General features: G+C 56.5%; 103 protein-coding genes, 1 pseudogene and 1 riboswitch (2 of these 105 running past the window's edge). Of the genes and pseudogenes, 64 read left to right on the top strand and 40 right to left on the bottom strand.

The genetic code is table 11. From position 1 onward, the window contains the following. The 3 genes from RZA33_RS04965 to RZA33_RS04955 all read left to right on the top strand — a co-directional run. Positions 1-711 carry the 3' portion of an extracellular solute-binding protein gene (locus RZA33_RS04965; protein ID WP_322976191.1) on the top strand. It extends 399 nt beyond the left edge of the window, so the window shows 711 of its 1,110 coding nt (coding positions 400-1,110); its start codon lies beyond the left edge, outside the window; it ends in the stop codon at positions 709-711. Between the two features lie 92 nt (positions 712-803). Beyond that, a complete protein-coding gene (locus tag RZA33_RS04960) occupies positions 804-2,057 on the top strand; it encodes an ABC transporter permease (RefSeq protein WP_317506744.1) in 1,254 nt (417 codons plus the stop codon). Positions 2,058-2,060: 3 nt separating this feature from the next. Then, positions 2,061-2,912 carry an ABC transporter permease gene (locus RZA33_RS04955; RefSeq protein ID WP_317506743.1) on the top strand — a complete coding sequence of 284 codons (852 nt, stop codon included), beginning with the start codon at positions 2,061-2,063 and terminating at the stop codon, positions 2,910-2,912. 58 nt (positions 2,913-2,970) lie between these two features. Here RZA33_RS04955 and RZA33_RS04950 read toward each other — a convergent pair whose 3' ends face one another. Then, on the bottom strand, positions 2,971-4,257 hold the full coding sequence (locus RZA33_RS04950) for an aromatic ring-hydroxylating dioxygenase subunit alpha (protein WP_317506742.1): 1,287 nt from the start codon (positions 4,255-4,257) through the stop codon (positions 2,971-2,973). Between the two features lie 362 nt (positions 4,258-4,619). Here RZA33_RS04950 and RZA33_RS04945 point away from each other — a divergent pair, with 362 nt between their 5' ends. The 9 genes from RZA33_RS04945 (at position 4,620) to RZA33_RS04905 (ending at position 16,004) form a co-directional block, all read left to right on the top strand. Continuing rightward, positions 4,620-5,726, top strand: a complete 1,107-nt coding sequence (locus tag RZA33_RS04945) for a hybrid-cluster NAD(P)-dependent oxidoreductase (protein WP_317506741.1) — start codon at positions 4,620-4,622, stop codon at positions 5,724-5,726. A 284-nt stretch (positions 5,727-6,010) separates the two neighbouring features. Next, the gene (gene glyA, locus RZA33_RS04940) at positions 6,011-7,324 is read left to right on the top strand and encodes a serine hydroxymethyltransferase (RefSeq protein ID WP_317506740.1); all 1,314 of its coding nucleotides are present in this window, start codon (positions 6,011-6,013) and stop codon (positions 7,322-7,324) included. A gap of 13 nt (positions 7,325-7,337) precedes the next feature. Continuing rightward, positions 7,338-8,588, top strand: a complete 1,251-nt coding sequence (locus RZA33_RS04935; protein ID WP_317506880.1) for a sarcosine oxidase subunit beta family protein — start codon at positions 7,338-7,340, stop codon at positions 8,586-8,588. A gap of 22 nt (positions 8,589-8,610) precedes the next feature. Beyond that, a complete protein-coding gene (locus RZA33_RS04930; protein ID WP_317506739.1) occupies positions 8,611-8,952 on the top strand; it encodes a sarcosine oxidase subunit delta in 342 nt (113 codons plus the stop codon). Then, positions 8,949-11,999 (top strand): sarcosine oxidase subunit alpha family protein, encoded by a 3,051-nt coding sequence (locus tag RZA33_RS04925; RefSeq protein ID WP_317506738.1) that lies wholly within the window; start codon positions 8,949-8,951, stop codon positions 11,997-11,999. The genes RZA33_RS04930 and RZA33_RS04925 overlap by 4 nt, the downstream gene beginning before the upstream one ends. Continuing rightward, positions 11,992-12,627 carry a sarcosine oxidase subunit gamma gene (locus RZA33_RS04920; RefSeq protein WP_317506737.1) on the top strand — a complete coding sequence of 212 codons (636 nt, stop codon included), beginning with the start codon at positions 11,992-11,994 and terminating at the stop codon, positions 12,625-12,627. The genes RZA33_RS04925 and RZA33_RS04920 overlap by 8 nt, the downstream gene beginning before the upstream one ends. Positions 12,628-12,689: 62 nt before the next feature. Next, positions 12,690-13,556, top strand: coding sequence for a formyltetrahydrofolate deformylase (purU, locus tag RZA33_RS04915; protein ID WP_317506736.1), 867 nt, complete (start codon positions 12,690-12,692; stop codon positions 13,554-13,556). Between the two features lie 242 nt (positions 13,557-13,798). Then, positions 13,799-15,181, top strand: coding sequence for an L-serine ammonia-lyase (locus RZA33_RS04910; RefSeq protein WP_317506735.1), 1,383 nt, complete (start codon positions 13,799-13,801; stop codon positions 15,179-15,181). A gap of 178 nt (positions 15,182-15,359) precedes the next feature. Next, entirely contained in the window at positions 15,360-16,004 is a 645-nt protein-coding gene (locus RZA33_RS04905) for a hypothetical protein (RefSeq protein WP_317506734.1), read from the top strand. On the opposite strand, the gene RZA33_RS04900 is transcribed toward RZA33_RS04905, so the two are convergent. Together RZA33_RS04900 and RZA33_RS04895 are read right to left on the bottom strand one after the other, a co-directional pair. Next, positions 16,001-16,741, bottom strand: coding sequence for an HIRAN domain-containing protein (locus RZA33_RS04900; protein WP_317506733.1), 741 nt, complete (start codon positions 16,739-16,741; stop codon positions 16,001-16,003). The two genes, RZA33_RS04905 and RZA33_RS04900, sit on opposite strands and share 4 nt — an antisense overlap. Position 16,742: 1 nt before the next feature. Then, positions 16,743-17,732, bottom strand: coding sequence for a hypothetical protein (locus tag RZA33_RS04895; protein WP_317506732.1), 990 nt, complete (start codon positions 17,730-17,732; stop codon positions 16,743-16,745). A 482-nt stretch (positions 17,733-18,214) separates the two neighbouring features. Here RZA33_RS04895 and RZA33_RS04890 point away from each other — a divergent pair, with 482 nt between their 5' ends. The 3 genes from RZA33_RS04890 (at position 18,215) to RZA33_RS04880 (ending at position 21,310) form a co-directional block, all read left to right on the top strand. After that, a complete protein-coding gene (locus RZA33_RS04890; protein WP_317506731.1) occupies positions 18,215-19,501 on the top strand; it encodes a PQQ-dependent sugar dehydrogenase in 1,287 nt (428 codons plus the stop codon). A 103-nt stretch (positions 19,502-19,604) separates the two neighbouring features. Then, positions 19,605-19,922: a c-type cytochrome gene (locus tag RZA33_RS04885; protein ID WP_317506730.1), complete on the top strand. Its 318-nt coding sequence runs from the start codon at positions 19,605-19,607 to the stop codon at positions 19,920-19,922. Between the two features lie 218 nt (positions 19,923-20,140). Continuing rightward, positions 20,141-21,310 (top strand): alpha-hydroxy acid oxidase, encoded by a 1,170-nt coding sequence (locus tag RZA33_RS04880; RefSeq protein WP_317506729.1) that lies wholly within the window; start codon positions 20,141-20,143, stop codon positions 21,308-21,310. Between the two features lie 108 nt (positions 21,311-21,418). Here the strand turns inward: RZA33_RS04880 and cydB are convergent, their stop codons facing one another. Further along, the gene (cydB, locus tag RZA33_RS04875) at positions 21,419-22,420 is read right to left on the bottom strand and encodes a cytochrome d ubiquinol oxidase subunit II (protein WP_317506728.1); all 1,002 of its coding nucleotides are present in this window, start codon (positions 22,418-22,420) and stop codon (positions 21,419-21,421) included. Beyond that, on the bottom strand, positions 22,417-23,826 hold the full coding sequence (locus RZA33_RS04870; protein ID WP_317506727.1) for a cytochrome ubiquinol oxidase subunit I: 1,410 nt from the start codon (positions 23,824-23,826) through the stop codon (positions 22,417-22,419). Before RZA33_RS04870 ends, cydB begins: the two co-directional genes overlap by 4 nt. A 343-nt stretch (positions 23,827-24,169) precedes the next feature. Here RZA33_RS04870 and RZA33_RS04865 point away from each other — a divergent pair, with 343 nt between their 5' ends. The 8 genes from RZA33_RS04865 to RZA33_RS04830 all read left to right on the top strand — a co-directional run bounded on the left by RZA33_RS04865 (position 24,170) and on the right by RZA33_RS04830 (position 35,615). After that, complete coding sequence (locus tag RZA33_RS04865) at positions 24,170-25,741, top strand: Re/Si-specific NAD(P)(+) transhydrogenase subunit alpha (RefSeq protein WP_317506726.1); 1,572 nt, start codon at positions 24,170-24,172, stop codon at positions 25,739-25,741. Positions 25,742-25,757: 16 nt separating this feature from the next. Continuing rightward, the gene (locus tag RZA33_RS04860; protein WP_317506725.1) at positions 25,758-27,200 is read left to right on the top strand and encodes an NAD(P)(+) transhydrogenase (Re/Si-specific) subunit beta; all 1,443 of its coding nucleotides are present in this window, start codon (positions 25,758-25,760) and stop codon (positions 27,198-27,200) included. 164 nt (positions 27,201-27,364) lie between these two features. Further along, positions 27,365-29,119 carry an ABC transporter transmembrane domain-containing protein gene (locus RZA33_RS04855; RefSeq protein ID WP_317506724.1) on the top strand — a complete coding sequence of 585 codons (1,755 nt, stop codon included), beginning with the start codon at positions 27,365-27,367 and terminating at the stop codon, positions 29,117-29,119. Between the two features lie 70 nt (positions 29,120-29,189). After that, positions 29,190-30,128 (top strand): cobyrinic acid a,c-diamide synthase, encoded by a 939-nt coding sequence (locus RZA33_RS04850; protein ID WP_317506723.1) that lies wholly within the window; start codon positions 29,190-29,192, stop codon positions 30,126-30,128. A gap of 63 nt (positions 30,129-30,191) precedes the next feature. Beyond that, positions 30,192-31,376, top strand: coding sequence for a toxic anion resistance protein (locus RZA33_RS04845; RefSeq protein ID WP_317506722.1), 1,185 nt, complete (start codon positions 30,192-30,194; stop codon positions 31,374-31,376). Positions 31,377-31,633: 257 nt separating this feature from the next. After that, positions 31,634-33,787: a catalase/peroxidase HPI gene (gene katG / locus RZA33_RS04840; protein WP_317506721.1), complete on the top strand. Its 2,154-nt coding sequence runs from the start codon at positions 31,634-31,636 to the stop codon at positions 33,785-33,787. 174 nt (positions 33,788-33,961) lie between these two features. Then, entirely contained in the window at positions 33,962-34,150 is a 189-nt protein-coding gene (locus tag RZA33_RS04835) for a hypothetical protein (RefSeq protein ID WP_317506720.1), read from the top strand. Beyond that, complete coding sequence (locus RZA33_RS04830) at positions 34,143-35,615, top strand: sodium:solute symporter family protein (protein ID WP_317506719.1); 1,473 nt, start codon at positions 34,143-34,145, stop codon at positions 35,613-35,615. Before RZA33_RS04835 ends, RZA33_RS04830 begins: the two co-directional genes overlap by 8 nt. A gap of 4 nt (positions 35,616-35,619) precedes the next feature. On the opposite strand, the gene RZA33_RS04825 is transcribed toward RZA33_RS04830, so the two are convergent. From RZA33_RS04825 to RZA33_RS04815, 3 genes are read right to left on the bottom strand one after another with little or no spacing between them, the layout of a single operon-like run. Continuing rightward, positions 35,620-36,579, bottom strand: a complete 960-nt coding sequence (locus tag RZA33_RS04825) for a biotin-dependent carboxyltransferase family protein (RefSeq protein ID WP_317506718.1) — start codon at positions 36,577-36,579, stop codon at positions 35,620-35,622. Further along, a complete protein-coding gene (pxpB, locus tag RZA33_RS04820; protein WP_317506717.1) occupies positions 36,576-37,313 on the bottom strand; it encodes a 5-oxoprolinase subunit PxpB in 738 nt (245 codons plus the stop codon). Before pxpB ends, RZA33_RS04825 begins: the two co-directional genes overlap by 4 nt. Beyond that, positions 37,310-38,062: a 5-oxoprolinase subunit PxpA gene (locus tag RZA33_RS04815; protein WP_317506716.1), complete on the bottom strand. Its 753-nt coding sequence runs from the start codon at positions 38,060-38,062 to the stop codon at positions 37,310-37,312. Before RZA33_RS04815 ends, pxpB begins: the two co-directional genes overlap by 4 nt. 258 nt (positions 38,063-38,320) lie before the next feature. Between RZA33_RS04815 and RZA33_RS04810 the strand changes: the two genes are divergently transcribed. The 5 genes from RZA33_RS04810 to RZA33_RS04790 all read left to right on the top strand — a co-directional run bounded on the left by RZA33_RS04810 (position 38,321) and on the right by RZA33_RS04790 (position 44,925). After that, positions 38,321-39,319: a TRAP transporter substrate-binding protein gene (locus RZA33_RS04810; protein ID WP_317506715.1), complete on the top strand. Its 999-nt coding sequence runs from the start codon at positions 38,321-38,323 to the stop codon at positions 39,317-39,319. 74 nt (positions 39,320-39,393) lie between these two features. After that, on the top strand, positions 39,394-39,969 hold the full coding sequence (locus tag RZA33_RS04805; protein WP_317506714.1) for a TRAP transporter small permease: 576 nt from the start codon (positions 39,394-39,396) through the stop codon (positions 39,967-39,969). A gap of 75 nt (positions 39,970-40,044) precedes the next feature. Continuing rightward, positions 40,045-41,349, top strand: a complete 1,305-nt coding sequence (locus RZA33_RS04800; protein ID WP_317506713.1) for a TRAP transporter large permease subunit — start codon at positions 40,045-40,047, stop codon at positions 41,347-41,349. Between the two features lie 129 nt (positions 41,350-41,478). Continuing rightward, positions 41,479-44,151 carry a putative bifunctional diguanylate cyclase/phosphodiesterase gene (locus RZA33_RS04795; protein WP_317506712.1) on the top strand — a complete coding sequence of 891 codons (2,673 nt, stop codon included), beginning with the start codon at positions 41,479-41,481 and terminating at the stop codon, positions 44,149-44,151. A 69-nt stretch (positions 44,152-44,220) separates the two neighbouring features. Next, complete coding sequence (locus RZA33_RS04790) at positions 44,221-44,925, top strand: HAD-IB family hydrolase (RefSeq protein WP_317506711.1); 705 nt, start codon at positions 44,221-44,223, stop codon at positions 44,923-44,925. Here the strand turns inward: RZA33_RS04790 and RZA33_RS04785 are convergent, their stop codons facing one another. The 4 genes from RZA33_RS04785 to RZA33_RS04770 form a co-directional block, all read right to left on the bottom strand. After that, the gene (locus RZA33_RS04785) at positions 44,926-45,669 is read right to left on the bottom strand and encodes a sulfite exporter TauE/SafE family protein (RefSeq protein WP_317506710.1); all 744 of its coding nucleotides are present in this window, start codon (positions 45,667-45,669) and stop codon (positions 44,926-44,928) included. 100 nt (positions 45,670-45,769) lie between these two features. Beyond that, on the bottom strand, positions 45,770-46,573 hold the full coding sequence (iolB, locus tag RZA33_RS04780) for a 5-deoxy-glucuronate isomerase (protein ID WP_317506709.1): 804 nt from the start codon (positions 46,571-46,573) through the stop codon (positions 45,770-45,772). Positions 46,574-46,659: 86 nt separating this feature from the next. After that, positions 46,660-47,655 (bottom strand): inositol 2-dehydrogenase, encoded by a 996-nt coding sequence (gene iolG / locus RZA33_RS04775; protein WP_317506708.1) that lies wholly within the window; start codon positions 47,653-47,655, stop codon positions 46,660-46,662. A gap of 43 nt (positions 47,656-47,698) precedes the next feature. Continuing rightward, the gene (locus RZA33_RS04770) at positions 47,699-48,532 is read right to left on the bottom strand and encodes a MurR/RpiR family transcriptional regulator (protein ID WP_317506707.1); all 834 of its coding nucleotides are present in this window, start codon (positions 48,530-48,532) and stop codon (positions 47,699-47,701) included. 227 nt (positions 48,533-48,759) lie between these two features. On the opposite strand from RZA33_RS04770, the gene RZA33_RS04765 reads away from it, so the two are divergent. The 9 genes from RZA33_RS04765 (at position 48,760) to RZA33_RS04725 (ending at position 60,231) form a co-directional block, all read left to right on the top strand. Next, entirely contained in the window at positions 48,760-49,710 is a 951-nt protein-coding gene (locus tag RZA33_RS04765) for a sugar ABC transporter substrate-binding protein (protein ID WP_317506706.1), read from the top strand. Positions 49,711-49,764: 54 nt separating this feature from the next. Next, positions 49,765-50,895, top strand: coding sequence for an ABC transporter permease (locus RZA33_RS04760; RefSeq protein ID WP_317506705.1), 1,131 nt, complete (start codon positions 49,765-49,767; stop codon positions 50,893-50,895). A gap of 1 nt (position 50,896) precedes the next feature. Then, complete coding sequence (locus RZA33_RS04755) at positions 50,897-51,787, top strand: ATP-binding cassette domain-containing protein (protein ID WP_317506704.1); 891 nt, start codon at positions 50,897-50,899, stop codon at positions 51,785-51,787. Positions 51,788-51,796: 9 nt separating this feature from the next. After that, positions 51,797-52,594 (top strand): TIM barrel protein, encoded by a 798-nt coding sequence (locus RZA33_RS04750; RefSeq protein WP_317506703.1) that lies wholly within the window; start codon positions 51,797-51,799, stop codon positions 52,592-52,594. A gap of 108 nt (positions 52,595-52,702) precedes the next feature. After that, the gene (locus RZA33_RS04745) at positions 52,703-54,655 is read left to right on the top strand and encodes a bifunctional 5-dehydro-2-deoxygluconokinase/5-dehydro-2-deoxyphosphogluconate aldolase (protein WP_317506702.1); all 1,953 of its coding nucleotides are present in this window, start codon (positions 52,703-52,705) and stop codon (positions 54,653-54,655) included. A gap of 1 nt (position 54,656) precedes the next feature. Beyond that, entirely contained in the window at positions 54,657-56,504 is a 1,848-nt protein-coding gene (iolD, locus tag RZA33_RS04740; protein WP_317506701.1) for a 3D-(3,5/4)-trihydroxycyclohexane-1,2-dione acylhydrolase (decyclizing), read from the top strand. A gap of 83 nt (positions 56,505-56,587) precedes the next feature. Continuing rightward, positions 56,588-57,490: a myo-inosose-2 dehydratase gene (iolE, locus tag RZA33_RS04735; protein ID WP_317506700.1), complete on the top strand. Its 903-nt coding sequence runs from the start codon at positions 56,588-56,590 to the stop codon at positions 57,488-57,490. Between the two features lie 38 nt (positions 57,491-57,528). Beyond that, positions 57,529-59,031 carry a CoA-acylating methylmalonate-semialdehyde dehydrogenase gene (locus tag RZA33_RS04730; RefSeq protein ID WP_317506699.1) on the top strand — a complete coding sequence of 501 codons (1,503 nt, stop codon included), beginning with the start codon at positions 57,529-57,531 and terminating at the stop codon, positions 59,029-59,031. 75 nt (positions 59,032-59,106) lie between these two features. Beyond that, positions 59,107-60,231, top strand: coding sequence for a Gfo/Idh/MocA family oxidoreductase (locus RZA33_RS04725; protein WP_317506698.1), 1,125 nt, complete (start codon positions 59,107-59,109; stop codon positions 60,229-60,231). 91 nt (positions 60,232-60,322) lie between these two features. On the opposite strand, the gene mgtE is transcribed toward RZA33_RS04725, so the two are convergent. The 3 genes from mgtE to RZA33_RS04710 form a co-directional block, all read right to left on the bottom strand. Continuing rightward, positions 60,323-61,678 (bottom strand): magnesium transporter, encoded by a 1,356-nt coding sequence (gene mgtE, locus RZA33_RS04720; RefSeq protein WP_317506697.1) that lies wholly within the window; start codon positions 61,676-61,678, stop codon positions 60,323-60,325. 82 nt (positions 61,679-61,760) lie between these two features. Then, entirely contained in the window at positions 61,761-62,102 is a 342-nt protein-coding gene (locus RZA33_RS04715) for a DUF6482 family protein (protein WP_317506696.1), read from the bottom strand. Between the two features lie 129 nt (positions 62,103-62,231). Next, a complete protein-coding gene (locus tag RZA33_RS04710) occupies positions 62,232-63,248 on the bottom strand; it encodes a 1-aminocyclopropane-1-carboxylate deaminase (protein WP_317506695.1) in 1,017 nt (338 codons plus the stop codon). A 177-nt stretch (positions 63,249-63,425) separates the two neighbouring features. Between RZA33_RS04710 and RZA33_RS04705 the strand changes: the two genes are divergently transcribed. Next, positions 63,426-63,932: an Lrp/AsnC family transcriptional regulator gene (locus RZA33_RS04705; protein ID WP_317506694.1), complete on the top strand. Its 507-nt coding sequence runs from the start codon at positions 63,426-63,428 to the stop codon at positions 63,930-63,932. A gap of 39 nt (positions 63,933-63,971) precedes the next feature. Here RZA33_RS04705 and RZA33_RS04700 read toward each other — a convergent pair whose 3' ends face one another. The 7 genes and pseudogenes from RZA33_RS04700 to hemP all read right to left on the bottom strand — a co-directional run bounded on the left by RZA33_RS04700 (position 63,972) and on the right by hemP (position 70,521). After that, positions 63,972-64,358 carry a YbaN family protein gene (locus RZA33_RS04700; protein ID WP_317506693.1) on the bottom strand — a complete coding sequence of 129 codons (387 nt, stop codon included), beginning with the start codon at positions 64,356-64,358 and terminating at the stop codon, positions 63,972-63,974. 121 nt (positions 64,359-64,479) lie between these two features. Continuing rightward, a pseudogene (locus RZA33_RS04695) lies at positions 64,480-65,181 on the bottom strand (ATP-binding cassette domain-containing protein); the annotation flags it as partial. Positions 65,182-65,234: 53 nt separating this feature from the next. After that, on the bottom strand, positions 65,235-66,275 hold the full coding sequence (locus tag RZA33_RS04690) for an iron ABC transporter permease (RefSeq protein WP_317506691.1): 1,041 nt from the start codon (positions 66,273-66,275) through the stop codon (positions 65,235-65,237). Next, positions 66,272-67,171, bottom strand: coding sequence for a heme/hemin ABC transporter substrate-binding protein (locus RZA33_RS04685; RefSeq protein ID WP_317506690.1), 900 nt, complete (start codon positions 67,169-67,171; stop codon positions 66,272-66,274). Before RZA33_RS04685 ends, RZA33_RS04690 begins: the two co-directional genes overlap by 4 nt. Further along, positions 67,168-68,223, bottom strand: a complete 1,056-nt coding sequence (locus tag RZA33_RS04680; RefSeq protein WP_317506689.1) for a ChuX/HutX family heme-like substrate-binding protein — start codon at positions 68,221-68,223, stop codon at positions 67,168-67,170. The genes RZA33_RS04685 and RZA33_RS04680 overlap by 4 nt, the downstream gene beginning before the upstream one ends. A 31-nt stretch (positions 68,224-68,254) precedes the next feature. Further along, positions 68,255-70,231 carry a TonB-dependent receptor domain-containing protein gene (locus RZA33_RS04675; protein ID WP_317506688.1) on the bottom strand — a complete coding sequence of 659 codons (1,977 nt, stop codon included), beginning with the start codon at positions 70,229-70,231 and terminating at the stop codon, positions 68,255-68,257. Between the two features lie 119 nt (positions 70,232-70,350). Next, complete coding sequence (gene hemP / locus RZA33_RS04670) at positions 70,351-70,521, bottom strand: hemin uptake protein HemP (RefSeq protein WP_317506687.1); 171 nt, start codon at positions 70,519-70,521, stop codon at positions 70,351-70,353. Positions 70,522-70,730: 209 nt separating this feature from the next. Between hemP and RZA33_RS04665 the strand changes: the two genes are divergently transcribed. Next, positions 70,731-72,866: a PhoX family phosphatase gene (locus RZA33_RS04665; protein ID WP_317506686.1), complete on the top strand. Its 2,136-nt coding sequence runs from the start codon at positions 70,731-70,733 to the stop codon at positions 72,864-72,866. 329 nt (positions 72,867-73,195) lie between these two features. Here the strand turns inward: RZA33_RS04665 and RZA33_RS04660 are convergent, their stop codons facing one another. Beyond that, on the bottom strand, positions 73,196-73,957 hold the full coding sequence (locus tag RZA33_RS04660; protein WP_317506685.1) for an SDR family NAD(P)-dependent oxidoreductase: 762 nt from the start codon (positions 73,955-73,957) through the stop codon (positions 73,196-73,198). A gap of 238 nt (positions 73,958-74,195) precedes the next feature. Here RZA33_RS04660 and RZA33_RS04655 point away from each other — a divergent pair, with 238 nt between their 5' ends. Beyond that, complete coding sequence (locus RZA33_RS04655) at positions 74,196-74,330, top strand: hypothetical protein (protein ID WP_317506684.1); 135 nt, start codon at positions 74,196-74,198, stop codon at positions 74,328-74,330. Between the two features lie 345 nt (positions 74,331-74,675). Here RZA33_RS04655 and RZA33_RS04650 read toward each other — a convergent pair whose 3' ends face one another. From RZA33_RS04650 to RZA33_RS04635, 4 genes are all read right to left on the bottom strand, one after another. Continuing rightward, complete coding sequence (locus tag RZA33_RS04650) at positions 74,676-75,437, bottom strand: M15 family metallopeptidase (protein ID WP_317506683.1); 762 nt, start codon at positions 75,435-75,437, stop codon at positions 74,676-74,678. Between the two features lie 3 nt (positions 75,438-75,440). Next, entirely contained in the window at positions 75,441-75,605 is a 165-nt protein-coding gene (locus RZA33_RS04645) for a TRAP transporter large permease subunit (protein WP_317506682.1), read from the bottom strand. 101 nt (positions 75,606-75,706) lie between these two features. After that, positions 75,707-77,104, bottom strand: coding sequence for a D-amino acid dehydrogenase (locus RZA33_RS04640; RefSeq protein ID WP_322976188.1), 1,398 nt, complete (start codon positions 77,102-77,104; stop codon positions 75,707-75,709). A gap of 20 nt (positions 77,105-77,124) precedes the next feature. Continuing rightward, positions 77,125-77,220, bottom strand: a riboswitch (glycine riboswitch). A gap of 103 nt (positions 77,221-77,323) precedes the next feature. Then, positions 77,324-78,997, bottom strand: coding sequence for an isovaleryl-CoA dehydrogenase (locus tag RZA33_RS04635; protein ID WP_317506680.1), 1,674 nt, complete (start codon positions 78,995-78,997; stop codon positions 77,324-77,326). A gap of 202 nt (positions 78,998-79,199) precedes the next feature. Between RZA33_RS04635 and RZA33_RS04630 the strand changes: the two genes are divergently transcribed. After that, complete coding sequence (locus tag RZA33_RS04630) at positions 79,200-79,493, top strand: hypothetical protein (RefSeq protein ID WP_317506879.1); 294 nt, start codon at positions 79,200-79,202, stop codon at positions 79,491-79,493. Between the two features lie 11 nt (positions 79,494-79,504). On the opposite strand, the gene RZA33_RS04625 is transcribed toward RZA33_RS04630, so the two are convergent. Beyond that, positions 79,505-80,080: a gamma-glutamylcyclotransferase gene (locus tag RZA33_RS04625; protein ID WP_317506679.1), complete on the bottom strand. Its 576-nt coding sequence runs from the start codon at positions 80,078-80,080 to the stop codon at positions 79,505-79,507. A gap of 36 nt (positions 80,081-80,116) precedes the next feature. Between RZA33_RS04625 and RZA33_RS04620 the strand changes: the two genes are divergently transcribed. The 3 genes from RZA33_RS04620 to RZA33_RS04610 all read left to right on the top strand — a co-directional run bounded on the left by RZA33_RS04620 (position 80,117) and on the right by RZA33_RS04610 (position 83,617). Further along, positions 80,117-81,031, top strand: a complete 915-nt coding sequence (locus tag RZA33_RS04620; RefSeq protein ID WP_317506678.1) for a histone deacetylase — start codon at positions 80,117-80,119, stop codon at positions 81,029-81,031. Between the two features lie 45 nt (positions 81,032-81,076). Next, positions 81,077-81,943, top strand: a complete 867-nt coding sequence (locus RZA33_RS04615) for a sirohydrochlorin chelatase (protein WP_317506878.1) — start codon at positions 81,077-81,079, stop codon at positions 81,941-81,943. Positions 81,944-82,027: 84 nt separating this feature from the next. Beyond that, positions 82,028-83,617, top strand: a complete 1,590-nt coding sequence (locus tag RZA33_RS04610; RefSeq protein ID WP_317506677.1) for an ABC-F family ATPase — start codon at positions 82,028-82,030, stop codon at positions 83,615-83,617. A 45-nt stretch (positions 83,618-83,662) separates the two neighbouring features. Here RZA33_RS04610 and RZA33_RS04605 read toward each other — a convergent pair whose 3' ends face one another. The 3 genes from RZA33_RS04605 to RZA33_RS04595 all read right to left on the bottom strand — a co-directional run bounded on the left by RZA33_RS04605 (position 83,663) and on the right by RZA33_RS04595 (position 86,008). Continuing rightward, positions 83,663-84,265: a cell division protein ZipA C-terminal FtsZ-binding domain-containing protein gene (locus RZA33_RS04605; protein ID WP_317506676.1), complete on the bottom strand. Its 603-nt coding sequence runs from the start codon at positions 84,263-84,265 to the stop codon at positions 83,663-83,665. A gap of 33 nt (positions 84,266-84,298) precedes the next feature. Then, positions 84,299-84,766, bottom strand: a complete 468-nt coding sequence (locus RZA33_RS04600) for a TspO/MBR family protein (RefSeq protein ID WP_317506675.1) — start codon at positions 84,764-84,766, stop codon at positions 84,299-84,301. Between the two features lie 123 nt (positions 84,767-84,889). Next, on the bottom strand, positions 84,890-86,008 hold the full coding sequence (locus RZA33_RS04595) for an alkene reductase (RefSeq protein ID WP_317506674.1): 1,119 nt from the start codon (positions 86,006-86,008) through the stop codon (positions 84,890-84,892). 304 nt (positions 86,009-86,312) lie between these two features. Between RZA33_RS04595 and RZA33_RS04590 the strand changes: the two genes are divergently transcribed. Continuing rightward, positions 86,313-87,869 (top strand): Fic family protein, encoded by a 1,557-nt coding sequence (locus tag RZA33_RS04590; protein WP_317506673.1) that lies wholly within the window; start codon positions 86,313-86,315, stop codon positions 87,867-87,869. A gap of 107 nt (positions 87,870-87,976) precedes the next feature. On the opposite strand, the gene RZA33_RS04585 is transcribed toward RZA33_RS04590, so the two are convergent. The 5 genes from RZA33_RS04585 to RZA33_RS04565 all read right to left on the bottom strand — a co-directional run bounded on the left by RZA33_RS04585 (position 87,977) and on the right by RZA33_RS04565 (position 91,951). Then, entirely contained in the window at positions 87,977-88,351 is a 375-nt protein-coding gene (locus RZA33_RS04585) for a hypothetical protein (RefSeq protein WP_317506672.1), read from the bottom strand. A 130-nt stretch (positions 88,352-88,481) separates the two neighbouring features. Further along, positions 88,482-89,669, bottom strand: a complete 1,188-nt coding sequence (locus RZA33_RS04580; protein ID WP_317506671.1) for a Xaa-Pro peptidase family protein — start codon at positions 89,667-89,669, stop codon at positions 88,482-88,484. 69 nt (positions 89,670-89,738) lie between these two features. Further along, a complete protein-coding gene (locus RZA33_RS04575; RefSeq protein WP_317506670.1) occupies positions 89,739-90,479 on the bottom strand; it encodes a sulfite exporter TauE/SafE family protein in 741 nt (246 codons plus the stop codon). Between the two features lie 11 nt (positions 90,480-90,490). Further along, the gene (locus RZA33_RS04570; protein WP_416337844.1) at positions 90,491-91,171 is read right to left on the bottom strand and encodes a lysozyme-like domain containing protein; all 681 of its coding nucleotides are present in this window, start codon (positions 91,169-91,171) and stop codon (positions 90,491-90,493) included. Positions 91,172-91,288: 117 nt separating this feature from the next. Beyond that, positions 91,289-91,951, bottom strand: coding sequence for an aminotransferase class I/II-fold pyridoxal phosphate-dependent enzyme (locus tag RZA33_RS04565; protein ID WP_317506669.1), 663 nt, complete (start codon positions 91,949-91,951; stop codon positions 91,289-91,291). Between the two features lie 122 nt (positions 91,952-92,073). Between RZA33_RS04565 and RZA33_RS19905 the strand changes: the two genes are divergently transcribed. From RZA33_RS19905 to RZA33_RS04540, 6 genes are all read left to right on the top strand, one after another. After that, positions 92,074-92,205, top strand: a complete 132-nt coding sequence (locus RZA33_RS19905) for an aminotransferase class III-fold pyridoxal phosphate-dependent enzyme (protein WP_416337846.1) — start codon at positions 92,074-92,076, stop codon at positions 92,203-92,205. Between the two features lie 76 nt (positions 92,206-92,281). Next, positions 92,282-92,524 (top strand): aminotransferase class III-fold pyridoxal phosphate-dependent enzyme, encoded by a 243-nt coding sequence (locus RZA33_RS19900; RefSeq protein WP_416337843.1) that lies wholly within the window; start codon positions 92,282-92,284, stop codon positions 92,522-92,524. 363 nt (positions 92,525-92,887) lie between these two features. After that, the gene (locus RZA33_RS04555) at positions 92,888-93,370 is read left to right on the top strand and encodes a hypothetical protein (protein ID WP_317506668.1); all 483 of its coding nucleotides are present in this window, start codon (positions 92,888-92,890) and stop codon (positions 93,368-93,370) included. An 82-nt stretch (positions 93,371-93,452) separates the two neighbouring features. After that, complete coding sequence (locus RZA33_RS04550; protein ID WP_317506667.1) at positions 93,453-93,911, top strand: hypothetical protein; 459 nt, start codon at positions 93,453-93,455, stop codon at positions 93,909-93,911. Between the two features lie 86 nt (positions 93,912-93,997). Further along, the gene (locus tag RZA33_RS04545; protein WP_317506666.1) at positions 93,998-94,636 is read left to right on the top strand and encodes a hypothetical protein; all 639 of its coding nucleotides are present in this window, start codon (positions 93,998-94,000) and stop codon (positions 94,634-94,636) included. Between the two features lie 102 nt (positions 94,637-94,738). Beyond that, positions 94,739-95,107, top strand: a complete 369-nt coding sequence (locus tag RZA33_RS04540) for a GNAT family N-acetyltransferase (RefSeq protein ID WP_317506665.1) — start codon at positions 94,739-94,741, stop codon at positions 95,105-95,107. A 69-nt stretch (positions 95,108-95,176) separates the two neighbouring features. Here the strand turns inward: RZA33_RS04540 and RZA33_RS04535 are convergent, their stop codons facing one another. Further along, positions 95,177-96,757, bottom strand: coding sequence for a cryptochrome/deoxyribodipyrimidine photo-lyase family protein (locus tag RZA33_RS04535; RefSeq protein WP_317506664.1), 1,581 nt, complete (start codon positions 96,755-96,757; stop codon positions 95,177-95,179). A gap of 144 nt (positions 96,758-96,901) precedes the next feature. Here RZA33_RS04535 and RZA33_RS04530 point away from each other — a divergent pair, with 144 nt between their 5' ends. Continuing rightward, positions 96,902-97,204: an antibiotic biosynthesis monooxygenase gene (locus RZA33_RS04530; protein WP_317506663.1), complete on the top strand. Its 303-nt coding sequence runs from the start codon at positions 96,902-96,904 to the stop codon at positions 97,202-97,204. A 77-nt stretch (positions 97,205-97,281) separates the two neighbouring features. Here the strand turns inward: RZA33_RS04530 and RZA33_RS04525 are convergent, their stop codons facing one another. Then, a complete protein-coding gene (locus RZA33_RS04525; protein WP_317506662.1) occupies positions 97,282-98,208 on the bottom strand; it encodes a 1,4-dihydroxy-2-naphthoate polyprenyltransferase in 927 nt (308 codons plus the stop codon). Between the two features lie 281 nt (positions 98,209-98,489). Here RZA33_RS04525 and RZA33_RS04520 point away from each other — a divergent pair, with 281 nt between their 5' ends. The 3 genes from RZA33_RS04520 to menH are packed head-to-tail and all read left to right on the top strand — an operon-like array spanning position 98,490 to position 102,317. Beyond that, complete coding sequence (locus RZA33_RS04520) at positions 98,490-99,815, top strand: isochorismate synthase (protein ID WP_317506661.1); 1,326 nt, start codon at positions 98,490-98,492, stop codon at positions 99,813-99,815. Positions 99,816-99,820: 5 nt separating this feature from the next. Beyond that, a complete protein-coding gene (gene menD / locus RZA33_RS04515) occupies positions 99,821-101,569 on the top strand; it encodes a 2-succinyl-5-enolpyruvyl-6-hydroxy-3-cyclohexene-1-carboxylic-acid synthase (protein ID WP_317506660.1) in 1,749 nt (582 codons plus the stop codon). Beyond that, positions 101,559-102,317: a 2-succinyl-6-hydroxy-2,4-cyclohexadiene-1-carboxylate synthase gene (gene menH, locus RZA33_RS04510; RefSeq protein WP_317506659.1), complete on the top strand. Its 759-nt coding sequence runs from the start codon at positions 101,559-101,561 to the stop codon at positions 102,315-102,317. The genes menD and menH overlap by 11 nt, the downstream gene beginning before the upstream one ends. A gap of 6 nt (positions 102,318-102,323) precedes the next feature. On the opposite strand, the gene RZA33_RS04505 is transcribed toward menH, so the two are convergent. Beyond that, positions 102,324-103,793, bottom strand: a complete 1,470-nt coding sequence (locus tag RZA33_RS04505) for an anion permease (RefSeq protein ID WP_317506658.1) — start codon at positions 103,791-103,793, stop codon at positions 102,324-102,326. 266 nt (positions 103,794-104,059) lie between these two features. Between RZA33_RS04505 and frdA the strand changes: the two genes are divergently transcribed. Genes frdA through RZA33_RS04470 form a run of 7 tightly spaced genes read left to right on the top strand, consistent with a single transcriptional unit; the run spans position 104,060 to position 110,678 of the window. Continuing rightward, positions 104,060-105,847 carry a fumarate reductase (quinol) flavoprotein subunit gene (gene frdA / locus RZA33_RS04500; protein ID WP_317506657.1) on the top strand — a complete coding sequence of 596 codons (1,788 nt, stop codon included), beginning with the start codon at positions 104,060-104,062 and terminating at the stop codon, positions 105,845-105,847. After that, positions 105,844-106,596, top strand: coding sequence for a succinate dehydrogenase/fumarate reductase iron-sulfur subunit (locus RZA33_RS04495; protein WP_317506656.1), 753 nt, complete (start codon positions 105,844-105,846; stop codon positions 106,594-106,596). The genes frdA and RZA33_RS04495 overlap by 4 nt, the downstream gene beginning before the upstream one ends. Positions 106,597-106,608: 12 nt before the next feature. Continuing rightward, entirely contained in the window at positions 106,609-107,004 is a 396-nt protein-coding gene (locus tag RZA33_RS04490; RefSeq protein WP_273193541.1) for a fumarate reductase subunit C, read from the top strand. A gap of 17 nt (positions 107,005-107,021) precedes the next feature. Continuing rightward, positions 107,022-107,417: a fumarate reductase subunit FrdD gene (gene frdD / locus RZA33_RS04485; protein WP_287018725.1), complete on the top strand. Its 396-nt coding sequence runs from the start codon at positions 107,022-107,024 to the stop codon at positions 107,415-107,417. A gap of 47 nt (positions 107,418-107,464) precedes the next feature. Further along, on the top strand, positions 107,465-108,325 hold the full coding sequence (gene menB / locus RZA33_RS04480; protein WP_317506655.1) for a 1,4-dihydroxy-2-naphthoyl-CoA synthase: 861 nt from the start codon (positions 107,465-107,467) through the stop codon (positions 108,323-108,325). Beyond that, complete coding sequence (menC, locus tag RZA33_RS04475) at positions 108,325-109,269, top strand: o-succinylbenzoate synthase (RefSeq protein ID WP_317506654.1); 945 nt, start codon at positions 108,325-108,327, stop codon at positions 109,267-109,269. The genes menB and menC overlap by 1 nt, the downstream gene beginning before the upstream one ends. Beyond that, complete coding sequence (locus tag RZA33_RS04470; protein ID WP_317506653.1) at positions 109,266-110,678, top strand: AMP-binding protein; 1,413 nt, start codon at positions 109,266-109,268, stop codon at positions 110,676-110,678. Before menC ends, RZA33_RS04470 begins: the two co-directional genes overlap by 4 nt. An 18-nt stretch (positions 110,679-110,696) precedes the next feature. Here the strand turns inward: RZA33_RS04470 and RZA33_RS04465 are convergent, their stop codons facing one another. Further along, the gene (locus RZA33_RS04465) at positions 110,697-111,965 is read right to left on the bottom strand and encodes a Zn-dependent hydrolase (protein ID WP_317506652.1); all 1,269 of its coding nucleotides are present in this window, start codon (positions 111,963-111,965) and stop codon (positions 110,697-110,699) included. Between the two features lie 192 nt (positions 111,966-112,157). Between RZA33_RS04465 and RZA33_RS04460 the strand changes: the two genes are divergently transcribed. Both RZA33_RS04460 and RZA33_RS04455 read left to right on the top strand, forming a co-directional pair. Next, positions 112,158-113,531 (top strand): aspartate aminotransferase family protein, encoded by a 1,374-nt coding sequence (locus RZA33_RS04460; protein ID WP_317506651.1) that lies wholly within the window; start codon positions 112,158-112,160, stop codon positions 113,529-113,531. 33 nt (positions 113,532-113,564) lie between these two features. Then, positions 113,565-114,644: the 5' portion of a CoA-acylating methylmalonate-semialdehyde dehydrogenase gene (locus RZA33_RS04455; protein WP_317506650.1), read on the top strand. The gene runs 417 nt beyond the window's last position; the window shows 1,080 of its 1,497 coding nt (coding positions 1-1,080); its start codon is at positions 113,565-113,567; its stop codon lies beyond the right edge, outside the window.

Here is a 114,644-nt window from a genome sequence, read left to right as displayed (position 1 = left end):
GGTGACTGCTTTGTGGCCTCCATCGTCTATTCCAATATCGTCGCCTTCAATAGCGACATGTTCCCAGAAGACGACCAGCCCGGCACCATCGAGGATGTCTTCGATCTGGAAAACTATCCTGGCAAGCGGGCCCTGCTGCGTAAGCCGATCAACAATATGGAATGGGCTTTGATCGCCGATGGCGTCGATCGTGATGAGGTCTACGCCATGCTCGAGACCGAAGAAGGCGTACAGCGTGCCTTCGCCAAGTTGGATACCATCAAGGACGAGGTTATCTGGTGGGAAGAGGGCGCCCAGCCGCCTCAGTTATTGGCCGATCAGGAAGTCGCCTTTGCTTCCGCTTACAACGGCCGGATCTTCAATGCCATGGTCACTGAAGACCAGCCTTTCGAGATCATCTGGGACGCCCAGGTGTTCGAGCTGGATGGCTGGGTGGTACCTACCGGCAAGCTCGACAAGGTGAGTGATTACCTCCATTTCGCCACCGATACCCAGCGACTCGCCGATCAGGCGCAGTACATCTCCTATGGCCCGGCACGTAAGTCTTCCTCTGAGCTGGTGTCCACCCATGCCGAAACCGGCATCGAAATGACGCCCCACATGCCGACCTACGGGCCGAACTTCGCTACGGCACTGCAAAAAGACGACCTGTTCTGGGCCGACTACAACGATGAGCTGACCCAGCGCTTTAACGCCTGGCTGTCCCAGTAAGCTCCTGCCGCCGCCCACTGAAAAAACCGGGCGGCGGCATGCCGATAGCAGATCGTTGCTGATCACTTCTTTCGCCTGATGGAGCGACCTACGTGTCCGAATCTCCTGCAGCTCCTTTGACAACGGCCGATGGTGTGCCGCTCAAGGTCAGCCTACGTCGTACCGTGCGACGCTCGAAAATCAAGGCGCTGTTGCTGGTGGCGCCGCTCCTGGCATTCCTGTTTATCGCTTTTCTGATGCCCTTGTTCGAAATGCTGTGGCGCAGTGTCGATAACCCGGAAGTGTCTACCCATTTATCCCGCACCGTTTCAGCGCTGGAAGGCTGGAACGGTGAGTCATTACCCGATGAAGCTGCCTTTGCCGCTTTGGCCGAGGATCTCCGCGAAGGCCAGCAAGAGCGTAACCTGGGATTGCTGTCCAGTCGGCTGAACTATGAAAAGTCGGGCATGCGTTCGACCATCAGCCGCACGGCGCGCCGTGTCGGCACACTGGAACCGCCGTATCGTGAGTCGCTCATTGCGGTCAATGACACCTGGGGGGAGCTCGATACCTGGAAGCTGATCCAGCGTGAGGCGTCTCCCTATACGATGTCGTATTATCTAGCAGCGGTCGATCTCCAGTTGAGCCCGGACGGCGATATTGTCCAAGTGCCGGAATATATGCAGATCCACGCCACCCTGTTTTGGCGGACGCTGTGGATGAGCGCCGTCATCACCGGCCTGACGTTACTGCTTGGTTTTCCGGTGGCTTTTCTGCTGGCAAGTCTTCCTGCGCGTCACTCCAACCTGCTGATGATTCTGGTGCTGCTGCCCTTCTGGACCTCGCTGCTGGTGCGCACCACCACCTGGATCGCCATCCTGCAGTCTCAAGGTGTATTGAACGATATAATGGTATTTCTTGGGGTGGTTGCTGATGAGGCCAGATGGCAGATGATCCACAACAAGATGGGCACGATCATCGCCATGACGCATATCCTGCTGCCGTTCATGATTCTGCCGCTCTACTCGGTGATGAAGACCATCCCGCCCAGCTATATGCGCGCCGCACGCTCGTTGGGCGGCAAGCCGTTTCTGAGTTTCCGCCGGGTCTATTTCCCGTTGACGATTCCGGGCATTGCCGCCGGCGGTATCCTGGTGTTCATCCTGTCGATCGGCTACTACATCACGCCGGCGCTGGTGGGAGGGCAGTCGGGCCGCTTCATTACTAATTACATCGCCTACCATATGCAGACATCGCTCAACTGGGGGCTGGCGGCTGCGATTTCCTCCATCCTGCTGTTCGTGGTGATTATTTGCTACTTGGTATTCAATCGCCTGATCGGCGTCGACAAGGTTAAGCTGGGGTAAACGATGGCCATTCCTTCCTATGCCACCCGTGGCGAGCGCATCTGGCACACCATATTCCTAGGTATCTGCGGGCTGGTTTTTCTGTTCCTGATCGGGCCGCTACTGGTGATCATACCGTTGTCGTTCAATGCCGAGCCCTATTTCACTTTCAGCAAGGCGATGGTGACGTTTGATCCGGCCGGTTATTCGTTGCGCTGGTATCAGGATTTCTTTACGTCTAGCGCGTGGCTCAATGCCATCAAGAACAGCTTCATCATCGGTATCGCCTCCACACTGCTGGCCACGGTGCTGGGAACCGTCGCGGCGCTGGGGTTGTCGAGTCGATACATGCCGGCGCGTGGCGTGATTATGGCGCTGCTGATCTCGCCGATGATCGTGCCGCTGATCATCTCTGCGGCGGCGATGTTCTTCTTCTTTTCCAAGGTCAATCTCGCCCAGACCTACGTAGGCGTGATCCTGGCGCATACGGCGCTGGGCATTCCCTTTGTGGTTATCACCGTGACGGCCACACTATCGAGTTTCGATACCACGCTGATCCGTGCCGCGCATAGCCTCGGGGCCAATCCGACGCGAACCTTCTTCAAGGTGGTGCTGCCACTGGTCACACCGGGGGTGGTGTCGGGGGCGCTGTTCGCTTTCATTACATCCTTTGATGAAGTGGTCGTGGTGCTGTTCATTGCAGGCCCTGAACAGCGCACCATGCCGATACAGATGTGGTCGGGCATCCGCGAGCAGATCAGCCCGACCATTTTAGCGGTAGCAACCATGCTGGTACTGCTCTCGATGCTGCTGCTCACCACCCTTGAGTTTCTGCGCCGCCGCGGCGAGCGGCTGCGGGGGCTCTCGCCCGGCTAAACAAAAAAGGGGAGGCTGAGCCTCCCCTAATCGACAACGTAATGGATCGCGATGCCGCTTAGCCTTGAGCCAGCTTCAACGAAGGGACTTCGTGGCTCAAATTCTCAAGCATCCGGGCGGCGTACCAGTCGATAAAGTCGATAACGCCAAATTCATAGGTCTCGGAGTAGGGGCCGGGCTGATAGGCTTTAGAATTGATGCCGCGCTGGTTCTCCTCGGCCAGTTGGCGATCCTGGTCATTGGTAGCGTCCCACACGCGGCGCAACTTTTCGGGGTCGTAGTCAACGCCTTCCACAGCGTCCTTGTGAACCAGCCATTTAGTGGTCACCACGGTTTGCTGCGGACCAACCGGCAGCACGCGGAACACGACCGCATGATCGCCCATGAAGTGGTTCCATGAGTTGGGCAGATGCAGGATGCGCAGCGACCCCATATCGGGGCTTTTAAGCCGCCCCATCAGCTTCTGGCAGCCGGGCTGGCCGTCCATGGTCATCGACACGATGCCATCCAACAGCGGCGTGCGGGTTAGGCGGTTCTGCTGGCCCAGCCGCGTCAGCTGGTAGGGTACCTGCTCACGGTCCCAGTCCGCCTGTTTCCGAGCCACTAGGGCTTTGTAGGCGGGCGTGGCGCGTGGGTCGTCGGTGTCATCGAATTCCTGGAGCGAGTTCAGTAGCTCGGGGTGGGCGCCGTTGCAGTGATAGCACTCGCGGTTGTTTTCGATGACCAGTTTCCAGTTGGCCTGCTCAACGATGCTGGACTCGGTGGCGACCTTGACGTTGTCCATCTGGTACGGTTCGAGGTAATGCTCTAGCGTGGTCAGAAAGTCATCAATCGCGGGCGGCTCATCGCTCAGGTTGATAAAGATGAAGCCGCCAGCGGTGCACACGTTGACCGGCTTGAGGCCAAACTGGTTGAGGTCGAAGTCAGTGCCCATGTCGCTGCCGGCAAACAGCAGGCGACCATCAAGTTCGTAGGTCCACTGGTGGTAAGGGCAGACGAGCTTGGCCACCTTGCCCTTTTCTTTGACGCACAGACGCGACCCGCGGTGGCGGCAGACATTGTGAAATGCATGAACAGCGCCTTCATTGCCGCCCACGATGACAATGGGGTTGTCACCGATATCCAACGTCATGAAGTTGCCCTTGGCCGGGATTTCGCACGTCATGCCAGCAAACAGCCACTCTTTCTCGAAGACCTCCTGCATATCAAGCGCGAACAGGCGGGCATCGTTGTAAAACGGCTGCGGAAGCGAAAAGGTACGCCCTCTTTCCTGCAGCATCTGGACCGTTGACTCACGCGCCGCAGCAAGCGGGTCGTCCATCCGATTAGAAACACTTTTTTCCATACCAGTATCCTCTTGAACCTCCGCTCCCCCCTCAAGGGCTGCGAATCGGCCGATAGTCCAGATTGTGAGTCTTGTTGTTTTGTTGCGTAACCTGGCGTTTTATTCAAACGTGCCCTGACGTTAGTGACCGATTGTGTTGCAGGCGCCTCCTTGCCAGTTATCTACCCGCGACATTAGGAGGCGTAGAGGCGACTAAAACAGAGGTTTCTAAACGATAAAGAGGGGCATGAGGTAAGTGCGAGTCGCTGTCAGGTAAGTCGGCGAAGAGTCGCGTGCCCAGAATGCAGCTCAAAGGTGCTGGACGTATCGTCAATACGGGCCGGTGATGCATAGTGATAAAGGCTGTTCAGGCAGAGGCGACAATGACAACTAATTTCTTTAATCCGGTCACGACCCAAACCTGGACCAACGGTCGCCACCAAGTGCGGTGCGTCAAAATAATCCAGGAAACTCAGGATGTACGCACGTTCTGTTTTATGGCCGAGCAGCCGGTGCTGTTCTTCTTCAAGCCCGGTCAGTTCGTGACGCTGGAGCTTGAGATTGATAACCAGCCGATCATGCGCTCCTACACGATTTCCAGCTCGCCTTCGATTCCTTACAGCTTTTCCATCACCGTCAAGCAGGTGCCGGGCGGCAAGGTCTCCAATTGGCTGCACGCCAATATGAAGGTGGGCGACGAGCTGGTCGTGCACGGGCCGGTAGGTAACTTCAACTCCATCGATTACCCCGCTGAGAAAGTGCTGTTTCTCTCGGGTGGTGTGGGCATTACCCCCTTGATGTCCATGACCCGCTGGCTTTTCGATACCAACGCTGCGGTTGACGTTGAGTTCATCCACAGCGCCCGAGCCCCCCGCGATGTGATTTATCACCGCGAGCTGGTGCATATGTTTTCGCGCATCCCCGAGTTCAAGCTGCACATCATCTGCGAGAGCAAGGAAGATATTGGCGAGGCCTGGGCTGGCTACCGTGGTTACCTAACCCAGCCGCTGTTTGAACTGATGGTGCCGGACTTCATGGAGCGGGAGATCTTTTGTTGTGGTCCGGCACCTTACATGGATGCCATCAAACGTATCCTGCGACACCATAATTTCGACATGAGCCATTATCACGAAGAGTTGTTTGGCGCCACGCCGGTAGAGGTTCGTGAGGATGTACGTGAGCTGGCCGAGCAGGCTGAAGTCGATGCCGAAAATGTCGATACCAGCGACTTGCACAGCATTGAATTTGCATCGTCAGGCAAAAGTGTCCGCATCCAGCCTAACGAGACGGTTCACTCGGCAGCAGCGAAGCTTGGCCTGCATATTCCCAAGGCCTGCGGTATGGGGATTTGCGGCACGTGCCGAGTAGCCCTCAAATCCGGTGAAGTGGAGATGGAGCATAACGGCGGCATTACTGATGAGGATGTTGAAGAAGGTTACATTCTGTCGTGCTGCAGTCGGCCGAAAGGCAATCTGGTGGTGGATTTCTAGCCAGCCAGCACATGGCTACCCAGGTTCAAGCGCCCTAAACGGCTACTGCCCGTCTAGGGCGCTTGGCTTTTTTGGGCAGCCTCAGGCGCGGTATCGGCTAAATGTAGCCGATGTCGCAAATACATCGAGCGGTGACGTCGGCAAGCATCTTGGGGCCGGGAACCAACGATAGTATCGCGGTAACAACGCGTTGATAGGGACTTGGGTTGATAGCGACCTGGGTTTATCAGCATTAAAGAGTATGTCCAGCACTTAATAAAGAAGTGACTCATCAGGAGGCGCTAATGCTTCAAGATAATTTTTCCCCCAATGCTCGCTTGGCCAATTACGACAGCTTGCTCGCTGAGGCAATTGCTGAAGAAACGGTTCGCCAAGAAGCGCATATCGAGTTGATCGCCTCCGAAAACTATACCAGCAAGCTTGTCATGGAAGCACAGGGCACCCAGCTGACCAACAAGTATGCTGAAGGCTATCCCGGTCGCCGTTATTACGGCGGATGCGAGTTCGTTGACAAGGTCGAAACCCTGGCCATTGAGCGCGCCTGTGACCTGTTCAGTGCCAACTATGCCAACGTGCAGCCGCATTCCGGTGCCCAAGCCAATGCCGCTGTGTTCATGGCGTTGGTTTCACCCGGCGATACCGTGCTGGGCATGAGTCTCGCCCACGGCGGCCACTTAACCCATGGTGCTGCACCCAATTTTTCGGGCAAGCACTACAACGCCGTGCAGTATGGTCTCAAGCCGGAAACCGGCGAGATCGACTACGAAGAAGTTGAGCGTCTGGCGCGTGAGCACCAACCGAAGATGATTATTGCAGGTTTCTCCGCTTACTCACGGGTAGTGGACTGGCGGCGTTTTCGCACCATCGCCGACGAGGTGGGCGCTTGGTTGATGGTCGATATGGCGCATGTCGCCGGCTTGGTTGCCGCTGGCCTCTACCCAAGCCCGCTGCCATTCGCCCATGTGGTGACCACGACGACCCACAAAACGCTGCGTGGTCCTCGGGGTGGCTTGATCCTTTCTGCTGATGGCGACGAAGCGCTGTACAAAAAGTTGAACGGCGCGGTCTTCCCGGGCCAGCAGGGTGGCCCGTTGATGCATGTCATCGCCGCTAAGGCGGTGGCGTTCAAGGAGGCCATGAACCAAGGGTTCGTGCGCTACCAGCAGCAGGTGATCGATAACGCCCAGGCCATGGCCACGGTGTTCATGGAACGCGGCTATGATGTGGTGTCAGGCGGTACCGACGACCATCTCTTTCTAGTCTCGCTGATTCGCCAGGGCATCACCGGTAAAGATGCGGACGCGGCGTTGGGCCGCGCGCATATCACCGTTAATAAGAACACGGTGCCTAACGACCCCCAGAGCCCGTTCGTGACCTCTGGTCTGCGCATTGGCACACCGGCGGTCACCACGCGCGGCTTCGATGCCCAGGAGTGTGGTGAGCTGTCCGGATGGATCTGCGACATCCTGGACGAATTGGCTGCCGGTAATGACACCGCGACCATCGAAGCCGAGGTGCGAGCCAAGGTGGGCGAGGTGTGTGCCCTGCACCCTGTTTACGCTGAGCCTGTCGCTGAAACCGTCGAAGCCATTGCTTGAGAGGAGCGCCCCTATGCAACGCTATTCCGGCTTCGGCCTGGTCAAGCACGCGCTGAGCCACCACGAGAATTGGGAACGCCAGTGGCGTAATCCCACACCCAAGAAGCAGTACGATGTGATCATCGTCGGTGGTGGTGGCCATGGCCTGGCAACGGCCTATTACTTAGCTAAAGAGTTCGGCATCAAGAACGTGGCGGTGATCGAGAAGGGCTGGCTGGGCGGTGGCAACACCGCCCGTAATACCACTATCGTGCGTTCCAACTACTTATGGGACGAGTCGGCCGCCCTTTACGAACATGCCATGAAGCTGTGGGAAGGGCTATCGCAGGATCTGAACTATAACGTGATGTTCTCCCAGCGGGGGGTGCTCAATCTGGGGCATACCCTGCAGGACATGCGCGATATTCAGCGCCGGGTTAATGCCAATCGGCTGAATGGCATTGACGGTGAAGTATTAGACGCCAAAGGCGTGCAGGAGCTGGTGCCGATCATGGACTGCTCCAAAAACGCTCGCTACCCGGTGATGGGCGCCTCCTGGCAGCCGCGCGCCGGCGTGGCGCGCCACGATGCGGTGGCCTGGGGCTATGCCCGCGGCGCCGATGCCCACGGCGTGGACATTCTGCAGCAGACCGAAGTCACCGGCTTCAAGATTCGTGATGGCCAGATCTACGGTGTACACACCAACCGTGGTGATATTGAAGCCAAAACTGTCGGTTGTGTGACGGCCGGTAACTCCTCCGTACTGGCCAAAATGGGCGGTTTTAATCTGCCGCTGGAATCCCATCCGCTGCAGGCGCTGGTGTCCGAACCCATCAAGCCAGTGCTCGATACGGTGGTGATGTCCAACCAGGTGCATGGCTACATCAGCCAGTCCGACAAGGGCGATCTGGTCATCGGTGCAGGCATCGACGGCTATAACGGCTATGGCCAGCGTGGCAGCTACCCCACCGTGGAGCACACGCTCCAGGCGATCGTCGAGATGTTCCCGATCTTCTCGCGGGTGCGCATGAACCGCCAATGGGGCGGCATCGTTGATACCTGCCCGGATGCCTGTCCGATCATCTCCAAGACACCGGTGAAAGGTCTCTACTTCAACTGCGGTTGGGGTACCGGCGGCTTCAAGGCGACGCCGGGGTCGGGGCATGTGTTTGCCGCCAGCCTGGCCAAGGGGGAAATGCACCCCATCGCCGAGCCTTTCTCCATGTTCCGCTTCCACAGTGGTGCGCTGATCGACGAGCACGGCGCCGCCGGCGTGGCCCACTAGGGTTTGTACGAGGAGTATCCAAATGTTCTATATCTACTGCCCTTACTGCGGCGAACACCGTGAGGAAGAGGAATTTCACCCCAAGGGCCAGGCGCATCTCGAGCGACCCAAGGAGCCCGAGGCGTGCAGTGACGAAGAATGGGGTAACTACCTGTTTTTCCGCGATAACCCCCGTGGTGTTCACCATGAAATGTGGGTGCACGCGGTGGGCTGCCGCAAGTTTTTCAACATGACGCGTCACACCGTGAGCTACGAGATTCTCGAGACCTACAAAATGGGCGAGCAGCCGTCGATTACCGCCGAAAGCCAGAACCCGCCTCGCGAGGCCGCTGCGGTAAGCCAACAAGAAGGAGTGCGGGCATGAGCCAGTCCAAGCAACAAGTGTACCGCCTAAACACGGGCGGCCGTATCGACCGCTCCCGCACGTTGAGCTTCACCTTCAACGGCGAGCGTTACCAAGGCCACCCTGGCGATACACTGGCCTCGGCGCTGCTGGCCAACGGCGTGGATATCGTCAACCGCAGCTTTAAATATTCTCGTCCCCGCGGCATTGTTGCCGCTGGCGCCGAAGAACCCAATGCCATCGTGCAGCTGGGCAGCAGCGAAGCGGGCCAAGTGCCCAACGTACGCGCCACCCAGCAGGCACTGTATGGCGGCCTGACCGCGGCCAGCACCAACGGCTGGCCGAACGTGCAGCGCGACCTGATGGGTCTGGTCGGCAAGCTGGGCGGTCAGTTCATGCCGCCGGGGTTCTACTACAAGACCTTCATGGCGCCGGCCTCGATGTGGCTGACCTACGAAAAGTACATCCGTAAGGCGGCGGGGCTGGGCCGTAGCCCCATGGAAAATGATCCGGACAGCTATGATCACTTCAATCAGCACTGCGATGTGCTGGTCGTTGGCGCAGGCGCCGCGGGTCTGGCGGCAGCGCTGGCCGCCGCACGTAGCGGCGCCCGGGTGATGGTGGCCGACGAGCAGGAAGAAATGGGCGGCTCACTGCTGGCCAGTCGTGAAACCCTGGATGGCAAGCCGGCGGATCAGTGGGTGGCCCGGGTACTGGACGAGCTGGCGCTCTGTGAGAACGTCACCCTGCTGCCGCGTACCACGGCCAACGGCTATCACGATCACAATTTCGTCACCCTGCATGAACGGCGCACCGAGCACCTGGGCGATACGGCGCCGGTGGAAAATGGCCACCGTCAGGTACGTGCGCGTCTGCACCGGGTACGCGCCGGTCAGGTGATCCTGTCCACGGGCGCCCACGAGCGTCCGCTGGTTTACGCGGGCAATGACGTGCCGGGCAACCTACTGGCTGGCGCTGTGTCGACCTACATCCGTCGCTATGGCGTGGCACCGGGCCGCAAGCTGGTGCTCTCCACCAGCAACGACGACGGCTACCGCGCTGCTCTGGATTGGAAAGAGGCCGGCTGTGAGGTCGTCGCTATCGTGGACGCCCGCGAGGCGCCGGCGGGCGACTGGGTCGACGCTGCCCGCGCCCAGGGCATCAAGATTATTGCCAGCAGTGCCGTTATCGAGGCGAAGGGCAGCAATCGGGTCTCCGCAGCACGGGTCGCCAAGATCGATATTGAGGCTTTCAAAGTCAGCGGCCCGGTTCAGGAGTTGGCCTGCGACACCATCGCCAGCTCCGGCGGCTACAGCCCGGTGATTCACTTGGCTTCCCACACCGGTGCGCGACCTACCTGGCGCGACGATATTCTCGGCTTCGTGCCGGGGCTGGTGAAGGGCGTTCAGGCGTGTGGCGGTGCGAAGGGTACCTATGCATTGGGCGATGTACTCGCCGAGGGTGTCGAGGCGGGAATCAGGGCGGCAGCTGCCTCCGGGCACACCGCCCAGGCGGTTAGCCTACCTAGCGCCGAACATCTTCAGCAAGGGCCTGCAGTGGCACTCTTCCAAGTGCCCCACGAGAAGTCCACGCTGCGCGGACCCAAGCAGTTCGTCGACCTGCAGAACGACGTCACCGCCGCGGGCATCGAGCTTGCGACCCGAGAAGGCTTTGAGTCCATCGAGCACATCAAGCGCTATACCGCGATGGGCTTCGGTACGGACCAGGGCAAGCTGGGCAACATCAACGGTATGGCGGTTGCGGCTCGCTGCCTGAATCGATCCATCCCCGAGGTGGGCACCACGGTGTTCCGTCCCAACTACACCCCGGTGACCTTCGGTGCCATCGTCGGTCGCCACTGCCGTGATCTGTTCGACCCCGAACGCTACACCGCGCTTCACCAATGGCACGTAGAGCGCGGCGCCGAGTTCGAAGACGTCGGCCAGTGGAAACGCCCTTGGTACTATCCACAAAAGGTGAATAGCAAGGTCGAGACGATGCACGAGGCGGTTGCCCGCGAGTGCCTGGCGGTGCGTGAGAAGGTCGGTATCCTCGATGCCTCGACGCTTGGCAAGATCGATATTCAAGGGCCAGATGCGCGTGAGTTTCTGGCGCGGATTTATACCAACAAGTGGGAGAAGCTGGCAGTCGGCAAGTGCCGCTACGGCCTGATGTGCAAGGACGATGGCATGGTCACCGATGACGGCGTGACCAGCTGCCTTGCTGAAAATCACTTTTTGATGACCACCACTACCGGTGGCGCTGCCGCAATCCTGGAATGGTTGGAATTATGGCATCAGACCGAGTGGCCGGAATTGGATGTCTACTTCTCTTCAGTGACTGACCACTGGGCCACTATGACGATCACCGGTCCTGAAGCCCGCAAGCTGCTCGCTGAGATCAGTGATCTCGATCTTGACCGCGATAGTTTCAAGTTTATGGATTGGCGATCCGGAAAAGTGGCGGGGGTGCCTGCCCGAGTTTTCCGCATCTCTTTTACGGGCGAGCTGACCTTCGAGATTAACGTGCAAGCCAACTATGCCATGCACGTCTGGCAGACCCTATTCAAGCATGGCGAGAAATATGGCTTGACGCCCTATGGCACCGAGACCATGCACGTCCTGCGGGCGGAAAAGGGCTTCATCATCGTGGGGCAGGAGACCGACGGTTCAGTGACGCCGGAAGACTTAGGCATGCATTGGGCGATCGGCTACGACAAGCCGTACTCATGGATCGGCAAGCGCGCCCTGACGCGTTCCGACACCAAGCGCGAGAACCGCAAGCAGCTGGTGGGGCTCAGGCCGAAAGACCCGAAGGTGATTCTCGAAGAGGGAGCCCAGATTGTGCTTGACCCCAAGCATGCGATCCCCATGCCGATGGTGGGTCATGTCACCTCCAGCTACTACAGCCCGATTCTGGATTCAGGCTTTGCGCTCGCGGTGGTGAAGGGCGGCCACCAGAAGCTGGGTGAGACGGTCTACCTGCCTATGGCGGATGGTCAAACTCATGAGGCCGAAATCGTCAGCACCATTTTCTACGACCCTAAGGGAGAGCGCCAGCATGTCTAACGCGGCCACCTTCGATACCCGTACCGATACCGCTATCCCGGTAGAGTCCCCGTTAGCCTACAGCTACCGGCACAGCGGTGCTCCACGGGCCGGCGGCGAAAGCCGGCTCCAGCTGCGCGAGCGGGCAATGCAGGGGCATTTGATCCTGCGTGGCGGCGCTATTGTGCTCGACGAGGCAGTGCGCGACGTGCTGGGGCTCAACCTGCCCGGCCAGCCCCAAACGCTGGTGCAGGACGCCAGCGGCGAGCGCTCCATTCAGTGGCTTTCCCCGGATGAATGGCTGGTGATCGTGCCCGGCGGCGAGGAGTTTCCGCTGGAGACCAAGCTGCGCGAGCATCTAGGCAGCGCTCACTTCGCGATCAGCGACGTCAGCGGCGGCCAGACCCTGATCGAGCTTTCCGGCGAGGCGGCGCAAGAGCTATTGATGAAAACGGTGACCTACGACGTGCACCCCAGTCACTTCCCAGTGGGCAAGGGCGTCACGACGGTCTTTGCCAAGGCGACCACCATTATTCGCCGTCCCAGTGAGGACCGCTGGGAGCTGGTGATTCGCCGCAGCTTTGCCGATTACTGCTACCGCTGGTTGCTGGATGCCGGGTCAGAATACGGCGTTAACGTACAACAATAAGCAGGCAGGCCGGAACGGCGTTCCGGCCGCTACTCTCTGCCGCTAACCGAGACGCATGCACCATGAGCCGAATGAGTGATACCTGGATACTTGCCGCCCAATGCCCGAGCCGTTTGGGTACGGTGGACGTCGTTACACGCTTTCTCAAAGAGCAAGCGTGCTACATCACCGAGCTCAACTCTTTCGACGATCGGCTCGGCGGGCGCTTCTTCATTCGCGCCGAGTTTCGCCCAGAGCGAGACGCGTTCGACGAATCGCTCTTCCATGCGGATTTTGCGGCACGGGCAAGCGAATTCGACATGCAGTTTGAGCTGACACCGCCCGGCAAGCGCACCGGCACCGTGATTCTTGTCTCGAAGGCGGATCACTGCCTGAATGATCTGCTCTACCGTTATCGTACCGGGCAGCTGCCCATCGATATCCGGGCGATTATTTCCAACCATCCGGATCTTGAGCCGCTCGCCACTTGGCACGGCCTGCCGTATCACTATTTACCTATCACCCCTGAGACGAAACTGCAGCAGGAAGCTCAGGTACGCGATATCATCGCGGAAACCGACGCCGAGCTGGTGGTGCTGGCAAGGTATATGCAGGTGCTGTCGCCTTCCATGTGTGAACTATTAGCCGGCCGGGCCATCAATATTCACCACTCGCTGCTGCCGGGTTTTAAAGGCGCTAAGCCTTACCATCAGGCATATGAGAAAGGGGTTAAGTTGGTCGGCGCCACGGCGCACTACATCAATAACGACCTCGACGAAGGGCCGATTATTGCCCAGGGTGTTGAGCCAGTGGACCACACTCATTATCCCGAGGATCTGGTCGCCAAGGGGCGTGATATCGAATGTCTCACCTTGGCCAGGGCGGTCAGTTATCATCTGGAACGCCGGGTCTTCTTTTACGCCGGGCGTACCGTCGTGTTCAGCAATTAATTGACGAATAAAGCGCTGTCAAAAAAGCGCGTTTTAAGATCGGGTGACGGCAACCGCTAACAGACGCTGGCTAGCGTTAACTACCCTTTGCTTGGCTAAAAAGACGGATCAACAACAGACGTCACTGGGCGGTAACTGCCCATAACGTCGTTGTCGTTATGGTCACGTCAAACACTCAATAACTTATAAAATATTTCAGGCAATGCCTGAGGTTACCTGTTTATACGACAAGAGGTATTCCAATGCCTATCAGTGTCTTCGACCTTTTCAAGATTGGCGTAGGCCCCTCCAGTTCCCATACCGTCGGGCCCATGCAGGCGGCGTTCAACTATGTCGCCACGCTGCGCGAAAACCGCCTGATTGATCAGGTAGAGCGTCTGGAAGTCCACCTTTACGGGTCGCTATCCGCGACGGGGATCGGACACGCCACCGATCACGCGATCATTATGGGGCTGATGGGGGAGCGCCCTGACAGGATCGACCCTTCGATGATTAACCCCGCCATCCAGGCGCTAAAAGAATGCCAGTTATTGCCGCTAGGCCGACAAAAAGACGTCATGTTCGATTGGGCGAATGATCTTTATTTTCATGAAGAGAGTTTGCCTCACCACCCCAATGCCATGAGGCTGGCGGCTTTTACGTCTGAGGGCCAGCTGTTGTATGAAAACATCTATTATTCGATAGGCGGCGGGTTTGTGATTGAACAGGCCCAGGTGGATAGGCCTTTAGACGATTTGGGTGGTGTAACCCTACCTTACAACTTCGATACGGCTGACGAGCTCTTATCGCTATGTAAACAAGAGAAGCTGAGCGTCAGCCGGCTGATGCTGGAAAACGAAAAAGTCTGGCGCACGGAAGAAGAGGTCAGAAACGAGCTGTGGCGAATCTGGCAGGTCATGTGCGAATGCATTGACAATGGATTGGCACATGAAGGGGTGTTGCCGGGTGGCTTGAACGTCAAGCGGCGTGCCAAGCTGCTTCACCAGCGGCTTCAGGCGGCAGAACAGAATGAATGCCTGATCGCTACGACGTTTTCCGCGATGGAGTGGGTGAATATCTTTGCCCTTGCCGTCAACGAAGAAAACGCCGCAGGCGGGCGCATGGTAACGGCGCCCACCAACGGCGCCGCGGGCATCATTCCCGCCGTCCTGCACTATTACATGAAATTCCAGGCTAATGCCTGCGAGAAAAACGTGGTGGACTTCTTGCTGGCGGCAGGCGCCATCGGCATTCTCTGCAAGAAAAATGCCTCGATCTCCGGCGCCGAAGTCGGCTGCCAGGGGGAAGTAGGCTCGGCGTGTGCCATGGCGGCCGCCGGCCTGACCGATGTTATGGGAGGAACGCCGGAGCAGGTCGAGCATGCCGCCGAAATCGGCCTGGAGCATAACCTGGGTTTGACCTGCGACCCCGTTGGCGGGCTGGTGCAGGTGCCTTGTATCGAGCGCAATGCCATTGCCACCATCAAGGCCATCAACGCCGCTCAAATGGCATTGCACGGCGATGGCACGCATTTCATCTCGCTGGATAAAGTCATTCGCACCATGCGCGATACCGGCCGAGACATGCTGGATAAGTACAAAGAGACCTCTAAGGGTGGGCTAGCCGTCAACGCCATCGAGTGTTAACCAGCACCTGCTGGAGCAGGTACAAACACCGGAAACACGCTGAGGCAGGAATCAGCGTTTTCTATCTGAGCCTGTACAGATGAGTGGCCCCCAGGCATAGTCGTCAACTTAGTTTGAAGGCTAACGAATATTCTTTCGGTTGTCTGGGTCGTTATTCGTCTGAGAGGTTTTGTTTAAAATGCTGATCTATATTGTTTTTATCGTTATTTTTGTGGGCGTGACAGGCGCTTTATATCAGGTGTATGAAACCCACTACAATATTAACGTTGGCAATGATAAAAAGCTGTCGAGCACCGATAAGAGCCGCTTAAAAGAGCTATCAGCGAAGGCAAACGCGGCGGCACAAACAAATGCACATTCAGCGTTTGACCATGCGGTTAGTAACGCTTTGGGACCTGGATTTGATCACGGCACCGCGCTGACAGCGTTTACTCAGGCGGAGGAGGGCAGCTACGCGATCCCCTTGTTACGACGTCAAGCACGATTGAATATTAACGGCGACAACGGTGAAGTGACGGTTCGCCACTTGCCGTTTTGGAAAACAACGCTGCCGAACTTCAATATACGAGCAGCGTTGATTACCCTGGTGATTGTTAATTGCTTCCTGGTTCAGCTATTGGGCGCTATGAGTATTTATACGCTTAATTATCCAGTATCACTGCCTTGGCTGGTATGGCTTAACGAACCATTGTTAGTGATGCTGCTAATTTACGCATTAATATTTATCTCGTTTATATTCGCTAAGCTTGATAGGTATACGCACGACCTTTATCAACTTGGAAAGTTATTGAGGCATGAGGCAGTCAGTGAAAACAGTTCCTAAGCCTGCATTTTTAGCGCTTGAAGGGGTAGGTTGCCCTTTAAAATACGCGTCAGAATATAGACAAGCGGGCGTTCTGATGTACCGTTGGTGCGGAACACTTCCCCTTCGAGGATAGCGCCTTCTTTTAACATGCGGTGCAGCATGTCGAGGTGTCCTCTCGGTACATAGCCCAGTTTGCGCCCTGCGCTTTCGATGCGGATGGCAGCAGTATCCACAGGATTCTCAGGTTCGGGTACAAATTGAACGCTGCAGCCTATCTGTAAATCTGTTATATCAAGCTGTGATTCATGTCGGAAGCCTGCTATTTCAATTAACACCTCGAAGGCTTCAGGTGGATTATCGAAAGGGTGAACAAGTTCAAACCCGTCATTGGGTAGCTTGGCGCCACTGTAGCCCAGTAAAGCGAAGTCGCTAACATTGGCATCCACTGGGATAGCGCGCAGTTCAAGATAACGACCAAAGTCACGACGACTGCGTGGTGGCAAGCGGCGAGTGAAAGCTTCCAGTACCTGATGGTTGTGCTCTGCTTGCCTCATCGGAAACGCCGGGTAGCCTCGAAAGCCTAGAAGCTTTGCTTCTGCTAGCTCCGGACTGTCTAGGTCATACACTAGAACCACTTTGTCGTCCCGCTTGGCTAATTCTCCCACTAGGTAGCGAGAGCGCATTTTACTCTCCCGCGCCTGCCAATAAAGCAGTAGCCGTTGTGGTTCCACAAGGTGTTCGATTAAGCGGGTCATACTATTTCTCCAGAGCCAGTAACAGTTGCTCTCTCCTTGCCAGTGTCAAAAATGCAACGAAATCAGCGCGTTGCTGAGTAAAGGGGTGTGGTAGGTCGAATTCGGTCAGACTACCCAACAATTCTCTGAGGTCATCATCGCACCAACGCCTTAATCGTTCTATCAGTATTGGTCGAATAGCAGGGAATAGCTGACAATAATGATTAACGCCCTTAATCAGCGGCAGGCGCTTTGGGTCGCTTTTAGCCCAGCGCATGTGGTGTTGACCTCTTCTGAGGTAGGCATTTAGCTGGTTTGAGTCATGCATCATGTTTTGCATTCTTTGGGGCTGCAATTCATGACCGAGGCTGGTGCCATTATCAAAGCAGGGCGTGTAACGAGCAGTTGGACCTTTTTCTCCCCAAATCAATCCCCAGTTCTCTTGGTGGCGATCAGTGTTGCCAATCAATGCATCAAAACATAGGCAAAGCCCCCAGTATTTTTGCCAATCATGCGTAAGCCATCCTCCTCTCTCTAGCACGCGGCTTAGTTCGATAATGGATGTTAGATTATGCTGCCTACCTTTATCTAAATCAAAAGCTGGTATAAGTCGTTGCAAGTAATCTACACCAGCAACATAGCGATCTTCTCTACTATTGGTATAGCCAATAAACCACTCGTTGACTGTACCTGGCTCGTTTCGAGACGAATCAAAGGCAACAAAAACGGGTGGTAGGGTAAGACCCATTAATCGGCCGATATGAAAAGAGATTACCTCCGCCCAATATTGATCGGGGTATCGTGGCTCAGAGCTTTTCGCGCTTTTAATAGCTTCTTTAAATAAGTAGCGATGCCCAGGCACACAGAAATCATATGGGGCTGGGTCGGGACAGACGCGGAGTGATTTGTCACGAGCGCCTACTGGGAAGACTTCATAATCTTGGTGAACATCCCAACCCACTATATCAATCACTTGGTCTGGTCGCTGATGAATGTCTTCACGATTAATCATGGTGATTTCTACCCCCTTAGAGATAAAAAAGCTCTCATGAGCTTTCCCGTATTGCAGATCAACTTATCTATACCGCCACCGCAAGAATGGTGGCGCTAGCCGATCATAACGCTCTCACGTCAAATGGCTTGACGTTGTGTCGCTATGCTGCCGGCACATTGGCGAGCGCCTTACTTGCTAACCCAGTAGCGCCCCGTGCTATTTACCTAACTGCGTCTTCAACAAGGCTCTGCTGCGTCGGTCAGAGTTAATCTCATTGCCAATAGGTCAGTTCGGGCGTGCCGTCTACCACCACTACATCGACAGCGTTTAAACAAGCATCGCTGGCGGTCTGGGGTTACCAAGCCCTGGAGCGTGGTCCAGCGATCCATCAGTGCCATTAACGGGGCAGAAACATTGACCGTGCTGGTTGTCGATCTAAACTAATAAAACGCCCCCGACGTTGATAAAACTATAATGAACAAATGGAAGGAGTACCTTCAATGTCTGAACAACCAACCCTGCGGCCGCTTAGCGCAGCCATTGCTTCCGCACTGATTATTGGCTTGCCTGGCATCACGACGGCAAGTGCAAATGATGGACCCCAACTTAGTCACACGACGGTGGTGTCCGATCTTGAAAATCCTTGGGATATGGCCTTTCTTGCCGATGGAACGATGTTTTTCACTGAAAGATGCCGTGGATTGTCGGTGCGGCTTCCCGATGGCGACATAGAACATCTGCTCGGGATGGAGGGCACTGAAGACTATGCCACCACCGCCGACGACCTTTTCTGCCAGGGGCAAGCCGGGATGAACGGGGTGGCGATTGACCCTGATTTTGACGATAACCGGAGGGTTTACGTTTACTCCGCGTCTAACAAGTCCGAACCGCATACTAATCGCGTCCTACGGATGACGGTGAACAGCGATTTTGATGAGGTCTCCGAACGTACCGACATTGTCGATGACATTCCATACAAACCTGCCGCTACCGACCATCCGTTCGGCGACGCTGGTGCCCATAACGGCGGACGTATCCGTTTCAGCCCGGAAGACGGTTACCTATACGTGACCACCGGCGACAACCATAATAGCGAGCTACCTCAATCGCCGGAGCTTCTCGGTGGCAAGGTGCTGCGTATCAACCGGGAGGGTGAAGCGGCCGAGGGAAACGATCCGCCTGAGGGCTTCGATCCACGGATCTATACCTATGGGCACCGCAATGTACAGGGCATCGCCTTTCATCCGGAAACCGGCCAGCCAATTGTGACCGAGCATGGCCCCTGGCACTCAGACGAGATTAATGCGCTAGTTAATGGTGGTAACAGCGGCTGGGACCCGCGTCCTAACATGGCGGGTCGTGGTGATTGCCCAGACGATTACTGCGGCTACCAGCCTAACCAGAATGAAGGGATGGACCCGGAAAAACGTGCAGATTATATGCCGATAACAGATACAGAAACCTACCCCGACGCCATGCAGCCGGCTTGGCAAAACAATCAGCTCTCTCAGGGCATGGCGCCTGCTGTGTTTCTGCAGGGTGATCAGTGGGGCGAATGGGATGGACGTTTGCTGGTTGGCTTTTTAGGGATCGGTTTCGGAGACACGCCGGTGGGGCAACGTATTAATATGATCGATATAGCGGAGGATGGGCTTTCAGTCAACGACGTTGCCGAAATGCCCCTGCCAATGGGGTCGTCGCGCTTTCGGTCGCTTGTGCTAGGCCCAGAGGGTGACCTCTATACGATGGTTGATGAGGGTAATATTTACCGAGTCACACCGGAATAAGCTATTGCTGGCACTTTGAGCTATTGGTAGTCGCGCTGGCGCATGTCAGCGCGGCTGCACACCCGCCTACAGCTGTTGACCATAATTTGTTGAGAAAAGCCCAATGAAGAGATGTCTGCCTTTCGTTGTTTTAATGGTGGTAACTGCGCTGACGGCTACTGCTCAGGCTGCGGATAAGTCCGCCGGTGAAACGTTGTATGCAGATGAATGCGCCCAATGCCATGGTCGGGAAGGTAAGGGAATGGCCAGCTTCCCGTCGCTTACCGGGCGGGACGCTGATTACATCGCCTCCCGTCTTGAAACCTATAGAGCCGGTGAACGGGTGGGAGCCAATTCTTCCCTGATGATTCCCAATGCTACCGATTTGTCAGACGAAGACATCGCCAACCTTGCTGCCTATCTAGGCGAACAACCGGAGTAACCTGGGTGGCGCCGCCTAAGGAGCTTTCAGGGTTCAAATGACCCTGACCCTGCTTGGTCTTTGCCAGCATAGCCTTTATACCAATGAGCTCGTCACGGCCAGTGGCTATTACAGCTACTACTAAAGAAGTGCGGTATTAACAGGGCATGGAGTGCCAACAAACTGGTAGCATTTTCGGTTATCCAGTAAGTTGCACTATCTGTCCTGGGGAATTCAACATGCCGGTCTATACCAATATTGAAGATCTACGACGCCACTACGTTCGGCGTACGCCAAAAATGTTTTACGACTACGCCGAGTCGGGTAGTTGGACGGAACAGACCTTCCGCGAGAACACCAGCGACTTCCATCAGATTCACCTTAAGCAGCGTGTTGCGGTGGATATGTCGGGCCGTTCGACGCGCAGCAGCATGATTGGTGAAGAGGTTGCCATGCCGGTAGCGTTGGCGCCGGTCGGTCTAACCGGCATGCAGTCGGCCGACGGTGAAATTAAGGCGGCCAAGGCGGCTGAGAAGTTTGGCGTGCCGTTTACGCTTTCGACCATGTCGATTTGCTCGATCGAGGATGTCGCCGAGCACACAACACAGCCCTTTTGGTTTCAAGTCTATACCCTTAAGGACGACGATTTTATGCGTCGCCTGTTTGAGCGCGCCAGGGCCGCCAACTGCTCAGCCATTGTCGTGACTGTCGACCTGCAGGTTTTGGGGCAGCGCCATAAAGATATTAAGAACGGGCTTTCAGCACCCCCTAAGCTTACCGCTAAATCCATTGCCAATATGGCCACCAAAATACCTTGGGGGCTTGAAATGCTGCGGACTAAGCGGCGTTCGTTTGGCAATATCGTCGGCCACGCGAAAGGCGTGACGGATCCCTCCTCGCTATCCACCTGGACCTCGGAAGCCTTTGACGTGTCGCTCGATTGGAAGCGTATTGCCCTGTTCAAAGAGTGGTGGGGCGGTAAATTTATCGTTAAGGGTATTATGACCCCCGAAGACGCCCGCCGCGCGGTGGAGATTGGTGCCGACGCGATTATTGTTTCCAATCACGGCGGTCGTCAGTTGGATGGCGCGATGAGCTCCATTCGCATGCTGCCGAGCATTATGGATGAAGTCGGCGATGACGTTGAAGTGCATCTGGATTCGGGCATTCGTTCCGGTCAGGATGTCCTTAAGGCGCTCGCTCTCGGGGCCAAGGGCACTTACATTGGCCGCGCCTATACTTACGGCCTTGGGGCGGCAGGCGAAGAGGGCGTTACCAAAGCGCTCAACATCATTCACAAAGAGCTGGATACCACCATGGCGCTATGTGGTGAAACGGATGTTAAACGGCTGGGCCCGCACAATCTATATGTGCCCAAAGGCTTTGATGACCCCACGGTAAAGCTCTAAGTAATAATTAACTAAGCCCTAACGGGGTCTATCACTCGGTACTTGATGCCTGCGCGACCATAAAAATGCCGCCGCATAAGCGGCGGCAGTTGGGCCAGCGGGCGTGGCTTAGTGGTAACCTTCGCCCACTTTTACCTTGCCGCGGAAGACCCAATACGACCAGGCGGTATACGCCAGCACCACAGGGATCACAAACAGCATGCCAATCAAGAGGAAGAGCTGCGATTCCGGCGCAGAAGCGGCATCCCAGATGGTGTAGTTGGGCGGCACAATGACCGGCCATTTGCTGGCAATCAGGCCCAAGTAGGTAAAAATGAAGAGCCCTAGCGCCATCACAAACGGCAAGTTCTCTTGCTGGCGCTTCACTGCTCGGTAGAGTACTGCGGCACAGACCATGGCCAAAATGGGGAAGACCCAGATCAACTGCAGCTGACTGAGCCAGCGGTCGCGCACCGCCATGCTCACCAGCGGTGTCCACAAGCTGACGATGCCAAACACCACCAGCACCGCCAATAGCAGCTTCGGCGTTATCTGGTAGGCCCACTGCTGAACGTGGCCTTCAGACTTCAGAATCAACCAAGTGGCGCCTAACAGCGCGTAGCCTGCCATCAGGCCCAGGCCGGTCAGCACGCTGAACGGCGTTAGCCAGTCAAACGCGCCGCCGGTATACACAAAGTCCTCGACTGCAAAGCCTTGAATGTAGGCGCCCACCACCGCTCCTTGGGCAAAGGCTGCAATGGCCGAACCCCAGCAAAAAGCACGGTTCCACCAGTGGCGATTGCGCTTGGATTTGAAGCGAAATTCAAACGAGATACCGCGGAAAATCAAGCCCGCCAACATCAAAAAGACACCAATATACAGGGCAGGCAGGAACACCGAGTAGACCAGCGGGAAGGCCCCAAGCAAGCCGGCGCCGCCCAATACCAGCCAGGTTTCATTGCCATCCCACACCGGTGCAATGGAGTTCATCATTACGTCACGGGACTCTTCGTCTGGCGCAAAGGGGTAAAGAATCCCCAACCCCAAATCAAAGCCGTCCATCATTACGTACATGATAACGCCGAAGCCGATAATAACCGCCCAAATCAACGTTAGGTCAAGGCTGTTCATGAGTTTGCTCCTTTAAAACCATCATCGAATGGCGTGTGGGCGGCGGAAAGGGGCCGCTTAGGCCGCTCAACTTCGCCAGCGACTTCATCCGGGGCCGGTAGCATGCCGTTGCGGACCACCCGCGTGAGGTAGTAGATCCCCGCATAGAACACCACGCTGTAGACGGCGATATAGCCCAGCAGCGTGAACAGCGCCATGCCGCCACTCAGCGACGGTGTTAGCCCTTCAGCATGGCTCATCACGCCGTATACCAGCCACGGCGCGCGGCCTGATTCAGTCACAATCCAGCCAGCCAAAACGGCCACGAAGGGTGCGCCAATCATGGCGACCAGAGTTTTAAGGTAGCGCGAACTCTCGTAAACGCGGCCTCGGCGGCGCAGCAGCAGCCCGGTCAGAGCCACACCAATCATCAATAGGCCCAGCCCCACCATCACGCGGAACGACCAGAATACAATCGCCACCGGTGGTTGTTCGTCGCGGGCGACGTCACTAATGCCGGGGACTTCACCATCGCTACTGTGGGTCAGAATTAGGCTTGCCGAGCTGGGAATGCCGATTTCGAAGCGATTGGTCTGGGCGTCTTGGTCAGGCAAGGCGAATAAGAGTAGCGGTGCGTTAGATTGCGCTTCCCAATTGGCTTCCATGGCGGCGACTTTGGTCGGCTGGTGCTCCAGGGTGTTGATCCCGTGGAAATCACCGATCACCGCCTGAGCGGGCGTCAAAAACAGCAGCAGCCACAAGCACATGGAAAGCGCCTTTTTGTTCGCCTCCACGTCGCGCTTGCGTAGTAAGAACCAGGCACTCACCCCCGCCACCACAAAACCACCGGTGAGGAAAGACGCCATGCCCATATGAGCGAAGCGGTACCAGAACGAAGGGTTGAAAATGGCTTCCGACCAGGCGGTAATATGAAAACGTCCGTCGATCAGTTCAAACCCAGCGGGAGTCTGCATCCAGCTGTTTGCGGCGAGAATCCAAAACGAAGAGATAAACGTCCCAACGGCCACCATAATCGCAGCAAACAGGTGAACGCCCTCCGGAACTTTATGCCGGCCAAATAGCAGTACACCCAAAAAGGCGGCTTCAAGGAAAAACGCCGTGACCACTTCGTAACTCAATACAGGCCCTAAAAAGTTCGATGTGGCCAGCGAAAAATTACTCCAGTTGGTACCAAACTGGAATGACATCACAATTCCCGAGACCACTCCCATGCCAAAGACCACGGCAAATACCTTGGTCCAAAATAGCGCAAGGCGGTCCCATGCCGGGTTGTCAGTTTTATAGAAAAGTCCGTGCAGAAGGGCGATATAAGACGCTAAGCCAATCGTAAATACCGGAAAGATAGCGTGAAAACACACCACGAAAGCAAATTGTAGCCTGGATAATAATAGCGGATCGAGCTCCATGATGACCTCCCAGAGCGTGTCGTGGAAATGAGACAAGTAAATCCCAAGCGAGCACGTCAGGTATCATTTTTATGTTTTTGGAATATGCTTATCTCGACATCTTTATTCTAAACCAATCGCTATTTGCCTATAACTTAAAGCTTGCTTTTTGGGCTAGGGCGCATTGTCGCAGAGTGGTAATATCTCAAAATGTATAGACGTCTGTTTACCCGCCGTCAGGCGCTAGATGATAAATCTAGAGTGCTTGATAACTCATCATGATGATGGTTTGCTAAATTGTTAGCGTTACTTTTAGCAAGCGCACTGACGACGCTGTATTGAGTCTTAAATAGGGAGAATAAGAATGAAGATAGGTGCACCAAAGGAGAGTGCTCCGGGGGAAGCGCGTGTCGCGTTAACCCCCGAGAGTGCCAAGCAAATTCAGAAGCTGGGCCACGAGTGCTTAGTAGAAAGCGGCGCCGGCTTGGCAGCGGGCTTTAATGACGATACTTATCGCGATGCGGGCGTTACCGTTGTCGATAGTGTCGACGCGCTCTGGAACGACGCTGAGTTAGTGATTAAAGTCCGCGAGCCTTCTGATGAAGAGGCCGAGCGGTTGCGCAAAGGCCAGACCTTGATCGCTTTCTTTTGGCCGGCGCAAAACGAAGCGCTGCTGGAGAAGTGCAAGGCCCAGGGTGCTACCGTTATTGCCATGGACATGGTGCCGCGTATTTCCCGGGCCCAGAAGATGGACGCGCTCTCCTCCATGGCCAATATCGCCGGCTACCGGGCGGTGATTGAGGCGGGCAACAATTTTGGCCGCTTCTTTACCGGCCAAGTAACGGCGGCCGGTAAAGTGCCCCCCGCCAAGGTGCTGGTGATTGGCGCCGGTGTGGCGGGTTTGTCGGCGATCGGCACCGCTACCAGCCTGGGCGCCGTGGTGCGCGCCTTTGACGTGCGCCCCGAGGTCTCTGAGCAGATCGAGTCCATGGGTGCAGAATTCCTGTTCCTCGAATTTGATGAAAGTCAGGATGGTTCCGAAAGCGGTGGTTACGCAGCGCCTTCAAGCCCGGAGTTCCGCGAGAAGCAGCTTGAATGCTTCCGCGAGCAGGCCCCGGATGTGGACATTGTGATTACCACCGCGCTGATTCCCGGCAAGCCCGCGCCCAAGCTGTGGTTGGAAGATATGGTGGCGGCCATGAAGCCCGGTTCGGTGATTATCGACTTAGCGGCTGAAAAAGGCGGCAACTGCGATCTGACCAAGCCAGACGAGCGGGTAGTGTCGGATAACGGCGTGGTGGTGATCGGCTACACCGACTTCCCCTCGCGCATGGCCACCCAGTCATCGCTGCTCTACGCCACCAATATCCGCCATATGCTGACCGATCTGACGCCCGAGAAAGACGGCGTGATTAATCACAATATGGAAGACGATGTGATTCGTGGCGCTACGGTGACCCACGATGGCGAAATCACCTTCCCACCGCCGCCGCCTAAAGTGAAAGCGATTGGTGCGGCAAAGCCGAAAAAGAAAGAGAAGGAGCCCACGCCGGAGGAGAAAAAAGCCGCCGAGCAGGCGGCGTTCAAGGCACAAACCAAACGTCAAATCGGATTGTTGGCTGTTGGCGGTGTGCTTATGCTGCTGCTTGGCCAGGTGGCGCCGACCTCATTTATGCAGCATTTTATTGTCTTTGTGCTGGCCTGCTTTATCGGTTTCCAGGTGATTTGGAACGTGAGTCATTCGCTGCATACGCCTTTAATGGCGGTGACGAACGCGATCTCGGGCATCATTATTCTCGGTGCTATTTTGCAGATTGGCACGAGTAGCGTGATCGTGGGCATACTAGCGGCGATTTCGGTGCTGATCGCGTCAATCAATATCGTGGGTGGCTTCCTGGTGACACGCCGGATGCTGGCCATGTTCCAAAAATCTTAAGCGGCGGAGAGACGATATGTTAGGACAAGGATTCGTATCTGCCGCGGCAATCGCGGCGAGTGTGCTGTTTATTCTGTCGCTGGGCGGCCTGAGTAACCAAGAAAAAGCCAAACGAGCCGTGTGGTACGGCATTGTGGGCATGGCGGTGGCGGTGTTCTTTACCGCTTTAGGCCCGGGTATTGGCGGCTACTGGTGGCTGATTCCGATGATGGTGATTGGGGCAGGCATCGGTGTTTACGTAGCGGGCAAGGTCGAGATGACCGAAATGCCTCAGCTAGTGGCGGCGCTGCACAGCTTTGTGGGTTTAGCCGCTGTGTTTGTAGCCTGGAGCGCGGACTTAGAACGCCGCCGGGTCATGGCGGCGCAGGCAGTGGAGGGCGCCGCGCAGGAGTTTTCTGCTTTTGCTGCGCTGGTCGCCACCAAGGCCCCAGACGAACTCACCTTTCTGCAAATTGAGGTTGTTTTCGCCATCTTTATCGGCGCGGTGACCTTCACCGGCTCGGTAATAGCGTTTGGCAAGCTGGCAGGTAAAGTCGACGGTAAACCACGCCAACTGCCCGGCGGGCATATGCTCAACGCTGGGGCGGCCGCGCTGTCGCTGCTATTGGCAATTTTGTATCTCAACGGCGCAGGCTTCTGGACGCTGTTAGTCCTCGCGGCGCTAGCGTTCTTTATCGGCTATCACCTGATTATGGGTATCGGCGGTGCCGATATGCCGGTGGTGGTCTCGATGCTCAACAGCTACTCCGGCTGGGCGGCGGCAGCGGTCGGCTTTACGCTCTCCAATGACCTGTTGATTGTCACCGGTGCGCTGGTGGGCTCATCGGGTGCGATTCTGTCGTACATCATGTGTAAAGCGATGAACCGCAACTTCATTAACGTCATTTTGGGTGGCTTTGGCGGCACCCAGGGGCCCGCAGCGGAAATCGAAGGTGAGCAGGTGGCGATTGACGCCGCTGGCGTAGCCAGTGCCTTAAACGATGCCGACAGTGTGATTATTGTGCCGGGTTACGGCATGGCGGTGGCCCAAGCGCAAAGCGCAGTGAGCGACCTGGTGCGCAAGCTGCGCGCAGCGGGTAAAACGGTACGTTTTGCTATTCACCCGGTGGCGGGTCGCTTGCCAGGGCATATGAACGTCCTGCTGGCGGAGGCTAAGGTGCCTTACGACATCGTGCTGGAGATGGACGAAATAAACGACGATTTCCCCACTACCGATGTGGTGATCGTGATCGGCTCCAACGATATCGTTAACCCCGCGGCCGAAGAAGACCCCAATAGCCCCATCGCCGGTATGCCGGTGTTGAAGGTGTGGGAGGCCAAGCAGGTGTTTGTCAGCAAGCGCGGCCAGGGCACCGGCTACTCGGGTATCGAGAATCCCCTGTTCTTCAAAGACAACACTCGGATGTTCTACGGCGATGCCCGCGATAGTTTGAATACGCTGTTGCCGATGATTGATTAGGTCTCGATAGCGTAATAAGCCGCTAAGGTATGCTGTACTGAACCCTTGATGGCTGATTCATTAAACACGGAGCCCGCGAGCAATCGCGGGCTCCTTGGGTTGTGTGCATAGCGCCGGCACCTGCTATGGTCATTAACCGTTTTCTGTGTTGAGCACTCGCTACTATGAATCAACGCCCTAATCCTCGCGTGCTGCTGCGCTTGCTGGGTCTGCTTCGCCCCTACCGCCTACGGCTAGCGCTGGCTGGCCTTGCGCTACTCATGGCCTCTGGCAGCGTGCTACTGCTAGGTAATGGGCTGCGCCTTATGATCGACCAGGGGTTTCTTGACGCCGATCCCCAGGCATTAGCGCAAACGCTGGTTCTAATGCTGGTGGTCGTGGCCGTGCTGGCGCTAGCCTCTGCACTGCGCTACTACCAGGTGACTTGGATTGGTGAGCGTTTGGCCGCTGATCTGCGCCAGCGCGTGTTTGATCATTTACTCACGTTAGAACCCAGCTTTTTTGAGAGCGCAAGCTCCGGCCGCGCGGCTGGGGAAATAGCCTCACGGCTGACCGCGGACACTAGCGTACTGCAGAGCCTGTTTGGCTCCTCAATATCGCTGGCGCTACGCAATTTAGTCATGCTGGTGGGGGCGGTGGTATTGATGCTGGTCACCCAGCCGTGGCTTTCGGCGATGGTGCTGATTGGCATTCCAGCCACTCTGCTGCCCATCGTATGGTACGGCCGTCGGGTGCGACGGCTATCCCGCACCAGCCAGGACCGCGTGGCCGAGCTGGGTCGCTATGCCGAGGAGGCACTGAGCGGGATTAAAACGCTCCAGGCGTTTACCCACGAGGCGGTGGACAAAACCCACTATGGTCAGCGCGTCGAGCAAGCCTTTGGCAGCGCCGTAGAGCGCACCCAGCAGCGCGCCTGGCTGACCGGTGTGGCGATGCTGGTGGTGTTTACGGCGGTTGGGATAATGCTCTGGCAGGGCGGCCAGGCGGTGTTAGCGGGTACCATGAGTGCCGGTGAACTCTCGGCGTTTATTTTCTACGCGGTGCTGGCGGCGGGTGCCATCGCCACCCTGGCCGAAGTCGCGGGGGATGTGCAACGCGCGTCAGGGGCGGCGGAACGGCTCTTAGAACTGCTGGATACCCAGCCCGCTATCCAATCGCCCGCTCACCCGGACACGCTGGCTAAGCCACTGCGCGGTGAGATTAGGCTGGAAAACATCACCTTCGCCTACCCTGGTCGGGAAACGCCAGCGCTTGAGGCGTTCGATCTGGCTATCCAACCCGGCGAGCGGGTAGCCGTGGTCGGGCCTTCGGGGGCGGGTAAAAGCACGCTCTTGGCGCTGCTGCTGCGCTTTTATGATCCTAGCCAAGGGCGAATTACGCTCGATGACCATGATATTCGTTGCTTAGACCTTGCCGCCTTGCGCAGTGCCATGGGTCTCGTGGCGCAGGAGCCGGTGCTGTTTAGCGGCTCGGTTGCCGAGAACCTGCGCTACGGCGATCCCGAGGCTGATATCGATAGATTGCGCATTGCCGCCCAGGACGCCAGTGCCCTCGACTTCATCGATGCTCTGCCCCAAGGCTTTGATACCCCGCTGGGCCCAGGTGGTGTGCAGCTTTCCGGTGGCCAGCGTCAGCGGCTCGCTATCGCCAGGGCGCTGCTTAAAGATCCTGCGGTGCTGTTATTGGATGAAGCCACCAGCGCCTTGGATGCGGAGAGCGAGCGCTTGGTGCAGCAGGCGCTGGACAGGCTGATGGTGGATCGTACCAGTATCGTCATCGCCCACCGGCTCGCGACGGTGGTTGCCGCAGATCGTCTGCTGGTACTCGACGGCGGGCGGCTTGTGGCCGCGGGCACACACAGTGAATTGATCAACACCAGCGAGCTTTATCGTCATTTAGCCGCGTTACAGTTTGGCTAATGCTTATCGTCCTTACCCAGTTGCTCTACACTCGGTGTTTGTATTCTATTAACGAAGGATAACCGCATCGATGTTGGGATTCCTGCAGGGATTTTCCTACGGCCTGTTTATGACTTGCTTGCCGTGGTTGCTAGTCGGCCTCGTCAATCCTGCCCTGGCGCTTCCGGTGGTGGCCCAGGGTCGGCTGCAGGTGATCCTCCGCTATTGCCTGATCGTTCCTTTCATCAGCCTGCTGATGTGGCTGACCTCGCTATGGGGTGGTTTCAGCCCCAGCCTGTTGGGCTGGCTGGCAGGCATCGTTGCCATTCCCGTGGCGCTACCCGTCGAGCGTTCGCTGCGCGGCTGGCTGGCCCGACGTCGCGCGCGTCGCCGCGAAGCTCAACGCGTGGCCGAGGTGCGCCAGCGGCGCGCTGAGGAAGAGCGCAAGGCCTATGAGGCGGGAGTGGTCGTGCTTGACCCGGAAAGACCGCCCGAGGGCGCCGACGATCTGGTATTGGCCATGTGTCGGGCCAAGCAGCGTCTATTGGAGGCTGACCGGCCCGACTTGGCGATTCTGGCGGACCGTCTCTATAGCCGCTACCGTCATGTGATGGATGTGTTGAGTAGCCGTTTCCACACCGGTGAGCTGGCCTTCGAGCGTTCACGCGGCCTAGTGTCTCAGGTTTGTCTCGGCGCGGTGGATACGCTGACCACCATCGCGTCCCAAGCGCGCGGGGTGGTCAGCGTGGACGGCGATTACGTGCGGCGTCGTCTAGCCAAAGGCAAGCAGCTGAGCGAGGAGGAGCGCGCCGCGCTGGTGCGGCGTCTGGACCTGTTGGTGGAAACCGAACACCGGCTGAACGAGCTCTCCGCACGGATTGAATCGGCGCTGACCGTGCTCGACGATACCGCCGTTTCCATGGCGCGAATCGAGACGGCGCGCCCCCAGGCGTCGGTAACCACCGAGAAGGCGCTGGAGGACCTGCGCCGCTTTGTCGAAGGCGCGGATCGCTATGCGCGCAAAGATTAAACCGACGGCCGTTGGCCCTTGGCGCCCTTTACGACGGTTTTATGAATAGCACAGGAGATGCCCATGACGCAGCAACCCGATGATGATCGTCGCCTCTCCCTGCCGCCGGTGGATGAGATCGCTAGTCAATTAGGTACCCGTCAGGCCGATTCGGTCGACCCCGAGCTTGAGGCCATGGCCGACCGCTTTGTCGACGAAATCCTCGACCAAGGTGACGAAGAATCGCTGGTTAGCCAGCGCCGCGCCGTGGATGAAATGGGGCTTGAGTTACAGCAGCAGGCCGCCCATCGTAGTGCCATGCTGCAGACGCCGCTGCGCAAGCTTGCCCACCAGGGCGATGAAGGCGGCCCGGTCGCCAAGGCGCTGAGCGACCTGCGCGGGCGCATGGAGGGGCTCGACCCTGCTCGCCATCGTTTGGCGCCGAGCCCGCTGGATCGCGTGCTGGCGATGATTCCCGGTATCGACAGTCGTGTACAGCGCTACTTCCAAAAGTTTGAGAATGCCCAACAGGCGCTAGACGCGATCATCGAAGAGCTGGAAAGCGGGCGCGACATGCTGCAGCGTGACAACCTCACCCTGAGCGATGACCAACAGGCGCTCAATAACATCCTGCGCGAGCTGAACCGCCAAATTGCCTTGGGCCGTTTGATCGACCGTCGCCTACAGGACGCTGCCGCTGCCCGTGATGGCGATGATCCCCAGCGTCAATTTATCGAGGAGGAGCTGCTCTTTCCCCTTCGTCAGCGCATTGTTGACCTTCAGCAGCAGCTGGCGGTGAGCCAGCAGGGCGTGCTGGCGCTAGAAGTCATCATTCGCAACAACCGTGAATTGATGCGTGGCGTGGACCGGGCGATCAACGTCACCGTTTCAGCCCTCACCGTGGCGGTGACCGTGGCCATGGCGATGGCCAACCAGCGGCTGGTGCTCGACCGCGTCGAAGCCCTTAATAACACCACCTCGCAAATGATCGGCGGAACCGCGAAAGCCCTGCGCCAGCAAGGCGTGGATATCCAGAAGCGGGCTTCCGGTGCGATGCTCGACATGCAAGTGCTCGAAGAGGCCTTTGGCGAGGTCATGGGTGCGATTGATGATCTCTCGCGCTATCGTCAGGAGGCCCTGCCGCAGCTGGATGAACAGATTGACCGCCTTGCCACCCTGTCGCAGCAGGGAAATGCGTCGATTGAGCGGCTCCGCGAAGGCAGTGAGGCGCAGCCCCAGGACGGTCGATTTGACAAGCCCGGTGGATAAAAGCAGACACCGCTCTCAGCAAGCATCACCGGTGAATGATGATACGTAAATGCAGGTTTTATCGCATGATCGATAAAAGCTATTAGAGCGTTGATGAAAAGCAAATTGTGACTATAAGAGAAGTGCTTTAAAACTGTGACATGTAAATGCAGCGCTCTCTTTTCTGCGTGGATGGCAAAACGCTAAACAGACCGTAGGGCGCTCATCATTTGTTGGCTTGGTGGTGACCAAGACAAAAGCAAGAAGGGGAGAGAAATATGAGTGGTAAATGTCCTGTCATGCACGGTGGCAATACCTCGACCGGCACATCGAACAAAGATTGGTGGCCGGAAAGCATTAACCTGGATATGTTGCACCAGCACGATCGCAAAACGAATCCGATGGATGCCGACTTCGACTATCGCGAAGAAGTCAGAAAGCTCGATTTTGACGCGCTTAAGCAAGATGTTCATGCGCTGATGACCGACAGTCAATCCTGGTGGCCGGCTGATTGGGGTCACTACGGCGGCCTAATGATCCGCATGGCGTGGCACTCTGCGGGCACCTATCGCTTGGCCGACGGCCGTGGCGGCGGCGGTACCGGTAGTCAGCGTTTTGCACCGCTGAACTCCTGGCCGGATAACGTTAGTCTTGATAAGGCACGTCGCCTATTGTGGCCGATCAAGAAAAAGTACGGCAATAAGATCAGTTGGGCCGACCTGATGATTCTGGCGGGTACAGTTGCCTACGAATCCATGGGCCTACCGGCTTACGGTTTCTCATTCGGCCGCGAAGATGTTTGGCACCCGGAAAAAGATATTTACTGGGGTGCTGAGAAAGAGTGGTTAGCACCTTCTGACGAACGTTACGAAGACGTAACCAAGCCAGATACCATGGAAAACCCGCTGGCGGCGGTGCAAATGGGGCTGATCTACGTTAACCCAGAAGGCGTTAACGGTGTGCCCGACCCGCTAATGACGGCAGAGCACGTGCGTACGACGTTTGCGCGCATGGCGATGAACGACGAAGAGACCGCAGCACTCACTGCCGGTGGTCACACCGTCGGGAAGTGCCACGGTAACGGCGATGCGGCAGCGCTGAGTGCTGAGCCAGAAGCGTCTGCGGTTGAAAACCAGGGCTTTGGCTGGGGCAACCCAACCATGGGCGGCAAGGCGAGCAATGCCGTGACATCCGGCATTGAAGGCGCTTGGACCACCAATCCGACCCAGTTTGATATGGGTTACTTCGACCTGCTGTTTGGCTACGAGTGGGAGCTTAAAAAGAGCCCGGCCGGTGCTAATCAGTGGGAGCCTGTCGACATTAAGGAAGAAGACAAGCCGGTTGACGCCACTGATCCCTCTATTCGCCACAATCCGATCATGACCGATGCGGACATGGCCATGAAGATGGACCCGACCTACCGCGCCATTTGTGAAAAATTCATGGCGGATCCCGAGTACTTCAAGCATACGTTCGCTAAGGCGTGGTTCAAGCTGACCCACCGTGATCTAGGTCCAAAAGTACGTTATATCGGCCCTGACGTGCCTGCTGAAGATTTGATCTGGCAAGATCCGGTCCCGGCTGGCAGTATTGATTACAGCGAAGAAGTGGTTAAGCAGAAAATCGCTGAAAGCGGCCTTAGCAACAGCGATATGATCACCACTGCGTGGGACAGCGCCCGTACCTACCGTGGTTCTGACATGCGTGGCGGTGCCAACGGTGCCCGCATTCGTTTGGCGCCCCAAAAAGATTGGGAAGGCAACGAGCCTGATCGTCTCGCCAAAGTGCTGGCGGTATACGAGCAGATTTCTGCCGACACCGGTGCCAGCGTTGCCGACGTGATTGTTCTGGCCGGTAGCCTAGGGGTCGAAAAAGCTGCCAAGGCGGCGGGTTACGAGGTTCGCGTGCCGTTCACCAGAGGCCGCGGTGATGCTAGCGATGAAATGACCGATGGTACTTCGTTTGAGCCGCTCGAGCCGCTGGCCGATGGCTTCCGTAACTGGCAGAAGAAAGACTATGTGGTCAAGCCGGAAGAGATGCTGCTGGATCGCGCTCAACTGATGGGGCTGACAGGGCCGGAAATGACCGTGCTACTTGGCGGTATGCGGGTGCTCGGCACCAACTACGCTGGCACCAAGCATGGCGTATTCACCGACCGTGAAGGCCAGCTGACCAATGATTTCTTCGTCAATCTGACCGACATGAAGAACAGCTGGAACCCGGTTAGCAATAGCGCTTATGAAATCCGCGACCGTGAAACGGGCGCCGTTAAATGGACAGCGACCCGCACCGATCTGGTATTCGGTTCTAACTCGGTTCTGCGCTCCTATGCCGAAGTCTACGCTCAGGACGACAATGAAGAGAAATTCGTCAAAGACTTCGTCGCTGCCTGGACGAAAGTGATGAACGCGGATCGCTTTGACGTCGCGTAAGCACTATAGGCTTTAGCACTACTAGTTAGTCAGTCAGCTAAACCCGCATCCAAGGATGCGGGTTTTTTTGGGTGCTAAAACCCGCTATGGTTAATTTTTCGCTTTTATCATCGGTAAAAGCGGGCAATAGTCCCAAATTGCCAATCACTACTTCCGCGCGGAAAGGAGCTGACATTGAAACGCAGTAAATGGATATGGCTTGTATGGGTCGTCGTCTTGCTGAGCGGTTTAGTGCCTTACACGCTGTTGAGCGATGTGGCGCGGTGGTATGGCAGCTTCCTGTTTTGGGCGGTTGCAGGCGTTGTGGTCATTGCGGTGAATGTGTTGATCACTAGAGATTTTGAGGAACACAGCGATGACTGAAACACTAATTTGGTGGTCTATCGCCATCTATTTCGTCATCGCTATCGTGATTGCGCTGATGTCCCGGCAGGGCCAGCTTGACAGTATGTCGGGTTACTTTTTGGGCAACCGGAAAATGAACGGGTTTGTCTCAGCGCTGAGTTACAGTGCGACGACGTACAGCGCTTTTATGATGGTGGGGCTGGCAGGCCTTACCTACGCCGGTGGCGTGGGGGCGCTCGGCTTTGAAATTATCTACTTTGCTGGCGTTTCCCTGGTGGCTATTTTTGGGCCCAGATTCTGGGCCGTTGGCAAGAAATTTGGCTTTGTGACTCCCAGCGAAATGCTGGGGTACCGCTACCATAGCAAGCATGTCGCCATGGCGGTCTCAATGGCCAGCTGCATCTTTCTGATTCCTTACTCGGCGGTTCAGCTCGCAGGCGTTGGCTACCTGCTGCAAGGCATGACCGATGGCGCGATTGACTTTACCACCGGGGTAGTGCTGGCGACGGTGATCGCTATTTTCTTCTCCTATGTGGCGGGGATTCGTTCGGTGATGTGGACCGACTCGCTCCAGGCCATCATGATGATCGTGGCTTCCACGCTAGTGGCATTTTTGGTGATTCAAGGCCTGGGTGGCTTTGGGGTGCTATTCGATACGCTGGCAACCGAGCATCCGCAGTCGCTAACAGTGCCTGGGCCGGGTCTCTTCAGCGTTGTGACCTTTCTGGGACTGACCATCCCCTGGTTCTTCTTTAGCCTGTCTAATCCGCAGGTTAGCCAGCGCCTGTTCATGCCCGCCTCGCTGCGCTCAATGCGTCAGATGCTGCTTGGCTTTTTAGTGTTTGGCTTTATCTACACTATCGTGTCGGTGTTATGGGGGTTCTCGGCATTGGTCGCGTTCCCCGGTCTTGAAAGTTCGGATTTAGCCACCCCCACGTTATTGGGGTCGGAGTTTGTTCCCCCGGTGCTCGGTGTGATCGTGATGATCGGCATCATGGCTGCAGCGGTGTCCACCATTGATTCGATTATGCTGACGCTGGCTTCTATGCTGTCCCGTGATGTTTATGCCAACGTCAAACCCAACGCCAGTGAAAAGCGCCAATTGCTGGTGGGTAAGTTTGTGGTGCCGGTGATTGCGCTAATGGCATTGGGCTTTGCCGAGCTGCAGTTGGACCTTATCGCGATACTGTCGGTGGCGGCCTCTTCTGGCCTGGTGGCCATGGTGCCCACGATTATCGGGGCCTTTTACTGGAAAGGCGGTTCCTCTGCCGGAGCACTGGCGAGCGTAGTGGGGACGAGCATTTTTGTGTTGCTGATGTACGCCACCGGTAACTCGCTGTTGGGCTTGCCCGCCGGCGTGTGGGGTATCGTGGTTGCTAGCGTGCTTTTTGTCGGCGTTAGCCTAATGACCAAGCCGCATCAAGCCTCGAGAGATGCCTTCTTAACTGCCATCGCCGAAGAGCTGGGTAAAAAGCGCCGTTAGCCACCTAGCGCCTATGGGCCCAAACCGTTAGCTGATGTCGGTAATCATACTGGGCCTGGCTGGCGCTGACCGGCGTTAACCACACCTGAGTGCCAGGCAGGCACTGGGCCAGCGTAGCGCAGGCGATCGGTGTGAGCGCCCCCAAACGCGGATAGCCGCCGATGGTTTGGCGGTCGTTCATCAACACGATAGGCTGGCCGTCTGGCGGCACCTGCACCGCTCCCAGCGGAATGCCTTCGGAAATAATCCCCGTCAGCGAGCCGTATAGGGCCGGGCCGGTGAGTCGCACACCCATTCGGTCGGCGCGGTTATCCACTGTCCAGGGTTGATTGAACGCCTGAAAAAGCGCGCGGCCGCTGAATGAGGCGATTTGCGAACCGAGCACGATGGGTAAGCGGCAACTAGACCCAGGTAGGCGCGGGCCTTGGCTGTCAGGAATGCGGCGTACAGCAGGGGCGGTGCCTTTCCAGGTTAAACGGTCGCCCACGTTTAGTGGTTTGCCATCTTCGTGCAGGCCGCCGAATTGCTCACGAGCAGTGCAGGCGCGGCTGCCCAGCACCTCCGGTGCATTCAGCCCACCGGGAAAGGCGAGATAGGCGCGCAAACCATGGCGCGGTTGGTGGAATACCAGGCGCTGGCCCGGCAGTAGCTTAAAGCTGGTATTGGGGGGAAGAGGTTTATCATCCACCTGGGCATCCAGGTCTGCGCCGGTCAGCGCTAGGCGCACCTCGCACTCGGTTTCAAAACTCAAACCGCCGCCCATCACGATTTCCAGCGCGGCGCTGTTTAAGGCGTTGCCCAGCAGCCAGTTGGCCCAGCGAAAGGCGATCCAGTCGGCAGCGCCGCCCTGAGTAACGCCTAAATGGCCGACGCCAAAGCGCCCGGCGTCTTGAATCAGCGCCAGTGGGCCTGTCTGTTTAACCACCAGCCCTGTTTGTGCTTCATTGGCAGCTGCATGGCTCATGGGCGCTCCTCCATGGGCGTGGTATCGCCACCGTCGGCTTCAAACTCTGCGCGGGAGATCGCTCTAAAGCGCACCTTGTCGCCGGGGCGCAGCAGTGGCTCGCCGCGTTTGGCGTGCTCGAATAGCGGCACATTGGTGCGACCCAGAATGTTCCAGCCGCCCGGCGAGAGCAGCGGATAAATCGCGGTTTGACGCTCAGCAATGCCCACGCTGCCTGCCGCCACCTTGCGGCGCGGCGTTTTCAAGCGTGGCGTAGCGAGCGCTTCATCTACCAAGCCCATAAAGCCGTAACCGGGGGCAAACCCCAGCGCGAACACGCAGTAGTCGTGGTTGCAGTGCTGCTCAATCAGCTTATCAACGCTTAAACCAGCACGTTTGGCGACGAGAGGCAGTTCGGGGCCCACGCTTTCGTCGTACCACACGGGAATGTCGTGCAACTCACCGGCTTGCGTGTCGACGGGTTTGAGGCAGGAAAGCGCCTGGTTAATCAGCGTGAGAGCCTCAGTGTGATCCATCTGCTGGCAGTCGTAATGGACCAATAGCGTGGTGTAGGAGGGCACCAGATCAATTAATGCTGAACCAAAGGCCTTACGTAGCGTTTGGTCGGCGGCAATCACCCAGCCCATATTGGCTTCGTCGATGGCGTCGAACAATCGCACCATCAGGGCGTCCATGGCGGCGGTCTCAGCGCGCACTTCGCTTCTTTCAGTTCTTCTTTCAGTAATGGGATTCACACCGTCTCCAGCGCCTGAAAGGCCTCACGAATAGCGCGTACGGCAGCCACTGACTCGGGGTTATCGCCGTGTACACACAGCGTATCGCAGGCTAACGGTAGCGACGTTCCGTCAAGCGCAGTGAGCGGCTCGCCTTTGGCCAGCATTACCGCTTGATTGACGATGGTGTTCTGGTCGTGGTGCACGGCGTTAGGCAGGCGTCGCGAGGCCAAGTGGCCGTTTCCATCATAAGCACGGTCGGCAAAGGTCTCGAACCACAGGGTAATGCCCATTTTGGCGGCCAGCTCGCGGTGCGGGTCGGGGTCGGCGGTGGCCATCATCATTAACGGCAGGCTGGCATCATAAGCACGTACCGCGCGCATAACGCCCTCGAGCAGCGCCGGATTGGCGGCCATGTCGTTGTATAGCGCCCCGTGAGGTTTGATATAGCTCAGCCGGGTACCTTCGGCTTGGCAGATTCCCGCCAAAGCGCCGACTTGGTAAAGCACTATATCTTCCACCTCTTCCGGCGAGCAGGCCATGGAGCGGCGCCCAAAGCCCATCAAATCAGGGTAGCTAGGGTGGGCGCCAATGCGCACATCATGCTGCACAGCGAGCTTGACCGTGCGGCGCATGACATGGGGGTCGGAGGCGTGGAAGCCACAGGCGATGTTGGCGCAGTCGACATAAGGCATCGCATCGGCATCCAGGCCAAGGTGCCAGTTGCCGAAACTTTCGCCCATATCGCAATTAAGCAGGGGGATGGCCATAGCGATTCCTATCGTTGAGGCGGTTGATCTTTTTTACTTGGCTGAAGCTGAATTGTCATCCACCCTAAATATATAAACAGGGCTTGCCCAGTGCCAATCGTTTGGGGAAATAGTCACTAGCCACTTATGACGTTATGCATCGGCGTGATAAAAGCGTTGGTTAGCGTTAGCGAATGTAGGCCGCTCAAGGCTTACGCTGGCATAACGGCAGCAACACTATCAATAGACAAGGTAATAGCCATCAAGAGGGTTCTCACCATGCGCAAGACACTAACGTCGACACTGCTCCCTTCCACACTTTTGCTAGCGACCGCCTGCGGTTTTTCGCTAACGGCCCAGGCCGCCGAGTGGGCCATGGCGACGCCTTACGGCGATGCCAGTTTTCATACTCAGAACAACAAGCAGTTTGCGGAAGATGTGGCTGAAGCCACCGATGGAGAACTCACCATTACCGTGCATAGCGGTGGTTCACTGGTATCGCATGGTGAAATCAAGCCGTCTGTCCGCCGCGGCACCATCGATGCGGGGGAAATCTTCCTGTCAGTGCTCTCCAACGAGGACCCTATTTTTGAAATCGATACCTTGCCGGGGGTGGCAGGCAGCTATGACGATGCTTACGCGCTGTGGGAAGCGACCAAGCCGATGATCACCGAGCTGTTTGCCGAGGAGGGGCTGATGCCGCTCTACGCGGTTGCCTGGCCGGCACAGGGTATCTATACCGCTGAGCCGCTCACCGACCCTGAACAGTTCGAGGGCCTGCGCGTCCGGGCGCCGAATATTAATACCCAGCGTTTCATCGAGAACCTGGGCGGCAGCCCGACGGAAACCGAAGAGTCAGACATTCCCACCGCCTTCAGCACCGGCCGGGTGGATGCCATGATTACCTCAAGTTCTACCGGTAATGCGATGGCCGCGTGGGATTACGTCAGCGACTATACCGAGGCTAATCTGTGGCTGCCGAAAAATATTGTGTTTATTAACCAACGTAGTTTCGATGGCCTAGATGAAGCCACCCAAGAAGCGCTGATGGAAGCTGCCGAACGCGCTGAAGAGCGTGGCTGGGAGATGAGCCGCGAAGATAACCAAGCAAGCCTGGCCGCGTTGGAGGAGAACGGTATCACGGTGTCTGAGCCTAACGAGGCGATTTCAGAGGCGCTGCAAGAAGCCGGAGATGAGCTGTTTGAAGACTGGCAATCGCGCGCCGATGACGACGCCAAACAGGCGCTGGAAACCTACCGCGAGCAGCGTGACAACTAAGCGCCATCGTGTTGTCTGTGCAGAGGTGGTAGCCCCGCCTCTGCTTTTTCCATGCACTTCGTGAGGCGGCGAACATGCGATTTAAATTCGACAAACTCTATCGCCTCGGGGCGTGGGGTGCTGCGGTGTGCATGGTGGCGATCTGTGCGCTAATAGCGCTCCAAGTGGCTTTTCGCGCGGTAGACGCGCTGATGGTGCTGGTGGGATTGAGCCGTTTGGGTCTGCGAATTACCGGTGTGTCGGAAATTGCCTCTTATCTATTGGTCGGGGCGACCTTTTTGGGCTTGGCCTATACTTTTGTGCACCACGCCCATATTCGAATGACACTGCTGATTACCCGGTTGCCACCGGCCGCCCGGGTCTGGTTCGAGGTGTTTGGTCTCACTATCGCTCTGGCGATCAGTATTGTGCTCAGCTACGGCCTGATCGGGTTGGTGAGAGAAAGCCTGGAGTACAACGATGTGTCTTCAGGGTTTGTGTCGATTCCTCTGTGGATTCCCCAGCTCGTACTCGTGACCAGCGTTGGGTTGCTGTGTCTGGCGCTGGCAGAAGCCTTGTTCATGGCGCTACGGATTGCTATTCGTGACCCAGCGAGTTTTCAAGACCCTGCTCAGCCAACTGCCTCCCCCGACGACAGTGAGGGGTTGTGAGTCTATGTCAGCCAGGTCTATGTCAGCTAAGCCAATAGCCACTCAGGCTATGCCGTTTTCTCTGGAGATGCCCTCGTGCTAACCTTCAGTCTCGCTACTGTATTGACCCTTGTGTTGCTGCTGGGAAGCGGCGTGTGGATCGCCTTTGCGTTAATCGGCACTGCCTGGATAGCGTTAGCATTCTTTAGCGCCTTCTCACCCGGGGCGATTCTGGCTTCCGACTTCTGGGGGGCTAGCTACGGTTGGGATCTTACCGCACTGCCGATGTTCATCTGGATGGGCGAGATTCTGTTTCGCTCAGGGCTTGCCGATAATATGTTTCGTGGCCTGTCTCCGTGGTTAAACCGAGTGCCAGGACGTTTATTGCACACCAATATCATTGGTAGCGGGATGTTTGCCGCCGTGTGCGGCTCATCGGCGGCGACGTGCGCCACGGTGGGTAAAATGACCCTGCCGGAACTTGAACGGCGGGGCTACGACAGCAATATGGCGATTGGCACTTTGGCCAGCGCCTCGACCCTGGGGCTGTTAATTCCGCCCTCCATCATGCTGATCGTTTACGGCGTGGTCACTGAACAGTCAATTTCTCGGCTATTTATGGCGGGTATCGGCCCTGGTCTGATGATTTTGGCGATGTTCATGAGTTATCTCATCTTATGGGCGCTATTTAAAGGTAACCGCGAAGGGCTAACCGGTGAAGATGAATCCAGCATGAGCTTTGTCGAAAAGCTGCGTAATACCTGGTCGCTATTGCCTGTTCTGCTACTGATCGGGGGGATTATCTTTTCGATTTATGGCGGCTTGGCATCGCCCACGGAGGCCGCGGCGGTGGGGGTGGTGCTGTCGATGGTGATTGCGCGCTTTAACGGCCATTTTGATCGCGAAATATTCAAAAGCTCGCTGTTTGCCGCCGTGCGAACCGCCTGCATGATCGCATTTATTATCGCCGGGGCGTCGTTTTTGACGTCGGCCATGGGCTTTACCCAAGTACCCATGAAGCTGGCACAGGCGATTGGCGAAATGGGGCTATCGCCCACCATGCTGCTGATTGCGCTCACCTTACTGCTGCTGGTGATGGGCTGCTTTCTCGATGGCATTTCGCTGATCCTACTGGTCACTGCGATTATCATGCCGCTGGTGAGCGCTGCGGGGTTCGATTTGATCTGGTTCGGTATTTATCTGGTCGTGGTGGTTGAGATGTCGCAGATCACGCCGCCGGTTGGCTTCAACCTGTTCGTGATTCAGGGGCTAACCGGAAAGGATATCCTGACCATTACCAAAGCCACGCTACCGTTCTTCCTACTGATGCTGCTGGCGATTGCTGTCATGCATACCTTTCCAGGTATCGCCCTCTACCTGCCGGAGGCGATGAATCGTTAAACGCCCACTATATTAACCCCTGTTCCGTATTTAAGTTTTTTGTATCAATGCTTAGATGTTTCAGAGGCTTTCCTTACCGGGCCATTTTCAAGTTAAGCTGGAAACAGCTATTGACGGGTGAGAGCACTGATGCGGATAGGAATCGAAGCGGCAGATATTTTTCGCCAGCTGGCCGAGGGAGCCGCGCAAAGTGGCACGCCGTGCTTTTATGCCAACCTGGTTGAACGCTTAGCCACAGTGCTGGGCGTTGACCATGTGCTAGTGGCCGATGTGACTCAGCCACACCAAGTGGAGACGCTGGCGGTTTGGTCACAGATTGGCCTGCTCAGCAATATTACTTACTCGCTAGCCGGTACGCCTTGTGAAACCGCACTAGGGCGCGAGCCTTGCCTGTATGCGCGTGATGTTCAATCTCGCTTTCCTGACGACAAGCTGCTTGCTGAATTGGGTGCCGAGAGCTATCTGGGGCGGGCGCTCTATGCGCCAGATGGGGCGCTGATTGGTTTATTAGCCGTGCTTAAAAACTCACCCATGCAGTTGGGCGAGTTAGCCCATGAAATACTGCAAATCGCTGCTGCCCAAGCGGGTGCTGAGTTGAGTCGCCAAAAGGCCGAGCAGGCATTAAGAAAAAGTGAAGCAGTCGCGCACGAAAGTGAGCGCCGCCTGAACACCTTGCTGAACCATCTGCCGGGGATGGCCTATCGCTGCTTGAATGACCGCAATTGGAGCATGCAACTGGTTAGCCAGGGGGCCGAGGAGTTGACCGGGTATCAGCCTGACGAGCTGCAACATAATCGCTTGATCAGCTTTGCAGCGCTCATTCATCGCGACGATCAAGACACTCTATTTCGTGAGGTGCAGTCGGCGATTGCCCGCCAGCGACCTTATCGAGTGACCTACCGGTTACACCACCGTGATGGCAGCGACCGGTGGATGTGGGAGCAGGGCCAAGCGGTTTTGGATGAGGCCGGCGAGGTCGTTTGTCTGGAAGGTTTTATTTCGGATGTCACCGATCAGCAAGAGGCTCAGCGGGTGCAAAACGCCGTTGTGCAGGTAGCCTCTTCAGTCACCATTCAAGATGGCGATGGCTATTTTCAACAACTGATAGGCACCCTGGTTGAGGTGCTGGAAGCCGACGCCGGCTTTATTGCCCTTCTGGATCAGCCACCACAGCAAGGCGATCAGGTAGGTGAGCAGGCGACGACCGTTAGTATGGTGGTAGACACTGTTCAACTTGAGCAGCAATCGTTTGCCTTAGCGTCAACCTCCAGCGAGCAAATCGTCCGCGATCGCGAGGCAGTGGTGCGTAATGGGCCTCTATTGTCGTTGCCGGGCACCTCACTACAAGCCAGAGCGTGGATTGGGCGTCGCTTAGATAATATAAACGGCGAGGCCATCGGTGTGATGGTGGTTTTTTACCGTCAACCGCTGACGACCAATGCGTTTGCCACCTCCGTATTGAAAATCCTTTCTACCGGCGCCTCTGCAGAGCTTGAGCGCCGCCGCGACCGCCGCCATATGCACCAACTGGCCTATATGGATAGCACCACCGGTTTACCCAACCGGGCGTACTTTCTGGAGTCGTTGCAACGCCTGGGCAATGACGCAGAGCAGGGAAAGCACACGCTTAGTTTGCTGTTATTGGATATCCGGCGTTTTAAAGAAGTTAACGATCTGCACGGCCATCACGTGGGTGATCAACTACTGATGACGGTTGCCGCTCGTTTGCGGCAGGTAGACCTTTCAGGCGGTGAATTGGCGCGGTTATCAGGCGATGAGTTTGCCGTATTGGTGGCGGGCGCTACTGAAAGCGATGTACACCGTATTGTGACGCAGCTACGGGCGGAGGTGAGCCGCCCGATCACTATTGAGCAGCGTATCTTTCACCTTGAGGTGAGTATCGGCTTTGGTTGCTATCCGCAAGAGGTAAACCATACCAGCGAGTTGTTTAACGCCGCCAGCATTGCCCTACATCACGCCAAACAGCGCGAAAATAGCACCTGTCCTTATACCCAAGCCATGCGCCATGGGCTTCAGCGTCGCCAGGTGATGAGCGAACGGCTCAGCGCTGCCATCACTGAGCACAAGCTAAAGCTTTATTTTCAACCTCAGATAGACCTGGTTAGCGGACGGCTTACCGGTGCCGAAGCATTGTGCCGCTGGTACGACGCCGAGTTGGGCTGGGTTAGCCCGTGTGAATTTATCCCGCTAGCGGAAGAGTGTGGTTTGATCCGCATGCACGGTGACTGGATGTTAACAGAAGCAGCAAGGCAGTTAAGCGTTTGGCAAACAGGCAATACACCGTTGCCCGGACGGCTATCGGTTAATCTTTCCGCTCAGCAGTTTGCAGACCCCCAGTTGACGGCGCGTATTGGCTATCTCACGGCCGGTGTGCCGCCGAGTGCTATTGGGCTGGAACTCACCGAAAGCGAGTTTATGCGTGATCCTGACCAAGCCGTTGAGATTACTCACGCCATGCGCCGAGCAGGCTATCTACTCGCTATTGACGACTTTGGTACCGGCTATTCTTCGCTCGCCTATTTGCGTCGTTTTGCCGCTGACACACTGAAAATTGATATCTCGTTTGTGCGTGAAATGCTCGAAAATCACAATGACCGCACGATCGTACAAACCATTATTGCCATGGCAAAGGCACTTGATATGAAGACCGTGGCAGAAGGCGTCGAAACCCCAGAGCAGGCCCGTTTGCTGGCTAAAATGGGGTGTAATGAAGCTCAGGGCTATTGGTTTGGCCATCCGCTACCGGCGGATGAGTTTGCGGCGGTGTGGTTAACGACTTAGCGTCATCGTCCTGTCATCACCTTTGGCATACCCTACGCACCGCCAACCCGCGATGATAGGAGTGCTCCCATGCGTCTGGCCCTGTTTGATCTTGATGACACCCTCCTGGACGGAGACTGCAGCGACCGCTGGAATTTATGGATGATAGAGCAAGGTTGGATCAGCGATGCCGACGCCTTTATGGCGCGGGCGGAGCAAATGCACCAGGCCTATCACGCTGGGAAGCTAAAGCTTGAAGAGTATTTGGCCATGACCCTGGCGCCGCTGCGAGGGCGCCGGGTGAAAGATGTGCAAAAAGAGGTCGAGCGCTTTGTGGCCACGCACCTTCAGCCGCGTATTTTTGAACAAGCCTGGGCCTGCCTGGAAGCGCACCGCCAGGCAGGCGATACACTGCTACTGATTTCCGCCTCGTCACGCCATCTGGTTGAGCCGATAGCGACCACTCTGGGCATTGAACATGTGCTGGCGGTCGAGCTAAGTGTCGAGAACGGTGTCAATGAGGACGCGCGCTATACCGGTGGCAGCGAAGGTATCTTTTCCTATCGTGGCGGCAAGGTGCTGCGCTTGAAACAGTGGCTGGCCGAACAGCAAGTTATCCCTAGCCATACCACGTTCTACTCAGACTCCCGCAACGACCTCCCGCTGCTACAGTACGTGGACTGCCCCGTGGCGGTTAACCCCGATCCAGTACTCGCTGAGGTGGCTAGCGTTGAAGGTTGGCGGCGCTTAGACTGGCGCATCACTAAACCCGCGGTTTCCCTTCGCCAGCGCTAATCAGCTCAGCGCCTGATATATCAGATTAAAGCCGACTAAAAACATGGCAAAAATCACCAGGCGGTAAAACAACGCTTCGTTGACGCGGCTTTGCAGCCACAGGCCGTTGCGCACGCCGATCCAGGCGATGGGCACCAGCACCAGCGAGGCCCAGGCGCTGGTCACGTTAATCTCGCCAAGCCACATGTATGGCGCCAGTTTGATCACGTTGACCACGGCAAAGGTCACCGCACAGGTGGCGATAAACGTCTCTTTCGACAGCTTGCGCGGCAGCAGGTACACGTTTAACGGCGGCGCGCCAGCATGGGCCATAAAGCTGGTAAAGCCGCAGATGCTTGCGGCTGGCAATGCCCAACGGGTGGAGATCGGTTTCTTGGCAACGGGCTTGAGCAGCATGTAGGCGGCGAACAGCAGGGTGATCACGCCGAGCGTCAAGCGCAAGCCCTGTTCGCTCAGGCTGTCGAATAGCAGCGTCCCTACCGCCACGCCGATAAACAGCCCTGGCACAAAGCGCCATACCTCGGCCACCGACTGCCTACCCCACCATGCCTTCACCGCAAACACATCCATCACTAGTAGCAGCGGTAATAAAAGGCCCGCCGCCTGAGCTGGGCTAATTGCCAGTGCCATCAGCGGCACCGAGAGCGTGCCGAAGCCACCTGCAAAGCCACCTTTGGAAACGCCGGTCAGGTAAACGGAAAATACGATCAACAACCAAGCGATGACGGAGTATTCGGGGAGCATGAGCCTCTCTCGATATTAGCGGTCAATAAAAAGCCCCGCATTAAGCGAGGCTCGTTAGCATAGCATTGGAGAGACATTAGCGGGCGAAGTGTCCGCTCGTTTAAGCGTTCACCAACCACTCGTGGTCGGGGTCGTTGTGGAATTTCCATGCCCGCTTGGGCCCCGCCATCACATTTAAGTAGTAGAGCGAGTAGCCATGAGCCGTGCCCACTGGGTGGTAGCCTTTGGGCACCAACACACAGCAGCCGTTCTCTACCGCCATGGTCTCGTCCAGGCTGCGGTCATCAGTGTAAACGCGCTGAAAGGCGAAGCCTTGTTCAGGGTTAATGCGGTGGTAGTAGGTCTCTTCCAGGAGTGATTCGTGGGGTAAGTTATCCACATCGTGTTTATGGGGCGGGTAACTCGACCAGTTACCCGCCGGTGTGAATACTTCGACCACCAGCAGACTATCGGCGGGCTCGGTTTCCGGCAGAATATCGTGAACATGGCGCGTGTTGGTGCCCTGTCCACGGGTACTCTGCTTGATGCTGTCTGGAGCGATCAGCCTGGGGGCGTGATTGCCCTGCCCAGGTGCGGCGCACACTGCTAGCTCTAAGTCCGTCGTCGCTTCCACCGAGTAGCTAACATGGTCAGGCAGGTAAACCGCATAGGGGGGGATCTGCTCAAAGATATCCATGCGCTGGCCAATATCTTCAAAACGGTGCTCGCCGCAGACCACATTGGCGCGACCGGTGAGCAGCACCAGGCAGACTTCCTGGTCATCGCTGCTGGTCTCCAGGTGCTGACCCTTGGCAAGTTTGTGCACCCGAAAGCCCACGTGCTGCCAGCCAGCGGAGGCTGGGGTAACGTCAATCACGGTGCCTTGGGCATCTGGGGCGGTGGGGCGTACCAGTAGGGAAGCCATATGTCGCTCCTTCTGATGGCTAGCTGCTCTGTTGGCAGCTAACCGTTTACGATATGAAGGGTCTCCAAAGACCCATTTGCGTCTGTTTAGACCGAGGCGTCGAGCAGAATTTTGCGTCCTTCACGCAATGAAAGCTCCGCTGCATCGGCTAAGCGCAACGCCTCTAGGCCATCCTGGGCACCTGCGAGTGGCGCACGTTTCTCTTGCCAGGCGGCGACAAAGTCGCCAATTTCAAGTTGGTAGGCTTGGGCGTAGCGCTCCAGGAAGAACCACTTAGGTTTGTCTTCCACTTGGCCTGCTTCACTGGTGTAGCGCAGCCGCGTGTCGCTCTCATTTTGGGCCTGCAGCATACCTAGGCTGCCAAAGGCTTCGATACGCTGGTCGTAGCCGTAGTTGGCGCGTCGTGAGTTGCTGATTTGGCATAGCTTTCCGCTTGCCGTGGTGAGAGTGACCATCGCCGTATCCACGTCTCCCGCTTCGCCAATGGCTGGGTCGATTATGCTACTGCCGACGGCATAGACGCTTTCAATCGGTTCATCAAGCAGCCAGCGAGCCATGTCGAAATCATGAATCATCATGTCCCGGAACAGGCCGCCCGACTCAGCCACATACTCGGCAGGCGGGGGAGACGGGTCACGGCTGATGATAGTCAGCGTCTCCAGCGCGCCAATACGCCCTTGGGTAAGGGCCTGTTTAAGTGCCGCAAACTGAGGATCGTGGCGGCGGTTAAAGCCTAACGCACAGGTCACCGGATGTTCGCTAAGCACCTGAAGGGCATCGCGAGTGCGGGCTAAATCCAGGGCAATGGGCTTTTCGCATAGAATGGCCTTACCCGCACGGGCGGCACGCTCCAGATACTCCGCATGGGTGGGCGTGCTTGAAGCAATCAGTACGGCGTCAATGGTGTCATCCGCGAAGATTTCATCCACAGAGGCCGCTCGGCTGGCGTACTGCTCGGCCAACGCTTCTGCGGCAGGCTGATGAAAATCGGCCACGGCGGCCAGGGTGACGTTGGGGTGTGAATAAATGGCCTGGGCATGCACCTTGCCGATGCGTCCTGCGCCGATGAGTGCGAGTTTCATAAGCTCTCCTGTTTTGTTTTTGCTGTTGGCTTGCTTTGGTTGTTTAGGCCTTGCGCTTTTTGTCTTGCCGCACGCCCAGGGCAATTGCCAAGGTCTGGGTCAAGCAGAGCGACGCGGTCAAACTACGGAAACTTTTTACTTCGGCTTCGTTGACCACGAAGACGACATCCGCGAAGCGGGCCAGCGGGCTGAGATTCGAATCGGTAATCACCACACTAGGTAGACCGCGCTGATGGGCGTCTTCGCAGGCTTTTTGGCTCTCTTCGGCATAGGGAGAAAAGCTAATCGTTAGCAAGGCGTCGTGTTGGCTCATGGCGCGCAGCTGCTCGCCGTACATCCCGCCCAAACCATTGACCAGCAGCGCAGGCTTATCCACATGCGCCAGGGCATAGGTCATGTAGCTCGCTACCATGAAGCTTCGTCTTGCGCCCATCACATGAATCGCATGAGCCTTTTCAAAAATATCCAGCGCCTTCTCCAGGCTCTCGGGGTCGATACGGCTGGGAAGCTGCTCCAAAACAGCGCGATTGGCATCGGCGAACTCCCACAGCAGCTGGGTGCTATCTGGGGTTTCCCCGGTGGCGCTGCGTACCGCGCGAATCCGCTCGGTGTAGTTAGGCAGCTCATCGACTAGGCGGCTGCGAAACAGCTGCTGCATTTCGGAAAAACCCTTAAAGCCCAGGCTATTGGCCAAGCGGATCAAAGTGGAGGGAGTGACCTCTGCTTGCTCCGCAATTTTGGCCACGGTCGCCAGTGCAACCTCCTGGGGGTGATCCAGCACAAAACGCGCGGTTTGCTGTAAGCGTTTGCTTAGCGTGGCGTACTCGGCGGTGATCAGCGTTTCCAGCTCGCGGTAGCTTTGTGGTGGCTGTGGCATACAAATTCCTTAGCGTTAACTTATGTACCACTCATTGACTCATGAACTCATAAGCAACGTGGCTGGTTGCTATGCAGTCTAGCTGTTTGAAATAAATATTCCATTTATACCAAAGTATAGAATAAATAATTTGCTTGATTGGCTATTTGGAATCTATATTTCATAACGTCATCGTATGCGATGCCGCATCACCAACTAACAATGATAATACGAAGAGGAATTAATCTATGACACGTCTACCTCATTGGCTTCTAGCCTCGGCTGCCACCACGGCGATAATGACAGGCGCCGCACAAGCACAAGAACCGGCACAAGAAGAGAGTCGCTTTGTCATGGTGACCCATGGCATTCCCTCTGATCCTTTTTGGTCGGTGGTGAAAAATGGCGCGGAGGCTGCTGCTGAAACAGTCGGGGCTAGCCTGGAGTATCGAGCGCCCTCCACCTTTGACATGGCCAAGATGCAGCAACTCGTTCAGGCGGCGGTGGCATCTAACCCGGATGGTTTGATCCTCTCTTTTACCGACGAAAATGCCCTGGGCAGCGCTGTCCAAAATGCAGTCGATAACGGCATCCCAGTAATCACGATTAACTCGGGTGGTGATGTGGCCAGGGATTATGGCGCCCGGTTGCATGTTGGTCAGAGTGAGTACGAAGCGGGGAGACAGGCCGCCGAACGCATGCAAGAGTTGGGCGTTGAGAAAGGTGTCTGCGTTAACCACGAGCAAGGCAACCAAGGGCTCGACCAGCGTTGTGACGGTTTCGTAGAGGGCTTTGACGGCAATGCCGAGCAGTTGGCAACGACTTACGATCCGACATCAATTCGCAATGCCATCGTGGCCTACCTTAATCAGAACAGCGATGTGCGCGGTGTTTTGACCCTGGGGACGCTAGCCGCCGAGCCTATGATTCAGGCCATGCGCGAGCAGGGCGCTACCGATATGTTCACCCTCGGTACCTTTGATCTTTCACCCGGTATTTTGGAAGCATTGGATGCGGGTGAGCTGGACTTCGCGATCGACCAACAGCAGTACATGCAGGGCTACTTACCTGTCATGTTCCTAGATCAGTTCGTCAAAAATGGTCTGCTGCCCGCAGGGGATGTTGCCACCGGCCCAGGGTTTGTGACTCAAGACAACGCGGCACAGGTCATTGAACTGAGTAGCCAGGGCATTCGCTGAAATAATACTTAATCGAAAAGGCTCGATGCTATCGAGCCTTTGGAGTCGATCGCCATGAGTTCCAATGAAACAAACCAAACTGCTGCACCAGCAGCCCCTCCCCAAGACGAGCGGATCCAGAAAGTGTCTTTTTGGAAGAAGGCACTCAATCGCCCAGAGCTTGGGGCTCTAGCTGGCACCGTGCTAGTGCTTGCCTTCTTTATCACTGTCTCCAGTGGCACGGGTATGTTTACCCCCGCAGGCATCATTAATTTCCTCGAAGTGGCTGCTCAACTGGGCATTATCGCCACGGCGGCTGCGTTGCTGATGATCGGCGGAGAGTTTGATCTTTCGATTGGTTCGATGATTGGCTTGGCAGGCATTCTGATTGCCATCCCTGCGGTGGAGTATGGCTGGCCGCTATGGGCCGCTATTTTATTGGCGTTCGCCTGTGCGGGCCTGGTGGGCTGGATTAACGGCAATCTAGTCAATAAAACGGGGTTGCCGTCATTTATCGTTACCCTAGGCTTCCTGTTCATTCTGCGTGGCTTGGCTATCGGTACCAGCCGGTTGTTGACGGGGCGTACTCAGGTGGGGGGAGTGCAGGATCATATCCCCGGAGATTGGTTCGCGGCGCTTTTCTCTGGAGAAGTTGCTACGGGACTATTTAGTTGGATGGCGGCAAATGGCTGGATGGCGACCAACTTTGCGGGCAACCCCACGGTCACCGGTATTCCCGTCTCAATTGTCTGGTGGCTGGGTTTAACCGCTGTAGCGACTTGGGTGCTGCTGTGCACGCCTTACGGCAATTGGATCTTCGCCAGCGGTGGCGATGCCAATGCGGCGCGCAATTCGGGCGTCCCCGTCCATCGCGTCAAGATTTCACTGTTCATGTTCACTGCTTTCTCCGCGACTATCTTTGCCTGCATTCAAGTGATGGATACCGGTTCTGCGGACACCATTCGCGGCCTGTTAAAAGAGCTGGAAGCCATTATTGCCGTAGTAATCGGTGGCGCTTTGCTGACCGGTGGTTATGGGTCCGCTATAGGTGCAGCGTTGGGTGCGCTTATCTTCGGTATGGTGCAAATGGGCATCTTTTACACAGGTGTTAACACTGACTGGTTTCAGGTTTTCCTGGGTGTGATGTTGCTGGTGGCGGTGCTATTCAACAATTACATGCGCAAAAAGGCGATGGAGGCTAAATAAGATGACTACACGCACTCCAATGATTGAAATGCGCAGTGTCAGCAAACACTTCGGCAGTGTCATCGCCATCAGTGATATCTCGATGCAGGTCTATTCCGGTGAAGTTATGTGCTTGCTGGGGGATAACGGTGCTGGCAAGTCAACGTTGATCAAGACTCTTTCCGGTGTTCACCAGCCCACCCATGGCGAGATGCTACTGGATGGCAAACCCGCTCGTTTCAAGTCCCCGGCTTACGCGCTCGACGCCGGTATCGCGACCGTTTTTCAGGATCTGGCGATGGTACCGTTGATGTCGATTACCCGTAACTTCTTTATGGGCCGCGAACCAACGGTGGGGTGGGGGCCTTTAAAGCGCATTAACTGGAAGTATGCCGACCGGGTTGCCAAAGAGGAAATGGCTAAAATCGGTATCGATGTACGCGACCCAAGCCAGCCTGTGGGCACGCTTTCTGGCGGTGAGCGCCAGTGTGTGGCGATTGCCCGTGCTGTCTATTTTGGCGCCAAAGTGCTGATTCTGGATGAGCCTACGTCAGCGCTTGGGGTTAAGCAGGCCTCTGTCGTACTGCGCTACATTGCCAAAGCCCGCGCGGATGGGCTTGCGGTCATCTTTATTACCCACAACGTCCACCATGCTTACCCAGTGGCTGATGCGTTCACCCTATTGTCACGCGGCGGAAGTTTGGGCTCTTTCCGCAAAGAAGAAGTCAGCCGCGAAGAGGTGCTCAACATGATGGCGGGTGGCGCTGAGCTTGAAAGCCTGGATGCGGAGCTTGCGGAATTCCAGCGGGACGATAAAGCCAAGAAGGCCAACTTAGCCGAACAAGACACTCCGCCTGCCGATGCAACAAGCAGCAGTGAGCAGCCTTCACCGCGAACTGCGAGCGGCTATTAAGGAGCCATGATGAATAAACCAACCCTATCATCTCCGTTCACGCTGGCCGTCTGCGCTGAAATGATTTTCCGCGATTTACCGGTGTTGGAACGCATTAAGCGCATTTCTGAACTGGGCTTTCAAGTCGAAATCTGGGACTGGACCAAGCATGACATTGACGCACTGGCCAATAGCGGTGCGACGTTTTCATCCATGACCGGCTATGTCACCGGCACCCTGGCGGATGCAGCCGGGTCAGATGAACTGCTTCGCACCGCCGCTGAGTCCGTTGAGGTAGCAAAGCGTCTTGGCATTCCGCGCCTTAATCTTCACGGCACCGGGCTAGATGGTAATGGGTTGCCCGTTCAGCTTTGCCAGCAGATGACTGGCGCTATGTGGCTAAAAGCCCGAGACACACTCAATCGGCTGGCGGATCTCGGCGAGCAGCACGACGTCACCTTTGTGCTTGAGAACCTTAATACTGAGGTTGACCACCCTGGCGTGCCGTTTGCGCGCCTGGAGGATGTGCTTGCGCTGGTGGAGAGTGTCGACCGGCCTAGCTTACGCATTATGTTGGACGTTTATCACGCCCAGATTGGCGAAGGTAATCTGATCGAATTGATTCGACGCTGCGGGCCTTACATTGGTGAAGTGCAGGTGGCCGATGTGCCTGGGCGCTGCGAACCGGGGACTGGCGAGATTAACTACCCAGCCATTGCCAAAGCGCTGAATGACATGGGCTATCGCGGCACCGTAGGGCTGGAAGGCTGGGCCTCTGGTGACGACGACCTCGCGCTCGACCGATTCCGTGCTGCTTTCTCACTTTAAGCTGCGGTTGATACGCCTTATCGATTGCCACCCAAGACGCTTTTATGCCCAGTGCCATCTTGTGACCTTGTGACTAGTACCACGAATTTGTGACGTGGGGAGACATTTATGCTGAATAACAATAGTCAACACCGACCGTTTGACCTGATTTGCCTGGGGCGCGTGGCGGTTGATCTTTACGCCGAACAGATTGGCAGCCGTTTAGAAGACGTGGCCAGCTTTGCCAAGTACCTGGGTGGCAGCTCTGGCAATGTGTCTTACGGTACTGCGCGGCTAGGGCTGAAATCCGCCATGCTCTCGCGAGTCGGCGATGAGCAGATGGGCAACTTCGTGCGCGAAGAGCTGGAACGGGTAGGCGTGGATACCTCCGCGCTTCAAACCGACCCCGAGCGCCAAACCGGCCTGGTGCTGCTAGCCTTAAAAGACCGCGAGAGCTTCCCGCTGCTGTTTTATCGCCGCGACTGTGCCGATATGGCCATCGACGCCGACGCCATCGACCCTGAATTTATCGCCCGGGCAAAGGCGTTGGCGATCACCGGCACCCATCTTTCTACCGATACCACTCGCCGAGCCTGCCGCAAAGCACTGGACGCCGCCGCCCATTATGGCGTGAAGCGGGTGCTGGATATCGACTATCGCCCCGTGCTGTGGGGGCTGACCAACCCCGGCGATGGTGAAACCCGCTTTATCGCCGATGATAAAGTGACCACCGACCTGCAGCGCTGGTTGCCAGATTTTGATCTGATTGTAGGTACCGAAGAGGAGTTTCATATTGCCGGCGGCAGCACGGACACCTTAACGGCCCTGCGTGCGGTACGTGAGGCTAGCGAAGCCACTCTGGTATGTAAGCTGGGGCCCATGGGCTGTGTGGTGTTTGAAGGCGCCATTCCTGACCGTATTGAAGACGGCATTTTAGTTAAGGGCGTACAGGTCGAGGTGCTCAATGTGCTGGGTGCCGGGGATGCCTTTATGAGTGGCTTACTACGCGGCTGGCTGCGCAATGAACCTTGGCAAACCAGCGCCGGTTATGCCAATGCCTGTGGTGCGCTGGTGGTCTCCCGCCACGGCTGTGCCCCGGCTATGCCCACCGAAGATGAGTTATTCGATTACCTGGAACGCCGCGATGAGGTACCCCGTCCGGATATCGATCAACGCCTGAACCATCTGCACCGGGTCACTACCCGAGTGCCTGCTCTGTGGCCCGAAGTGTTGGGCCTGGCCTTTGACCACCGCCGCCAGCTCACCGATATGGCCCGCGACGAGTATGCCGACAGCGCGCGGCTACCAGCACTCAAAAAACTCTTGGTCACGGCCGCCGAAGAGGGCGCCAAGCTGGGCGGTATTTCCACGCCCGCGATCCTGGTTGACGACGTGCTGGGGCAAGACGCGCTCAATCAAGCCAGTGGAAAAGGCTGGTGGATTGGTCGGCCGGTGGAGCTCCCAGGCTCAAGACCGCTGCGCTTCCAGCATGGCGATGATTTAGGTGCCTGCCTGCGCAACTGGCCTAGAGAGCAGATCATTAAATGCCTGGCGTTCTACCACCCCGACGATGAAATCTCGCTGCGCCTTGAGCAGGAAGAGCGGCTACGCCAGCTCTACCAGGCGGCTTGTGCCTATGGGCTGGAGCTGCTGGTTGAAATCATCCCTCCCGCCGACATGCCCAATGATGACACCACCTTGCCGCGTAGCCTTCAGCGGCTCTACAACCTGGGCATTCGCCCAGACTGGTGGAAACTACCTGCCATGTCAGATGCAGCCTGGCAGGCGGTGGGTGAAACCATTGAGCGGGAAGATAACTACTGCCGTGGAGTCGTGCTGCTCGGTCTCGACGCCCCTATGGACGACATGAAGCGCGGCTTTGAAGCAGCGGCCAATCATGCCTGCTGTAAAGGCTTCACCGTTGGGCGCACGCTATTTGCCAGTGCGAGTCGTGATTGGCTAGCCGGGCGTATCGACGACGCCAGCTTGGTAGAGCGGGTCGCCCAGAACTATGCCGAACTGATAAAGGCGTGGCGGCAACTAAAGCTGCCGCAAACGCTAGCCCATACACAGGAGGCGTAAAATGAGCACCATTCGACTCACCATGGCCCAGGCGCTGGTCAAGTACCTCGCCGCACAACGTATAGAGGTTGATGGCCAAGAGGTGGCGCTGTTTGAAGGCGTGTTTGCGATTTTTGGTCATGGCAATGTGGCCGGAATGGGTGAAGCGCTTTATCACGTGCAAGACACGCTGCCGACCTTTCGCGCCCACAACGAACAGGCCATGGCCCACGCGGCGATTGCCTTTGCCAAAGCCAATAATCGCCAGCGGTTGATGGCCGCGACCAGCTCGATCGGCCCCGGGGCGACCAATATGGTCACCGCCGCAGCGCTCGCCCACGCCAACCGCTTGCCGATCCTGCTGCTGCCGGGGGACACCTTTGCCACCCGCGAACCCGACCCGGTACTCCAGCAGGTGGAGCATTTTGGTGACCCGACCATTAGCGTCAACGACTGTTTTCGCCCGGTGTCGCGCTACTTCGACCGTATTAATCGCCCCGAGCAGCTGTTGACCAGCTTGCCCCAGGCGATTGCTACCCTGCTTGACCCTGAGCACTGCGGCCCCGCGACCCTGGCATTGCCCCAGGATGTGCAAACTTTTGCCTACGATTACCCGGAGGCCTTTTTTGCTCCCAGGGTGCATCGCATTCGCCGCTCGCCACCGGATGCATACGAGCTTCGCCAAGCAATCGCCGCGTTGCAACAGGCCAAGCGCCCGCTGATTATCGCCGGTGGCGGCGTGCATTACGCCGCTGCCTGCGATGCCCTGACCGAGTTTGCTAAAGCACGCGGCATCCCGGTAGCCGAAACCCAGGCGGGGAAAGGCGCATTAGCTGATAACCATCCCTGCGCGGTAGGTGCCATTGGGGTGACAGGCAGCGCAGCCGCTAACCAATTGGCGGAGCAGGCGGATGTCATCCTGGCTGTGGGCACTCGGTTGCAGGACTTTACCACTGGCTCCCGAGCGCTGTTTGAAGGCAGCGATAAAACGCTGATCGCCCTCAACGTTGGCCGCTTCGACAGCCTCAAGCATCAAGCGCTGCCGCTAAGCTGCGATGCCTTGGTCGGGCTGGGTCAACTCGACGCGGCGCTGGGTGAATGGCGCGGCGGCGATGAATGGCGCGAGCAGACCGGCACGCTCAAGCGCGAGTGGGCCGACATAGTGCGCAACGTGACCGCCGACCAAGGGCTGGCGCTGCCCACCGATGCCCAGGTGATCGGTGCGGTTAATCGCCAAGCAGGCAACGATACCACCGTGGTATGCGCCGCCGGTGGCTTGCCCGGCGAGCTGCATAAGCTCTGGCAATGCTCGGGCCCTGGCAGCTACCACGTGGAGTACGGCTTCTCCTGCATGGGCTATGAAATTGCGGGCGGGCTGGGTGTCAAGATGGCCAAGCCAGAGCGAGAAGTGGTGGTGATGGTGGGCGATGGTAGCTACCTGATGCACAACTCGGAGCTGGCGACCTCGGTGATGCTGGGCCATAAGCTGATTGTGGTGGTGTTGGATAACCGCGGCTATGGCTGCATCAACCGCTTACAGCAGGCTACCGGCGGGGCGGGTTTCAACAACCTGCTGCAAGATTGCCGCACTGTGGAAGCCGGCGCTCCCAAAACCGATTTTGCCGCCCATGCCAAAGCGTTGGGCTGCGAGTCTGAATCGGTCACCGGTATCGCGGAGCTAGAGCAAGCACTAGTGCGCGCTCGCAGCGCCACCTCGACTTATGTGATTGCCCTGGATACCGACCCGTTACCCAGCACCCAGGAAGGCGGTGCTTGGTGGGAAGTCGCCGTGCCCGAGGTTTCCGAGCGTGAGCAGGTTAAGTCAGCCTATCAAGGCTATCGTGAGGCTAAGCAGCGCCAGGCCCGCTAATCGAATGCAGTACATCATATAGTCGGCAATAGGTTAAAGCACCCTAACGCCGAGAATGCTCAAACAATCATAAGGAATACGCTATGCCAACGGTTACTTTAGGCATCAACCCGCTCACCTGGACGAACGATGACTTGCCCAGCCTGGGCGGCGCAACACCGCTGGAAACCTGCTTGCAAGAAGGCCGCGAGGCAGGCTTTAGCGGCTTTGAACTGGGCAACAAATTTCCCCGCACGCCCGACGCCTTGAGTCAGGTGCTGAGCGCCCACGACCTGGCGCTTGTGTCGGGCTGGTACTCCGCGCAGCTGTTGGAGCGCAGCCCGGAAGAAGAGATTGACGCCATTCAGGATCATATGAACCTGCTCAAGGAATGCGGTGCGAAGGTAATGGTGCTGTGTGAAGTTACCCACTGTGTACACGGCGATCAGGAGCGCCCGCTCTCCCAGCGTCCGCACCTTTCCGAGCAAGAGTGGCAGCGCCTGCTGCATGGCCTGGATGTCGTGGGCGACTACCTGAAATCCCAGGGCATTCAGTTGGTGTATCACCATCACCTGGGCACGGTAATCGAAAGCCAGGCGGACGTTGAACGCTTAATGGACAACACCGGCGAAGGCGTGGGGCTGCTACTCGACTTTGGTCATTTGCGCGGTGCGGGCGGCGACCCGCTCGCCATCGCCAAACGCTACAGCGGGCGCATCCATCATGTGCACTGCAAAGACCTGCGCTTCCCAGTACTGGACGCAGTACGCAACCGCGACAAAAGCTTTTTAAACGGCGTGTTAGACGGCCTGTTTACGGTCCCGGGGGATGGCAATGTGGATTTCCTGCCCGCCTTAACCCACCTGTGCGAACAGGGCTATGAGGGTTGGCTGGTGGTTGAGGCCGAACAAGACCCGGAAGTTGCCCATCCGCTGACTTATGCCCGCCTGGGTTATCGCAACTTACGTCAACTTGCCGAGCAGGCAGGTTTCGACGTTGCTAGCTAAACAGCACCACAGCCGTAGCCTTTTAATCAGGAGCCTATATGCAAACGTTATCCCACTATCTTAATGGTCAGCTCTTTGCCGGTCAGAGCCAACGCACTTCGCCGGTCTATAATCCGGCCACCGGTGAGCAAAGCGCCCAGGTAGCGCTGGCCACCGCTGACGAAACTCGCGAAGCGGTGCGCATCGCCGATGAAGCTTTCGTCGCCTGGTCTAAAACCTCGCCGCTGAAGCGCGCGCGTATTCTTTTCAAGTTCAAGGCACTGGTCGAGGAACACACCGATGAGCTGGCGCGTCTGATCTCCAGCGAGCATGGCAAGGTGTTTTCTGACGCCAAAGGCGAAGTGACCCGGGGCCTGGAAGTGGTCGAGTTTGCCTGCGGCATTCCGCACCTGCAGAAGGGCGAGCACTCCACGAACGTCGGCACCGGCGTTGATAGCTACTCAATGATGCAGCCGCTGGGCGTGTGCGCAGGTATCTCGCCGTTCAACTTTCCTGCCATGGTGCCCATGTGGATGTTCCCCATTGCGCTTGCCTGCGGCAACACCTTTATCATGAAGCCTTCGGAAAAAGACCCCTCCACGCCGCTGCGCTTAGCCGAGCTGCTTAAAGAAGCGGGCCTACCGGATGGCGTCTTCAATGTCGTCAATGGCGATAAAGAAGCAGTGGATGTGCTGCTCACCGATGAGCGTGTCCAGGCAGTGAGCTTTGTGGGTTCCACGCCCATCGCTGAATATATTTACGCAACGGCATCAGCCCATGGCAAACGTGTTCAGGCCCTGGGCGGGGCTAAAAATCATATGGTAATCATGCCCGATGCGGATCTCGATCAAGCCGTGGGTGCCCTGATGGGCGCGGCCTATGGCTCGGCAGGCGAGCGCTGCATGGCGATTTCGGTAGCGGTGCCCGTGGGCGAAGAAACCGCCAACCGTCTGCGTGAAAAACTGGTGGCCGAACTGGATAAGCTGACGGTCGGCCCTGGCCTGGTCGATGGCCCGGATAATGATATGGGGCCGCTGATCACCCGCGAGCATCTTGAGAAAGTGGCAGGCTATATCCAGATTGGCGTGGATGAAGGCGCAGAACTCGTGGTCGACGGTCGCGAGACCACGGTCGATGGCGCAGGTGATGGCTACTTTATCGGAGGCAGTCTGTTTGACCATGTGACGCCCAGCATGCGTATTCACTCCGAGGAGATTTTTGGCCCGGTGCTGGCCATTGCTCGCGTGGAGAGCTTCGACGAGGCGGTCAGCATGATCAACGCCCACGAATACGGCAATGGCACGGCGATCTTTACCCGGGATGGTGATGCGGCGCGTCAGTACTGTGAGCAGATCCAGGTCGGCATGGTCGGCGTTAACGTACCGATCCCGGTACCTATGGCGTTCCACAGCTTCGGTGGCTGGAAGCGCTCGCTGTTTGGCCCGCTGCATATGCACGGCCCCGACGGTGTACGTTTCTACACGCGCATGAAGACCATCACCCAGCGCTGGCCCAGCGGCATTCGTGAAGAGACCAACCACTTCACCATGCCGACCATGTAAACAGTCTACGGGGCACGACATCATTCAACGCCGGGCCCAGCCCGGTGTTATTGTTTTCAAACAGGAATAATCACAATGAAAACCCTCAAAATTGGACTAATTGGCACCGGCTTTATGGGCAAAGCCCACGCTATCGCCTTTAATGCGGCGTCCAGTGTTTTTGAGTTGCCCGCTAAGCCCGTTTGCGAGCTGCTAGCGGACGTTAACCTTGCCTCCGCGGAGAGCCGGGCGCGGGCCTGGGGATTTGCCCGCGCCACCGACGATTGGCGCGAATTGGTAGAAGATAGGGAGGTGGACGTGGTGGATATCTGCGCGCCCAACTTCCTGCATAAAGAGATGGCACTGGCCGCCATTGCGGCGGGCAAGCATGTCTACGCCGAAAAACCGCTGGCACTGAGCACGGCAGATGCTGATGAGATGGTCGCTGCGGCTGAGAAGGCGGGCGTTAAAACCCTGGTGGGCTTTAACTATATTCGCAATTCCGCCACCCAGTTGGCCCGCCAGATTGTTGCCAGCGGCGACATCGGAGAGTTGATTCACTTTCGTGGTCGGCACAACGAGGATTACCTGCTCGACCCGCACAAGCCCCACGACTGGCATACAAAGCGGGCGACCGCAGGCGCCGGTGCGCTAGGCGATGTAGGGTCGCATATTCTCAATATGGCCGAGTTTTTAACCGGGCAGCGCATTACCGAAGTGTGTGGCCAACTACAAACCGTCATTCCCATGCGCCCCATGGCCGACGGCAACGGTATGGCGGCGGTAGAGAACGATGATCAAGCCCAGGCCATGCTGCGGTTTGACCAGGGGTTAATCGGTAATATCGAAACCTCCCGGGTCGCGGCCGGCCGCAAGATGGGCTTGGCCTACACGCTAACGGGCACCAAAGGCGCCATTGTGTTTGATCAGGAGCGCATGAGCGAGCTGCAGCTATACCGCCACGGCGATGCCCACGGCAGGCGCGGCTTCACCACCCTGTTAGCGGGCCCTGAACATCCCGACTATGCGGCGTTCAGCCCCGCACCGGGTCATGGTTTGGGCTATAATGATCAAAAGATTATTGAGGTGCGCGATCTAGTCGAAGGCATCATCAACGACCGCCCCCTCTATCCGGACTTTCGCGAAGCGGCCCGTGTTAATCACTTGATCGATGCTATAGAAAGGTCAGACAAGATCAGGCAGTGGGTGAGGGTGTCGTAGTTACTGAATAGTAGTTACTAAATAGTAGTTGCTACTGCCCTGGCGCCTGGGCCTTTCTATAAACGCCCAGGTGCCTGCCAGTGAAGAAAAGTCACAGAATAATCAGCGTCGCGAGCCCCAAAAACGACAGAAAGCCGGCCACATCGGTAACAGTGGTTAAAATCACCGCGCCCGATAACGCGGGGTCAATCTGCAGCCTTTTTAATACCAGGGGAATGAGTACGCCGGATAAGTTGGCAAGGCTCATGTTGATAAAGATGGCCATGGTGATGACGAGCGTAATCATGGCGTCGCCAAACCAAAGATGGGAAATCAAGCCGACCACTAATGCCCAGACCAAGCCGTTACTCATACCCACCCACATCTCTTTGTTATAAAGCCATTTTATATTATTACCCGCAAGCTGGCCCAGTGCCAGGCCGCGGATCACCACGGTGAGGGTTTGACTACCGGCAATACCACCCATGCTTGCTACTACCGGCATTAAAATGGCCAGCGCCACTATTTGATCCAATGCCGCTTCGAACTGGCCAATCACGAAGGACGCTAAAAAAGCGGTTAACAAATTGATACCCAGCCAGATGCCGCGGCTTTTCGCACTGCGGCTAATGGGGGTAAAAACTTCCTCTTCGTTACTGACGCCTGACATGTGTTTTAACGTCATGTCAGCATCGTCTTGGGTAATTTCTAATACGTCCGCGGCGTTTAGCTGGCCGACCAATAACCCATCGCTATCGCAAACGGGCACAAAAGGCAGCTCTTTAGAACGCAATAACGCCGCTGCATCACTGACTTTCATTTGATCATTTAGGGTGAAAAAGTCGTCCATATAATCATCAACCACGGCGTCTTGTGGTTGTTTGATTAAATCAATCAGGGTCAAAGTGCCGAGTAAGCGTTTGTCCTTATCCGTAATCATGATCTGCTGTGAATCATCGTCGAGCAGATGGTGGATTCGAATATAGCGCTGTACAGCCTCTAACGACACGCCCTGTTTTACATTGACCGTCTCGGGATCCATGTAACGGCCAACAACGTCATCTTCATAGGCGTGAAGATTCTCAACCTGGGCGCGGATCTCTTGGTCTAAGCTAGCGTAAACACTAGTTTTTATAGCCTCATCAGCAACATCTAAAACTTCAGCAACTTCTTGCGCATCCAAGCCTTTAACAATTTCCTCTACGTCGCTGGCCGATAAATCTTCGATGTAGTCAGCACGTATATCTTCGTCAACTTCGGCAAGAACCTCGCCGATTAAATCGCCAGGAATATATTCCCAAAGGAAATCTCGTGTTTTGGCAGGAAAAGATTCAAGTGTTCGCGCAATGCCTAAAACATCGACTTCGGTGAAAAAAGCCTCTAGAGCCGCCGTGTCTGAGGTGTCTAAAAGCTTCTGAAGATATAAGAGCTGCTCTTCGTTATTAGTATATTTTTCATCATCGCGCATAGCGTCCGTCCTTTTTGGAAACTAGGTACTAGGTGTTTAAAGCAATAAAATTGCAAACTCTTGGCGGCTCGCTTTGTTAAGTTTATAGGCTGGCTTGGTTGAAAGCTACGCGTACGCCATAGGCTAAGCGTTGCTGTGCGGAAACGGAGGGCACATCGGTGCCGATCATTTCATCGGCTGCGTCAGCCCAGGTCAGTGTGCCATGGGTGAAACCCAGCGGCGCCAGCGCGCGGCCAACCCACTGTGTGCCGGTAAAGCGTCGTGTCTCGCCGTCGGCGTTGACCAATAAGCTGACGGTACCCTGGCGGTGGAAGCGCACGATGTACCAGCCCATATCGAGTCCGTGTACTTCTACGGCCGGTAGTGGTGCTGCACATTGGGCAAGATCCTCAAGGGTGAGGTGGGCGGGAAGTATTGAAGACATGGCGTATCCTCATGAGTGAACATCTTATACGCCAAGACTAAAGGGTGTGCCTTATTTGTACAGCAGTAACCGTCTGATCCACGTTATTGAGGCGCTGGATCAGACGCTTCGAGGTGGGCGTTTTATTCCTTATCCATTACGAAATAGGAAGCTATAGGCATTTAATGCCGGTACGCCGCCCAGGTGGGCGTAGAGCACTCTAGAGCCCGCTGGGAATTCACCGTTGCGCACCATATCAATCATGCCGTGCATGGATTTGCCTTCGTAAACGGGGTCGGTGAGTACGCCTTCCAAACGGGCGCACAGGCGAATGGCTTCCAGCGTACCTTCGTTGGGCAATCCATACTCTGGACCGCCGTAGCGGGTATCCAGAATGACATCGTCATCGTCAATGCCGCCTTCCAGCTCTACGAGTTCTGCCGTATTGCGCGCAATGCGCAGGATCTGTTCACGGGTTTGCTCAGGCTTGGCAGAGGCGTCAATGCCAATCACTCGCTGGGCACGGCCATCGGCGGCAAACCCAACCACCATGCCTGCCTGTGTGCTGCCGGTGACCGAGCACACCACGATATAGTCAAACGTGAAGCCTAGCTCTTTCTCCTGCTGGCGCACCTCTTCTGCAAAGCCCACAAAGCCTAAGCCGCCGTAAGGGTGCTCGGAGCAGCCAGCCGGAATCGGGAAGGGCTTGCCGCCCCGCTGGCGAACATCCTCCATCGCCTGCTCCCAGCTGGGACGAATGCCGATATCGAACCCCGCGTCATCCATGCGTACATCGGCGCCCATGATGCGCGACATCTCGATATTACCCACACGGTCATACACCGCATCGGAGTAGTTGACCCAGTTCTCCTGCACCAGTACGCACTGCATACCCAAGTGAGCGGCCACCGCGGCAACCTGGCGTGTCTGGTTGGATTGGATGCCACCAATTGATACCAGCGTATCGCAGCCCTGCTCAATCGCTTCGGGGATCAAATACTCCAGCTTGCGGGTTTTATTACCACCGAAGGCGAGGCCGCTGTTGCAGTCTTCGCGCTTGGCGTAGAGGTCCACTTCACCGCCTAAGTGTTCGCTTAACCGTTTGAGGGGCGTGATGGGAGAGGGTCCAAAAGTGAGCGGGTAACGAGGAAAGCGTTCTAGGTTCATAACAGGCTCCTGCTGTTCAGATATTGAATGCGATGTCTTAGCAAACGCTGCTATTTATACTAAGTGCTAGCCAATATTTTTGTGTTGCAAATTTATTGATTTATAAGCAATAACCGATGAGTTAAAGTAAAAAATATGGCTTTAAATGGTGTTTATAGACTTAAAAGGTAAATAATAGTGCGCTCAAAAACCTCCCGGTCACGCCCTGAGTCTGATGAACAGGCGGCTGAACTAGACCGAACAGATCGGCGACTTCTTAAACTGCTTCAGGAAGATGCCACGCTCTCAAATGTGGCGCTGGCAGAGCAGGTGAGTTTGAGTCCAGCGGCGTGCTTACGTCGGGTGGAGAAGCTCAAACGAGATGGGGTAATCAGCCGGGTGGTGGCGCATTTAGACCCGGAGCAGCTACAGGCGGGTATGGTGGTGTTGATTGGTGTGGTGCTGGATCGCTCGACGCCGGAATCCTTCGCCGCCTTTGAGGAGGCAGCTCAGAAGGTATCAGGCTGTATGGAGTGTCACGTGGTTACCGGGGAGTTTGACTACTTTATGCTGGTGCGCACCCGAGACAGCCAAAGCTTCAACAAATTGCATGCTGAGCAGTTGCTCTACCTGCCCGGCGTGCGCCAGATCCGCTCGTTTATGGGGCTGCGTCAGGTAGTCTCGACTCATAAGGTGCTGGTTTAGCTAATTAGATAGCGCTTGAAAACGAACGCGGTGAAAAGGCTAGTCGTTAGAGTAAGGTGAGGAAGCTGGCTCTGGCCGCGTTGCCAGCCAAAGGGCAATGACAAGCAGTAATGCAACCACCGCCCAGCGCAGCCAGCCGGGGCCGAGCGACCAAACAACGATCAGTGCACTCAAGGCGATCACGCTAACAGCCGCCAACTTAGCGCGCCGTGGGATCGCACGTTCTTGCTCCCAGGTAACCAGCAAAGGGCCCACATAGTGTCGGGAACGAATCCAGGCCTCAAAGCGCGGTGAGCCTTTGGAGGCACAGTAGACCGCCATGAGCATAAACACGGTGGTCGGCAGCAGGGGCAGGAAAATCCCCAGCACACCGATGCTAAAACTTATCCCTGCCAGCGCTACCCATAAGAGGCTGATCAGTCTCATTCTTGCTCCAAAATTGGCACACAGTGACACATATATAGCCCGTTACGTATGGATAAGTATGGACTTATATGAAGGCTTTGCCACCCAACAGGTTAATGCGCAAGAGAGGATGCCGCCTACTTTAAGGCGCCAGGGCGAGCAGGGGCTTGCCCTGGGGGCTGCCCTCAATGTGCTGTAGCTCGGCCGCGTAAATTTTCGCGATGGTTGCGGGGTTGAGCACCTGTTTGGGTAAGCCATGGTCAATACGCTGCCCTTGATGCAGCAACCATACCCGGTCAGCGTAGGTGCTGGCGAGATTAAGGTCGTGGAGCACACAAACAATCGCCATCCGGTGCTGTGCAGCCCAGCCGCAGAGTTGGCGCATCAAACGCTGCTGTTGGCCGATATCCAAGGCGCTAGTCGGTTCGTCCAGCAATAAGATGCCGCCATCCTTGGCAGTGGAAGAACACCTTGAGAGTAGCTGGCAGGCGCCTCGGGCGATCATCACCCGCTGGCGTTCGCCGCCGGAGAGCGAGAGCACACTACGCTTGGCGAGGTGGGTTAAGTCCAGGTCGTCGAGTAGCGCGGCGACCAGTGATTTGGAAGGATTACTGCCCAAGCTCACCAGCTCGTCGGTTTGCCAGTCAAAGCCGGGGAGTTCCTGCTGGGCGACCAGTGCTCGGCGATTGGCAAGCTCGGCGATGGGCCACTCGTTTAGGGATTTTTCATCTAACCGTAGCTCGCCCAGCTCGGCAGGGCGAAAGCCAGACAGCATGCTGAGCAGCGTGCTCTTGCCCGCGCCATTGGGGCCGACAATGGCCAGCAGCTCGCCAGGGCGAATCGTGCCATCCAAGGGAGCGATAGTGGGGGTGGTGGTTAAGCCAGCCTGATGGAGCGTTAGCATGCTCGGTTCCTGCGCATCAGTAGGTACAGGAAGTAGGGGCCGCCGAGCAGGCTGGTCAGCAGACCCACAGGAATTTCCGCCGGGGCAGCAACGGTGCGGGCCAAGGTATCAGCAACGACCAGCAGCAGCGCGCCGCCGATCATTGAGGCGGGCAGCAGCAGCCGATGGCCAGGCCCTAACCAAAGCCGCAGGCAGTGGGGCACCAGTAGGCCTAAAAAGCCAATCACCCCGGTAAGCGCCACACACAGCCCGACGCCTAATGAGGTCGCGACCACCACCCGGCGTTTTAAGCGGCTTGCATCCAGCCCTGCGGCATGGGCGGTCGCTTCGCCTAGCTGGAGCAGGTCGAGTTCACGCGCGCTACGCATTAGCAGCCACAGAGCAGCGGCAATGAGTACCAGGGCGAGCGCCGTGGTGCGCCACAGGGCGTTAGTGAGCGTACCCATGCCCCATAAACTAAGCTGGCGAAGCTGCTCATCGCTGGCGATAAAGGCTAATACCCCACCGCCAGCCCCGGCTAGGGTGTTGATGGCCAAACCAGCCAGCAGCAGGGTCATCACAGCGGCACTGCCGCCGCCCTGGCGCTTGGCGATGCCAAAAACAATCAAACAGACGCATAAGGCGCCCAGAAAGCCTGCCGCAAACTGACCGTAAAGGCTGCCTGCGCCGCTGTCTTGAAAGAGCACAATCCACACTGCTACGAAAAGCCCGGCACCACTGGCAAGGCCGAGCAGGGTGGGGTCGGCCAGCGGGTTACGAAACAGCCCCTGCATGGCGGCGCCGCTACCGGCCAGCATTGCACCCACCGCCACACCCAGCAGTAAGCGCGGCAGGCGCAGCTGCCACCACACCTGAACACTAAGCGGATCGGCTTGGCCGCGTAGTACTCCCCACGGGGAGATGCCCAGCGCGCCAGAGGCGGCCGACCAGCCTAAGGCCAGTAGTAGTGCCGCGGTCAATCCGACGAGCACGCGGGTAGTGCGGCTAACCGGTAGCCACACCCGGAAACGGTCAGTGTTAGGTAGGGCTATCATGGGCTTAGCTGGGCGGTGCTGTTTTGAGTGCTAGTGGGTGCGCCAAGTAGCGCTTCAACGTCCTGGCGCAAGGCGAGTAGCTGATCGGGCGTGCGCGGGCCAAAGCCAAGCAGTGCCTGGTCATCAATGATAATCAGCTGTTGCTCCCGGCCTGCGGGGGTTAACGCCATACCGGGTAACTGCCACAGCGCGGCTTCGCCACCCATTGCCGCCAGACCCCGCTCGGAGACGATCACCACCTCCGGCGCTTGCCGGGCCAGGGCTTCGGCGCCCACGCTGTGGTAGCCCTGCATCTCGGCAAAGGCATTGGCCAGGCCCACCGCTTCGAGCGCGCTATGCGCTGCGGTATCGCTGCCCGCTGCACGGGGTGTTAAGCCGCTATGCTGCATGATAAACATGGCGCGGGTCGTCGGCAGGGCGGGCAGGTTGGCTAGCCGGTCAAGTTTGTCGTTCAAGGCATCTGCCAAGGCCTCTGCCGCGTCGCGACGGTCAGTCAGCTGGCCGACGGCTCGGACTTTATCGGCAATGGCATTGAGGGTGGGTGGGGCGCTGATAATCTCTACGCTGACACCGACAGCCGCTAGTTGCTCCAGCACTTCCTTGGGGCCTGCGTGCCCGGCGGCCAACACCTGGTCAGGTTTAACCGACAGGACGCTTTCAGCGGAGAGCTGGCGCAGGTAGCCCACCGAGGGCAGCGCTGCCATGGCGGGTGGATGCACGACCGTGTCATCCCGAGCAATGACGTTGATATCGGCATCCAGGGCGGCCAGGGTTTCGGCGATATCGCCGCCCAGCACCACCCAGCGCTCGTCAGCATGGGCCAAAGGTGCGCCAGCCAGTAGCCATCCCAATAAGGCTATCCCCAACAACCGCGTCTTTACATGGTAGGACGTCATGCTACTGCCTCTTGGCTGCCGAGTTCATCCAGCAATTGCCGCCACTCGCGCCGCTCCGTGCGTCCCTCCTGACGCTCGGCGTAGAGTTGCAGCACGAGTGAGCCTTGGGCATCGAAGGCTTCAATGCTGGTCACGCCGCCGTCGCGGTTGGGTTTGCTGACTTGCCACACTTGGTCGATAGCGGTGTCATCAAGGTGCAGGGTGAACTGCTCACCAAATAGATTCAGCCAGCCGCGGGCGCGTTGCGGGATGGGTAATTTGCCGGTGCGGATCTGCACGCAGCCGGGGCTGGCGACAAACAGCATCAATGGCAGCGCGCGTTGACTGGCATGCTCAAGCACCGTTTCAAGGGCATTAACGGGCAGCGCGCGGGTATAGCGGCCTTCCATTAATTGGTTGGCCTCAATACGCTCCAGATGATGGCGCTGGAGGAGGGCAAAGAACTGGTGTACGTCGCGCATCGCGCCCCACTCGCTAGCGAGGGTCGGCGCTTCGGGCAGCGGGCGCTTTAGGCGGGGCATGCTCTGGGTAAACGCCGGCGTATCCCGGGTGCCCAAGGCCGCTAAGGCACCCCAGGGGCGCGGCAGCGGGTTCTCCAGGGCAAAGCATTTGTGAACGGCGCAGCCATGTTGATTGAATATCTGCAGGCTCCAGCGCCAATGCGCCTCTTGCGCGCTGGTGGCCAGCATAGGATCACGAATCAGGCAGGCCCAGTGCCAGTTCGTGTAGAGCAAGCGTAGATCCAGGCCGCCAGGGTCGAGCAACAGGCCCGTATGTTCCCCGCCGCTAAGTTCAGGGTAATCGCCGGTTTGCTCTAGCACGGCCAGCCGGGAGCGGGTCAACGCCTTCACCCGCCCCAGTTGGGGCAGGTAGGCGGCGATATCGCTGGGCGAGAGCGGCAGTGTCCACACGTCGCGCCCTAAACGGGCGGCCTGCAGCTCGCCTTCACTGATCGATAAGCGCTCGGCAATCTCAATCGCAGGTAGCCGCGGCTGCGCGGCGCGCGCTGCGTCAAAGGCTTCAATAATCGCGATCTGTTGGGATGGAATCATGACGCACCTCTATCGGGTTGACTGCATGGATTTACCACTGCCAGTTGAGGGTGGCGAACAGGCTGCGCCCATCGCCCAGGCTGCCGTCGGGGCGGTACCACACCTTGTCGCCAATATTGGCAAGGCGCAGCGAGGTATCCACGGCCGGGGTGAGTTGCCAGGCGAGATGTACATCGTGCAGGCCGTAACCGGGCAGGCGCTCGTCATCGCCCTGCTTATCGAAGGATTGGGCAAAGCGCGCTTGCCAGCCCACACGGACATTGCTGTTACTAAGTGCTAGCTCACTCCCCAGGGTGGCTTCCAACGGTGTTTGACTGCCCAGCGGTTCGCCAGAATCGCGGTCTTTACCGGAGACTTCCGAAAGGCCCACAAAGCTGGTGAGTAACGGGAAAGCGCTAGGCTGCCAAGTCACCCGGGCGTCATAGCCCCATAGCTGGGTGCGCTGAACGTTCACTGCCTGGGTGGTGCCCGCCATAATATCGACCTGGGTGTCGATAAAATCGTCGGCGCGGGTGTCAAAGTAGCTTGCACGAACCTGCCAATCGCCCTGATGCCAGACCACGCCGCTTTCCCAGGTGTGGCTGGATTCAGGCGAGAGATTGGGATTGGGAATCCAGTAGTTATCCGGTGTACAAAAGAAGGGACCAGCGCAGAAACCGGCAAAGTGGCGCTCGTTGGCGTAAAGCTCGGAAAGGCTAGGGGCACGGAAGGCTTCGGCGTACCCGGAGAACAGCATCAGGGCATCGTCGGGCCGCCAAGCAAGGCGAAAGCGCGGTGACACTTGGTCGTGGACGCTATCAGCGCCGTTTTGGCCACTGGCGTCGTAACGGTCGTAGCGGGCTCCCAAGCCAACATCAAACTGCCCGGCGCCGCCATCGGCTAAATAGCGCCCAGCGGTAAGGGTGGTGTCGAGATAGGCTGACTGGGTGTCGATATCGGCTTTAGGAAAGCCATTCGCTTCGCCATCTGGCTGTTGGCGTGCCTGCTCCAATTCGGCACCGAACACCAGCGTTTGTGAGAGCCAGCCGTGATCCATAGTGTGGAAGCCGTCGCTCTGGAGACCGACCCGCTCTAGGGTGCGGTTGGCCTGGGGCTCGTCGATATCCTGCTGGCTAAAGGTAAGCTGCGAAGTGACTTCGGTGGCCGCGCTGGGCTGCCAGCGGTGGCCCAACTGGACGTTGTTGCTTTCCACATCGCGGTCACGCAGCGGATTGCTGGCATCGGTGGAAAGCTGTTGTGGGTTGGCGGGCTGGGTGGCGTCTTCGTCGTAATGCTGCCAGCTCATAAATAACCGCTGATCGTCGCTTGGCTCCCAACCGCCTTTTAACAGCAGGCTATTGAGCGTTGCATCCTCTTTGGCTTCATCGCCCCCGGCGCGGCGAATATCGCCGGATTCACTGCGGCCGATTGAAAACAGGCCATCCACCTGGCCGTTGGCGGTATCGCGGCGACCAAAGGCAGTCAGGCTGCCGCGCAGTTCGTCGCTGGCCGTCGCACCGCCTACGGAAAGGCGTACGCCGCTATCTTCGCCCGGGGCAAGCAGGTCGTTGGCATCCATACTGGTGAAGCTGACCACGCCGCCCATGGCATTGCTGCCATACAGGCTAGATAGTGCTCCGCGCGCTATCTGTACTTCTTGAATCAAACCTGGGTCGAGGAAGAAGTTGCCGATGTGGCCGGTGGATATATCCTGGCGAACCCCATCTAACCGCACCAGCACTCCTTTGCTGCCAAAACCGCGCATACTCAAGGTTTGGCCATTTCGGCGCCCTTGGCCCGCCACGTGCAGTCCGGGTTGGCGGCTAAGCACGTCTTCAACCCGGCTGGCGGTGGCCAGCACCGCATCATCGCGATCAATAATATCGATAATCAGCGGCGCCCGGGAAAGGTCAGTCGGCGCTCGGGTGCCGGTGACCGTCACAGGGTTAAGTTCGGCGTCGTCTGCTTGGGCGGCTAGCAGTGGGAGCAGCGTTAAACAGAGGCCACCAAAAGCGTGTGTGTGGTTCATAAGCCAGAGAGTTCCAACAAGGATAAGTGGAAGAAATCGCTGGCTGGGTGCGATGGGCTACCTGGCTGGCTTTACTTTATACATCTTTAAATTAATCAAAAATCTAAATATTAAGAGCTTTAGGCGTTAAGGATTAACTTGCCGCTTTTCGTAAGGCGCAACACGTAGCGGCGCTGTTCATGGTGAATAACCAACTGGCCTGCGTTGCCAAGTAATTCGCTGCTATCCACCTCGCGTGGCGTCGAGGTCGATGTATCTCCCTGGCCAGTGCCCTTATCGGGTGACTGCATGAGAGAGTAACTCCTATGTTAATGATAACTATTAGCGTTAGATTAGCAGGGTTGCAGGCATCGCTCAATAGGGTTGGGTAGTAAAGGTGGCTAGCATTCGACCGTTCTTCATCTAACTGCAGGCACTCCGTCATCGTGCTGTCATTAAGCTTCTCTAGTGTCTCCTTACGTTCAATCGTTGACCTACAAACGATCAGGGGGAGACCAAAATGAGTAAAGAGATCGAAGATCATCGGCTGTTTAACCACAGCGGCAACCAACCTTTTGCCGAGGTATTGGCGCGCCATGTATCCCGGCGTGATGTAATGCGCGGTGGCTTGAGCGTGGCGGCCGCCTCGATGCTTAGTTTTGGTGGTGCCGCTCAGGCACTTGCCTCAAACGGGTCACAAAAAACACCGCTCACGCTGGCGTTTGAAGCGGTTAATGGCTCACGTACCGATGCCGTGGTGGTGCCGGAAGGCTATGTGGCACAAGTCTTGGTGCCGTGGGGTACGCCGCTGAACCAAAATGTTACCTGGCAGCCCGAACAGCCGATGACCGCTGAGCGTCAGGCGGAGAGTGTGGGCATGCACCATGACGGCATGGCCGGTTTTGCCCTGGATACCGACAACGCCTCACGGCGTTTTGTGCTGGCGCTCAACAATGAGTATATCGACCAAGCCGCCCTGTGGGCGTCCCAAGGCGGACCCACTAACGCGGATGAGGGGGAACGCCCGGCGGAGGAGTCGCGCACCGAGATCAATGCTCACGGTGTTACCATTGTCGAGGTTGAAAAAGACGCCAACGGCCAATGGGCGCATGTACTGGGCTCGCGCTATAACCGCCGCTTTACCAGCGCAACGGAAATGGATCTGGCTGGCCCTGTGGCGGGAAGTGACTACGCTAAAACGCGCTTTTCGCCAGCGGGCACTCAAACCCGTGGTACCAACAATAATTGTGGTAACGGGGTAACGCCCTGGGGCACCTATATTGCCTGTGAAGAGAACTGGCCCGATATCTTTGTGAACCGCGGTGAACGCTTCCAGGACGATGCGCGGATTGGTATTCCCACCGATAAAAGCCGCTATGGTTGGGATACTTCGGCAGGCGATGCCTCCGAACAGAATGATGAATTTGCTCGCTTCGATATTACCCCGCGCGGCGAGCGTGCTGAAGATGATTACCGCAACGAAGCACGCACGTTCGGCTACCAGGTGGAAGTCGATCCCTACAGTGATGCCTTGGCCGTTAAGCGTACGGCACTTGGGCGTTTTCGCCATGAAGGGTGTTGGTTAGGCAAACTGGAAGCCGGTCAGCCAGTGGTTTACTACTCGGGGCACGATGCCCGCAACGAGTACGTATATAAGTATGTTTCTGATGTTGCCTGGGATCCCGCCGATGCCAACCGCCCAGGTGAAGAGTATGATCGTCTTGCCATTGGCAACAAATATTTGGATAACGGCACACTCTATGTGGCCCGTTTCCACGCTGACGGCAGCGGCGAATGGCTGCCGCTAACGCCCACTGCTCAAACGCGCGATGGCGGAACGCTGGCGGCGGCCTTGGGGCTAGCAGACGGCGATGCGGCAGGTATCATCATCAATACCTGCGATGCAGCGGATTTGTTGGGCGCCACGCCAATGGATCGCCCAGAGTGGGCTTCTGTTGATCCCGCCTCGGGCGAGGTGTATCTCACCCTGACCAATAACTCACAGCGCATCGCTGAAGATACACAGCCAACCTACACCAACAACGGTGAGCGCTTGGAACAAGTAGGTGTTGGTTACGATTTAGCGCCCACCAATGCCGCCAACCCTCGCGCCAATAACGAAGCGGGGCATATTATTCGCTGGCGAGAAAGCCGGTTGCCCAATGCCTTTACTTGGGAGGTGTTTGTGTTTGGCGCGGCCGCTGACGATGCGGATAACCACTCTGGCCTGACAGAAATGAATCAGTTCGCCAGCCCCGATGGGCTCTGGTTCGACGAGCGAGAAGACGGTCAGGGTATCCTCTGGATTCAGACCGACAACGGTTATGAAGGGGTAACCGAGTACACCAACGACCAGCTGCTTGCCGTGGTACCTAATGGGCTAGACGACATTCAGGGAACCGGCCCGGTGATTAACAGCAGCAACCAGCAGCAACTTAAGCGCTTTGCGGTAGGGCCGAACGGCTGCGAAGTCACCGGTATTTTTGCCACGCCGGATAAAACCGCGCTGTTTATTAATATTCAGCACCCCGGTAACTGGCCCGCTGATGGTGATGCACTTGTGCAAGATGCCACTATCGCCACGAGCGGCGAGGTGCGCCCTCGGGCATCTACCGTTGTTATTCAGAAGCGCGACGGCGGCCCGGTCGGGGTGTAAAAGCTAGGTATAACCAGTCGTTATCTCATCTATAACCAAAGCGTCGAACCCACCCAGGTTCGACGCTTTTTTGATGACGAGCCTCTAACGCTTGGTTGACCTAGCCGTGACGGCTTTTCCAAAAAGCTTGATTCGACCCCTGCTCAAGCGTCTCCACAACGAGTCGCTGCCACGGCTAGGGGATTATCAAGTCGCGCTGATGAAGCGTTCAGGCAATGGTGTGCCAGCAAGGTATTGGCTGGGCTAGTAGACAACGCCCTCTATCTAGCCAAAGAAAAAGGGCGCGATCATGTTTCAACGGGTGGTTTATTAAAATCAACGAAACAGGTTTAAGCCTGATCGCGATCAACCGCAAACCGTGCCCAAGCCTGACGCACCGGCATAATTTCCAAGCGATTAATATTGATATGCGGCGGCAGTGTCGCGAGGTAATAAAGCTGCTCGGCAATGTCCTCGGCCTGAAGTGGCGTGGTGCCTTCGTAAAGCGCATCCGAAGCGGCCTGATCGCCTCTGGTTCTGACCAGCGTGAATTCGGTTTCCGCCATGCCGGGCGCTAGGTCAGTCACTCGCACGCCAGTACCTAACAGATCGCAGCGCAGGTTGTAGCTGAACTGCTGAACAAAGGCTTTCGACGCACCATACACATGCCCGCCCGGATAGGGCCACTGCCCGGCTACCGAGCCAAGGTTAAGAATACTCGCGCCTTCGCTGTTTTTAAGCAGTAGCGGCAACGCTGCATGGGTTACGTTGACCAAACCGGTGATATTGGTGTCGATCATGGTGTGCCAATCCTCCAGCGCCACCTTTTGCGCCGGTTCCGGTGCCAGGGCTAACCCCGCATTATTGATTAAACACGTCAGCGGCAAAAACGCTTCCGGCAAGTTGCTAATAGATTGCGTAACAGCGTCACTGTCGCGGACATCCAGCGGCATTGTCAGCACATTTACTTGCTGACTTAGTTCTTTTTCCAGGGCATCTAAACGTTCCTGGCGGCGGCCGGTTAAAATCAACGACCAGCCCGCTTTGGCAAAGCGCTGGGCAGCCGCTTTGCCAAACCCTGACGTCGCTCCGGTAATAAGTACGCTAGGCATTGCAATTTCTCCATGTTATTCAATTAATTAAAAGTAAACAGTTAAAAGGAGATGAGCCATGTTTTTACATTACTGTAAGCAACGCTGGCTCAAGCCTTTAGAGCCAGTTAGTGGCTGTCGTTGTGACATCACTCGTCTGTCCCTTTGCTACGTAACGACTGGCCCTACAGCCTAAACGGTAGAACTCACTAGGCTGGCAAGCACACTATTTCTTAATGAATTAATTAGGGTGTCAGCTATGAATACCAATATTGCCGCTTCACATCCACCTGAAAGCGATGTGGATAATGCTTACGTACACACCTTAGACCGTCAGTATGTGTTCCACTCCTGGGCGCAGCAAGGCAGTTTAGACCCGATGGTGATTGGCTAACTTGGCATCGAGGCTGAAAGATGGGGCAGCGTTGCACTAGGCTGAGATAAACATACACAGGAGGCGCTTTATGAGGACCCCACTGGACTCGATTGTCAGCGAATTTGAAATTCAGGAGCAGGCAGATAGCTACCAAACGCTGGTTCCGCGAGCGCGTGCAAGCCATTGAAGAAGCGACTGAGGTGCTACCCCCAGCTTCCTACCTGTATGGCCCCGGTCGCGTTGTCGATACCCAAGAAGCTGTGGTGCACATTAACTATATGTTGTGGCTTACTGCTTAGCATCAGGCTGTATTGAGGTAGTTAACGTCCTGCACGCACGCTAGGAATACCCTTAGCTAGATCATTACCCCAACTGCCTGCGCCAGCGGTTCTCTATGGTATCTAGCTCTGCCGGGCCGTACTGCGCATGATCATGCTGCCCGTAGTAGGCCCATAATTGATCGCCATAATCGAAGTGCCACCATTCGCTGGGCAGGTTAGTGAAGCCTTGTTGATGCAGGGTGTGATACAGCAGGCGGCGGTGGTCCCGCGCCTTATGTTGCTGTGTGGTAAGCATTTCCAGCTTTTCAAAATAGTCGCTGTGAGAAGCCGGTAGCGCCTCGTCAAACAACGTACCCATATCCAGCGGCAGGCCATCGGCATCACAGAGCGTGACATCGACGGCACCGCCGGTGAGGTGCGGGCTGGGGGCTAAAGGGTCGCGGCTGGGTACCGAAACAAACTCTCTTGTACGCTCCAATAGCTCCGCTTCACTGAGATCTGGATGGTGGTAGTGGATGGCTTCTTGCAGGGTATCAAACAAGTACTGCTGCACCCGCCATGGCCGCCAGCCATCTAGTACGATCAACCCGATACCCTCGGGTAAGCTGCGTGCTGCAGCGAGTAGCGCCCGATAAACCCCCTCACGAACGAAACAATCCGGCACCGCACCTGGAATACCCAGCCGAGCATAGGCGGGGAACACGCTGATCGGTGCCGGGGCGAGGCTCATCGGTACCAGGCGCTCGCCGTTATCTTCAATCGGCGCACGGCGCAGCTGATCCCAGCAGGGGGCTGGGTGGCTAGGTATAGGCGGTAAGGCCTTCAATAGTGTGCTCAAAGGCATTTGTTATCCAAGCTGGTTATCAAAATTGATGACGCCCAGATGTATCGGGTCGATACCATCCACCATAGCCACCGGCGCAAAGATCGGCGTCAGGAGCATCAATGCCGATACCTCCTCCATAGACATGCCCGTGATGAAAGTGATGGCGCTAAGCAGGGGCAAGATCACGATGCCATTGTCCACTTAGGGCGATAGCAGCGAAACAAACTGAGCCGGCATCTGCGCATAGGCGAGTAGCCAGCTAATCGCCGCCGAGGCCGCCAACTAGCTCAGCGGCTGGGTGCTTGCTGAGCGCGGCTGTTTCTATTCTCCACCGCATCCGCGAGCATATCGGCGGTGATGGCGGAAAGGGTCCAGCCCAGGTGGCCGTGGCCGGTATTGTAGAACACCGTGGGTAATTTGCCGGGGCCGACCTTGGGCAGCATATTGGGAAGCATTGGCCGCAGGCCTGCCCAGGGCACCACGCGGCGGGTGCTGACGCCGGGGAAGCACTCTTCCACCCAACGGATCAGCGGGCGGATGCGATTGTCGCGGATATCGCGGTTATAACCGTTAAACTCGGCGGTGCCGGCGATTCGAAAACGCTCGTCGCCTAAGCGGCTGGTCACCAGTTTGGTTTCGTCATCAAGCAGGCTAACGGTGGGGGCGGCCTGTTGAGAGGCTTCGTCGTCAAGCTGCACGGTAATTGAGTAGCCTTTTACGGGGTAGACATTGACGCGGTCGCCCAGTTTGGCGGCCAGGGCGCGGCTGCCTACGCCTGCACAGATCACCACGCTATCAAAGGTTTCGCGCACCGGTTCAGCGTTAGCCTCGCCTTCAAGCGTGGCGGTGATCCAGGCGTGCTGTTGATCGGCGCCGATATCCTGCACGCTGTGACCATATTTAAAGGTGACGCCGCGGCGATCGGCGGCCTGTGCCAAGCCATGGGTAAACTTATGAATATCGCCGGTGGCATCGCTTTCGGTGAAAAAGCCACCGTAGTAATTGCCCGCCAGGGTGGGTTCGATAGCGCGCATCTCTTCAGGGGTTACCGGTTGGCGTTCCAGGCCGCCTTTGCTGAGCAGTTTTGACACCTTGGCCGCGTGGTCATAGCCCGCTTTGTCGCGGTAGATATGCAGAATGCCTTTCTGCTTGAGGTCGAAACCGATCTGCTCGTCCTTTGCCCACTGAAACAGATGTTCGCGTGCTGCAATAGCCAAGCGCGTTGTTTCTATCGTGTTGTCGGCATACTTGGGAATCGCGGCCATAAACTCGCCGAACCAGCTGAGCTTATGCCAGCTGGGGCGAGGGTTAACCAGCAGCGGAGCATCGTTTTTGAACATCCAGCGCAGGCCTTTGATGACGGTAGGCCAATGGTTCCACACTTCGGCATTAGAGGCTGACAGCTGACCGCCGTTGGCAAACGATGTCTCCATCGCCGCGTAGCGATGCTTTTCAAAGACGGTAACGTCATAGCCACGTTTGGCCAGGGCGTAGGCGCTGGTAATACCCGTGATACCACCACCAATAACGGCAATGCGTTGCATAACTCTCTCCAGATTGTATGAGCGTCGGGAATCCCACCTAACGGTGTAGCTGCTGGGCGTACCCCTTCCGTCATGGAACCTGAGAGATTCACGCACCGCTGGGTGCGCTTGCTCCTTCGGTGGGCTGAGTGACGCAGTCATCAGCCGCTCTTCGGAAAGTGAGTGTGATAGCGGTCCGGTTGCCTGAGAGTTTCCGGGGTTGTTGCTCCTTCGGCGCCAGCGTCATCAGATGCGCTGATCTCTCCCGCTATTACTTTGCTGTTAATAATTAGTTGTTAATAAAACGTGATTCGCTATTTTAAACGTAACCATTTTTAACACGGAAGTCGACCAAGGTCATGAACGCTTATTCCACTGGCTTTATACCAAAGGCTGTGCGCGCTTGATGATCGCCGCGCAATCCAGCCCGGTGGGTAGCGTGCCACTATTCGGACTGTTTTGATTGGCAAGCCTTCCTGCGCAAAACGCATCAGCAACGTAGCTGGGGGCATGCTGTACCAGCAGGGCGCCCTGTAACGCCAGAGCCATGCCGTCTGCCAGTTGGCGGGCACGGTACTGAAGTGCTTGAGTATCCTGCATATCCCGCTTTAATTGGTGAATAAAGCGGTCAAGATGCCCATTGGCGCCCTGTGAAAGGCCGAGTTCGGCAAAGTAGGCGTCGAGCACCTCGGGCTGTTTTTCAATCGCGCGTAGAATATCAAGGCACTGCACATTACCGCTGCCTTCCCAGATGGCATTGATGGGGGACTCGCGGAATAAGCGCGGCATGATATGAGTCTCCATGACGCCGCTTCCGCCAATCACCTCCATTGCCTCGTAGGCGTGGTGGGGCGTGCGCTTACAGATCCAGTACTTGCCGACGGGGGTAGCAATGCGAGAAAGCAGGCGCTCATGCTCGTTGTCTTGATGATCCATAGCCCGGGCCATACGTAGCATCAAGGTAGTGGCGGCTTCGCTCTCAAGCGCTAAGTCCGCAAGTAAATTTTGCATCAGCGGCTGTTCGCTCAAGCGCGCACCAAAGGCCTGCCGATGTGAGGCGTGGTGAATGGCCTGGGCGGTGGCCTGGCGCATTCCGGCCGCAGAGCCGATCATGCAGTCGTAGCGAGTCATGGCGACCATCTCAATGATAGTGCGTACGCCGCGGCCCTCTTCGCCGACCATCCAGGCAAAGGCGCCGCGCAGCTCGGTCTCGCTGGAGGCATTCGCTACGTTGCCCATCTTGCGTTTCAACTGCTGAATATGCAGCGGGTTTTTGCTGCCATCGGGCCGCCAGCGGGGCAACAGAAAGCAGCTTAAGCCGCCGGGCGCCTGGGCGAGCACCAAGAAGGCGTCGCACATGGGCGCCGAGACAAACCATTTATGCCCCACCAGTTCATAGGCTTCTCCCGGCCCGCCTTGATCAATCGGGTAGGCGCGGGTGGTGTTCAGGCGCACATCGGAGCCGCCCTGCTTTTCGGTCATCGCCATGCCAAGGGTGACGCCCTGTTTCTCGAAATAAGGGACGTTGCGCGGATCGTAATGAGGCGCGGTGATTTTATCCCCCCACTCGGCGAATAGGTTGGGTTGATGGCGCAGCGCTGGCAAGGCGGCGAACGTCATGGTAATCGGGCAGCCGTGCGCTGCTTCCACCTGGGTGTGCAGAAAGTAGTTGGCGGCTCGGGCTACGTGCGCCCCTGGCTGAGGGCTGCGCCAGGGGCTGGCGTGCAGGCCTTGCTCCACCGCCGTTTGCATGAGCTTATGATAGGCCGGGTGAAACTCGACCAGGTCGACCCGATGCCCTTGCCGGTCGTGAGTGAATAACTGCGGTGCGTGGTGATTGGCTTCAAACCCGAGCGCAATGGCTTCGGCTGAACCGGCCCACTGGCCAAACGATTGTAGGCGTTTGTCGGCGTCGGCGGCACCTTCGCGTTTGACGCCCTCTTGAAGGGCTTGATCAGCGGTGTAGCTATTGTAATTTTCCAGCGTTGGCGGCTGGTTTTCCACTCGATGGGTGCTGGCTTGAAGTTGTTCGGCAAGCGGGTAGTCATTCGTCATGGCGAGAACCTGATGTCAGATAATTGTATTTATTTAAACGATCGTTTTATAACTATTATAGTAGTTGCTTGGCAGGGAGGACGCTAATAGATGAATACATAGAGTAGGGGGAGCGTCTTCTGCTTTGCTCAACCAGCCTATTTGACCGACAATGCTGGGCTTATCATTTCACCCTTGGATACTATTGATGCAAGCAAACGCAATGCAGGCAAACGGCTTTTTTGACGAAACCGGCGAGTCCATCGGCGAAGCCATCCGCGTGGTAGTGGATTTTTTGTTAGGTATTTTTACCAACTTCTTCGCCGCATTCGGCGATTTCATCGACGGCTTGACCCGTTCGCTGGGAATCAATGATTCGTTTTTTAGCATTGCCGTCTTAGTGATTGGGCTGTTGATTCTATGGGGTGGTTTGCGTGCGTTTCTGCGCGGATCTTTGATAGGCGGTGTTTTACGTACCCTGCTGGGGCTGTTTATTCTCTCGTGGCTGATGATGTAAAGGCGCGTCGTTCAGGCTGATTCCAAGTGCTTCTCAAGCGCAAAAATATGCGCGTCCTCCACACCTAGCTCGCGTAGCGCCTTGGCTAGATTGACCAAATACTCGCGGTTAGAGCCGCTGGGGCCATGGGCGTTAGCAATTTGCTGGGCGATATCGGCAAGTGGCGCCTCGCCAAGAAAAGCAGGGTTGTCTTCGCTGGCCAAATAAATAAGCCCCTCGCTCTGACCGGCCTCTCTGCCATTATGGGCAAGAAAGGTCAGCGGTACTTTTTCTCGCAAATAGCCGTTCTTCTCACGTATATCTAACGGTGCCAGTATTTCTGGCGTAATGCGATAGGCCATGCCATGGCACACTGCGCCTTGGGCGCGAATTAACGTGGCGACACGCCCCGGTGATTCCAGTGTGCCGCGGTGGTCGTGGGAGCCTTGCCAAAAACGCCTTGCCCAGCCGGTAATGTAGGCGGGCTGGCGTTCTAAGTAAGCAAAATCAGCCTTCCAGATCAGCGAGCCGTAGCCGAATAACCATATAGCCGCATGGCCTTCGAAGAAGTTTCTTTGCTGGTTTATAGCAGTGGTATCAAGCAACATAAGGCATCTAGGTGTTTACCCGAATGGCAGCGCGCAATGGCGTTAACGATTATCCATCATCCTGGTTATACGATTGATTTACCAGCCAGCCACCCCTTTCCGATGGAGAAATTTCGCGTGCTTCGCCAACGGCTCGGTGAGCAGTCTTTGGCGACACCCATTGAGTGGCTAACGCCAAAACCCGCGAGTATTGACGCCTTGGCGCGCGTGCATACCCGCGCCTATCTGGATGCCTTTTTGCACGGCGCGCTTAATCGGGCCGACCAGCGTCGCAGCGGGTTTGTGTGGTCTCAGGCGTTAGTTGAACGCGTACGGCTAGAAACCGGTGGCACGCTGATGACCTTAGAAGCCGCTTTGGCGAGCGGTCTTGCCTGCAATTCAGCCGGCGGCACGCATCACGCCCATGCCGATGCGGCAAGTGGTTACTGTTTAATCAACGACCTTGCCGTGGCAGCGGCCCATGCACTGGCCCTGGGTTGGGTGGAGCGGGTGCTGATTGTCGATTGCGATGTTCACCAAGGCGATGGCACGGCACGGATGTTTGAAGGGGTCTCGGGGGTGTTTACCTTTTCCATGCATGCTGGCGGCAACTTTCCCGCGCGCAAGGCCAAAAGCGATTTAGATGTCGCCCTGCCCAATGGGATGGAAGACGAGGCCTACCTAGCGGTGCTGGCATCGCGATTGCCAGGGCTGCTGGCGGCCTATCAGCCTGACGTGGTGCTTTACGATGCTGGCGTGGATGTGCATCGTGACGACCGCTTGGGCTATTTAGCGCTTAGCAGCCAAGGGCTTTACGCGCGGGATGCCTATGTGCTGACCTGCTGCCGCGAAGCAGGTATTCCCGTCGCCGCGGTGATTGGCGGTGGTTACGACCGTGATATTGTTTTGCTGGCTGACCGACACGCACAGCTTCATCGAGCAGCGGCGGATGTGCTTGAGCGCATCGGCTAGTAGCCTAATGAGAAGGAGGCAGGCATGACCGAAACGGAGACAAGTATGCGCGCGATTTTTTTGGTGGATAACGGCTCCTTACGGCCCCAAGCGACGCGCAACTTGCGCCGCGTGGCAGCTTCGCTTAGCGAGTTGTTGGGCGAAACCGTGCAGGCGGCCTCGTTGTTGCATTCCAATAAAATTCCGGCTGAACAAGTCGATGATATCAAGGCGATCACCCTGGGGCCGGCCGCTGAACGCAGTGCCGAACAGGGGGCGACCGAGATCATCGTGCTGCCGTTCTTCTTCGGTTCCAGCAAGGCGCTGACCGGCTACCTGCCCGAACGAATGGGTGAGCTGCAGGCGCGCTTTCCCGACGTCAAGGTGCGCGTGGCCATGCCGCTGGTCGATGAGTTGGGCGATAACGACCTACGTCTGGCCAAACTGCTGGCCGATAACGTCCGCGAGCAGTGGCTCCCAGGGACGACGCCCCGCGTCGCGCTGGTGGATCACGGCAGCCCGATTCCCGAGGTGACTGCGGTACGCAATCGCCTGGCCGGGCAGCTAAGCGTGCTGCTAGGCAGTGACGCCACCTGCGTGGCCGCCGCCTCGATGGAGCGCCGCGAGGGTGATGAATATCGCTTCAACGAACCGCTGCTCGAACACCTGCTGGCCAAGCCCGATTTCCATACCGGGCCGGTGATTCTGGCCATGCTGTTTCTCTCGCCGGGGCGTCATGCCGGTGAAGGCGGGGACATTGCGGAGATCTGCCACGCCGCGCGCGAGCGCCATCCGGGCATGACCGTCACCACCACCGCCCTGGTGGGCGAGCACCCGGGGATTGTCGATATTCTGCACACTCGCCTGCGCCAAGCGCTTGATGGCGAAAGGTTTCTGCTGGACTTGCCGGCCCCTGGCGACGCGCCGTCCTAAGCAATGGGTGTAACGTTGCACAATAGCGCGTAGAATCGCGAGCCTTTCTATTACTGTCAATGACACGCTAACCGGGCTCCTTTTGTGATCGCAACCGCCAATATCACCATGCAGTTTGGGGCCAAGCCCCTGTTTGAAAATGTCTCCGTTAAATTTAATAACGGCAACCGCTACGGCCTGATTGGCGCGAACGGCTGCGGCAAGTCCACCTTTATGAAAATTCTCGGTGGCGATTTGGAGCCCACTTCCGGCCAGGTGATGCTGGACAGCAGTACGCGGCTGGGTAAGCTGCGCCAAGATCAGTTTGCGTTTGAAAACGAGCGCGTCATCGACACCGTTATCATGGGCAATGCTGAGCTCTGGTCAGTCGCTGCCGAGCGTGAGCGTATTTACTCGCTTGCTGAAATGAGCGAAGAGGACGGCATGGCCGTTGCGGATCTGGAAGTGCGCTTTGCCGAGCTGGATGGCTACACCGCTGAGCCCCGCGCAGGCGAGCTATTATTAGGCTTGGGCATTCCTATTGAACAGCACACCGGTCCAATGAGCGACGTTTCGCCCGGCTGGAAGCTGCGCGTGCTACTGGCCCAGGCGCTATTTTCTGACCCAGACGTACTACTACTCGATGAGCCTACCAACCACCTGGATATCAACACTATCCGCTGGCTGGAAGACATGCTTAAAGCGCGCAACAGTACGATGATCATCATCTCCCACGACCGCCACTTCCTTAATAGCGTATGCACGCATATGGCGGATCTGGATTACGGCGAAATTACCCTGTTCCCGGGTAACTACGATGATTACATGACCGCCGCTACCGCCGTTCGTGAGCGTCAGCACTCGGATAACGCCAAGAAAAAGGCCCAGATTGCCGAGTTGCAGCAGTTCGTTAGCCGTTTCTCCGCCAACGCCTCAAAGGCCAAACAGGCCACGTCGCGGGCGCGTCAAATCGATAAAATCAAGCTGGAAGACATTAAGCCATCCAGCCGCGTTAGTCCGTTTATTCGTTTTGATCAGGCCAAGAAAATCCACCGTAACGCTGCCAATGTGGATGGTATTACCAAGGGCTATAATGGCGAGAAACCGCTTTTTGAACGTCTCTCCATGACGGTAGAAGCTGGGGAGCGAATTGCCATTATCGGCCCCAATGGCATTGGCAAAACCACGCTGCTTAAAACCCTGGCGGGCGAGTTGCACCCAGATGCTGGCGAAGTTAAGTGGACCGAAGCCGCGGACGTCGGTGTTTTTGCTCAGGATCACAGCGCCGATTTTGCCGTCGACGCGACACTGTTTGAGTGGATGTCGGCATGGACCCAAGGCGGCGAGCAGGTGGTGCGCGGTGCGCTAGGTCGAATGCTGTTTTCCAGCGACGATATCGACAAGTCGGTGAAGGTGATTTCCGGCGGTGAGCAGGGGCGCATGCTGTTCGGTAAGTTAATCCTTACTCAGCCCAACGTAATGCTGATGGATGAGCCCACCAACCACCTGGATATGGAGTCTATCGAAGCGCTGAACCTGGCCTTGGAAAACTATCCCGGCACGTTGCTGTTTGTGAGCCACGACCGTGAGTTCGTCTCGTCACTCGCTACGCGCATTATTGATATGCAGCCGGAAGGCATTGTCGATTTCAGCGGTAACTATGACGATTACCTGCGCAGCCAGGGGGTTGTGTAACGCTGTTTTTTTAGCATGGTTCTTTGTAAGAATAGTACTGCAAGCCTACTCGCCGATAATTTTCTCAAAGTTGCTGTCGGTGGCGGGTTCGCGCTGCTCATTGAGCATTTTGCCGCGAAACACCGTCTGCATCTCTTTGGCGAGTTCTACGTAGACATGCATTTGTTGATTACGTCGCTTACGTAGGGGTGGTTTCACTAATAAGCTAATACCCTTGATGGGGTCATGGTTTTCCCCACGCAGCAGGTCAGGCATTTCCCCCGGTGGAAAAGCGTTGGCGATAGTGACGGGGTTAGACGGCTGTTGGCCGTCGATTAAAAATATTTTCTTGAGAGCGTCGTAGTGGGCGTCTTTCTCCCTTAGCCACTGGGTAAGGCGCTCGTCTGAATCTTTACTAGGCTGATCAAAGATTATAAAAAGCGAATGCTGCTTAACTTTTTTATTTTGCTTTGAAGGTGCATGGGTGTCAGGTTCTTGAGCTTCTTCAGAGCTGTCTACGTTTACCGGACGAGGAGCAGCGGCTTTCGCTTTCGCGGCGCGCCGTCGGCGGCGCCAGGGCACAATGACATAAATAAATATCGCTGTTGCCATTGCGGCTAATACCAGCGATGCGAAGGCGAGTATTATTATCGTAGTGGTGCGATCCATACTTTCAGAATCCTTTGTTTTTTTAATCAGCGCTCAGGCTTTATTTAGCCGAAAAATAGAGGCATTGAGGGCTAGCGCCAGTGCTACCCAAAGCGCGTAGGGCACCATTAACCACGCCGCTAAGCTGTTCACCTTAGCAAATAGGATGATCGCCACTATGATCAGTATCAGTAGTAGCGCAATGTCGCCAAGCGCCGCAGCGATTTGTTTACGACCAAAAAACAGCCAAGACCAAGCTGCGTTCGCCACCAATTGAATGCCATATACCCATAGGCTTGCTGTGCGCCATGCCGAGTCGTCGGCCATATAAAGCCGCCATGCAGCGATAGCCATCAATAGATAGAGAATGCCCCAGGCAATGGGAAATGCAATATCCGGCGGTGTCCAGGTGGGTTTGCTGAGCGTGCGGTACCAACCATCGGGACGAAAGCATGCCCCGGTACTGGCTGTAATACCTACTAGCACCAACGATACCAGTAACGCGAATAGCGAATTTAGCATTCATCACCTGTGTTTCAAACGTAAGAATCAATAGCCTAACAGCGTTTTGTAACGATCAGATATAAAAAAAGCACCACCGAAGTGATGCTTTTCAACGTTAAGAAACGCCAGTGTCTCCCAGACTTAGTCCATACGGTCATAACCGTTATTCATAAACGGGTAGTCGGTATAACCTTTTTCGTCACCGCCATAGAATGTTTCGTGGTTCGGCTCGGTGAGCGGTGCGTTAATACGGAAACGCTCAGGCAGGTCAGGGTTGGCGATGTAGGGGCGTCCGAAGGCCACCGTGTCGGTGGTGTTTTCGCTAATGCGGGCTTCCGCATGCGCGGCGTCGTAGTTGCCGCAGTACATCAGGCTGCCGTTAAAGCGTTCACGCATCTGCTCGCGGAAGCCTTCGGGGAAGGTGGTATCACCGCCCGCCCAGTTGGGTTCATTAAGGTGTAGATAGGCAAGCCCGCGCTTGGAAAGCTGCTCGGCCATGTAGAAAGCCATGGCTTCCGGCTCGTCGTCGGTCAAACCAAACAACTCAATAAACGGCGTCATGCGAATGCCGACCCGGTTAGCGCCATAGACGTCAATCACGGCGTCGACGACTTCCAGCGGGAAGCGAGCCCGGTTTTCCAGTGAGCCACCGTACTGGTCGGTACGCTGATTGGTGCCCGTGGCCAGGAACTGGTTAAGCAGATAGGCGTTAGCCGCGTGGACTTCGACCATATCGAAACCGGCGCGCTTGGCGCGGATGGCCGCTTGACGGTAGTCCTCGACAATGCCGGGAAGCTCGTCAGTTTCCAGCGCTCGCGGCGTGCTGGTAGGATGCTGCCCGGCGGTGCCGTCTTCAAACTCGACGAAACACTGCGCACCTTCGCCTTTCAGCGCACTGGGTGCAACGGGCTGTTGGCCGTTGGGTTGAACCATTTCGTGAGAAACGCGCCCAACGTGCCACAGCTGCAGCGCCATACGGCCGCCTTTGGCGTGCACCGCGTTGACGACATTCTTCCAACCGGCTTCCTGCTCATCGGTCCAAATGCCAGGCGTATACACGTAGCCACGGGCAGTGGCAGAGATATTGGTCGCTTCGCTGATAATCAGCCCGGCACCGGCGCGCTGGCCATAATAAGCCTCCTGCATTTTGCCGGGTACGCTATCAGGCGTACGCGCACGGGTTAGGGGCGCCATAATCACACGATTAGGCAGGGACAAGCTGCCCAGTTGGATTGGGGTAAAAAGTGTTTCGAAAGCCATCAATCAAGCTCCTTTTGAACTCTGTCGTTAACTAGTGCGCATAGAATAGACCAGTTTACTAGTTAACGCCAGCCATCGTATTTTCAGGCCGTTGCCCTGTGTGCCTATCCCTTAATGCAAAACCCCGCCTGTAAAATAAGGTGGGGTGTTAAACATAGAAAAATACTTATCGGTTTGAATAAAGCTGATGCCGCTCGCGCCACAATTGCATTTACGTGCACCGTTCTACATCATGAGGTTAACTTAAACGTTATAAGGCCTTACACGTGCTGTATGACGTCAACCAAACGCTTGAGCAGGCGGCATGACACCTAAACTCCCCATCAACATTGATGACTTGCTCCATCACCGCACGGTGGAAAGCGAACGCATTGAATACAAGGAAGGTTGGAACCCTGAGTCCATTCTGCATACCTTGTGTGCTTTCGCTAATGACTTTCACAATTTGGGTGGTGGTTATGTACTGGTGGGTGTTGCTGAAAAGAATGGCCAACCGCAGCTACCGCCTGCCGGTTTATTACCGGAGCAAATCGATGCTATTCAAAAAGAGCTGTTAAATCTTGGGCACTCAGCGATTGCGCCGCACTATCACCCGTTAACCGCGACCTATGAGATCCAGGGCAAAACAATTCTGGTGCTATGGGCTCCGGGCGGTGAAACACGCCCCTATAAAGCTAAAACCAGCTTGAGTAAGAAGAGTGATTGGGTCTATTACCTGCGCAAACATACCAGCACGGTGAAAGCATCGGGGCGGGATGAGCGCGAGCTACTAAGTTTGGCGGCAACCGTACCCTTTGATGATCGCTATCGCCAAACGGCGAATTTAAGCGATCTTTCTCCCTATTTGATGCGTGATTTTTTGCACGACATTAGCAGCGAGTTAGTGGGTGAAGCCCGAGACTTGGATATTGAAACCCTGGGCCGCCGCATGAATGTGGTGGGTGGGCCAAGCGAAATGGCTTTTCCTAAAAATGTAGGGCTTTTATTCTTCAACGAGCAACCCGAGCAGTTTTTCCCCGCGACTCAGATAGACGTGGTGTATTTTCCAGATGGTGCCGGTGGCGACCATTTTGAAGAAAAAGTCTTCAAAGGACCGCTGGGTCGCATAACTCGCGATGCATTAGACTACATTAATCGCAACTATCTGAAAGAGGGCGTAACAAAACACGCTGATCGCCCACAGGCCGAGCGTTTCTGGAACTTTCCGCTGGCAGCCATTGAAGAAGCCGTGGTGAATGCGGTTTATCACCGCTCTTATGAAATTCGTGAGCCCATTGAAGTTCGTATTGATGGTCAGGAGCTTGTGGTGCTTAGCTTCCCAGGGCCAGACACCTCTATTCGCTTGCAAGACCTGCAGGCAGGTAAAGCGGTCAGTCGCCGCTACCGCAACCGACGCATCGGCGAGTTTTTAAAAGAGTTGGATTTAACAGAAGGGCGTTCAACGGGCGTGCCAAAAATTCTTCGGGTGATGAAGGCGAACGGTTCGCCGGTGCCGGTGTTCGAAACTGACGATGAGCGCAGCTACTGTTTAATTCGCTTACCCGTTCACGAGGGGTTTTCGTTTGATAAAGAGGCAGTGACTGAAGAGACCCCCGAAGTCACCCCCGAAGTCACCCCCGAAGTCACCCCCGAGATTTTACGTCTGCTCAAGTCATTTGAGGGTGAGGTGGGAAGAGCTGAGTTGATGGCAGCGTTGGGGCTGCAAGACGAAAAGCATTTCAGAGAACGTTATCAGCAAATCGCAATGAAACAGGGCTTAATCGAGATGACGGTTCCAGACAAACCTCGTAGTCGCCTGCAAAAATACAGATTAACCGACCTAGGTAAGCAAGTGCTTGCTACCAAGAATACGCATCAATGAAAATCGGCCCTACTACCTGAAAGGTCTGGAGCTTCTGCGCTGCCTACTACCATGCTGGATATCGCCAGGGGCAAACCCACTTGGAGCGAAGAAACGCTAGAGGACTGTTACTTCCACTTCGCCCAAGGCCAACGCCGCTTGGCGGGAGTGTCAATCTGCTGCAGTGCGCTTGAAAGCGGCAACATAATGGCACCCAACTGGCGATAGCAAACCGCGCTACTGAGTACCCCAGGGCATTGTTTGAGTAGCAGCTCGCACTGTTGCGAGGCGATATAAAGCTGTTCGGTGGCGGCTGGGGCAAACAGCGGTTTGGACTGCTGGCTGCAGCGAGTCAGCTCCCGTGACAGCATTGAGAGCATACTGGTATCGAGCCAGCAAGGCAGCGGGTCTTCCAAGCGGCCAGCGATAGAGTGCTGCACCGCTTCAAAAGAGGTACGCAAAAACATGACCGTTTGGCGAAGTTGCCGCTGCTCGCTAGTCATCTCACTATTTCCTCACGCCTGATTGTCTGCTCAATAAAAAGAGAGTGTTTCTCATTTGCATCTGGGGTGACGATAGCGCTACTTCATAGACGTGTCAATGCCGTGGCTATGCGACGTGCTATGCAAAGGGCTATGAATGCGCCTCAAACAATTGCCAGTCGTTATTAGTGAGGGGCTTGGCTCCCTGCTCGGTCACCGCTACGGTGTCGCTTATTCCTACGCCCCACTGGCCGGGCACCCGAAGGCAGAGGGGTAGGTGAAAGACCATATTGGTTTCAAAGGTGCGATTTTGACCTTTGGCGATAAAGCCGGTGCCCTCCACCCAGCTAGGCGGGAACTGCGCGCCCACGGCGTAGCCAAACACGCCGGAGAAGAAATACTGGTCGCGGTGGGGAGAGAGTAGGGCATCAGCCGCCTGGGCAGCGGCATCAAAGGTATTGCCGGGCCGCATGGCGTCGCAGAGCGCTTCGAAAAGTGAGCGGCAAAGATCCCGAGTGGCGCAGAGAGCCGGGCTTGGAGTGCCCGTTACGGCTGTGCGCATCATGGGTGCCGTATAGCGTTGATAAGCGGCGCCGAACTCTAGGAAGACCGGTTCGTTTGCCTGTATGACACGCCGCTTATGGTTGACGTGAATCACACCAATACGGTGCCCGCTGGTGACGATTGGCTGCAGGCTCATGAACTCGCTGCCATTTTCGAGCAGCGCTTTGGCGCCCACGGCAGCAATATCGTTGTCGGTCATGCCGGGTTGAATGCTCTGTATCGCGGCTTCTAAGCCTAGGGAGGTGATTCGTGCGCTCTGTTGCAGCATCTCCAATTCGGCGGGGCTTTTTATAATTCGAATCGCATCGACCACTGCGCCTGCTTCGCTAAAGCGCTCCCGGCCGATAGTCTGCATCAACGCATCAATCACCCCAAAACGCAGCCCGCTGCTCCAGCCATCAATACCAATTTTCGAGCAAGGAGAAAGCAGGTCGGCCAGCGGCGTGATGATTTCATCCAGATTTTCCCAGCGGTAACCGATGATCTCATCGACCCGGGCGGTGACTACCGCCGCACCGGTTTCGATCGAAGCGACTTGCAGCACCAGCCGCGCTTGGGTGCAGACCAGGCAGGCGTGCACCGAAACTTCAAAGGTGTGGTAGCCGGTGAGGTAATTAATATCGGCGGGGTCGGTAAGTAACAGCGCGTCTAAGCCATGCGATGTCATCGCCTGGCGCACTTTATCTAGTCGCGTCTGGTATTCAGCCGCGGGAAAGGGCAGCTCACTCTGGGCGAGCGTTTCCGCAAGGGCTGTGCGGTAGTGGTGATAATCCATAGCGACCTCCTTTAATAGGTAAGGTCAGTATAGGCGCCTGCTTTAAGCTCGCTTTTCTCTGCCTCAACGCTAGCGGGTGAGCAGAAAGATCCCTTGCAGGAAGTAGAAAACCCCAATACCGGTCACGATCCAGCGCGTCCAGGTGCGGAAGTTGGCATCAGTGAGGCGGTGTAGAATGCGGTTGCCGGTGTGGGTGCCAAAGATCGCAAACGGCGCGGCCAGAAGAATAATGCCCCATTCGCCGGTACTAAGCGCCATGGCGGCGCCTAGATAGAAGATGATTTTAATACTGTGGGCCACTACCTGAATCATTGCCTTGGTCGCCACGACTTGGCGGCGATCCATGCGTGAGCGCACAAAGAAGATATCAATTAACGGCCCGGAAACCCCGGCGGCAATCGTTAAACCGCCAGAGGCGATACCACAGCACAGCGCGTGGCTGGCGCGGTTGGCATCCAGGTGAAACCAGTGCTTGGGCATCCATACCAGAATCGGCATTAGGCCAATCAAAAGCGAGACGCTGGCGGCGTTGGGGCTGTAGTTGAATAGCAGAAGCAGGCCCGCGGCGCTTAGTACACCCAGCGTCATAAAGGCGACGATAGGCCAGACAATATAGTGCCGCGATAGCCACGCTCGCGATCCATTCGCCGTGAGCTGTATAACCCCGTGCACCGCCATCGCCGTGCCTGCGGGAAAGACCACCAATAGAAACCACAGCAAGACCAAGCCGCCTGCCATACCAAACACGCCAGAAAGCATCGAGGTGAAAAACACCACGCTAACAAAAGCAATGCCTATCCATAGGCTCATAGTGTTCTTCCTTAACTACGGCAGAAGGGCCAGACTTGATAAAACTTGCGGCACTGAAACTCCGCTTCGCAAGCGTTGAGCTGGGCTTGGTAACGGTTAGTGCGAGCGGCTACTTGTCTTCCCGCTCTCAATACGTGGGGCTTACCGCGGTAAGTGCCGCGTTGATAACCGCCCGCGCCCTCGTGGTAGGCATAGTAAAGGTGCTCAGGGTTGTTGAGCGATATGCCCGCCTGCTGCTGGGAACGTTGGTTGTACCAGCCAATAAAATCCGTGGCGTGCTTCATATGCGTGCGCCGGGCAAACAGGCTGCCTGCTTGGTCTTGGTACTCGCCCCAAACCGGGTCTTGGGCCTGGGCGTAACCCTTGGCGGAGGAGGGGCGTGGGCCAGGAATAAAGCCTAGGTAATATTTGCGATCTGGGCGGACATGGCTACGAAACGAAGACTCCTGCTGAATAAACGACAACTGGGTGGCAATCGGTGTGCCCCACTTCTCCTCTGACTCTTGCGCATAGTCGTACCAGCTTGGCTGCTCGCGGAATATCTCGCAGATGTTGCTTTGATCCTGGGGCGGGTTGGGCGCGAACGTGGCACAGCCCGAGAGAAACAGAGCAACGCTCATCGCTACCCAAAAGCGAAAAGTGGCGAATGGGGGTAAAGCGCCAGCGGTAAAACGACGAACAGGGGGATGCATAAAAAGTCCTTGTGGATAAGCCCTTGCGAATAAGTGCTTGTGTATAAGTTATGAAGAGCCTGTGAGTAACCTGTGGGGTTTTTATTTAGCGACGAGAGTAAGGCCCACAAAGGGTTGCTAGCGTAGCAATGCTTCTAGGCAGCGGCGCAGCCGCTGTGCTTCGCGTACCAGCGTTTCCCCCGAAAGCATGCCGACGCCCATTACCAAGCCAACGCGAGCATCGTGTTGAGCGCATACCGGGCTTAACGGGCGCACAATTAAATGCTCTTTTAACAGCGTTTGGGCAATCTGCACATCGTCGATACCCGGCGCAAACTCGATGCATAGGCTGATGGCACTGCTTGGCGGTGAAACACTGCGCACATGAGGCAGCGAGCGAAGCTGGTCATGAAGCACCTGCTGGCGGCCTAAGTAGTCGCGCTGAATGCGCCGACACCAGGTATCCAAATCGCCATCAAACATAAACTGCGCCAACACGGCTTGATCCAGCATGCGCCCTTCGCGGAAAACCTCGCTGCGTAGTCGGTTCATCGGCTTCGCTAAATGACGCGGTACCACTAAATAACCTAATCGTAGCCCTGGAAACATCATCTTGGAAAACGACCCAACCAGCAAGTGGCGCGCTGAGTGCGAATCGAAAAGGAGGTTAGTGTGGTCGTCGAGGGTGAACTCGTAATCATCTTCGACGATATAAGCGGGTGTTAAGGCATCGCATAGGCGCTGTTTATCGGCAGCACTGGTGGGCACGCTGAGCGGATAGTGGTGCGAGCCTATAAGCAAACAGCATTGATAGGACCGTCTTAAGAAGTAGATGTGGCCAGTGCGCTAACGCTGCACGCCCTCGTCAAACAGCGAAAGCTTCTGGCGATGGGCGGGTTTTGTATTTTTAGCGCAACGGGAAGCTGTTTGCGCTCGAACACAGCGGTATTGAGGCGGATATTCTGACCACCGCGAAAAGCCTCGCTAATGGCATATCGCTATCTGCTGTTGTTGGTAGTGCCAAGGTAATGGACGCTCCGACCCCAGCTCCCTAGGCTGCACTGGCGATGATTGAAGAGGAAAATATCCTGGCGAGCAGATGGGCAAGATGCTGGCAGAGCGCTTCACTGTATGGGAAGAACGTTTCCCCGCCGTTGCCACGGCCGCCAGCTCGGCGCCATGGCAGCGTTTGAACTTCTTGATAGTGAAGGAAAGCCAGATGCGCAGATGACCGGTGCGCTCTGTGCCAAAGTGCGTGAGAAAGGTTTGATCCTGCTTTCCTGCGGTTTCTACGGCAACAGCATCCGTATTCTGGTGCCGCTGACGGTTTCGTCTGCGGTGTTAGAAGAAGGGCTGGGTATTATCGAACAGTGACTGGAAGCGCTTAGCTAATACTCCCTTTTAAGTCTCATCTCGCCCGCCCTCGTCAAACAGCGAAAGCTGTTGGCGATTGGCGGGTTTTTTTATGGGCGTTGAAATCTCATACCTAAGGTAATAAGTCGCCCTAAGCACCCTATGCTAAGCTGGGTTTAGTACGGCAACCGCCCAAGGCGGAGGTGCCGGGAAATGCAGCAGAAGCGTGAATTTTTGATATGATATCTAATAAAAATTAATTAATATGAAAATAAAAGTCTTGGGAGAGCGTGGCAGGCTGCATTTTTCGGACAATCATGTCTGCGCGTTCATCCAATCATAGGACGCGCTGTCTGATACCTATTATTCATTAAGGAGGAAGTAATGCCAAGGATCGAGCCAAGTGCGCATATCTATATATCAGCAAAGCAATTCTATGATGCAGCGGAGCTTATCTGGGAAAAAACGGACGGTGCGGTTGGAAACTTCGTTTATCCCATTATTGTGAACTATGCGCTTGCATGTGAGCTTGCACTGAAGGCTTGTGAAAGTAGCACTTCGTCAGAGCCAGTGCGTGAAGGCGCACTGTTGCCTACAGCTGAAATAAATTCAACGATTTGGGGTCATAAACTCTCTAAATTATTCGAGGGCTTGGATAGTGACACTCAGCTAAAGCTAGATGCCGCATTTTCTGCGGTTGCAGGCCTATCGTTACAGCCCTTGCTAAAAGAGTGTGAGAGTTACTTTATCAAGGCACGGTATGCATGGGAAAAAGATAATAAATGCGTATTTCACTTGTCAGATGTGCGGAATTTATCATCAGGCCTTATTGCGGCAGTTCCCACATTGGGTGCCAGTCATTCATAACAAGCGGCGGCAGGCAGATCAAATTTCTGCTCGTTCCTCGCTTCAATTTGCCCGCTGCGCCGGGTGTTAGGTGCAAGCACTCATGGACTGCCTCTTCGAACTCAAGATGGGAATCACAGATACAATTGCTCTGCTGGCGTTATTGGCCGTTGGACTTTCCGCCTTCTATGCACACTGGTCTTGGCGCGAATCGAAAAAGGCAAATAACATCAGCCTGCTAGGGCATAAAAAAGAAATTTACGATGCGTTTTATGAACTGAAAATGCACATGACGCAGAACGCGCAATTTGCCGAACTTGGTGAGGTTTCAAAATTTTACTACCATCAAAAAAACGCCAAAATATACCTCCCTTCTGACTTGGCAGAAGACATTGAAAAATACTATGACGCTTGCTTTTGGATTTCCGACATTCATCGAAGAGATGGCGGCCTTACAGAAGAGAATGCCGCAGATTTTAAACCGCATATATACAATGAAAAACAGCTTGCCCCGAAAATAGAAAAAGCACTTGTACGCTTGCTTCATGAGGTAGGCACCTAACTAGCAGTTCAAATCGCTCGCTGCGCTCACTGGGAGGGGCTAAAGCCCGCCCTTAACCAAACGTTATATTTCTTCTTCGGTGAACTATGGCTAACCTCTGCGCACTGTGCGGTAAAAATGCCGCGACCACTAAAGATCACATTCCGCCTCAAGGTATTTATCCAAAGCCACGCGACAACGATATAAATTTCAACACTGTGCCGGCCTGTGCTGACTGTAACAATGGCTCTGCTGTAGAAGACGAAGAATTTAAAGTTCTAATGGGGTTTTCGACAGGAGAATTCCATGAGAAACCGGATTTGGTTATTGACTGGATAGCGCGAACAGTTGGAAAAAATCAGAAAATAGCCGATCAAATTTTCAGCACAAAACAGAACGTACGCGCCTATCTTCGCGGCTCGATTCTAGAGCCAGCCGTTGCAGTTACGTTCGATGGTGAAAGATACAGTAAAGTAATTTCACGAGTCATTAGGGGTTTATACTGGCTACAGAAGGGCCGCGCTCTAGGGCGTAATCCAAAAATAACTGTCTTTCCGACGCATAGCATAAAGCCTGAGTTTGCTAGATCAATTATGAGTTTAATGGATTGCCTGGAGGCTCATACTCTAAACAAAGGAACCTTCGTTTATAAAGTTCAGTTTTGCGAGGACGGCACAAGTATTTGGGGAATGCAGTTTTTCAAAAAGCACACGGTCTTCGCTTTTGCGGAGTCACCAGAAACATAATAACTGGCTCAAACCGTTCGCTTCGCTCACTGTGATGGGCTAAAGTCCGCCCCTTAACCAAACGTTAAACGGCTACACGACCATTGGAAGATGCCCTCTAGAATGACTTCTGTCGAAATCCGTACAGCCATCGCAACTGACGTCATAGATATCCAGCAATACGCGCAGCAAGCTTATGTGAAGTACGTGCAGCGCATGGATAGAGAGCCTGCGCCCATGAATGCTGATTTTGCGGGCCAAGTAGCTAAGGGGTTTGTATCTGTAGCTACAAGCCAGTCGAGTTTGGTGGGGTACGTGGTGGCCTATCCGGAAAGCAGCCAATTTATACTTGAAAGCGTTGCAGTTCTGCCCAGCTACAGCGGTCGGGGTGTCGATAAGCTATTGATCAAGCATGTCGAAAAGGCCGCGAGCGTGTCGGTTATGGCATCGTCAAATAGAGTGCGACCGTCGCTAAGTGGCACCATCAGATGAATAGGGTAGGCGCCAATCCAGCCACGCCTTCTGGCGAAGAGATTAGTTAACCATAGCCAAGCGTAACCGCTACCTATCCTCCAACCCACCCTCATCAAACAGCGAGAGCTGCTGGCGATTGGCGGGTTTTGCTTTTTTAGCGCGCTGAGCAGGAGGTCGGCGCTGGCTGGCGAGCTTATCCACAATCGCTTGACTGGCCTCTCTGGCATCTGGGGTGCGGCGAAGCTCATACAGCATCTTCTTCCAGTAGCGCGCCTCATGTTCAAAATCGTTGGGCAGCGGGTAGTGCTTGCCGGGTTGAAAGCCGAACCGCTGGCGTAGGCTTTCCGGCAGAGCCCAGGGCTTGGCGCGCCACTCTAACGGCAGGGCGGTTAATTCTGGCACCCAGCGGGCGACAAACTCACCATCTGGGTCGTTATCTTCCGCCTGTTTGATGGGGTTATACACCCGCAGTGCATTGGTGCCGGTGGCGCCTGCCTGCATCTGCACCTGAGGGTAGTGAATACCGGGCTCGAAGTCGGTGAATAGCCGGGCCAAGTGCAGGGCGGGTTCGTACCAGTGCAGCCCTAAGCCAAAAGTGGCGTGGGAGATCAGCATGGCGCGCATGCGGAAATTGATCCAGCCGGTGGCGATCAGGCTGCGCATACAGGCATCTACTAACGGCACGCCGGTTTGGCCGCGCTTCCAGGCAATCAGGTGGGGGTGTTCCGGGTTGCGCTCCCGCAGGCCGCGCAGCGCCGGGTGAAGGGTTTGCGACTCTATGCTCGGCTCGCTTTCCAGCTTTTGGATAAAGTGGCAGTGCCAGTAAAGCCGTGAGGTAAAGGCGCGCAGCGAGCGAGCCCATTGGGAATCTTCAGCATGTTTTGCTCGCTGGCGGCGCAGTGACTGCACCACTTCGCGCATCGAAAGTGTGCCCCAGGCCAAGTGGGGCGAAAGCCGCGAGCCAAACTCCCAGGCCAGCAGCGGTTTAGATAGCGAGCCGCGATAGCGCCGCCCGCGCTGGTTGATAAAGCTGCGCCAGACTGCGCGGCCTTCGCTGCGGCCACCGGGCTGGCGCTCGGGGCAGGGCGTGGTATCAAACCCCAACGTTAGGCCATGAAGCTGTGCAACATCGATGCGATGGAAGGCTTGCCAGCCCTCAGCCACTTGCGCGTTTTGCGGGGCAGTAGCGGTAGGAGCCGTCATTAGCGCTTCCCAATGAGACTCCCAGCGGCTCTGGTGGCCTGTGCGGCTACTAAGCCCGCGAACTACGCCCTGCTGGCGCACTTCCTGCCAAGCAACGTTGTTCTGACGGCACCAGGCATGAACGCTTTTGTCCCGCTCAAAGCTCCATGCATTGCCGGTTTCCTGGTGGGAGTGAAGGGTAATGTGGCCATAGTGAGCTTTTAGGGCGTTTAGCAAATTGACAATATCGCCCTGCCAAATACACAGCGGTAAGCCAAGTGTATCTAGAGCGTGAGAAAGATCGACCAGTGAGTCAGCGGCAAACTGCCAGTGGCGCAGCGCGCTATCCGGCGCTTGCCACTGGCCGGATTCAATAGCGAATACGGGCAACGTGGGGCCTGCCGCGGCTGCGTTAGATAGCGGCGCGTGATCATGAATGCGTAAATCGCGTTTGAACCAAACGACCTGGATAGGTGCCTTAGCCATTGATAATACGGATACCTGACGGTTGAGGGCTATTCGCTAATGAGACTATTCGCCGCTAAGCCATGACGTTACCATCAAGGTAGCGTTTGCGTAATCAACCCAGCAGGATCAACTCTGCAGGAACAAACCAGTAGGAGAGTAACGATGTATATCGCCATGAACCGTTTTCGGATTGCCCCAGGCCGCGAAGAGGATTTTTTAGAGGTGTGGCGCAACCGCGACTCTCATCTGGATGAAGTGCCGGGCTTCAAAGAGTTTAAGATGCTCCAGGGTGAAAAGCAGGAAGATCACACCGTGTTTATCTCCCACAGCGTGTGGGAATCCGAAGAAGCCTTCCGTGATTGGACCAAGTCAGACGCTTTCCGCAAAGCGCATGCCAATGCTAAAGCGCCGGAAGGTATTTATCTTGGCCCGCCCAAGTTTGAGGGTTATGAGGTGGTGCTGTAGGGCTCGCGTTACTCAATTAAGTCAGTTGTCAGCGGGGTGATTGCCCCGCTTTGTTAAGCACTATTTCAAATAGTGCCTTAAAACAGCGTCAAGCCAATAGAGAGCAGCACGCTATAAAGCAGCGTCGAAATGGCCGTTTTCTTCAGCATGCCGGTTAGCATCTCGCCATCACGGGTATGGCTTAACGTTTTGGCGGCATCAATCAGGGGCTTGGCCACCAGCAGGCAGCTCCAGCCCACCCACGACACCGGCAGCGCAACTAAATAGATCAAGGTGAGCAGTAGCGCCAAGCCCAGCAGCGCCCAGTGATAGTTAATCGCCTTAGCGCGGCCAAGCCGCACCGCCAGGGTGATTTTGCCGTTGCGTGCATCGCTTTCAATATCGCGCACGTTATTAACATTGAGCACGGCGGTGGCCAATAAGCCGCAGGCGGCGGCAGGTAGAAACGGTAGCCAGCTTAGCTGCTGTACATGGAGATAGTAGGTGCCCAATACGCCGAGTAGTCCAAAAAATACAAAGACCGCAATGTCGCCGAACCCTCGGTAGCCGTAGGGCGTTCCGCCCAGCCCAACGGTGTAGGTAACCGCGGCTAATAAGGCAGCGGCGCCGAGTAATAAGAAAGTGGCAATCTGCCCCCACTGATTCCCAAAGGCGATGATGAGCAAGGCAAGCCCCGACAGTGCGGCGATGCCTGCCGTCACAAGCATTCCTCTGCGCATCGCTGGAGGGCTAAGCAAGCCAGAAGCGACCGCCCTGGCAGGGCCGATGCGCTGTTCGTTGTCAGCGCCCGAAGCCGCATCGCCGTAGTCGTTGGCTAGGTTAGACAACACCTGAAGGGCAACGGCGGTTAGCAGCGCCAGTAACAGCACTGCCATATTAAAAGCATCGGCACTCGCCGCTAGCCCGCTACCCAATAAAATAGACGCACACGCCAGTGGAAGTGTTCGGGGGCGAGCGGCTAGCAACCAGGCTTGGTAGTGGCGACGCTTAGCGCGTAGTTCCATTATGTCGATATTCCTGTTAACAGTTTTCGTTTAAAGAGCGGCTAGCGTGACAGTTGCCAAACATTCAGTACTGTACGATTGATTGCTGAAAAGTAGATCCAAGTCAAAACAAGCAGCATTGCCTTCTCCCACACTACGGGCAGCCTCTACACCCTTAGTCTACGTGATGATGGGCGACTTATTGAGAGGTAATCGCCAAGTGATTGATTTCCGTACGATGAATTGACGCTCGCACACAGGCTTCTTTATGTGGGATAGTTCACTTTTTCCTGATGTTAACTATGCAAACCAAAAGCCCCGTTGAGTTGCTTCAACATCGGCTCGACTCATTGTCTGAAACAGGCGCGAATGGCTTCGTTCGCCTAAGTATCCCCTGCCAGGTTGAAAACCTGAAGGGGTGGTTAAATAGGCAGAGCGTTTACCCTCGCCTCTATTGGCAGTCCCGTGATGCTGGCACCGTTGAGTATGCAGCGCTGGGGGTTGTTAAGGCGTTTGGTTCGCTAGCGGCGCTGGATGCCGACCTTGCCGCACTGGCTGCTATGGGTGGCGAGCAGCCGGACTACTTCGGTGGCATGGCCTTCGACCCCGGTACGTCAGGGTGGCAGCACTTTCCGGGCTGCCATTTTTTGCTGCCGCGTATAGAGCTTAGGCGCCATCAAGGTGAGACGACGCTATCACTCAACCTCCGCTTTGATGACCGCTGCCCAGAAGCTGAGATAGCCCAGGCCCGCGCCTGTTTGGCTGCCCTGGAAGAGGGGCAGCCGCTGCCTTGCTTGCTGCCGCATGTTTATCAGCGTGAAGACCGCCCTGCGCAGAAAGAGTGGACGGCGGCGGTGGCGCGGGTTACTCATCCTGATCAACTGGGTCATACCCCGAAGGTAGTGCTTTCCAGGGAGACCTGCCTGACGACACCTGAAACACCCAACCCCTGGGCGCTGCTGGCACGCTGGCAGGCCGGTGCCGCCGACTGTTTTCACTTTGGTATTCAGCTCACTCCGCAGGAGGCGTTTATCGGCTGCCCACCGGAACGGCTTTACAAGCGTGAAGGCAGGTATTTGATTAGCGAGGCGCTGGCAGGCACCACCCGCCGTGGGCGTGATACTCAGCAAGATCATACGCTTGCCGATGAGCTACTTGCCGATAAGAAAAACGGACTGGAAAACCAGTGCGTCTATCAGCAGCTTTTGACCCAGCTTGAGCCGCTCTCTTCTCAAGTCCAGATGGGCGAGGCGCATATTATGAAGCTGCGCTCGGTGCAGCATATCCGCCGTCTGATTCACGCTGAACTTCACCATGGCGTTACCGACCAGCAACTGCTCGCAGTGCTGCCACCTACGCCGGCGGTAGGCGGCGTTCCCCGCGAGTCGGCATTGGCATTTATTCGTCATTATGAACCTCATCAACGTGGCTGGTATGCGGGCGTTGTCGGCCGAATTAGTCACACTAGCAGCGATCTGTCGGTGGCCATTCGTTGTGCCCATATCGGCCCAAAAACAATTCGCCTGTATGCCGGAGCAGGCATTGTGACAGGCTCCCAGCCAGACGAGGAGTGGCGCGAACTGGATACTAAAATTGCTGACATTATGTCGCTACTAGGGATGGGATAACGGAAATGACATTCGCGTCGGACGGTCTTGCTAAGGACAGTTTTGTGCAAGAGCATGCTACCTTCAATCATGTGTGGGCGGCGCTAATGCTGGAAGAACTCTACCGCTTAGGCGTGCGCGACATAGTGCTGGCGCCAGGCTCACGCTCATCGCCTTTGACCATGGTCGCCAGCGAACACGCCGGGCTGCGTTGCCACTGCCACTTTGACGAGCGTGGGCTGGGGTTTATGGCGCTGGGCATTGCCCGGGGCAGTCAGCGCCCGGTCGTCATTATCACTACCTCGGGCACCGCTGTAGCCAACCTTTATCCGGCGGTGGTGGAAGCCAAATTGCTCGGCGTGCCGCTCATTGTGCTCTCCGCCGACCGCCCCATTGAGCTGCTGTATAACGGCAGCAACCAGGCGATTGACCAGCGGGATATGTTCTCCCGCCATACCATTGTTCACCACGACCTGCCGCCGCCGGATGCTGAGATAAAAGCAGCATTTCTACTCAGCACGCTTGATCAAGCCATTGATCAACAGCGCCGCACGCCTGGGCCCATCCACATTAACTGCCGTTATCGCGAACCGCTTTACCCCGGCAGTTGCCTGGTGGATGCCAGTGACTATCTCGCCCCACTGGGGAGCTGGCTAACGACGTCAAAACCGTGGAGTGATTGGTCATCCAGTACGGCGGTTCCAGCGCTCAACAACGAGTGGGAAACGTTTGCCCAGCAGCGTGGCCTGATGGTGGTAGGCAGTGTTGATGACTCCCAGCAGGCGCAGCAGATTGTTGAGCTATCCAAGCAGTTGGGTTGGCCGCTACTGGCCGACATACAGAGCCAAATTCATTTTGACCCTCACAATCTGATTCACTTTGATCTGGCGCTGCATGATGAGCGTTTCAACGCTGAACTCGCCAAAGCCGAGGTGCTGCTGCAGTTTGGTGGCCGGTTAATTTCCAAACGGCTGACGCAGTTTATGGCTCAACAGCCGTGGCAGGATGTCTGGTTGGTCGATCCGCTGCCCCAGCGGCTTGATCCCGACTACTGCGTTAAGCGCCGCTTGATATGTTCGCCCGCCGACTTTATAGCCGCTTTGCCAACGATAGCTGAGCAGCCTCCCTGGCATCAGCTGGCTGGCTTCCAACACCGCACTAGTCAGCTTGTGGAAGAGCGCTGTAGGACATTTTCAGAAGTGGGAGTTTGTCACCTTTTAGCGCAGTTGGCGCAAGGGCAGCTGTTTATAGGCAATAGCCTGCCCGCGCGGCTAATGAATATGCTGGGTACGCATCGTAAAACGCCGCTGCGGGTATTGGCCAATCGCGGGGCTTCCGGTATCGATGGTCTGATTGCGACGGCTTATGGCCTCAGTTGCACCTACCCAGAGCCAGCCACCATCGTGCTAGGGGATACCAGCGCACTGCATGACCTCAACAGTTTGGCGCTGTTAAAGCAGGCGGTTCAGCCGCTGGTGGTGGTGATTCTTAATAACGACGGTGGCAGCATTTTCCATATGCTGCCGGTGCCCAAAGAGGGCGATCTGCTTGAGAGTTACTACCGCCAGCCGCACGGCTTGAGCTTTGAGTATGCAGCGAAGATGTTTGGGCTTGGCTACTTCGCGCCTGATTCGCTGGATAGCTTTGTGACGGCCTACACTCACTCTCTGAAGGCAGGCGTTACGTTGATCGAGATTAACGTGCCCCACCAACAGGTCGCTGATGATCTGACAGCGTTAGGCGCCACGCTTCGGGAGGAGCAGGGTGAGCGATGAATTTAAGGCATCCAAACCAACCCTGGTCATGCTGCATGGCCTGCTGGGCGACCGCCACGACTGGGCGGAAGTGAGTGCTGGCTTGGAAGGTGTCGATTGCCTGGCGCTGGACTTGCCAGGGCACGGTGAGAATCACCAAGTACAGGTAGCCTCTTTCGAGGCGTTTCATCACTGGCTTAGCGACACATTGATGACTCGTGGCGTTAGCCGCTACTGCCTGCTCGGCTACTCCCTGGGTGGGCGGTTGGCGCTTTACCATGCCAGCCGTCAACCGCCGCGGCTGGAGGCGCTCTGGCTGGAAAGTGCCCACCCTGGGCTGCCTGCCAGTGAGCGCTCTGCCCGTATTGCTCACGATAAACGCTGGGCAACACGCTTCGAGCAGGAACCATTGGAAAACGTACTTGCCGACTGGTACCAGCAGCCGGTGTTCGCCGACTTAACCGCCGCCCAGCGCGCTCGGCAGATCCAACGTCGGCTATCGAACCACGGGCCAGCCATCGCCAGTATGTTGCGATCAACTTCCTTGGGTCATCAGCCGTCGCTTTGGCAGTGGTTGGAAAGTACCCCGCTTCCGGTGAGCTATTTTTCAGGTCGGCGGGATGCCAAGTTCCATACTCTGGCGACTCGTTTAAAAACGATGGCCCCCCGCCTGCGCCATATCACGCTGGAAGGGGGCCACAATCTTCATGCTGAGCAACCGGAGATGATCGCTCAGCAGCTCAATGCCTGGTATCGCACGCTAGGCTAATGCTTATCAGCTGATCAGCATTAACCAGGGCAGGCCGATTACCAGCCAGACCACTAAATATAGCAACCCGAAGATTGCCCCAAGCCGCCAAAAGAGGGCGCTGGGCAGGTAGCCGCTGCCGTAGTAAACCGGGCTTGGCCCAGTGCCATAGGGCGTGAGAATGCCCATAAAGCCGAGTGTGGGAAGTAGCAGCAGAATAAACATCTGCATATCCAACCCAGCAATCCCTGTAGCTGCCGCGAGAATCACCGGCAACAAGGCGGTAACGTGGGCCGTCACGCTGGCAAAGAAGTAGTGCAGTAGATAGAAAATGACCACCAACGCCACCATGGCCATCACCGGGTCGAAGTGGCTTATCTGCCCGCCAACCACATTGCCAAACCAGCTAACAAATCCCACTTGGCTTAGCCCGCCTGCCAGTGCCACCAGGGTGGCAAACCATACAAAGGTATTCCAAGCCGCTCGATTATTGAGAATATCGTCCCACTTAATGATGCCCGTTAACAACATACCGCAGATCACCACTAAGCCCACCAGCGATCCAGAGATAATGCCGCCCGCAAAAATCCACAGCATTAGGGCGGTGACCACCATAATGACCAGCATTATTTCATGGCGAGTCAGTGCGCCCAGCTTGGTTAACTCCTTTCCAGCCCAGTCGGAAATTTCATCGCCTGCCTTCACTTCTGGGGCGCATAGCCAATAGCTCAGCAACGGTACGAGTAGCAGCAGCAAGATGCCCACAGGCACGACGGCCATAAACCACTGCCCCCAGTTGATTTGGATGCCGGTGGTGCTTTCGGTTAGCGCGATCGCCAATAAGTTGGGGGCCAGAGCGGTTAAAAATAGCGAACTGGTCACACAGGTAGAAGCCAGTGCCGTCCACATCAAAAAGCTACCCATGCGCTTCATGCTGGGGTCATTGGGGTGCGAATCGTAGAGCGGTGGCAGGTTACGAATCACCGGGTAGATCGTGCCTGCGCTACGTGCGGTATTCGAGGGCGTAAACGGCGCCAGAATGCCATCGGCAATCATCACTGCGTAGCCAAGGGTTAACGTGCGCTTCCCCATCGCCTTGACCAGCCAGAGCGATATCCGCCTGCCCAGTCCGGTTTTTTCATACCCCAAGGCAAACATAAAGGCGCCGAAAATTAGCCAGACGGTGGAGTTGGTAAAGCCTGACACCGCCCAGGAAAAGGCTTGGCCGGCGGGGCTGAAGCCGTCAACGGCCAATTGTTCGGGGGAGAAAAGCACCCATCTTGAAAGCAGTGCTATCAACGTAACCCCGACCAGCCCCACCACCGCCCCCGGTAGCGGTTCAAGAATCAAACCCACGACGCAGCCCAGAAAGATGGCTAAAAAATACCAAGCATGAGGCGCAAGCCCTGGGGGGGTGGGTATCAGCGCGATGATAATAGCGACTGCTAGCGGCGCTAACAGTTTCCATCGCGGTGAGGGTTGAGCATTAGTCGTCATGCGGCACCTCTCTTCAACGTTATCTTTTCTAGTTTTGTTGCCTGGCGGATAGCTATCCGCCTTGCAGTGAGTGGCTTGAAGAGTAAGTGCTGCGGTATTGAGGTGAAAGCAGAGATAACTTAATTCTCCGCTTACTTGATACACGTCAATAGTCCTTTCGACTAATGAGCGGGGCCTGCCAAGGGCATGGTAAGTTCGAATAAAGAAGACGGCAGCGAAGAGTGTCGCCAGTACTACCTTTGACTTGGCTAATGGAAGGGGTTGTTATGCAGCAGCGAGATTTCGATATCGTCATTGTTGGAGGGGGTGGAGCCGGTTTGCGCGCTGCCATTGGGGCCGCAGAGCAGGCCAAGGAACAGGCCACTCCCCAGCGCATAGCGCTGCTGTCCAAGGTGTACCCAATGCGCTCCCATACCGTGGCCGCCGAAGGCGGGGCGGCCGCGGTTACCAGCGCCGAAGATTCCCATCAGGCCCACTTTGATGACACGGTCTCGGGCGGTGATTGGCTGGTTGAACAGGGCGTGGTGGATTACTTTGTCCATCACGCTTATCAAGAGCTGGTACAGATGGAGCGCTGGGGCTGCCCCTGGAGCCGGAAAGACGACGGCCAGGTACAGGTGCGCCGCTTTGGGGGTATGAAAACCGCCCGCACCTGGTTCGCGGCCGACAAAACCGGCTTCCATATGCTCCACACCCTGTTTCAGACTTCGCTGAAATACCCTGAGATCGAGCGTTTCGATGAGTTCTTTGTGCTCGATCTGGCCGTTCACGAAGGCGTGGTGATTGGCGTGATCGCCCTGCAGATTGCCACCGGTGAACTGACCCTGCTGCGCGCTAAAGCGGTGATTCTCGCTACCGGCGGTGCAGGGCGCTTGTTCCGCTTCAATACTAACGCGGGCATTGTCACCGGCGACGGCATGGCGATGGCCTATCGTCACGGCGCGGCGCTGCGGGATATGGAGTTTGTCCAGTACCACCCTACCGGCCTGCCTGGCTCCGGTATTTTGATCACCGAAGCGTGCCGGGGCGAAGGCGGCATTTTGCTCAATAAAGAAGGCTACCGTTACCTGCAAGATTACGGCCTTGGCCCGGAAACCCCGTTGGGCAAGCCGGAAAACAAATACATGGAGTTAGGGCCTCGGGACAAACTCTCTCAGGCCTTCTGGCAGGAACAGCAGGCGGGGCGCACCGGCAAGTTTGGCGACAGCGACGTGGTTTATCTCGACCTGCGCCACCTGGGGGAAAAGACCATTCTGGAGCGCCTGCCGTTTATCTGCGAACTGGCTAAAGCCTATATCAATATCGATCCCGTTAAAGAGCCGATCCCCATTCGCCCGGCGGTTCACTACACCATGGGCGGGATTGAAACCGACCCTCAGTGCGAAACCTCTATCGTGGGGCTCTACGCTGCCGGGGAGTGCGCTTCTGTCGGTTTGCACGGTGCAAACCGGCTAGGCTCCAATTCGCTAACCGAGCTACTGGTATTTGGCCGCTTAGCCGGTGAGCAAGCAAGCAAGCGCGCAGCACAAACCGAGTGGGCCGATGAGCGGCTGCTGGAAGCCCAGGGTGACCGTCAGCAAGCTAAGCTACTGCGGCTATGCGATGGCACCGGCAGTGCAGAGAATTGGGTCGATCTAAAACACGCCATGGTGCAGGCCATGGAGAGCGGCTGCGGCATTTATCGTACCGAAGAGGGTATGCGGCATTCGCTGGATACCATGCGCCAGCTGCGTACTCGCTTCAAAGAGATTCGTGTTAACGATACCAGCAAGATATTCAATACCGAGCTACTGGAGTGTCTGGAGCTGGAGTGTGGCCTGGATATCGCCGAGGCTTCTTGCCTGAGTGCACTGGAGCGGCGTGAATCTCGCGGTGCTCATCAGCGCCTGGATGAAGGCATGCAGAAACGCGACGACGTTAACTACCTCAAGCACAGCCAAGTGTTTTACCAGGGCGATGCCCATGCCGAACTATACTGGCAGGATGTCGATGTGCGATTTTCCGCCCCGGCTGAGCGGGCCTATGGCGATGCGGGCAAAGGGGAAAAGGCATGAATACCCAGCAGATCAGCACCAAACAAATCAGCGTTAAACGCTATTTGCCAGACAATTCGGCTGAGTCCTACTGGCAGCAGTACGAACTGCCGGTCGATGACAGCACCTCGTTGCTAGATGCCCTCAACCACATTAAAGAGCAGCTCGATAGCACGCTGAGCTACCGCTGGTCGTGCCGAATGGCGATTTGCGGCTCTTGTGGCGTGATGGTTAACGGTATTCCCAAGTTGGGCTGCAAAACCTTTCTGCGCGACTATGAAGGAGAAATCCGCATCGAGCCGCTATCCCACTTCCCGGTGCAGCGGGATCTGGTGGTGGATATGGAGATATTCCTTGAGCACCTAGCTGCGGTTAAGCCCTACTTGATTGACGACAATCCGGTAAAACCGTATGACCCCCAGGCGCCGGAAACCTATAAGCAGTCGCCAGAGCAACTTGCCCGCTACAAGCAGTTTGCCAACTGCATTAATTGTGGTCTCTGCTACTCTGCCTGCCCGCAGTTTGGGCTTAATCCTGAGTTCCTTGGTCCGGCGGCGCTAACGCTGGCCCACCGTTACAACCTGGATAGCCGCGACAATGGCAAAAAAGAGCGTATGGCCGAGCTTAACCGCCACGAAGGCGTTTGGAGCTGCACCTTTGTGGGCTTCTGCTCCAAGGTATGCCCCAAACACGTTGACCCCGCCGCGGCGGTGAATCAGGGCAAGGTCGAAGCGGCCAAACACACACTCATTGCGCTGTTTAAAGGGTAGGGGAGGAACATCATGGATAAATCATCATCGCAACGCCTGCCACCGCTAAAACGCAACTGGTGGCTGAAGCACCGCTTTTTTAAACTTTATATGCTGCGCGAAGCCACGGTACTGCCGCTGGTGTTTTTCACGCTCTGCTTGCTTGCCGGTATGGTTGCTCTTCTTCAAGGGGCAGAAAGTTGGCAGGGGTGGATCGCCTTTATGGGCTCTCCCATCGTATTAGTGCTGAATCTTCTCGCGCTGGCCGCCAGCCTGTTTCACGCCGCCACCTTCTTTGTCCTGTTCCCACGGGTGATGCCGCTGCGCATCGCCGGACACAGCCTGCCTGATAAGGCCATTGTTGCCGGACAGTGGGCTGGCGTAGTAGCAGTCGCGCTGCTGTTTTTCTGGCTATTCGGGAGGGCCTAAATATGGAAAAGCTAGCCATGAATAAACCAAGCATGGGCAAAAACAGCACTCAGCACAAACAGGCCTTTGACGAGCCGCTTTGGTGGGGGCTGTTTAGCGCGGGCGGTGTCTGCTTTGCTGTCTTTCTACCTGCTGTGATTCTCTTTATCGCCGTTCTACTGCCCCTTGGCCTGCTGCCCGCCGAGGCGCTGAGCTATGAGCGCGCATCATCGCTGCTATTCAGCGTGCCGGGCTTTCTGTTTGTTGGGGCGGTGGTCTGTTTACCGTTATTTCATGCCGCCCATCGCCTGCGCCATGGGATGTTTGATATCAGCGTGGGTAATGACTCAATCAACAAAAAACTAATGTACGGTGGGGCTGCGTTGCTTAGTATTGTGGCGCTGGGTTTAGTCGTGGCGGGCTTCCTGGGTTAAACGGCTCGCTGCAAGCATTTCGCCTCAACAGATAAAAAGAGACTGGCATGATCAACGGACTCACTGAAACGGAACTCTATGCACCAGTCGAGTGGCAGGATCGCTCCGATGGCTACCAGGATATTTTGTACCACACCACTGCCGATGGCATTGCCCGCATCACCATCAACCGGCCAGAGGTTCGCAACGCCTTTCGCCCGCTAACGGTTAGCGAGATGGCTCAAGCGCTTAACCGCGCCCGCCACGACAGCGCTATTGGCGCCATTCTGCTGACTGGCGCAGGCGACAAAGCGTTCTGTTCCGGCGGTGACCAGCGCATTCGCGGAGACTATGGCGGCTACCAGGATGAAGAGGGCACCCACCACCTCAACGTGCTGGATTTCCAGCGCGATATTCGTACCTGCCCTAAACCGGTAGTAGCGATGGTGGCGGGCTACGCCATCGGTGGCGGGCATGTGCTGCATCTAATGTGTGACCTAACCATTGCCGCCGAGAACGCCGTCTTTGGTCAAACCGGCCCTAAGGTAGGTTCCTTCGATGGCGGCTACGGCGCCTCTTATATGGCGCGCATTGTGGGCCAGAAAAAGGCCCGGGAGATCTGGTTTCTATGCCGCCAATATAGCGCCGCCCAAGCGCTGGAAATGGGGCTAGTCAACCACGTGGTGCAGCTAGACGAGTTGGAAAAAGAGAGCGTGCGCTGGTGCCGGGAAATGTTACAGCACAGCCCCATGGCACTGCGCTGCCTAAAAGCCGCGCTCAATGCCGACTGCGACGGCCAGGCCGGGCTGCAGGAACTGGCGGGCAATGCCACCATGCTCTACTACATGACCGAAGAGGGGCAGGAAGGTCGTAACGCCTTTAACGAAAAGCGCCGCCCGGATTTCTCCCGCTACCCGCGTAACCCTTAATGCAGCTAGCCCTTTACCGCTACTGCCTTCCATTCCGTCAGCCGCTAATGTTTAAAGGAGAGCGGTTGGCGAACAGAGAAGGGCTGCTAGTTTCCATTAACGGGCAGTGGGGCGAGATTGCCCCGCTACCAGGCTTCTCGACTGAAACTCTGGCGGAAGCAGAAGCGGAAAGTCTGGCCTGTTTGGCTGCTTTGAGCCGGGGTGAAAAAGCCTTGCCGGCGCTGCCTTCGGTGCAGTTTGGGTTTGACTGCGCCCAGCGCTCGTGGCCAAACAATCTTCCTGCGCCTTTACCGTCCTACCCACTGCTCCAGGGCTCTCCTGCGGCGTTGATCCAGTCTCTTCCAACCGCCAATTGGCAAGCGTCGCCACCGTCTCGGCTTAAGCTTAAAGTGGCGCGCTATGCTATGGAAGAGGAGCTGGCGCTGATCGAACAGCTTGCCGCCCGGCTGCCGACGACCAAGCTGATTCTGGATGCCAACGGCGGCTGGACGCGGGAAGAAGCTCAGCGCTTCTGTGAGCGCCTGCCCCTTAAACAGATCGACTACCTGGAAGAGCCCTGCGCTACCTTCGCTGACACTATCGCCGTGGCAGAAGCGACGGGGGTGGCCATTGCCCTGGATGAAACGCTATCGCGCAGGGAAGAGTGGAACTATCACCCGCAGCTTAAAGCCCTGGTGATCAAACCCACACTGATCGGCTCGCTAAACGCTTGCGAAGCACTCGTTCAACGGGCACGGGCGGGTAATCTTCGCGTGGTGATCTCCTCAAGCTTTGAATCCGATCTGGGCCTCGGGTTGCTTGCTCGGTTGGCCAGTGAGTGGGCGCCCAATGAGCCGCCGGGGCTGGATACCGGCCACTGGCTTACCGAGCGCGTGACCAGCGCCACGGGCGAAGTGATGACAGAAAGCTTGCACTGTCTCTCTAAAATGGAAAATTCAGCGTGAAAGATACCTGCCCCATTCACTACTGGGCTAAAGAGACCCCCGAGCATATTGCGCTAGAGGCTGGCTCGGTGAAGCTTAGCTATCGAACGCTTAATCGCCGCGTGGCGTCTTTAGCACAGCAACTGGCCGATAAGGGGTTTGTGCCGGGTGATCGGCTAGTGGTTCCCGCGAAAGGCTCGCTTGAATCCTTGCTGCTGGCGTGGGCCTGCCTTCGGGCCGGGGTGGTTTTCTGCCCGCTTAACCCTGCCTTTCCTGTTGCTCAGCAGCTCAATTTAGCTGAGCGCTTGCAGGCTGATCGTGTTTGCCAAACGGAAAGTGACAATCAGTACTGTTCACAACTACCCCCCTCACAGCTAACGCCGATTACCCTAGATTTCCTGGCGGAAGCTAACGCAGGTGAGTCGACAGCGCTCGATGGCAACCAGCTGTGCAACACGATCTTTACCTCCGGCTCCAGTGGTACGCCCAAGGCGGTGCTGCATCGCTTGGCCAATCATTGGGCGTCTGCCCGTGGGTCGGCGTCGTTGATTCCCGTTGATCAAAACAGTGGCTGGCTGCTGTCGCTGCCACTGTTTCATATCGGTGGCTATGCTATTCCGTTCCGCGTTTTTATGGCCGGAGGGCGGGTGATTCTCGATGACGATCCGCAAACGCTTCCCGCGCGCCTTGAGCAGCAGTCAATCACCCACCTTTCCCTAGTGCCCACCCAGCTTTGGCGGTTGCTGAAAGCGGGCTTTACCCCCCAGCGCACTCAGTTGCGGGAGCTGCTACTGGGCGGCGCGGCGATTCCCGCGCCGCTGGTGGCGAAGATGACATCACTGGGGCTAACGCCGAAGGTTAGCTATGGGCTGTCCGAGATGGCCAGCCAGGTATGCACTGGCATACCCACCGCACCGGGCGTCGTCGGTAAGCCGCTGCCAGGCCGTGAAGTGAGGGTCGTTGAGGGTGAGATTCAGGTGCGCGGCGAGACCCTGTTCTGCGGCTATTTGAATAACGGCGAGGTTGATCCAGCCCTCAACGATGAGGGATGGTTTGCCACCCGTGACAAAGGGCACTTCACTTTGGGCGGCGCGCTGGTGGTGGAAGGGCGGCTCGATAACGGTTTTATCTCCGGCGGCGAGAATATTCAGCCGGAAGCCATCGAGCAGCGCTTGGTCGACCACCCCAGCGTCGCCCAGGCGTTAGTCATACCGGTGCCCCACCCCGAGTGGGATGAGCGCCCGGTGGCGTTTATCGATTGGCACGGCGAGGCCGTATCGGAGCAGGCGCTAAGTGCCTGGGTACGCGAGGCGCTACCCGGCTTTATGGTGCCCGACGCCTGGCTAGCCTGGCCGCCAGGAGTAGGCTTTAAACCCTCCCGTAAGCAGTTTGCTGAGTTGGCGCGGGCACACGTAAATTTTGCCGTATAGCGGCACGACCTATTGGATCTATTCCGTTAGGCCAGCAGCGTCCAGCATGGCATGAAGCAGAACGTTACAGCCGGCGTGAACGTGCTCCGGCGTGGCGCTTTCGATCTCGTTGTGACTGATGCCGTCCTTGCAGGGAATAAAAATCATCGCGGCGGGGGCTACGCGGCCAACAAACATCGCATCGTGACCGGCGCCGCTGATGATATCCATGTGTGATAGGCCGAGCTTCTTCGCCCCTTCACGCACCGCATCAACACATTCTTTGTTGAAGTGTTCCGGGGCAAAATCCGCTGTGGGCGTTAATTCATATGCCAGCCCGTGGCGTTGGCAAATGTCTTCCACGGCGGCTGCCACCGCCTTGCCCATTGCGATAAGCGCTTCAGGCTCCCAGTGGCGCATATCTAGGGTCATTTTGACTTGGCCGGGAATCACGTTACGCGAGCCAGGATGCAGCATCATACAGCCCACCGTGCCGCGCCCGTGGGGCTGATGATCAAAGGCGATACGGTTGAGCGCTTGGGTGACTTCGGCTGCGCCCATCATGGCATCGCGGCGTAAGTTCATCGGCGTAGGGCCCGCGTGGGCTTCAAGCCCCGTCAGTGTTAAGTCGAACCACTTCTGCCCAAGCCCGCCGATAACCACGCCAATGGTGGTATCGGTATCTTCCAGGATCGGCCCCTGCTCAATGTGCGGTTCAAAGTACGCTTTTATTTCACTTGGCGAGACGCTATCGCTGCCGCGGTAGTGAATGGCATCCAGGGCATCGCTAACCGTTACGCCATCGGCGTCAGTGCGAGCCATCATGGTGTCAAATTCAAGCTCGCCGCTGAACACCCCGGAGCCCATCATGCAGGGCGGAAAGCGGCAGCCTTCTTCATTGGTCCAGGCTACGACTTCGATAGGGGAGTGCGTGGTGATGTTGTGCTGGTTAAGGGTGCGAATCACTTCCAGGCCAGAGAGCACGCCAAAGCAGCCGTCGTACTTGCCGCCGGTAGGCTGGCTATCCAAGTGGCTGCCTGCCATCACCGCTTTGGCGTTGTGATCGCTGCCTTCCCGGCGGGCAAAAATATTGCCGATATTATCAATCCGTATCGTGCAGCCCTCGGCACGGCACCACTGGATAAATAGGTCACGTCCCTGGCGTTCTAGATCGGTAAGCGCCTGGCGATTAACGCCGCCCTTAGGGGTGGCGCCTAGTTTGGCCATCTCCATTAGTGCTTCCCAGAGGCGGTCACTGTCAGTGCGCAAATCAGCTGTAGCGATTTTCGGTTCAGCAAACGAGTTCATATGACTTCCTTTTATTGAGCACGGAGGAAGCTGGCGACTCCCCGGTTTATTGTTTGGCTCACTGCTAGCGTAGAGGTAAAAAACTTGTATTACGTATAAATTCTCTAACGTGAGCAAAAGAAAAGCGTGATTTTATAAACGTGTTTAGTCGCGCATGCTGAGGCAATGCCGCATAGCGATGGAGCTGAACACATGTTTGGACTAACAAGCAAAACACCCCCGCAAGCCTCGGAGGACGCGACACACGAGCGCTCCTCCACTACCGAGCTTAACCAGCATTACTGGATGCCGTTCAGCTCGAATCGCGACTTTCGCGCCAACCCCCGGGTGATTACCGGGGCGGAAGGGCGCTACTACATTGATGACCAGGGCCGTAAGTTATTCGATTCGCTTTCTGGGCTATGGACCTGCGGCGCGGGCCACAACCGTGAAGAGATTCAAAAAGCCGTATCGGCGCAGCTAGGCAGCCTCGACTTTGCCCCCGGTTTCCAGCTTGCCCATCCGCTGGCGTTTAAACTGGCGGAAAAGGTCGCCAGCCTGACGCCTGCCGGGCTTGATCATGTGTTTTTCACCAACTCGGGCTCAGAAGCCGCTGATACTTCGGTCAAAATGGCTAAGGCCTATTGGCGGCTAAAAGGTAAGCCCGAAAAAACCCGTATGATTGGCCGCGCCAAGGGCTACCATGGGGTGAACATCGGTGGCACCAGCCTGGGCGGCATCGGCGGCAACCGCAAACACTACGGCCAGCTGATGGACGTAACGCACCTGCCGCACACCCTTCAAACGGGTCACGCCTTCACGCGTGGCCAAGCGGAAACCGGTGCCGAGCTTGCCGATGCATTGCTCGATCAAATCGCCCTACATGATGCTTCCACCATTGCGGCGGTGATTGTTGAGCCGATGTCCGGCTCGGCGGGGGTAATCGTGCCGCCTAAAGGCTACCTGGATCGGCTGCGTGAGATCTGCACCGCCCACGATATTCTGTTGATTTTCGATGAAGTGATCACCGCCTTTGGCCGCAGCGGCGCGACCACAGGCGCCGAAGCTTTTGGCGTCACGCCGGATATTATGAACGTGGCCAAGCAGATCACTAACGGCGCGATTCCCATGGGCGCGGTGATCGCTTCCAGCGAGATTTTCGACACCTTTATGCATGCCGGTGGACCTCAACACGCCGTTGAATTTCCCCACGGCTACACCTACAGCGCCCACCCAGTGGCTTGCGCTGCAGGTTTAGCAGCGCTTGAGATGATGGAGCGTGACAACTTCCCCGCCCAGGTGAACGCCATCGCGCCCACCTTTGAGCAGAAGCTGCACGCTCTGAAAGGTCGCAATCACGTTGTCGATATTCGTAACTACGGTTTAGCTGGGGCGATTCAGTTAACCCCACGGGACGGCGACCCCACGATTCGCCCGCGCGATGCGCATATGGCACTCTGGGAAGCTGGCTTCTATGTGCGTTACGGCGGTGACACGCTGCAGTTTGGCCCTCCCTTTGGCACCACCGAGGCCGAGTTAGAGCGGCTGTTTGACGCGGTTGCCACTACACTAGATTCGCTAACATAAATTGCTGTCATAAATGATTACGGAGCGTAAAGCATGAGTGTTGTTTCCCATTTGATTAACGGCGAGTTAGTCGAGAGCCAGCGCACGCTGGATGTCACCAACCCCTCCACAGGCCAAGTGATTCGCCAAGTCGCTGACGCCAATGCCGCTGACGTAGAGCGTGCCATTGCTGCCGCCCAGGCGGCATTCCCCGCCTGGCGCGATACGCCGCCTGCCAAGCGCGCCCAGGTGATGTACCGCTTCAAACAGCTGCTCGAAGATGACGCGGATCGCCTAGTGCAACTGGTCAGCGAAGAGCATGGCAAGACCCTTGAAGACGCCATGGGTGAGCTTAAGCGCGGTATCGAGAATGTCGAGTACGCCTGCGGCGTGCCGGAGCTGTTGAAAGGCGAGTATTCGCACAACGTGGGGCCGGGCATTGATGCCTGGTCTAACTTCCAGCCTTTAGGCGTGGTGGCGGGTATTACCCCGTTTAATTTCCCCGCCATGGTGCCGCTATGGATGTACCCCATGGCGATTGCCTGCGGTAACACCTTTATTCTCAAACCATCAGAAAAAGACCCTTCGGCGGCCATGGCCATTGCTGAACTGCTTCAAGACGCTGGACTACCCAAAGGCGTGATGAACGTGATTCACGGCGGGCGTGAAGCGGTGGAAACGCTGTTGGATGCCAAGGCCGTTAAAGCTATTTCCTTTGTCGGCTCCACGCCGGTAGCTGAAGCGATCTATACCCGTGGTACTGCCGCTGGAAAACGCGTGCAAGCGTTGGGTGGAGCGAAAAACCACGCCGTGGTGCTGCCGGATGCCGACCTGGAGAATGCCGCCAATACGCTAATGGGCGCCGCGTTTGGTAGCTGCGGCGAGCGCTGCATGGCGATCTCGGTAGCGGTATGCGTGGGCGACGAGACTGCAGACCGCCTAGTTGAAACGCTACTGCCTAAAATTGCCGAATTAAAAGTCGGTCCCGGCACAAAGCGGGAACTCGATATGGGGCCGCTGGTGACTGCGGAGCACCGCGATAAAGTACTTGGCTACATTGAAGATGGCGTACAGGCTGGCGCGTCACTGGTCGCCGATGGCCGTGATCTGACAGTCGCAGGCTTTGAGGAAGGC

This window comes from Halovibrio sp. HP20-59 (genome assembly GCF_033052795.2).
Lineage (GTDB): Bacteria > Pseudomonadota > Gammaproteobacteria > Pseudomonadales > Halomonadaceae > Vreelandella.
Note: the sequence above shows the minus strand (reverse complement) of the source record. Positions and strands in the feature narration are given on the sequence as shown.

Excerpts from the sequence above, each read along its gene's own strand:
- RZA33_RS04955 (WP_317506743.1), top strand. The coding sequence starts at position 2,061 with ATGGCCATTCCTTCCTATGCCACCCGTGGCGAGCGCATCTGGCACACC.
- RZA33_RS04950 (WP_317506742.1), bottom strand. The coding sequence starts at position 4,257 with ATGGAAAAAAGTGTTTCTAATCGGATGGACGACCCGCTTGCTGCGGCG.
- RZA33_RS04945 (WP_317506741.1), top strand. The coding sequence starts at position 4,620 with ATGACAACTAATTTCTTTAATCCGGTCACGACCCAAACCTGGACCAAC.
- glyA (WP_317506740.1), top strand. The coding sequence starts at position 6,011 with ATGCTTCAAGATAATTTTTCCCCCAATGCTCGCTTGGCCAATTACGAC.
- RZA33_RS04935 (WP_317506880.1), top strand. The coding sequence starts at position 7,338 with ATGCAACGCTATTCCGGCTTCGGCCTGGTCAAGCACGCGCTGAGCCAC.
- RZA33_RS04930 (WP_317506739.1), top strand. The coding sequence starts at position 8,611 with ATGTTCTATATCTACTGCCCTTACTGCGGCGAACACCGTGAGGAAGAG.
- RZA33_RS04925 (WP_317506738.1), top strand. The coding sequence starts at position 8,949 with ATGAGCCAGTCCAAGCAACAAGTGTACCGCCTAAACACGGGCGGCCGT.
- RZA33_RS04920 (WP_317506737.1), top strand. The coding sequence starts at position 11,992 with ATGTCTAACGCGGCCACCTTCGATACCCGTACCGATACCGCTATCCCG.
- purU (WP_317506736.1), top strand. The coding sequence starts at position 12,690 with ATGAGCCGAATGAGTGATACCTGGATACTTGCCGCCCAATGCCCGAGC.
- RZA33_RS04910 (WP_317506735.1), top strand. The coding sequence starts at position 13,799 with ATGCCTATCAGTGTCTTCGACCTTTTCAAGATTGGCGTAGGCCCCTCC.
- RZA33_RS04905 (WP_317506734.1), top strand. The coding sequence starts at position 15,360 with ATGCTGATCTATATTGTTTTTATCGTTATTTTTGTGGGCGTGACAGGC.
- RZA33_RS04900 (WP_317506733.1), bottom strand. The coding sequence starts at position 16,741 with ATGACCCGCTTAATCGAACACCTTGTGGAACCACAACGGCTACTGCTT.
- RZA33_RS04895 (WP_317506732.1), bottom strand. The coding sequence starts at position 17,732 with ATGATTAATCGTGAAGACATTCATCAGCGACCAGACCAAGTGATTGAT.
- RZA33_RS04890 (WP_317506731.1), top strand. The coding sequence starts at position 18,215 with ATGTCTGAACAACCAACCCTGCGGCCGCTTAGCGCAGCCATTGCTTCC.
- RZA33_RS04885 (WP_317506730.1), top strand. The coding sequence starts at position 19,605 with ATGAAGAGATGTCTGCCTTTCGTTGTTTTAATGGTGGTAACTGCGCTG.
- RZA33_RS04880 (WP_317506729.1), top strand. The coding sequence starts at position 20,141 with ATGCCGGTCTATACCAATATTGAAGATCTACGACGCCACTACGTTCGG.
- cydB (WP_317506728.1), bottom strand. The coding sequence starts at position 22,420 with ATGAACAGCCTTGACCTAACGTTGATTTGGGCGGTTATTATCGGCTTC.
- RZA33_RS04870 (WP_317506727.1), bottom strand. The coding sequence starts at position 23,826 with ATGGAGCTCGATCCGCTATTATTATCCAGGCTACAATTTGCTTTCGTG.
- RZA33_RS04865 (WP_317506726.1), top strand. The coding sequence starts at position 24,170 with ATGAAGATAGGTGCACCAAAGGAGAGTGCTCCGGGGGAAGCGCGTGTC.
- RZA33_RS04860 (WP_317506725.1), top strand. The coding sequence starts at position 25,758 with ATGTTAGGACAAGGATTCGTATCTGCCGCGGCAATCGCGGCGAGTGTG.
- RZA33_RS04855 (WP_317506724.1), top strand. The coding sequence starts at position 27,365 with ATGAATCAACGCCCTAATCCTCGCGTGCTGCTGCGCTTGCTGGGTCTG.
- RZA33_RS04850 (WP_317506723.1), top strand. The coding sequence starts at position 29,190 with ATGTTGGGATTCCTGCAGGGATTTTCCTACGGCCTGTTTATGACTTGC.
- RZA33_RS04845 (WP_317506722.1), top strand. The coding sequence starts at position 30,192 with ATGACGCAGCAACCCGATGATGATCGTCGCCTCTCCCTGCCGCCGGTG.
- katG (WP_317506721.1), top strand. The coding sequence starts at position 31,634 with ATGAGTGGTAAATGTCCTGTCATGCACGGTGGCAATACCTCGACCGGC.
- RZA33_RS04830 (WP_317506719.1), top strand. The coding sequence starts at position 34,143 with ATGACTGAAACACTAATTTGGTGGTCTATCGCCATCTATTTCGTCATC.
- RZA33_RS04825 (WP_317506718.1), bottom strand. The coding sequence starts at position 36,579 with ATGAGCCATGCAGCTGCCAATGAAGCACAAACAGGGCTGGTGGTTAAA.
- RZA33_RS04815 (WP_317506716.1), bottom strand. The coding sequence starts at position 38,062 with ATGGCCATCCCCCTGCTTAATTGCGATATGGGCGAAAGTTTCGGCAAC.
- RZA33_RS04810 (WP_317506715.1), top strand. The coding sequence starts at position 38,321 with ATGCGCAAGACACTAACGTCGACACTGCTCCCTTCCACACTTTTGCTA.
- RZA33_RS04805 (WP_317506714.1), top strand. The coding sequence starts at position 39,394 with ATGCGATTTAAATTCGACAAACTCTATCGCCTCGGGGCGTGGGGTGCT.
- RZA33_RS04795 (WP_317506712.1), top strand. The coding sequence starts at position 41,479 with ATGCGGATAGGAATCGAAGCGGCAGATATTTTTCGCCAGCTGGCCGAG.
- RZA33_RS04790 (WP_317506711.1), top strand. The coding sequence starts at position 44,221 with ATGCGTCTGGCCCTGTTTGATCTTGATGACACCCTCCTGGACGGAGAC.
- RZA33_RS04785 (WP_317506710.1), bottom strand. The coding sequence starts at position 45,669 with ATGCTCCCCGAATACTCCGTCATCGCTTGGTTGTTGATCGTATTTTCC.
- iolB (WP_317506709.1), bottom strand. The coding sequence starts at position 46,573 with ATGGCTTCCCTACTGGTACGCCCCACCGCCCCAGATGCCCAAGGCACC.
- iolG (WP_317506708.1), bottom strand. The coding sequence starts at position 47,655 with ATGAAACTCGCACTCATCGGCGCAGGACGCATCGGCAAGGTGCATGCC.
- RZA33_RS04770 (WP_317506707.1), bottom strand. The coding sequence starts at position 48,532 with ATGCCACAGCCACCACAAAGCTACCGCGAGCTGGAAACGCTGATCACC.
- RZA33_RS04765 (WP_317506706.1), top strand. The coding sequence starts at position 48,760 with ATGACACGTCTACCTCATTGGCTTCTAGCCTCGGCTGCCACCACGGCG.
- RZA33_RS04760 (WP_317506705.1), top strand. The coding sequence starts at position 49,765 with ATGAGTTCCAATGAAACAAACCAAACTGCTGCACCAGCAGCCCCTCCC.
- RZA33_RS04755 (WP_317506704.1), top strand. The coding sequence starts at position 50,897 with ATGACTACACGCACTCCAATGATTGAAATGCGCAGTGTCAGCAAACAC.
- RZA33_RS04750 (WP_317506703.1), top strand. The coding sequence starts at position 51,797 with ATGAATAAACCAACCCTATCATCTCCGTTCACGCTGGCCGTCTGCGCT.
- RZA33_RS04745 (WP_317506702.1), top strand. The coding sequence starts at position 52,703 with ATGCTGAATAACAATAGTCAACACCGACCGTTTGACCTGATTTGCCTG.
- iolD (WP_317506701.1), top strand. The coding sequence starts at position 54,657 with ATGAGCACCATTCGACTCACCATGGCCCAGGCGCTGGTCAAGTACCTC.
- iolE (WP_317506700.1), top strand. The coding sequence starts at position 56,588 with ATGCCAACGGTTACTTTAGGCATCAACCCGCTCACCTGGACGAACGAT.
- RZA33_RS04730 (WP_317506699.1), top strand. The coding sequence starts at position 57,529 with ATGCAAACGTTATCCCACTATCTTAATGGTCAGCTCTTTGCCGGTCAG.
- RZA33_RS04725 (WP_317506698.1), top strand. The coding sequence starts at position 59,107 with ATGAAAACCCTCAAAATTGGACTAATTGGCACCGGCTTTATGGGCAAA.
- mgtE (WP_317506697.1), bottom strand. The coding sequence starts at position 61,678 with ATGCGCGATGATGAAAAATATACTAATAACGAAGAGCAGCTCTTATAT.
- RZA33_RS04715 (WP_317506696.1), bottom strand. The coding sequence starts at position 62,102 with ATGTCTTCAATACTTCCCGCCCACCTCACCCTTGAGGATCTTGCCCAA.
- RZA33_RS04710 (WP_317506695.1), bottom strand. The coding sequence starts at position 63,248 with ATGAACCTAGAACGCTTTCCTCGTTACCCGCTCACTTTTGGACCCTCT.
- RZA33_RS04700 (WP_317506693.1), bottom strand. The coding sequence starts at position 64,358 with ATGAGACTGATCAGCCTCTTATGGGTAGCGCTGGCAGGGATAAGTTTT.
- RZA33_RS04690 (WP_317506691.1), bottom strand. The coding sequence starts at position 66,275 with ATGATAGCCCTACCTAACACTGACCGTTTCCGGGTGTGGCTACCGGTT.
- RZA33_RS04685 (WP_317506690.1), bottom strand. The coding sequence starts at position 67,171 with ATGACGTCCTACCATGTAAAGACGCGGTTGTTGGGGATAGCCTTATTG.
- RZA33_RS04680 (WP_317506689.1), bottom strand. The coding sequence starts at position 68,223 with ATGATTCCATCCCAACAGATCGCGATTATTGAAGCCTTTGACGCAGCG.
- RZA33_RS04675 (WP_317506688.1), bottom strand. The coding sequence starts at position 70,231 with ATGAACCACACACACGCTTTTGGTGGCCTCTGTTTAACGCTGCTCCCA.
- hemP (WP_317506687.1), bottom strand. The coding sequence starts at position 70,521 with ATGCAGTCACCCGATAAGGGCACTGGCCAGGGAGATACATCGACCTCG.
- RZA33_RS04665 (WP_317506686.1), top strand. The coding sequence starts at position 70,731 with ATGAGTAAAGAGATCGAAGATCATCGGCTGTTTAACCACAGCGGCAAC.
- RZA33_RS04660 (WP_317506685.1), bottom strand. The coding sequence starts at position 73,957 with ATGCCTAGCGTACTTATTACCGGAGCGACGTCAGGGTTTGGCAAAGCG.
- RZA33_RS04655 (WP_317506684.1), top strand. The coding sequence starts at position 74,196 with ATGAATACCAATATTGCCGCTTCACATCCACCTGAAAGCGATGTGGAT.
- RZA33_RS04650 (WP_317506683.1), bottom strand. The coding sequence starts at position 75,437 with ATGCCTTTGAGCACACTATTGAAGGCCTTACCGCCTATACCTAGCCAC.
- RZA33_RS04640 (WP_322976188.1), bottom strand. The coding sequence starts at position 77,104 with ATGACTGCGTCACTCAGCCCACCGAAGGAGCAAGCGCACCCAGCGGTG.
- RZA33_RS04635 (WP_317506680.1), bottom strand. The coding sequence starts at position 78,997 with ATGACGAATGACTACCCGCTTGCCGAACAACTTCAAGCCAGCACCCAT.
- RZA33_RS04630 (WP_317506879.1), top strand. The coding sequence starts at position 79,200 with ATGCAGGCAAACGGCTTTTTTGACGAAACCGGCGAGTCCATCGGCGAA.
- RZA33_RS04625 (WP_317506679.1), bottom strand. The coding sequence starts at position 80,080 with ATGTTGCTTGATACCACTGCTATAAACCAGCAAAGAAACTTCTTCGAA.
- RZA33_RS04620 (WP_317506678.1), top strand. The coding sequence starts at position 80,117 with ATGGCGTTAACGATTATCCATCATCCTGGTTATACGATTGATTTACCA.
- RZA33_RS04615 (WP_317506878.1), top strand. The coding sequence starts at position 81,077 with ATGCGCGCGATTTTTTTGGTGGATAACGGCTCCTTACGGCCCCAAGCG.
- RZA33_RS04605 (WP_317506676.1), bottom strand. The coding sequence starts at position 84,265 with ATGGATCGCACCACTACGATAATAATACTCGCCTTCGCATCGCTGGTA.
- RZA33_RS04600 (WP_317506675.1), bottom strand. The coding sequence starts at position 84,766 with ATGCTAAATTCGCTATTCGCGTTACTGGTATCGTTGGTGCTAGTAGGT.
- RZA33_RS04595 (WP_317506674.1), bottom strand. The coding sequence starts at position 86,008 with ATGGCTTTCGAAACACTTTTTACCCCAATCCAACTGGGCAGCTTGTCC.
- RZA33_RS04590 (WP_317506673.1), top strand. The coding sequence starts at position 86,313 with ATGACACCTAAACTCCCCATCAACATTGATGACTTGCTCCATCACCGC.
- RZA33_RS04585 (WP_317506672.1), bottom strand. The coding sequence starts at position 88,351 with ATGACTAGCGAGCAGCGGCAACTTCGCCAAACGGTCATGTTTTTGCGT.
- RZA33_RS04580 (WP_317506671.1), bottom strand. The coding sequence starts at position 89,669 with ATGGATTATCACCACTACCGCACAGCCCTTGCGGAAACGCTCGCCCAG.
- RZA33_RS04575 (WP_317506670.1), bottom strand. The coding sequence starts at position 90,479 with ATGAGCCTATGGATAGGCATTGCTTTTGTTAGCGTGGTGTTTTTCACC.
- RZA33_RS04570 (WP_416337844.1), bottom strand. The coding sequence starts at position 91,171 with ATGCATCCCCCTGTTCGTCGTTTTACCGCTGGCGCTTTACCCCCATTC.
- RZA33_RS19900 (WP_416337843.1), top strand. The coding sequence starts at position 92,282 with ATGGGAAGAACGTTTCCCCGCCGTTGCCACGGCCGCCAGCTCGGCGCC.
- RZA33_RS04555 (WP_317506668.1), top strand. The coding sequence starts at position 92,888 with ATGCCAAGGATCGAGCCAAGTGCGCATATCTATATATCAGCAAAGCAA.
- RZA33_RS04550 (WP_317506667.1), top strand. The coding sequence starts at position 93,453 with ATGGACTGCCTCTTCGAACTCAAGATGGGAATCACAGATACAATTGCT.
- RZA33_RS04545 (WP_317506666.1), top strand. The coding sequence starts at position 93,998 with ATGGCTAACCTCTGCGCACTGTGCGGTAAAAATGCCGCGACCACTAAA.
- RZA33_RS04540 (WP_317506665.1), top strand. The coding sequence starts at position 94,739 with ATGACTTCTGTCGAAATCCGTACAGCCATCGCAACTGACGTCATAGAT.
- RZA33_RS04535 (WP_317506664.1), bottom strand. The coding sequence starts at position 96,757 with ATGGCTAAGGCACCTATCCAGGTCGTTTGGTTCAAACGCGATTTACGC.
- RZA33_RS04530 (WP_317506663.1), top strand. The coding sequence starts at position 96,902 with ATGTATATCGCCATGAACCGTTTTCGGATTGCCCCAGGCCGCGAAGAG.
- RZA33_RS04525 (WP_317506662.1), bottom strand. The coding sequence starts at position 98,208 with ATGGAACTACGCGCTAAGCGTCGCCACTACCAAGCCTGGTTGCTAGCC.
- RZA33_RS04520 (WP_317506661.1), top strand. The coding sequence starts at position 98,490 with ATGCAAACCAAAAGCCCCGTTGAGTTGCTTCAACATCGGCTCGACTCA.
- menD (WP_317506660.1), top strand. The coding sequence starts at position 99,821 with ATGACATTCGCGTCGGACGGTCTTGCTAAGGACAGTTTTGTGCAAGAG.
- RZA33_RS04505 (WP_317506658.1), bottom strand. The coding sequence starts at position 103,793 with ATGACGACTAATGCTCAACCCTCACCGCGATGGAAACTGTTAGCGCCG.
- frdA (WP_317506657.1), top strand. The coding sequence starts at position 104,060 with ATGCAGCAGCGAGATTTCGATATCGTCATTGTTGGAGGGGGTGGAGCC.
- RZA33_RS04495 (WP_317506656.1), top strand. The coding sequence starts at position 105,844 with ATGAATACCCAGCAGATCAGCACCAAACAAATCAGCGTTAAACGCTAT.
- RZA33_RS04490 (WP_273193541.1), top strand. The coding sequence starts at position 106,609 with ATGGATAAATCATCATCGCAACGCCTGCCACCGCTAAAACGCAACTGG.
- frdD (WP_287018725.1), top strand. The coding sequence starts at position 107,022 with ATGAATAAACCAAGCATGGGCAAAAACAGCACTCAGCACAAACAGGCC.
- menB (WP_317506655.1), top strand. The coding sequence starts at position 107,465 with ATGATCAACGGACTCACTGAAACGGAACTCTATGCACCAGTCGAGTGG.
- menC (WP_317506654.1), top strand. The coding sequence starts at position 108,325 with ATGCAGCTAGCCCTTTACCGCTACTGCCTTCCATTCCGTCAGCCGCTA.
- RZA33_RS04465 (WP_317506652.1), bottom strand. The coding sequence starts at position 111,965 with ATGAACTCGTTTGCTGAACCGAAAATCGCTACAGCTGATTTGCGCACT.
- RZA33_RS04460 (WP_317506651.1), top strand. The coding sequence starts at position 112,158 with ATGTTTGGACTAACAAGCAAAACACCCCCGCAAGCCTCGGAGGACGCG.